The 115,343-nt window shown below is 58.0% G+C and carries 106 protein-coding genes and 2 tRNA genes (2 of these 108 only partly in view); 40 read left to right on the top strand and 68 right to left on the bottom strand.

The window, feature by feature from the left end; genetic code table 11:
- The 4 genes from cydD to AB6K10_RS11710 form a co-directional block, all read right to left on the bottom strand.
- On the bottom strand, positions 1–1,147 hold the 5' portion of the coding sequence (gene cydD / locus AB6K10_RS11725; RefSeq protein WP_339118788.1) for a thiol reductant ABC exporter subunit CydD. Its footprint begins 539 nt before the window's first position; 1,147 of the gene's 1,686 nt are visible here — the first part of the coding sequence; its start codon is at positions 1,145–1,147; its stop codon lies beyond the left edge, outside the window.
- 4 nt (positions 1,148–1,151) lie between these two features.
- On the bottom strand, positions 1,152–2,153 hold the full coding sequence (gene cydB / locus AB6K10_RS11720) for a cytochrome d ubiquinol oxidase subunit II (RefSeq protein ID WP_285264250.1): 1,002 nt from the start codon (positions 2,151–2,153) through the stop codon (positions 1,152–1,154).
- Positions 2,154–2,155: 2 nt separating this feature from the next.
- Positions 2,156–3,571, bottom strand: a complete 1,416-nt coding sequence (locus AB6K10_RS11715) for a cytochrome ubiquinol oxidase subunit I (RefSeq protein WP_253018801.1) — start codon at positions 3,569–3,571, stop codon at positions 2,156–2,158.
- A gap of 213 nt (positions 3,572–3,784) precedes the next feature.
- Positions 3,785–4,759 carry a calcium/sodium antiporter gene (locus AB6K10_RS11710; protein ID WP_339118787.1) on the bottom strand — a complete coding sequence of 325 codons (975 nt, stop codon included), beginning with the start codon at positions 4,757–4,759 and terminating at the stop codon, positions 3,785–3,787.
- Positions 4,760–4,944: 185 nt separating this feature from the next.
- Between AB6K10_RS11710 and AB6K10_RS11705 the strand changes: the two genes are divergently transcribed.
- The 8 genes from AB6K10_RS11705 to AB6K10_RS11670 all read left to right on the top strand — a co-directional run bounded on the left by AB6K10_RS11705 (position 4,945) and on the right by AB6K10_RS11670 (position 13,316).
- Positions 4,945–6,288: a paraquat-inducible protein A gene (locus AB6K10_RS11705; RefSeq protein ID WP_253018994.1), complete on the top strand. Its 1,344-nt coding sequence runs from the start codon at positions 4,945–4,947 to the stop codon at positions 6,286–6,288.
- A complete protein-coding gene (gene pqiB / locus AB6K10_RS11700) occupies positions 6,281–7,963 on the top strand; it encodes an intermembrane transport protein PqiB (RefSeq protein ID WP_159342008.1) in 1,683 nt (560 codons plus the stop codon). Before AB6K10_RS11705 ends, pqiB begins: the two co-directional genes overlap by 8 nt.
- A 15-nt stretch (positions 7,964–7,978) precedes the next feature.
- Positions 7,979–8,566 carry a membrane integrity-associated transporter subunit PqiC gene (locus AB6K10_RS11695; protein WP_159342007.1) on the top strand — a complete coding sequence of 196 codons (588 nt, stop codon included), beginning with the start codon at positions 7,979–7,981 and terminating at the stop codon, positions 8,564–8,566.
- Positions 8,567–8,836: 270 nt separating this feature from the next.
- Positions 8,837–10,090 carry a DEAD/DEAH box helicase gene (locus AB6K10_RS11690; protein WP_159342006.1) on the top strand — a complete coding sequence of 418 codons (1,254 nt, stop codon included), beginning with the start codon at positions 8,837–8,839 and terminating at the stop codon, positions 10,088–10,090.
- A gap of 76 nt (positions 10,091–10,166) precedes the next feature.
- Positions 10,167–10,667 (top strand): hypothetical protein, encoded by a 501-nt coding sequence (locus AB6K10_RS11685; RefSeq protein WP_339118786.1) that lies wholly within the window; start codon positions 10,167–10,169, stop codon positions 10,665–10,667.
- 9 nt (positions 10,668–10,676) lie between these two features.
- Positions 10,677–11,879, top strand: coding sequence for an MFS transporter (locus AB6K10_RS11680; protein WP_339118785.1), 1,203 nt, complete (start codon positions 10,677–10,679; stop codon positions 11,877–11,879).
- A gap of 27 nt (positions 11,880–11,906) precedes the next feature.
- Positions 11,907–12,977, top strand: a complete 1,071-nt coding sequence (locus AB6K10_RS11675; RefSeq protein ID WP_339118784.1) for an asparaginase — start codon at positions 11,907–11,909, stop codon at positions 12,975–12,977.
- A gap of 99 nt (positions 12,978–13,076) precedes the next feature.
- Entirely contained in the window at positions 13,077–13,316 is a 240-nt protein-coding gene (locus AB6K10_RS11670) for a DUF2789 domain-containing protein (RefSeq protein ID WP_159342002.1), read from the top strand.
- Positions 13,317–13,346: 30 nt separating this feature from the next.
- Here AB6K10_RS11670 and AB6K10_RS11665 read toward each other — a convergent pair whose 3' ends face one another.
- Positions 13,347–13,763 carry an SRPBCC family protein gene (locus AB6K10_RS11665; RefSeq protein WP_305947613.1) on the bottom strand — a complete coding sequence of 139 codons (417 nt, stop codon included), beginning with the start codon at positions 13,761–13,763 and terminating at the stop codon, positions 13,347–13,349.
- A 192-nt stretch (positions 13,764–13,955) separates the two neighbouring features.
- Here AB6K10_RS11665 and queC point away from each other — a divergent pair, with 192 nt between their 5' ends.
- The 4 genes from queC to AB6K10_RS11645 are packed head-to-tail and all read left to right on the top strand — an operon-like array spanning position 13,956 to position 16,433.
- Positions 13,956–14,666, top strand: a complete 711-nt coding sequence (gene queC, locus AB6K10_RS11660; protein ID WP_339118783.1) for a 7-cyano-7-deazaguanine synthase QueC — start codon at positions 13,956–13,958, stop codon at positions 14,664–14,666.
- Complete coding sequence (gene queE / locus AB6K10_RS11655; protein ID WP_339118782.1) at positions 14,666–15,328, top strand: 7-carboxy-7-deazaguanine synthase; 663 nt, start codon at positions 14,666–14,668, stop codon at positions 15,326–15,328. Before queC ends, queE begins: the two co-directional genes overlap by 1 nt.
- Complete coding sequence (locus AB6K10_RS11650; RefSeq protein ID WP_339118781.1) at positions 15,328–16,155, top strand: 6-carboxytetrahydropterin synthase; 828 nt, start codon at positions 15,328–15,330, stop codon at positions 16,153–16,155. The genes queE and AB6K10_RS11650 overlap by 1 nt, the downstream gene beginning before the upstream one ends.
- Positions 16,152–16,433, top strand: a complete 282-nt coding sequence (locus AB6K10_RS11645; RefSeq protein WP_159341997.1) for a YkgJ family cysteine cluster protein — start codon at positions 16,152–16,154, stop codon at positions 16,431–16,433. Before AB6K10_RS11650 ends, AB6K10_RS11645 begins: the two co-directional genes overlap by 4 nt.
- Before the next feature lie 3 nt (positions 16,434–16,436).
- On the opposite strand, the gene AB6K10_RS11640 is transcribed toward AB6K10_RS11645, so the two are convergent.
- Entirely contained in the window at positions 16,437–20,342 is a 3,906-nt protein-coding gene (locus tag AB6K10_RS11640; RefSeq protein ID WP_339118780.1) for an AAA family ATPase, read from the bottom strand.
- Positions 20,343–20,371: 29 nt separating this feature from the next.
- Positions 20,372–21,028 carry a tRNA-(ms[2]io[6]A)-hydroxylase gene (locus AB6K10_RS11635; RefSeq protein WP_159341995.1) on the bottom strand — a complete coding sequence of 219 codons (657 nt, stop codon included), beginning with the start codon at positions 21,026–21,028 and terminating at the stop codon, positions 20,372–20,374.
- A gap of 522 nt (positions 21,029–21,550) precedes the next feature.
- On the opposite strand from AB6K10_RS11635, the gene acnB reads away from it, so the two are divergent.
- The 3 genes from acnB to AB6K10_RS11620 all read left to right on the top strand — a co-directional run bounded on the left by acnB (position 21,551) and on the right by AB6K10_RS11620 (position 26,750).
- Entirely contained in the window at positions 21,551–24,154 is a 2,604-nt protein-coding gene (acnB, locus tag AB6K10_RS11630; protein WP_253018813.1) for a bifunctional aconitate hydratase 2/2-methylisocitrate dehydratase, read from the top strand.
- Positions 24,155–24,305: 151 nt separating this feature from the next.
- Positions 24,306–24,800, top strand: a complete 495-nt coding sequence (gene rraA / locus AB6K10_RS11625; protein ID WP_159341994.1) for a ribonuclease E activity regulator RraA — start codon at positions 24,306–24,308, stop codon at positions 24,798–24,800.
- Positions 24,801–24,863: 63 nt separating this feature from the next.
- On the top strand, positions 24,864–26,750 hold the full coding sequence (locus AB6K10_RS11620) for a glycerophosphodiester phosphodiesterase family protein (protein ID WP_339118779.1): 1,887 nt from the start codon (positions 24,864–24,866) through the stop codon (positions 26,748–26,750).
- A gap of 9 nt (positions 26,751–26,759) precedes the next feature.
- On the opposite strand, the gene ggt is transcribed toward AB6K10_RS11620, so the two are convergent.
- Positions 26,760–28,547 carry a gamma-glutamyltransferase gene (gene ggt / locus AB6K10_RS11615; protein ID WP_339118778.1) on the bottom strand — a complete coding sequence of 596 codons (1,788 nt, stop codon included), beginning with the start codon at positions 28,545–28,547 and terminating at the stop codon, positions 26,760–26,762.
- A 153-nt stretch (positions 28,548–28,700) separates the two neighbouring features.
- A complete protein-coding gene (ppsA, locus tag AB6K10_RS11610; protein ID WP_159341992.1) occupies positions 28,701–31,085 on the bottom strand; it encodes a phosphoenolpyruvate synthase in 2,385 nt (794 codons plus the stop codon).
- 234 nt (positions 31,086–31,319) lie between these two features.
- Between ppsA and AB6K10_RS11605 the strand changes: the two genes are divergently transcribed.
- Positions 31,320–32,153 (top strand): pyruvate, water dikinase regulatory protein, encoded by an 834-nt coding sequence (locus tag AB6K10_RS11605; protein WP_159341991.1) that lies wholly within the window; start codon positions 31,320–31,322, stop codon positions 32,151–32,153.
- A gap of 13 nt (positions 32,154–32,166) precedes the next feature.
- On the opposite strand, the gene AB6K10_RS11600 is transcribed toward AB6K10_RS11605, so the two are convergent.
- From AB6K10_RS11600 to AB6K10_RS11585, 4 genes are all read right to left on the bottom strand, one after another.
- A complete protein-coding gene (locus AB6K10_RS11600; RefSeq protein ID WP_339118777.1) occupies positions 32,167–32,745 on the bottom strand; it encodes a hypoxanthine-guanine phosphoribosyltransferase in 579 nt (192 codons plus the stop codon).
- Between the two features lie 43 nt (positions 32,746–32,788).
- The gene (nagZ, locus tag AB6K10_RS11595) at positions 32,789–33,799 is read right to left on the bottom strand and encodes a beta-N-acetylhexosaminidase (protein WP_253018818.1); all 1,011 of its coding nucleotides are present in this window, start codon (positions 33,797–33,799) and stop codon (positions 32,789–32,791) included.
- 85 nt (positions 33,800–33,884) lie between these two features.
- Entirely contained in the window at positions 33,885–34,400 is a 516-nt protein-coding gene (locus tag AB6K10_RS11590) for a L,D-transpeptidase (RefSeq protein ID WP_339118776.1), read from the bottom strand.
- Positions 34,378–35,055: a TetR/AcrR family transcriptional regulator gene (locus AB6K10_RS11585; protein ID WP_339118775.1), complete on the bottom strand. Its 678-nt coding sequence runs from the start codon at positions 35,053–35,055 to the stop codon at positions 34,378–34,380. The genes AB6K10_RS11590 and AB6K10_RS11585 overlap by 23 nt, the downstream gene beginning before the upstream one ends.
- A 226-nt stretch (positions 35,056–35,281) precedes the next feature.
- Here AB6K10_RS11585 and lexA point away from each other — a divergent pair, with 226 nt between their 5' ends.
- Positions 35,282–35,962 (top strand): transcriptional repressor LexA, encoded by a 681-nt coding sequence (gene lexA, locus AB6K10_RS11580; RefSeq protein WP_159341986.1) that lies wholly within the window; start codon positions 35,282–35,284, stop codon positions 35,960–35,962.
- 33 nt (positions 35,963–35,995) lie between these two features.
- Here lexA and AB6K10_RS11575 read toward each other — a convergent pair whose 3' ends face one another.
- Complete coding sequence (locus AB6K10_RS11575; protein ID WP_253018820.1) at positions 35,996–36,667, bottom strand: energy-coupling factor ABC transporter permease; 672 nt, start codon at positions 36,665–36,667, stop codon at positions 35,996–35,998.
- A gap of 17 nt (positions 36,668–36,684) precedes the next feature.
- Positions 36,685–37,539: a formyltetrahydrofolate deformylase gene (gene purU, locus AB6K10_RS11570; protein WP_253018821.1), complete on the bottom strand. Its 855-nt coding sequence runs from the start codon at positions 37,537–37,539 to the stop codon at positions 36,685–36,687.
- Positions 37,540–37,812: 273 nt separating this feature from the next.
- On the opposite strand from purU, the gene AB6K10_RS11565 reads away from it, so the two are divergent.
- Entirely contained in the window at positions 37,813–39,414 is a 1,602-nt protein-coding gene (locus tag AB6K10_RS11565) for a ribonuclease J (protein ID WP_339119618.1), read from the top strand.
- A 3-nt stretch (positions 39,415–39,417) separates the two neighbouring features.
- Here the strand turns inward: AB6K10_RS11565 and moaE are convergent, their stop codons facing one another.
- From moaE to AB6K10_RS11515, 10 genes are all read right to left on the bottom strand, one after another.
- On the bottom strand, positions 39,418–39,894 hold the full coding sequence (gene moaE / locus AB6K10_RS11560; RefSeq protein WP_285264266.1) for a molybdopterin synthase catalytic subunit MoaE: 477 nt from the start codon (positions 39,892–39,894) through the stop codon (positions 39,418–39,420).
- Positions 39,895–39,897: 3 nt separating this feature from the next.
- Positions 39,898–40,692, bottom strand: a complete 795-nt coding sequence (gene moaC / locus AB6K10_RS11555; protein WP_305947602.1) for a cyclic pyranopterin monophosphate synthase MoaC — start codon at positions 40,690–40,692, stop codon at positions 39,898–39,900.
- Between the two features lie 18 nt (positions 40,693–40,710).
- Entirely contained in the window at positions 40,711–41,259 is a 549-nt protein-coding gene (gene mobB / locus AB6K10_RS11550) for a molybdopterin-guanine dinucleotide biosynthesis protein B (protein ID WP_339118774.1), read from the bottom strand.
- 22 nt (positions 41,260–41,281) lie between these two features.
- Complete coding sequence (locus tag AB6K10_RS11545; protein ID WP_339118773.1) at positions 41,282–42,511, bottom strand: uracil-xanthine permease family protein; 1,230 nt, start codon at positions 42,509–42,511, stop codon at positions 41,282–41,284.
- An 87-nt stretch (positions 42,512–42,598) separates the two neighbouring features.
- Positions 42,599–43,228, bottom strand: a complete 630-nt coding sequence (upp, locus tag AB6K10_RS11540) for a uracil phosphoribosyltransferase (RefSeq protein ID WP_044628300.1) — start codon at positions 43,226–43,228, stop codon at positions 42,599–42,601.
- A 98-nt stretch (positions 43,229–43,326) separates the two neighbouring features.
- A complete protein-coding gene (ung, locus tag AB6K10_RS11535) occupies positions 43,327–44,010 on the bottom strand; it encodes a uracil-DNA glycosylase (protein WP_305947601.1) in 684 nt (227 codons plus the stop codon).
- Position 44,011: 1 nt separating this feature from the next.
- Complete coding sequence (gpt, locus tag AB6K10_RS11530) at positions 44,012–44,491, bottom strand: xanthine phosphoribosyltransferase (protein WP_139528052.1); 480 nt, start codon at positions 44,489–44,491, stop codon at positions 44,012–44,014.
- Between the two features lie 6 nt (positions 44,492–44,497).
- Complete coding sequence (locus AB6K10_RS11525) at positions 44,498–45,043, bottom strand: adenine phosphoribosyltransferase (RefSeq protein ID WP_139528053.1); 546 nt, start codon at positions 45,041–45,043, stop codon at positions 44,498–44,500.
- A 34-nt stretch (positions 45,044–45,077) separates the two neighbouring features.
- Entirely contained in the window at positions 45,078–46,376 is a 1,299-nt protein-coding gene (locus AB6K10_RS11520; RefSeq protein WP_159341978.1) for an NCS2 family permease, read from the bottom strand.
- 204 nt (positions 46,377–46,580) lie between these two features.
- The gene (locus AB6K10_RS11515; protein WP_159341977.1) at positions 46,581–47,210 is read right to left on the bottom strand and encodes a riboflavin synthase subunit alpha; all 630 of its coding nucleotides are present in this window, start codon (positions 47,208–47,210) and stop codon (positions 46,581–46,583) included.
- A 459-nt stretch (positions 47,211–47,669) separates the two neighbouring features.
- Between AB6K10_RS11515 and AB6K10_RS11510 the strand changes: the two genes are divergently transcribed.
- From AB6K10_RS11510 to AB6K10_RS11495, 4 genes are all read left to right on the top strand, one after another.
- Positions 47,670–48,713 (top strand): methionine ABC transporter ATP-binding protein, encoded by a 1,044-nt coding sequence (locus AB6K10_RS11510; RefSeq protein ID WP_159341976.1) that lies wholly within the window; start codon positions 47,670–47,672, stop codon positions 48,711–48,713.
- The gene (locus AB6K10_RS11505; protein WP_281997048.1) at positions 48,694–49,347 is read left to right on the top strand and encodes a methionine ABC transporter permease; all 654 of its coding nucleotides are present in this window, start codon (positions 48,694–48,696) and stop codon (positions 49,345–49,347) included. The genes AB6K10_RS11510 and AB6K10_RS11505 overlap by 20 nt, the downstream gene beginning before the upstream one ends.
- A 113-nt stretch (positions 49,348–49,460) precedes the next feature.
- Entirely contained in the window at positions 49,461–50,255 is a 795-nt protein-coding gene (locus AB6K10_RS11500) for a MetQ/NlpA family ABC transporter substrate-binding protein (RefSeq protein WP_054640841.1), read from the top strand.
- 72 nt (positions 50,256–50,327) lie between these two features.
- Complete coding sequence (locus tag AB6K10_RS11495; RefSeq protein WP_159341974.1) at positions 50,328–50,798, top strand: GAF domain-containing protein; 471 nt, start codon at positions 50,328–50,330, stop codon at positions 50,796–50,798.
- A 53-nt stretch (positions 50,799–50,851) separates the two neighbouring features.
- Here AB6K10_RS11495 and AB6K10_RS11490 read toward each other — a convergent pair.
- Together AB6K10_RS11490 and AB6K10_RS11485 are read right to left on the bottom strand one after the other, a co-directional pair.
- A tRNA-Val gene (locus AB6K10_RS11490) sits at positions 50,852–50,928 on the bottom strand.
- Between the two features lie 21 nt (positions 50,929–50,949).
- Positions 50,950–51,026: transfer RNA gene (locus AB6K10_RS11485), tRNA-Val, on the bottom strand.
- Between the two features lie 179 nt (positions 51,027–51,205).
- Between AB6K10_RS11485 and AB6K10_RS11480 the strand changes: the two genes are divergently transcribed.
- Positions 51,206–52,276, top strand: coding sequence for an endonuclease/exonuclease/phosphatase family protein (locus tag AB6K10_RS11480; RefSeq protein ID WP_339118772.1), 1,071 nt, complete (start codon positions 51,206–51,208; stop codon positions 52,274–52,276).
- Between the two features lie 29 nt (positions 52,277–52,305).
- Here the strand turns inward: AB6K10_RS11480 and AB6K10_RS11475 are convergent, their stop codons facing one another.
- On the bottom strand, positions 52,306–53,682 hold the full coding sequence (locus tag AB6K10_RS11475; RefSeq protein ID WP_305947598.1) for a lyase family protein: 1,377 nt from the start codon (positions 53,680–53,682) through the stop codon (positions 52,306–52,308).
- A 324-nt stretch (positions 53,683–54,006) separates the two neighbouring features.
- Here AB6K10_RS11475 and AB6K10_RS11470 point away from each other — a divergent pair, with 324 nt between their 5' ends.
- A complete protein-coding gene (locus tag AB6K10_RS11470; protein WP_339119617.1) occupies positions 54,007–54,381 on the top strand; it encodes a phasin family protein in 375 nt (124 codons plus the stop codon).
- Between the two features lie 67 nt (positions 54,382–54,448).
- Here AB6K10_RS11470 and hda read toward each other — a convergent pair whose 3' ends face one another.
- Both hda and AB6K10_RS11460 read right to left on the bottom strand, forming a co-directional pair.
- Entirely contained in the window at positions 54,449–55,153 is a 705-nt protein-coding gene (hda, locus tag AB6K10_RS11465) for a DnaA regulatory inactivator Hda (RefSeq protein ID WP_253018828.1), read from the bottom strand.
- The gene (locus tag AB6K10_RS11460) at positions 55,150–56,262 is read right to left on the bottom strand and encodes an AI-2E family transporter (RefSeq protein WP_339118771.1); all 1,113 of its coding nucleotides are present in this window, start codon (positions 56,260–56,262) and stop codon (positions 55,150–55,152) included. Before AB6K10_RS11460 ends, hda begins: the two co-directional genes overlap by 4 nt.
- Before the next feature lie 199 nt (positions 56,263–56,461).
- Between AB6K10_RS11460 and purM the strand changes: the two genes are divergently transcribed.
- Both purM and purN read left to right on the top strand, forming a co-directional pair.
- Positions 56,462–57,541: a phosphoribosylformylglycinamidine cyclo-ligase gene (gene purM / locus AB6K10_RS11455; protein WP_253018829.1), complete on the top strand. Its 1,080-nt coding sequence runs from the start codon at positions 56,462–56,464 to the stop codon at positions 57,539–57,541.
- A complete protein-coding gene (purN, locus tag AB6K10_RS11450; protein WP_339118770.1) occupies positions 57,538–58,281 on the top strand; it encodes a phosphoribosylglycinamide formyltransferase in 744 nt (247 codons plus the stop codon). Before purM ends, purN begins: the two co-directional genes overlap by 4 nt.
- A gap of 77 nt (positions 58,282–58,358) precedes the next feature.
- Here the strand turns inward: purN and dcd are convergent, their stop codons facing one another.
- From dcd to cobA, 4 genes are all read right to left on the bottom strand, one after another.
- Positions 58,359–58,925, bottom strand: a complete 567-nt coding sequence (gene dcd / locus AB6K10_RS11445; protein ID WP_153843890.1) for a dCTP deaminase — start codon at positions 58,923–58,925, stop codon at positions 58,359–58,361.
- Between the two features lie 11 nt (positions 58,926–58,936).
- Complete coding sequence (gene apbC, locus AB6K10_RS11440) at positions 58,937–59,737, bottom strand: iron-sulfur cluster carrier protein ApbC (RefSeq protein ID WP_339118769.1); 801 nt, start codon at positions 59,735–59,737, stop codon at positions 58,937–58,939.
- 144 nt (positions 59,738–59,881) lie between these two features.
- Positions 59,882–61,015, bottom strand: coding sequence for a kinesin (locus tag AB6K10_RS11435; RefSeq protein ID WP_339118768.1), 1,134 nt, complete (start codon positions 61,013–61,015; stop codon positions 59,882–59,884).
- 149 nt (positions 61,016–61,164) lie between these two features.
- Complete coding sequence (gene cobA, locus AB6K10_RS11430; RefSeq protein ID WP_339119616.1) at positions 61,165–61,983, bottom strand: uroporphyrinogen-III C-methyltransferase; 819 nt, start codon at positions 61,981–61,983, stop codon at positions 61,165–61,167.
- Positions 61,984–62,267: 284 nt separating this feature from the next.
- Between cobA and AB6K10_RS11425 the strand changes: the two genes are divergently transcribed.
- From AB6K10_RS11425 to AB6K10_RS11410, 4 genes are all read left to right on the top strand, one after another.
- Positions 62,268–63,179 (top strand): GGDEF domain-containing protein, encoded by a 912-nt coding sequence (locus AB6K10_RS11425; RefSeq protein ID WP_159341964.1) that lies wholly within the window; start codon positions 62,268–62,270, stop codon positions 63,177–63,179.
- Between the two features lie 29 nt (positions 63,180–63,208).
- Positions 63,209–63,547, top strand: a complete 339-nt coding sequence (locus tag AB6K10_RS11420) for a 4a-hydroxytetrahydrobiopterin dehydratase (protein WP_159341963.1) — start codon at positions 63,209–63,211, stop codon at positions 63,545–63,547.
- On the top strand, positions 63,548–64,738 hold the full coding sequence (locus tag AB6K10_RS11415; protein ID WP_253018833.1) for an amino acid aminotransferase: 1,191 nt from the start codon (positions 63,548–63,550) through the stop codon (positions 64,736–64,738).
- Positions 64,739–64,977: 239 nt separating this feature from the next.
- Positions 64,978–66,462 carry an NCS2 family permease gene (locus AB6K10_RS11410; RefSeq protein WP_159341961.1) on the top strand — a complete coding sequence of 495 codons (1,485 nt, stop codon included), beginning with the start codon at positions 64,978–64,980 and terminating at the stop codon, positions 66,460–66,462.
- Between the two features lies 1 nt (position 66,463).
- On the opposite strand, the gene AB6K10_RS11405 is transcribed toward AB6K10_RS11410, so the two are convergent.
- The 3 genes from AB6K10_RS11405 to AB6K10_RS11395 all read right to left on the bottom strand — a co-directional run bounded on the left by AB6K10_RS11405 (position 66,464) and on the right by AB6K10_RS11395 (position 69,128).
- Positions 66,464–67,810 carry an MATE family efflux transporter gene (locus tag AB6K10_RS11405; RefSeq protein ID WP_339118767.1) on the bottom strand — a complete coding sequence of 449 codons (1,347 nt, stop codon included), beginning with the start codon at positions 67,808–67,810 and terminating at the stop codon, positions 66,464–66,466.
- Between the two features lie 91 nt (positions 67,811–67,901).
- On the bottom strand, positions 67,902–68,486 hold the full coding sequence (locus AB6K10_RS11400; protein ID WP_159341960.1) for a YceI family protein: 585 nt from the start codon (positions 68,484–68,486) through the stop codon (positions 67,902–67,904).
- 84 nt (positions 68,487–68,570) lie between these two features.
- Positions 68,571–69,128: a cytochrome b gene (locus tag AB6K10_RS11395; protein WP_339118766.1), complete on the bottom strand. Its 558-nt coding sequence runs from the start codon at positions 69,126–69,128 to the stop codon at positions 68,571–68,573.
- Between the two features lie 334 nt (positions 69,129–69,462).
- Between AB6K10_RS11395 and AB6K10_RS11390 the strand changes: the two genes are divergently transcribed.
- Complete coding sequence (locus AB6K10_RS11390) at positions 69,463–69,741, top strand: hypothetical protein (protein ID WP_159341958.1); 279 nt, start codon at positions 69,463–69,465, stop codon at positions 69,739–69,741.
- A gap of 72 nt (positions 69,742–69,813) precedes the next feature.
- Here AB6K10_RS11390 and AB6K10_RS11385 read toward each other — a convergent pair whose 3' ends face one another.
- The 15 genes from AB6K10_RS11385 to leuC form a co-directional block, all read right to left on the bottom strand.
- Positions 69,814–71,013 carry an O-succinylhomoserine sulfhydrylase gene (locus AB6K10_RS11385; RefSeq protein ID WP_339118765.1) on the bottom strand — a complete coding sequence of 400 codons (1,200 nt, stop codon included), beginning with the start codon at positions 71,011–71,013 and terminating at the stop codon, positions 69,814–69,816.
- 105 nt (positions 71,014–71,118) lie between these two features.
- Positions 71,119–72,639 (bottom strand): amidophosphoribosyltransferase, encoded by a 1,521-nt coding sequence (gene purF, locus AB6K10_RS11380; RefSeq protein ID WP_159341956.1) that lies wholly within the window; start codon positions 72,637–72,639, stop codon positions 71,119–71,121.
- Between the two features lie 113 nt (positions 72,640–72,752).
- A complete protein-coding gene (locus AB6K10_RS11375) occupies positions 72,753–73,343 on the bottom strand; it encodes a CvpA family protein (RefSeq protein ID WP_159341955.1) in 591 nt (196 codons plus the stop codon).
- Positions 73,344–73,345: 2 nt separating this feature from the next.
- Positions 73,346–74,044: an SPOR domain-containing protein gene (locus tag AB6K10_RS11370; RefSeq protein ID WP_253018836.1), complete on the bottom strand. Its 699-nt coding sequence runs from the start codon at positions 74,042–74,044 to the stop codon at positions 73,346–73,348.
- A gap of 17 nt (positions 74,045–74,061) precedes the next feature.
- Positions 74,062–75,354 carry a bifunctional tetrahydrofolate synthase/dihydrofolate synthase gene (folC, locus tag AB6K10_RS11365; RefSeq protein ID WP_339118764.1) on the bottom strand — a complete coding sequence of 431 codons (1,293 nt, stop codon included), beginning with the start codon at positions 75,352–75,354 and terminating at the stop codon, positions 74,062–74,064.
- The gene (gene accD, locus AB6K10_RS11360; protein ID WP_339118763.1) at positions 75,347–76,357 is read right to left on the bottom strand and encodes an acetyl-CoA carboxylase, carboxyltransferase subunit beta; all 1,011 of its coding nucleotides are present in this window, start codon (positions 76,355–76,357) and stop codon (positions 75,347–75,349) included. Before accD ends, folC begins: the two co-directional genes overlap by 8 nt.
- Before the next feature lie 92 nt (positions 76,358–76,449).
- Complete coding sequence (trpA, locus tag AB6K10_RS11355; protein WP_339118762.1) at positions 76,450–77,253, bottom strand: tryptophan synthase subunit alpha; 804 nt, start codon at positions 77,251–77,253, stop codon at positions 76,450–76,452.
- Positions 77,254–77,261: 8 nt separating this feature from the next.
- Complete coding sequence (gene trpB, locus AB6K10_RS11350; protein ID WP_159341950.1) at positions 77,262–78,500, bottom strand: tryptophan synthase subunit beta; 1,239 nt, start codon at positions 78,498–78,500, stop codon at positions 77,262–77,264.
- Between the two features lie 101 nt (positions 78,501–78,601).
- Positions 78,602–79,237 (bottom strand): phosphoribosylanthranilate isomerase, encoded by a 636-nt coding sequence (locus tag AB6K10_RS11345; protein WP_339118761.1) that lies wholly within the window; start codon positions 79,235–79,237, stop codon positions 78,602–78,604.
- A complete protein-coding gene (truA, locus tag AB6K10_RS11340; RefSeq protein ID WP_305947588.1) occupies positions 79,234–80,172 on the bottom strand; it encodes a tRNA pseudouridine(38-40) synthase TruA in 939 nt (312 codons plus the stop codon). The genes AB6K10_RS11345 and truA overlap by 4 nt, the downstream gene beginning before the upstream one ends.
- A 9-nt stretch (positions 80,173–80,181) precedes the next feature.
- A complete protein-coding gene (locus AB6K10_RS11335) occupies positions 80,182–82,245 on the bottom strand; it encodes a FimV/HubP family polar landmark protein (protein ID WP_339118760.1) in 2,064 nt (687 codons plus the stop codon).
- Between the two features lie 257 nt (positions 82,246–82,502).
- The gene (gene asd / locus AB6K10_RS11330) at positions 82,503–83,615 is read right to left on the bottom strand and encodes an aspartate-semialdehyde dehydrogenase (protein WP_159341946.1); all 1,113 of its coding nucleotides are present in this window, start codon (positions 83,613–83,615) and stop codon (positions 82,503–82,505) included.
- Between the two features lie 137 nt (positions 83,616–83,752).
- Entirely contained in the window at positions 83,753–84,835 is a 1,083-nt protein-coding gene (leuB, locus tag AB6K10_RS11325; protein ID WP_253018842.1) for a 3-isopropylmalate dehydrogenase, read from the bottom strand.
- Between the two features lie 59 nt (positions 84,836–84,894).
- The gene (leuD, locus tag AB6K10_RS11320) at positions 84,895–85,542 is read right to left on the bottom strand and encodes a 3-isopropylmalate dehydratase small subunit (protein WP_159341944.1); all 648 of its coding nucleotides are present in this window, start codon (positions 85,540–85,542) and stop codon (positions 84,895–84,897) included.
- 3 nt (positions 85,543–85,545) lie between these two features.
- The gene (leuC, locus tag AB6K10_RS11315) at positions 85,546–86,997 is read right to left on the bottom strand and encodes a 3-isopropylmalate dehydratase large subunit (RefSeq protein ID WP_159341943.1); all 1,452 of its coding nucleotides are present in this window, start codon (positions 86,995–86,997) and stop codon (positions 85,546–85,548) included.
- 155 nt (positions 86,998–87,152) lie between these two features.
- On the opposite strand from leuC, the gene AB6K10_RS11310 reads away from it, so the two are divergent.
- The gene (locus tag AB6K10_RS11310; protein ID WP_339118759.1) at positions 87,153–88,055 is read left to right on the top strand and encodes a LysR family transcriptional regulator; all 903 of its coding nucleotides are present in this window, start codon (positions 87,153–87,155) and stop codon (positions 88,053–88,055) included.
- Here the strand turns inward: AB6K10_RS11310 and AB6K10_RS11305 are convergent.
- From AB6K10_RS11305 to AB6K10_RS11295, 3 genes are all read right to left on the bottom strand, one after another.
- Positions 88,052–88,741, bottom strand: a complete 690-nt coding sequence (locus AB6K10_RS11305) for an NAD(P)H-binding protein (RefSeq protein WP_339118758.1) — start codon at positions 88,739–88,741, stop codon at positions 88,052–88,054. The genes AB6K10_RS11310 and AB6K10_RS11305 overlap by 4 nt on opposite strands.
- A 194-nt stretch (positions 88,742–88,935) precedes the next feature.
- Entirely contained in the window at positions 88,936–89,346 is a 411-nt protein-coding gene (locus AB6K10_RS11300) for a thiol-disulfide oxidoreductase DCC family protein (protein WP_339118757.1), read from the bottom strand.
- A 116-nt stretch (positions 89,347–89,462) separates the two neighbouring features.
- A complete protein-coding gene (locus tag AB6K10_RS11295; protein WP_339118756.1) occupies positions 89,463–89,984 on the bottom strand; it encodes a DMT family transporter in 522 nt (173 codons plus the stop codon).
- A 93-nt stretch (positions 89,985–90,077) separates the two neighbouring features.
- Here AB6K10_RS11295 and AB6K10_RS11290 point away from each other — a divergent pair, with 93 nt between their 5' ends.
- Positions 90,078–90,989 carry a LysR family transcriptional regulator gene (locus AB6K10_RS11290; protein WP_339118755.1) on the top strand — a complete coding sequence of 304 codons (912 nt, stop codon included), beginning with the start codon at positions 90,078–90,080 and terminating at the stop codon, positions 90,987–90,989.
- A gap of 240 nt (positions 90,990–91,229) precedes the next feature.
- On the opposite strand, the gene AB6K10_RS11285 is transcribed toward AB6K10_RS11290, so the two are convergent.
- The 3 genes from AB6K10_RS11285 to AB6K10_RS11275 form a co-directional block, all read right to left on the bottom strand.
- On the bottom strand, positions 91,230–91,796 hold the full coding sequence (locus AB6K10_RS11285) for a histidine phosphatase family protein (protein ID WP_339118754.1): 567 nt from the start codon (positions 91,794–91,796) through the stop codon (positions 91,230–91,232).
- A gap of 94 nt (positions 91,797–91,890) precedes the next feature.
- The gene (locus AB6K10_RS11280; RefSeq protein ID WP_339118753.1) at positions 91,891–92,610 is read right to left on the bottom strand and encodes a hypothetical protein; all 720 of its coding nucleotides are present in this window, start codon (positions 92,608–92,610) and stop codon (positions 91,891–91,893) included.
- 115 nt (positions 92,611–92,725) lie between these two features.
- Complete coding sequence (locus tag AB6K10_RS11275; RefSeq protein ID WP_339118752.1) at positions 92,726–93,715, bottom strand: PIN domain-containing protein; 990 nt, start codon at positions 93,713–93,715, stop codon at positions 92,726–92,728.
- 596 nt (positions 93,716–94,311) lie between these two features.
- Here AB6K10_RS11275 and AB6K10_RS11270 point away from each other — a divergent pair.
- Positions 94,312–95,625 (top strand): hypothetical protein, encoded by a 1,314-nt coding sequence (locus AB6K10_RS11270; RefSeq protein WP_339118751.1) that lies wholly within the window; start codon positions 94,312–94,314, stop codon positions 95,623–95,625.
- A 3-nt stretch (positions 95,626–95,628) separates the two neighbouring features.
- On the opposite strand, the gene AB6K10_RS11265 is transcribed toward AB6K10_RS11270, so the two are convergent.
- Positions 95,629–96,147 (bottom strand): zinc ribbon-containing protein, encoded by a 519-nt coding sequence (locus AB6K10_RS11265; RefSeq protein WP_339118750.1) that lies wholly within the window; start codon positions 96,145–96,147, stop codon positions 95,629–95,631.
- 162 nt (positions 96,148–96,309) lie between these two features.
- Here AB6K10_RS11265 and leuS point away from each other — a divergent pair, with 162 nt between their 5' ends.
- The 5 genes from leuS to AB6K10_RS11240 all read left to right on the top strand — a co-directional run bounded on the left by leuS (position 96,310) and on the right by AB6K10_RS11240 (position 101,896).
- Positions 96,310–98,895, top strand: a complete 2,586-nt coding sequence (gene leuS / locus AB6K10_RS11260; RefSeq protein WP_339118749.1) for a leucine--tRNA ligase — start codon at positions 96,310–96,312, stop codon at positions 98,893–98,895.
- On the top strand, positions 98,892–99,386 hold the full coding sequence (locus AB6K10_RS11255; protein WP_339118748.1) for a hypothetical protein: 495 nt from the start codon (positions 98,892–98,894) through the stop codon (positions 99,384–99,386). The genes leuS and AB6K10_RS11255 overlap by 4 nt, the downstream gene beginning before the upstream one ends.
- On the top strand, positions 99,383–100,450 hold the full coding sequence (gene holA / locus AB6K10_RS11250; RefSeq protein WP_159341931.1) for a DNA polymerase III subunit delta: 1,068 nt from the start codon (positions 99,383–99,385) through the stop codon (positions 100,448–100,450). Before AB6K10_RS11255 ends, holA begins: the two co-directional genes overlap by 4 nt.
- A 98-nt stretch (positions 100,451–100,548) precedes the next feature.
- Positions 100,549–100,947, top strand: a complete 399-nt coding sequence (locus tag AB6K10_RS11245) for a PA2779 family protein (protein WP_159341930.1) — start codon at positions 100,549–100,551, stop codon at positions 100,945–100,947.
- 10 nt (positions 100,948–100,957) lie between these two features.
- Positions 100,958–101,896: a PA2778 family cysteine peptidase gene (locus AB6K10_RS11240; RefSeq protein ID WP_339118747.1), complete on the top strand. Its 939-nt coding sequence runs from the start codon at positions 100,958–100,960 to the stop codon at positions 101,894–101,896.
- 70 nt (positions 101,897–101,966) lie between these two features.
- On the opposite strand, the gene sthA is transcribed toward AB6K10_RS11240, so the two are convergent.
- The 9 genes from sthA to AB6K10_RS11195 all read right to left on the bottom strand — a co-directional run bounded on the left by sthA (position 101,967) and on the right by AB6K10_RS11195 (position 111,704).
- Entirely contained in the window at positions 101,967–103,358 is a 1,392-nt protein-coding gene (sthA, locus tag AB6K10_RS11235; RefSeq protein ID WP_159341928.1) for a Si-specific NAD(P)(+) transhydrogenase, read from the bottom strand.
- Between the two features lie 121 nt (positions 103,359–103,479).
- A complete protein-coding gene (nqrM, locus tag AB6K10_RS11230) occupies positions 103,480–103,734 on the bottom strand; it encodes a (Na+)-NQR maturation NqrM (protein WP_159341927.1) in 255 nt (84 codons plus the stop codon).
- 211 nt (positions 103,735–103,945) lie between these two features.
- Positions 103,946–105,178: an NADH:ubiquinone reductase (Na(+)-transporting) subunit F gene (gene nqrF / locus AB6K10_RS11225; RefSeq protein WP_159341926.1), complete on the bottom strand. Its 1,233-nt coding sequence runs from the start codon at positions 105,176–105,178 to the stop codon at positions 103,946–103,948.
- A 68-nt stretch (positions 105,179–105,246) separates the two neighbouring features.
- Positions 105,247–105,864, bottom strand: coding sequence for an NADH:ubiquinone reductase (Na(+)-transporting) subunit E (gene nqrE, locus AB6K10_RS11220; RefSeq protein ID WP_044628064.1), 618 nt, complete (start codon positions 105,862–105,864; stop codon positions 105,247–105,249).
- A 1-nt stretch (position 105,865) separates the two neighbouring features.
- Positions 105,866–106,534, bottom strand: coding sequence for an NADH:ubiquinone reductase (Na(+)-transporting) subunit D (locus AB6K10_RS11215; protein ID WP_120387062.1), 669 nt, complete (start codon positions 106,532–106,534; stop codon positions 105,866–105,868).
- A 2-nt stretch (positions 106,535–106,536) separates the two neighbouring features.
- Positions 106,537–107,358, bottom strand: a complete 822-nt coding sequence (locus tag AB6K10_RS11210; protein ID WP_159341925.1) for a Na(+)-translocating NADH-quinone reductase subunit C — start codon at positions 107,356–107,358, stop codon at positions 106,537–106,539.
- Positions 107,358–108,584: an NADH:ubiquinone reductase (Na(+)-transporting) subunit B gene (locus AB6K10_RS11205; protein WP_159341924.1), complete on the bottom strand. Its 1,227-nt coding sequence runs from the start codon at positions 108,582–108,584 to the stop codon at positions 107,358–107,360. Before AB6K10_RS11205 ends, AB6K10_RS11210 begins: the two co-directional genes overlap by 1 nt.
- Positions 108,584–109,933: a Na(+)-translocating NADH-quinone reductase subunit A gene (locus AB6K10_RS11200; RefSeq protein WP_159341923.1), complete on the bottom strand. Its 1,350-nt coding sequence runs from the start codon at positions 109,931–109,933 to the stop codon at positions 108,584–108,586. Before AB6K10_RS11200 ends, AB6K10_RS11205 begins: the two co-directional genes overlap by 1 nt.
- 316 nt (positions 109,934–110,249) lie before the next feature.
- Entirely contained in the window at positions 110,250–111,704 is a 1,455-nt protein-coding gene (locus AB6K10_RS11195) for a glyceraldehyde-3-phosphate dehydrogenase (RefSeq protein WP_339118746.1), read from the bottom strand.
- Positions 111,705–111,947: 243 nt separating this feature from the next.
- Between AB6K10_RS11195 and mfd the strand changes: the two genes are divergently transcribed.
- Positions 111,948–115,343, top strand: partial view of a transcription-repair coupling factor gene (gene mfd / locus AB6K10_RS11190; protein ID WP_339118745.1) — the 5' portion only. It continues 54 nt past the right edge of the window; only the first 3,396 of its 3,450 coding nucleotides appear in the window; it begins with the start codon at positions 111,948–111,950; the stop codon falls past the right edge of the window.

Genomic DNA, 115,343 nt, shown 5'->3' with positions numbered 1-115,343 from the left:
CCACGTCGCCAGCCCGCAGCGTCATGTTGACACGGCTTAAAACCGTCGAACGTTCTACATAACGAATATCGACACCCTCGAGCGCCACAATCACCCCCACCTCTGTAGGCGGCTTCGACGGTGATGCGACTCGACTAGGTTCGTTTAGGATGGCCACCACACTTTCGGCTGAACCGAGGGCAGCAGCACGATCGTGATAATGCTGTGAAAGCGTTCTCAAGGGCTGAAAAAACTCTGGCGCTAGAAGAAGCACCGCCAACCCGCTGAAGAGTGTCAACTGGGGCGACGGCCCGTAATCGATATACCCCAGCAGACCGAAGCCGACGTACATGGCCACGACGGCAATGGCCACGGAAGCAAAAAACTCCAGCACGGCCGATGACAAGAACGCCAAACGCAGCGTCCGCATACTGAGCCTTCGGTAGTGATCGGTGGCGTACCATACGTCTTGCTGGGCCGCCTTGGTATGCCCGAACAGCTGAAGCGTCGTCATTCCACGCACACGGTCGATGAAGTGCGCCGATAGACGAGAAACGGCCATGAATTGATCGCGATTCATACGCTCGGCCCCCATACCGACCAACGCCATGAACAGCGGGATCAGCGGTGCAGATAGCAATAAGAAAACGGCAACCAAGTAATCCAGCCCAACGACGACCCCTAGGATAATCAGTGGCAAAACCACCACGATTCTTAGCTGCGGGTAGAAACGGGCGAAGTAGCCATCCAAGGCCTCGATATGCTCAACCGACTGAGTAGCCAACGCACCGCTTTGCTGACGCGTCAGCCACACCGGACCAAGCGCCGAGATTTTATCGAGAAGGGTTTGCCTGGCGTACTGGCGAATGCGAAGGCTTGCTTTGGCGCTGCACATTTCCTGCAACGCCTGGAACAAAGAGCGAAGTAAGACAACGGCCACGAGGCCTGCCAATGGGGTGATCAGTGACCAAGGGGAGCGGCCTGCGATGACCAATTGATCGATAAGCCAAGCAAGCCCCACCACCAGCAGGACCGTTTGTACGCCTGCCAACACTCCCCACATTGCCGCCCACGTCAGTTGATTCCGCTCGCGCTTGGCAAGCTGATTGAGCCAATGGCGCGGCGTCATGACCTCCACCGTTTCTACTTCGGGAGGATGGTCTGTCATAGCGTTAGTGGTACCCCTCGCCAACACGCACCTTGCCGCGGAACACCCAATAGGTCCATGCGGTGTAGGCCAGGATGATCGGAATGACGAACAGCACGCCAATTAGCAAAAATAGCTGTGATTCTGGCGCTGACGCAGCATCCCAAAGCGTGTAATTGGGCGGCACGATGACCGGCCACTTACTGACGATCAGCCCCAAGTAGGTAAACACGTAGATACCGATCGTCGCGACGAAAGGAATGCCCTCATCACGGCGTTTGACGGACCGATACACCATAAAGGCCGAAAAGAGCGCAAGCGCCGGGAAAATCCAGATCAGTTGAAGGTTGCCAAACCAACGCTCCCACACCACCGGATTCACAAACGGCGTCCAAATGCTAATGATCGCGAACACACCCAGCACCAGCGCCAGCAGCATAGGAGTGATCTTATAGGCCCAATCCTGAATGTGCCCTTCCGACTTGAGGATCAACCAGGTCGCACCAAGCAGCGCATAGCCCGCCATCAAACCCAGTCCCGTGAGCACTGAGAACGGCGTCAACCAGTCGAAAGCACCACCCACGAAGGCAAAGTTTTCGACGCGGAAGCCTTGAATGTACGCCCCTACGACGGCCCCTTGGGCAAACGCCGCCACGCCAGACCCCCAGCTGAAGGCACGGTTCCACCAGCGGCGGTTACGACGCGACTTGAAGCGAAACTCAAATGCGACGCCGCGGAAAATCAGCCCGGCCAGCATCAAGAAAACACCGATATAGAGCGCTGGCAAAAAGACCGAATACACCAGCGGGAAGGCGCCGAGCAGGCCAGCGCCCCCCAGTACTAGCCACGTTTCGTTGCCGTCCCATACGGGGGCCACCGAGTTCATCATGACATCACGAGAATCTTCATCCGGGGCGAAGGGGAACAGTATCCCCAAGCCCAGATCGAAACCATCCATCAACACGTACATCATGATGCCGAAGCCAATGATGCCCGCCCAAATTAGCGTTAAATCAAACATTTCCATGTTTAGCTCCTTACCGGATCGACATCATCGTCAAAAGGCGTATGCGCAGCAGAGAACGGACGCATGGGACGCTTGAAGTTCTCGCTGGTAGTGTCTTGTTCCTCTTCGGGCAGCATGCCGTTGCGCACCACACGCGTGAGGTAGTAGATACCGGCGTAGAACACGACCGCGTATACCGCCACGTAACCAATCAGAGTGAACAGTGCCATCGGCCCGGTTAGCGAAGGCGTCAGGCCTTCGGCATGGGTCATCATGCCGTAAACCAACCACGGCGCACGGCCAGATTCAGTGACGATCCAACCTGCCAACACGGCGGCAAACGGCATCGGAATCATGCACACCAGCGCTTTCAAGTAACCATTATGTTCATACACCTTGCCTTTGCGCCGCATCAATAAACCGACGAAGGCCGTGGCAATCATCAATAAGCCGATCCCCACCATCACACGGAAAGCCCAGAAAACGATGATCACCGGCGGCTGCTCGTCGGGCGCTGCTTCGCTGACACCTGGAATCACACCATCGGGGGAGTGAGTCAGGATCATGCTCGCCAGATTCGGGATACCAATCTCAAAATGGTTGGTTTGTGCCTCTTGGTCGGGAATGGCAAACAGCAGCAACGGGACGTTACCAGACGTTTCCCAATGCCCTTCCATTGCTGCCACCTTAGTGGGCTGATGCTCCAGCGTGTTGAGGCCATGGAAGTCCCCCACCACGGCTTGAGCAGGCGCCAGGAACAGCAACAGCCACAAACACATGGAGAGCGCGCGACGGTTGGCTTCCGGGTCGCGTCCACGCAGCAGGAACCAAGCGCTGACCCCGGCCACCACGAAACCACCGGTCAAGAACGACGCCATGGCCATGTGAGCAAAGCGGTACGGGAAAGAAGGGTTGAAGATGGCCTCAGACCAAGAGAGCACGTGGAAGCGGTTATCGATCAGCTCAACGCCTGCCGGGGTATGCATCCAGCTGTTAGCGGACAAAATCCAGAAGGAAGAGATAAACGTGCCAACAGCCACCATGATAGCCGCAAACAAGTGCACTCCTTGCGGGACCTTACCGCGACCGAAGAGAAGCACACCAAGGAAGGCCGCTTCCAAGAAGAACGCGGTCACGACTTCATAGCTCAGCACTGGCCCCAAGAAGTTGGAGGCGGCCTGAGAGAAATTGCTCCAATTGGTGCCGAACTGGAAGGACATCACGATGCCCGAGACGACGCCCATACCGAAGACCACGGCAAACACCTTGGTCCAGAACAGCGATAGGCGGTCCCACGCAGGATTGCCGGTCTTGAAGTACAGCCCGTGGAGCAGCGCAATGTAAGACGCTAGGCCAATGGTAAAGACTGGAAAGATCGCATGAAACGATACAACGAAGGCGAACTGTATTCGCGATAGTACTAAGGGGTCGAGTTCCATCACACTCTCCTAAGACCTGAGTTGGTATCCCGTCAATGGGTGTCACAAGCTTAGTTGAGCCTTAATGGCGCTGCATTTTAGTTATAAGCACTAAGCTTATTCTTTACATGAGTTGTAGTTTACCGCTTCGACCATCGTTATACAGCGATAGTTTGCCTGAAAAGCTGTGTCGCATTGACGCACACTCTCCAGGCAACTTCCGTTATTCGACACTTAAGACATGACTACGACGCTGACCATATAGGCGGTGTAGGCAATGAACATGGAAAACAGCACACCTCCCTCAACACGATTGATGCGCCGCGGGCGACCACGCCAAGAGAACGCAAACAGCACCATGATGAGCGTCATGAACGTCATCACGCCCCAATCACGCACCAGCACTTCCCGCCCCGCTTCGATCGGTACGATGACACCTGCCAAGCCGACCACAGCCATACTGTTGAACAGGTTCGAGCCCACTACGTTACCCAACACCATATCGTGTTCGTTACGGCGCAGCGCACTGATTGACGAGGCCAGCTCCGGTAGCGATGTACCCACCGCGACGACGGTCAAACCGATGATCAAATCACTGACCCCAAACCCTACCGCAATTTCGACGGCGCCCCACACCAGCAGGCGAGAGCTGGCAATCAACAGCACCAAACCAATCACCGTCCACATGATGGATTTACCACGGGACATCGGTTTGCTATCCAGGCTTTCGGTCACTTCTGCCATCAGCGGGTCATCCTGCTGACCGCGCGAGCTGATGATGCTGGCCGTGATGAAGACGCCCAACCCCACCAGCAGCAAGGCCGCTTCGATGCGCGATATCCAGCCATCCAGCAGCATGTAACCCGTTACCAGCATGACGATGACGAGTAGCGGCATCTCTTTGCGAATAACGCTCGAATGAACGGCCAAAGGTGCCATCAGCGCGACGAAACCGAGTACCAGCCCCATATTGGCAATGTTGGAACCGTAAGCATTACCCACCGCCAAGCCCGGGTTGCCTTGCATGGCCGCCAACACCGACACCATCATTTCCGGTGCCGACGTACCAAAGCCGATCACTAGCATGCCTATCAGCAGAGGCGATAACCCCAACCAGCGAGACGTCGCCGCAGCGCCATCGATGAATTTCTCTGCACTCCATATCAGCAGGACCAAGCCCGCGACCACAGCAAGAAAGGCGAGTAACATTTCAGTTCCTTAATGTCATAATGTTAGGCACTATCGCGGCTGCATCCTTGTCTAACTAGCCTCTTCGGTCAAGCGCTGTTTGCATGCGCCCTTCCCGTTTCCTAGGTTGACATAAGCAACGCCCCATCGTATTGGTTCTAACCGCATTATGCACAGAGAGTTTGCTGTTGCCCCATTACTCCTTTATGAAACGGCCATCGCTGCCGGTTAAGACGCCCGAGGTAGATTGTTTCCCGCCTGAGACCCGCACTCAGCGACGACGTCTGCGCGCTTGTCATGAGTGTGACTGGGTGTCTGCCCTGCCGCCGCTCAATTCGGGTGAGAAAGCCACTTGCCCGCGCTGCTCGCATGTATTGGTCAAGCGTCACCGCTATCCCGCCCAGCGCAGCATGGCGCTGGCGCTGGCCTCATTGATCGCACTGATGGTGGCGATCTCGTTTCCATTCGTCAGCTTCAGTGTCAGCGGAGTAGGCAATCGAATCGAACTGTCGCAAACCGCCACGACGCTCATCGAATTTCACCAACCCATCGTCGCCATCGCGGTGATGATGACGATCATCGTCCTGCCCGCCGTCTATCTGGTGGGGGTGGTATGGTTACAGTTTGGCCTTTTGCGGGCACGCCCCATGCCGTTTAGCCGCGACATCGCCCGCTCATTGGCTCACCTGAACCCGTGGATGATGGCGGATGTTTTCATCATTGGCGCATTGGTCAGTCTGATCAAAGTAGCGGGCATGGCGCAAATCGAGCTGGGCATTTCGTTTTGGGCGTTCTGTCTGTTTGGAATTTTGCTGTTGATGACGGTGCAGTCCATCGATGGCGATTGGATGTGGTTCTCCCTCGAAGGTGAGCCACTCGCCCCCGAGGGAACGCTAACTGGTACGACCGCTGCCAGCCAAGGCGTCACTGGCTGCCCCACCTGTGGTTTGATCAATCGCACCGAACACGGCAAGAAGCGCTGTTTGCGCTGCCATGAAAAACTGCATACGCGGTTGCCTCACAGCTTGCAGCGCACGTGGGCACTGCTGTTCGCTGCCACGGTCATGTATCTGCCGGCTAACCTGTACCCCATCATGACCACCACGAGCTTGGGTAACGCCACGCCGTCCACGATCATCGGCGGGGTGGTACAACTCATCCAAATGGGGTCATGGCCGGTGGCCGCTGTCATATTCGTGGCCAGCGTCATCGTTCCAGTGGGCAAATTGGTGGCCCTGGCTTGGCTCTGCCTGATGCTGAAACGCAGCAATGACCTCAATGCCCAGAGCCGCACCCGTCTTTACCGATTGACGGAATTCATTGGACGCTGGTCTATGGTTGACGTATTTGTCGTAGCCATTTTGGTTGCTCTCATTCGTGCCGGGTCGTTGATGTCGATTACGCCAGGGCCTGCTGCCCTTGCGTTTGGTGCAGTCGTCGTGCTCACGATGCTGGCGGCCATGACGTTCGACCCCCGCTTGATATGGGATACTCATACTCCACGCCCTCTTCGCCGTAAAACGGCCACCAAGGAACCTGTTGATGGCTAACGATTCAACGCCTCAGAACACACCTGACACCGACAATGGCGAATTACACAAAGCGAAATCCTCGCCACAAACGCGCCTATCCCCCATTTGGATCGTGCCGCTGGTCGCCGTCATCATCGGCCTATGGCTGGTGTACGATAATTACTCGAGTCGCGGCACGCTGGTCACACTTACCATGGAAAGTGCCGAAGGAATCGAAGCGGGCAGCACCCTCATCCGCAGTCGAAACGTGGAAATCGGTCGCGTGCAAAGCGTCCGTCTCTCCGACGACCTTTCGCATGCGGTCATGGTGGCGCGCATTCAACCCGAAGCGGAAGCCATGTTGAGGGAAGATAGTCGCTTTTGGGTCGTCAAACCGCGTATTGGCCGTGAAGGCATCAGCGGCTTGGGCACGGTACTGTCGGGGGCGTACATTCAACTGGAACCCGGCCAATCCGACGAACCGAAACGCGAATTTGAAGTCAGCGATGTCCCTCCCGTTGCGCCCGCCGGTCAAGCAGGCCTGCAAATCAACCTGGTAAGCCAGCTGGGTAATTCGCTGCGCATTGGCGATCCGGTCTCTTATCAGGGCTACACGGTAGGTCGCGTCGAAGACACGCGCTTCGAGCCAGAAACCCGCACCATGCACCATCAAGTCTTCATCGAAGAGCCCTACGCCCAGCTCGTCACCGACAGCACCCGGTTTTGGACGGCCAGCGGCATCGACTTCCGCCTGGATGCCGATGGCGTGCGTGTGAACGTAGAGTCTCTCGAAGCGCTGCTTGGCGGCGGCGTCACCTTTGGCGTACCGGAAGACCTCCCCATGGGCAAGCCGGTTGAAGCCAATACGCGCTTTAACCTCTATGCCGACGAAGACACCGCCCGAGAAGGCACCTTCAATCGCTACCTGGAGTATGTCCTGCTGGTGGATGACACGGTGCGTGGCTTGTCTCGGGGCGCACCGGTGGAGTTTCGCGGCGTAAGAATCGGCACCGTGGCCGCCGTCCCCTGGAACTTCACGGCGCCGCAGCCGGATTCACGCGCGCGTTTCGCGATTCCAGTCCTCATTCGCATCGAGCCTCAGCGCCTGGGCATCGAAAATACCGACATCGATTTAGAGGAGTGGGATAACCGCTTCAAGCGCATGTTCGGCCTGGGCCTGCGCGCGTCGCTCAAAAACGGTAGCCTGCTGACAGGGGCACTGTTCGTCGATCTTAACTTCCAGCGCGATTTGGCCGACGAATACGTGGCAGAGAGGTTTGCCGATCGAACCGTTTTCCCAACGGTGGCCGGTGGGTTTGCACAGATACAGGCGCAGGTAACGAGCCTATTGGAAAAGCTCAACGACCTCGAAGTGGAGCCACTGCTGGCGGGATTGGATCGTAACCTGCAAGCCTCTGAAAGCGTGCTCAACGAAGTGCGCGAGGTCAGCGCATCCATCAATCAGCTGCTGAACGATCCCGACACCCAAGCGATCGGCGGCAACCTGAACGGCACATTGGAAGAGCTGCGCAGCACGCTGGAAGGCGTATCGCCCTCTTCGCCGGCGTATCAGGAACTGACCGGCGCTATCGAGCGCTTGGACAGGCTGATGCGTGACCTTCAGCCGCTCACCCGAACGCTCAACGAGAACCCTCGGGCGCTGCTGTTCGACAATTTGGATACCCAGGACCCGATTCCTCGCGCTCCTCGCTAATTAAGGATGACCGTTATGCTACGTCGATTACCCTTGTTATGGCTGGCAGCTGCCATGAGCCTGCTCTTGTCCGCCTGTGCCAGCAGCGTCTCTCCGCCCACGCGCTACATGTTGCCTGCAAGCCCGGCAGTCAGCGCATCCAGCAGCGCCGAGGCGACGCTTCAAGTCAGCGCGCCCCGCCTCGCCCACTATTTAGACGTGGATGGCATCGTGATGCAGTTAGACGACATCACCTTGAATGAAGCCCGCGAACATCAATGGGCAGAGAGCATCGGCCGCCAGCTAGAGCGTGCATTACGTGCTGAATTAGCTGACCAGCTCCCCAGCGTGCAAGTCGTGCGGGCAGAGGGCAGCCGTCCCGGTACCCTGACGCTCTCCATGGAAGTGGATCAATTCCAGGGTCGCTACGATGGCGTCGCCGTGGCCAGCGGCCAGTGGCAACTGCGCGATAGCGACGGCGAGATGCTCGCCCTCAAGAGCTTTACCGCTGAAACGACCCTCGACCAGGATGGCTACCCTGCCCTGGTGCGCTCGTTGGGAGAGAGCTGGCAGGCAGTGGCCGAGCAAATTGCCGACCAGCTGCGCCAAGGCGGCCACTTGTAATCCTCTAAGCATGATCGCTACGGGTAGCGCGTTGACGTGAGACTTTCGTGTTACACTCACGGCCACTAACGACGTCACTGTCAGCGCCACCCTGTCTCCCTCTTGTGACACCCTGAGGTATCACAAGACGTTTTAACGCCCGTCGCGGCACAGCGTGCTATCTGTCAAACTTCGCTGCCGCGACGGTGTACTATCCTCGCTTTTTGAACATGACGCCTAGCAGCGCCGCCCAGTTGGTGGCGCCGACTGCTATGCGACTGCGGAGAACGCATGAGCTTTTCTGATCTTGGTCTGCACGACGATTTACTGCGCGCGGTGAATGCGCAGGGCTACACACAGCCGACGCCTATTCAACAAAAGGCCATTCCCGTCGTTCTAGAAGGACGCGATCTTCTTGCCAGCGCGCAAACCGGTACGGGCAAAACGGCAGGCTTCACGCTGCCGATGCTACAGCGCTTGGCAAACGGCAAACGCCCGGGCAAACGTCAGGTGCGTGCACTCGTTCTTACCCCCACCCGTGAGCTGGCGGCTCAAGTGGGTGAGAGCGTTGCCGCTTACGGACAACATCTATCGCTGCGCTCTCACATTATTTTTGGCGGCGTCGGCCAACAGCCCCAAGTCGATGCCCTGCGGCATGGCCTGGATGTCCTGGTAGCGACCCCTGGGCGGCTGCTCGACCTGCACCAGCAAGGGCATGTCGACCTGGCCGCCGTTGAGATTCTGGTTCTGGATGAAGCCGACCGCATGCTCGACATGGGGTTCATTCACGATATCAAGCGACTGCTGCGTCTAGTACCCAAGCAGCGGCAGAACCTGCTGTTTTCGGCCACGTTCTCCAACGAGATCCAGACCCTGGCCAAACAACTGCTCAACGACCCTGCGCTGATTGAAGTCGCCCCGCGTAACACCACAGCAGAAAAGATCGAACAGGCTATCTACCGTGTGGACCGTGATAAGAAACGCGACTTGTTGGCGCATCTGATTCTGCGGCACAACTGGTTCCAAGTACTGGTATTCACACGCACCAAGCATGGCGCTAACCGGCTAGCCGAGCAGCTCTCGAAACAAGACATACCGGCCATGGCGATCCATGGCAACAAAAGCCAAGGCGCACGCACCCGAGCGCTGGGCGCGTTCAAGAGCGGCGACCTGCAGGTGCTTGTGGCCACCGATATTGCCGCGCGTGGCCTGGACATCAACGAACTGCCCCACGTGGTGAATTTCGACCTACCCAATGTGGCTGAAGATTACGTTCACCGCATTGGCCGTACGGGTCGCGCGGGCAGCAATGGTGAAGCCGTCTCGTTGGTATGCGTCGATGAGCATGGCTTGCTCAAAAACATCGAGCGACTGATCAATCAGACGCTGCCCAAGCACATCGAACCTGGCTTCGAACCTGACCCGAATGCCAAACCAGAGCCCATCGAAAATGGCCGCCGCGGCCAGCGTTCACCGCGCCAGCGCAAGCCGGAAGGACAAGCAGCCAACGCCGGTGGCGAGCGCCGTCGTCGTAGCCGCCGCTAGCCCGAATGCCCGGAATATGCGAAGGTAGCGCCTCGCCTATTCCGGCGTTTTTGCTGAATTAATTCATGGAGTGACTATGGCGTCTTCACAACTCATGGCCGATTACCGCCAATGGCTGACCTTTCAGGGTCAGGAGCAACTCAGCCGCGAGCATCAGGGCATTGCGCAACGCCTAGAGGACGCCCGCGCCTCGGCCAATCAAGTCGTTCAGGCATATCGCAGCATGGCCGAAAAAGCGTCCACCGAAGGGGCCTGCTACCGTACGCTCTTTCTTCGTGAGCGCGACAATGCGTCTTTGCCCTGTGAAGGCTGGCTATTCGTGCGCCGCGTCTTGAGCGAAGGCAACAGCACCCGTGTACGCGTCACTCTGCTGGAAACCTTTACCCTGGAAGAGGGCATCATTGCCCCAGGGGATAAGCCCGCTAGCAAATTGACGCTCGAGATTTACGACAAGCTCGATATCAACAAGGGCATGCGAACTCAAGTACGTGTCGACTGCCTGGACACCCCTCAAGACTTCCACTTCATTACCTTGCTCGACGCGGTCCGCGGCGACCTTCGCCCTCACCTGAAATAAGCTCGCGTCATGGTCTCACGCCACGCTTGTCGCTTCATTGTGCTGATGTTCATGGTAGGGCTCAATTTACGCCCTGCCATGTCATCGGTAGCCCCGCTACTCAATCGGCTGCAAGAGAACGCGGGGCTGTCTGCTTCTGCGGCTGGAGTATTGACCACCCTTCCCGTGCTGTTTTTGGGCTTGACGGCCCCACTAGCTCCCATGATCGGGCGCCGCATTGGAAGCGAACGTGCGCTAAGCGCTGCCCTGCTGCTGCTGGCCACCGGCTTATGGCTGCGAGTGTTACCGTTTCCAGGATTGCTCTACGTCGGTACCGCCATGGCTGGCAGTGCCATCGGGCTGGCTGGCACGCTGTTGCCCGCCCTGGTCAAGCGCGAGCTTCCCGCCAGTGCCGACCTGCTGACGGGCCTATATACCATGGCGCTCTGCTTGGGTGGTGCTCTAGGTGCTGGACTCAGCGTCCCTTTCATGCAGTGGCTGGGGGACTGGCAAGCCAGTCTCGTGAGCTGGGCACTCTTGGCGCTCACCACGCTCATCGTGTGGATGCGCTATGCGCCTGCCCCAAACAACGCAAGCGTTCTTCAACGGCCCGCTGTGCAGCCTCTTAGTGCATTACTTAAGCAGCCACTAACGTGGCAGGTGATGCTCTTCATGGGCATCCAATCTTCCATGGCCTATATCGTTTTTGGCTGGCTACCGACGCTGCTCATCGCGCGGGGTTACACCGAGGCCACCGCAGGCTGGACGATGGCCGTTTCCATCATGTGCCAACTGATCTCCGCGTTGAGCGCCCCCTGGTTCGCACGCTTATACCGAGATCAGCGACCGGCGCTCTTACTGGTCTTGCTATGCACTGCACTGGGGCTCGTCTTCCTGCTGGCGGCCCCCTTGGGCTGGCGTTGGCCTGGCGCTGTCCTGCTTGGGCTCGGGCAAGGCGGAAGCTTTAGCCTTGCGTTAAGCTTGTTGGTGCTGCGTACCGCCAACGAGCGTTTGGCAGGCCAACTCTCCGGTCTGGTGCAAGGAGGTGGTTATACGCTGGCCGCCCTGGGCCCCTTCGGCGTCGGTCTGCTGCTGCAAGCTGGCGCCAGCACGCAGCATATCGCTTGGCTGCTGCTCGGCCTGATTGGCATTTGCTGTGGCTTTGCGCTCTTGGCAGGACGCCAGCGGCAACTCGACGACCACAGTGGCCAACTGCAGGTCCACCACCGATAACCCTTTTAGCTCTCACAGGATACAGCGATGAGCCAAGCTCCTCTCCTTGCCGACACGCCCCATAGCCATGAGCGGCTGCTGATCATTTACACCGGCGGCACGATAGGAATGCAGCCCCAAGCCAACGGCTTAGCACCGGCCGGGGATTTTGCTGAACGCTTGGCCAAGGCGTTAAGCCAGCTTCCGTTGCGGGATCAGCCGCTGCTCCCAGCGTACGACATCATCAGCTATGCACCGCTGATCGACTCCAGCGCAGCAACGCCCCTAACATGGCAGCAGCTGGCCACCGACATCGCCGAGCGCTTCGATCAATATCGCGGTTTCGTCGTGATCCATGGGACCGACACGTTGAGCTGGACTGCCGCCAGCCTGGCATATCAGCTACAGGGCTTGGATCGTCCCGTCGTCTTGACGGGTGCGATGGCGCCGCTCGAAGCACCCAACAGCGACGCCTTAGACAACCTCTATGGCGCGTTGCGGTTTGCCGCCCATCCAGCGCTGCAGGAAGTGGCCATTTATTTTGCCAACCGGTTATTGCGGGGCACGCGTGCCATCAAGCAGCACAGTGAAGCCGCAGATGCCTTCACGTCACCGAACTATCCCTACTTGGGAGAGCGCATTGGAGACGATTTCATTCTGTTTCCAAGCCGTGGCTTAGCGTATCAGCAGCGCGGTGCGCCGCGTTTCGAACGAGTGGATTATCGGCCCGTGGCCCAGGGCGAGGTGGTCCGAATTACTCTTTGGCCAGGAATGGCCGCTTGGCAGTTGGACGCATGGCTTAGCCACCCAAACATCAAAGGAGCCCTGTTACAGCTCTGGGGAGCGGGCAATCTGCCTGACGACCCCGCCCTGCTTGCCGTCATTGCCAAAGCGAGCGGTGAAGGCAAGCTGATCGCTGCCATCAGCCAATGCCCACAGGGGCGGGTGCACATGGGTGCTTACGCGGCGGGAGACGGCCTAACCGACGCAGGAGTGCTCTCAGGCGATGACATGACGCCCGAGGCCGCCTACACCAAGCTGGTCCACCTCATCGCTCAACCCATTTCTCTCGAGGACCGGCGGCGGCGCTTTTTGATGCCACTTGTGGGCGAGCGATAACGGAGCACCCGCTCCTGGACTGGCGTACTGGCTGATAACCGCTATGGTTAAACAACGCATTTAACATGTATTGACCACCGACGGGATAGGACGCCATCTATGGATCAGCCGGTACATCACTTTAGTGAACTGTTCGAGCAGCTTGGCTTACGTTCGGATGCGGATTCCATCGAGCGCTTCATCCAGCGCCATTCTCCGCTCCCCAAAGAGATGCCGCTGGCAGACGCTCCCTGCTGGAACGAGGGTCAAGCGGATTTTCTCAGAGAGGCCGTACAGGAAGACGCCGATTGGGCGGAAGTGGTCGACCACCTCGATGCCTCCATGCACAAAACGACTTGACCGAAGAAGCGCCGCTCTGAAGAGCGGCGCTTAGCCATTCAGGCGCGCCTCGACCCGTTCGAGAATTTGTCGGCTTACTTTGCCCACCAAGGGTTTTGCGGCTTTATTGACGGCTTTTTCCATCAGACGATTACGAATGTCGTACTGCAACGTCAAGGCCACCTCCGTGCCTTCGGGCACCGCGCGAAGCTGGTAACGCCCTTGATTTTTGACGCCTTCCAACGACTCCCAAGCCAGCACGTGGGGCGGCTGAATCTCGGTGACCGCAACATCGAATGCCCAATCCATTCCCACCGCGCGAACGTGCCAGCGGTAGCGATTCTCCCCCAAACTATCGATGGAACGGATAAGATCCGAGTAATCGGCAAAATCTTCGACTCGGCGCAGAAGATCGAACACTCGCTCCGGGGAGGCTTTAACGATTTCACTATGTTCTATCGTGGCCATACGTGTCTTCCTAACGGCTTGGACGATTAGCTTAACATGGCAAACCGCTCCCACACACCGAATGAAACGTCAGCCGGTGCTGGTCAGATTCCTTGCTATTGCGTAAACTGCCGCCCTTCCGGACCGGACCCCGGAACACTGTCTTGCCAACCTGGCAAGGACGCATAAATTCTCCGACGATGAGCATTTCGTATGTCCCCAACCGCTTCATCTGACGCTAACGCGTCAGCCACCGTCGTGATTTACTCCGGCGGTATGGACTCCTTCACGGTCTTGCACCGCGCCATTCGTGAAGGGCTGACGGTCCACGCACTCTCCTTCGATTATGGTCAGCGCCACCGCCGAGAACTCGACACCGCTCGCCAAGTATGCGGCTCTCTATGTATCCCTCACCAAGTCGTCGATATTCGCGCAATCCATGGGTTGATCGATAATTCGGCGCTGACCAACAGTGCCATCGACATGCCCACCGGTGACTATGACGCGAACAATCTGAGCGCGACGGTGGTGCCTAATCGCAATATGATTTTGCTGTCATTGGCCATCGCCAAAGCGGTCAACATTGGCGCCGAACGCGTGGATTACGGCGCGCACGGTGGCGACCACATCCTTTACCCAGACTGTCGCCCCGAGTTCGTCGATGCCATGAACCACGTCGCAGGCATTGCCAACTTCGAGCCGGTGGCACTGCATGCCCCATACTTGCACGCTCGGAAAGAGGACATCCTGCGTGATGGTTTAGCCATGGGCTTGGACTATCGCCAGACATGGACCTGCTATGAAGGCCGCGAGCTTGCCTGCGGCCAGTGCGGCAGCTGCCGTGAGCGATTAGCCGCCTTCGCAGCCAACCAGAGTGTCGACCCTCTCGACTATGCCATCGACACGGCACAAGGTGGCCTCTGATGTACCACGTCAAAGAGGCTTTCTACACTCTGCAAGGGGAAGGCGCCCAGGCAGGACGCGCCAGCGTCTTCTGTCGCTTTGCGGGCTGCAACCTGTGGTCAGGACGAGAGGCGGATCGCGAAAAAGCCAAATGCACCTTTTGCGATACCGACTTCATCGGCACGAACGGCATCAACGGCGGTCGGTTCGATACCGCTCAAGCGCTGGCCGACCACATCACAGCGCTGTGGCCCCAAGGAGCCAGCCATGCTGTGCCGTATGTGGTATTTACCGGTGGCGAACCGCTGTTACAGCTCGATAGCGATCTGATTGCCGCGCTACACAGCAAAGGCTTTGAAGTGGCAGTCGAAACCAATGGCACGGTGCCCGCCCCTGAAGGTATCGATTGGCTCTGCGTGAGCCCTAAGGGCAACAACCCGCTTGCGATCACCCAGGGCGATGAGCTGAAACTGGTCTACCCCCAACCCGATGCACCACCGGAACGGTTCGCTCACCTCGCCTTTCGCCACTTTTTCTTACAGCCGATGGATCTCAGTGCCGTGGCGATAAAGCACATTGCCACCGATGGCGCAGAGACGGTGAACGCCACGACGGCCTATTGCATGGCCCACCCTCAGTGGCGATTGTCACTACAAACGCACAAAATCGCAGGATTCGAGTAATGGCACTATTCGTTAACCATCTGACCCACATCGACGTTTCCCTCTGGTGCCCCACGAAGGGTCTGGTTGGCTGTAGCTGGCAGGTAGATGCCCAACTCGATGGGGAATTGGGTGAAGATGGTATGCTATTTGATTTCGGTGAAGTGAAGCCGTGGATCAAACGTACTTTGGACAGCGGCCTGGATCACACGCTGCTGGTGCCCACTCAGGCGCCAGGGGTGGAGGTCAGTGAGTGCGAAGAGGGCCTCTGCCTTCGTACCACCACGCCTTATGCCATGGAGGTTCGCGGGCCAAAAGAAGCCTTTACGCTCCTCCCCTGGGAATCGATCACACTACAGCGCGTGACCCGTCATCTCAGCGATCAACTCACCGAGCAGCGGCCAGTCAATGTGGAGCGCGTCACGCTACTACTCAGCGATGAACACATTGATGGTGCGGCCTACGGCTACAGCCATGGGCTGAAGCGCCATGCTGGGAACTGCCAGCGAATTGCCCATGGGCACCGCTCCCGCTTACATATTTTCCAGGAGCAGCAGAGACAGCCGCAGCTTGAGCAGACATGGAGCGCGTGGCTGGACAATCGGTATCTGCTGGAAGAGGCGGATATTGCCGAGCTGAGTGACACGCGGCTGACCTGCCGATATGAGGCGGCCCAAGGACGCTTCTCGATCACCCTGCCAGCCGAGCGCTGCAGCGTGCTCCCCAAACCGACCACGGTCGAAAACATCGCCCAGTGGCTAGCTGACCAAATTGCCCAGCAAACGGCCACCGCAACCACCGTCCACGCGTTCGAAGGCATCGACAAAGGTGCCACGGCACACGCATGAGCGACTTGATCACCAGCGACACGTCAGGCGGCTGCCGAGCAGGCTGCGGCGCTTGCTGCATCGCGCCGTCCATCAGCTCTCCTATTCCAGGTATGCCTAACGGCAAACCTGCAGGCGTGCGCTGTGTCCAGCTCGATGCCAACAACTTGTGCAAACTGTTTGGCAGCCCGCAGCGCCCCCGGGTGTGCGGGCAGTTCGATTACGACCCGTTGGTGTGTGGCGAGCACCGCGATGAGGCGCTCGCCACGCTGACGTGGCTAGAAGAGAGCACGCGCTAACGCTCAAACCTCGCTTTCGACACTCAATGAGTGAGGTAAACGGCGGTCCAGCAGGCTCACCCAGCGGACCAAGACCGGCGCATCACTGTGGCTCACCTCGCTCAACAGCCGACGGAAGGCCTCTTTGGCCGCCTGATCGTTGGGCGCAATACGGGTTAGCCAAAGCTCCAGGGCCGCCAGCTCCTGATGGCGATTACCATGTTCCCGTGACTGGACGATCGCCATCTCGGCCAATGCCCTCACTTCACTGGCGGGGTGCCCCAGCAAATCACGCACTCTCGCCAATTGAGTCGCCAGCTCGGGTAAAAAGAGCGTGGTGCGCTCGCGGGCTATGACCAGACACTGATCCAGATACTCCTCGGCAGCCTTTAGTTCGCCCAGTTCGATACAGGCGTCCGAGTACCATAGGACAGGGCGCTGGAAGCGGTCTCGCCCGTTTAACTCGGCCATTTGATCCAGGCTGTCTCTCAACTGCACCAGCCCTGCGTGATCCCCTGCCATGGCCTTCTGCCAACCCAGCACGCCCTGGGCAGAAATTTGCCAAAGCTGTAGATCCGGGGTGCCGGTCATGGCGGCAGCACGCTCGGCGTGACGTGCCGCGAGATGCACGTGTCCCAACTGACGATACAGGGCAGCGGCAAACATCAGCGCCATGGCCAGCGTGCCCGGATGACCGATTTTCTCGGCCAGCCGAATGGCCGACGACACGTGGCGCTCGGCGCGCTGGTAGTCGCCACGCAAACAGAGCGCCCAGCCCTGGAAACAGGCCGCCGTGACCTGCGGATGATCCGAGAACGGCAGCCATTCGATCATCATTTGTGCATTGAGCGGATCGATCTCATCCAGATGATCGTGAGCCTGCTGAATGCGCCCGGCCCAGTACTCACAGTGCGCTCGCGCGTAGTCAGCCAAGCGACGATAGCGAGGATCCTCCAGGCGCTCGGCAATGTCCGCCAGCGTCGACGCGAGGGCAAAAGCATCCGCGTGGGCGTACCGCTGGCTGCGGCCGACCCATAGCCCCCACTTCACGAGGAAAATTTGCTCCAAATCTTCCGGGTCGTCCAGGGTGTCACCTCCGGACTGACGCAAAAGCTCCCGCGCGCGCACGAAGCTCTCGTGAGCGGTGGGCGAACCGTGACCTTCCAGCGCAAAAGCCGCTTGGCCTCGCACAGTCAGCAAGCTGACTTCGCGCTCTACCTCATGTTCGACATGGCGCAGGCTCGCCAAACCGAAGTCGGCCATTCGCAGCGCTGTACGGTTGGCACTCACTTTCAGAGCCTCACGGGCAGACAGCTCGAAATAGCGCGCCCCCCGGGCGTAATGACCGCTGCGGCGTAGGTGCGTCGCGAAATCGCCAGGATGGCGGCTGATCCACACCGGGAAACGCTCTTCGATCAAGGTGACGACCTGCTGGTGCAACTTCACCCGCACGTCTCGTGGACAGGAGAGGTACGCCGCTTCTTGCAGAAGCTGATGGCTGAACTGGTATTCATGCTCACCACTCTCTTTGTCCACTGGCTCGATGATCTCCAAAAGGCGCATATGCTCCACCGCCTGGGAGAGCCGCGTCTTGTCCCATCCGCTACACTCGGCCAAGAAATCCAGACGGAAGCGCTTGCCCAGCACGGCAGCGATATGGGCGATCTCGCGATCCCCTTCCAACTGATCGATACGGCTGGCCAGTAGACCCAGCAACCCTTTCGGCAACTCATCGAACTGAACGCTGCGCCCTTCGCGGCGATCCATGTCTAGACGGCGACAAATCTCCTGCATATAGAGCGGCACACCGTCGCATCGCTCGATGATTTGGTTGCGCAAACGGGGGCTCAAATGCATTCGATACCGACGGGAGAGTTGCGACAGCAGTCGCGACGACTGCAGCGCATCGAGTTTACCCAAGGTAATTTGCTGATCCCAATGCAGCTTCACCGGCAGCGATTCACGACCATGATGGCTCGCGACCAGCATGAATGCAGTATTGATGGGCAGACGCGCTTGTAACCCGGCAAGGACTTTGAAGGAGGGCTCGTCCAGCCACTGCAAATCATCGACCATCAAGACGAGGGTTTGGGTGCCTGCGCGCTGGTCGATCAGACGGTGCAGCAGTTTCACGACCAGCTCTACCGCTTCTCCGTTTTGTGTGAGCTGGGTGATTTCCTGAACGTCTCTCACGCCCAGCGCCTCTTCTAACAGCTGCTGTCGCGCATCGTCCAATGGCGTTTCGCCCAGCGATGACTGCAACTGATGCAGCGCTGCCAGCGTCGGCGTCGTATCGAGATGCCAAGCCAAGAGCGTGCGCGCAACGCCATACGGCTCTAACACCGACAGACGTGTGGTGGGCTGCCAGCAGATGGCGGCATCGCGACTCAGTTCGAGCTGACGAAACCCCACCATCAACGCCGATTTCCCCATCCCAGACGCCCCGCGTACCAAAACGCTTTGGCGTAAACCAATGCCGGCCCTTGCCAGGGCATCCCGCAGGGTACGCAGCGACGTTTCGCGGCCGACCAGACTCGGCGGCAGCGCGTCACGGCCACCCTCGTTCTGACCCAACACCAGTGCGCGCAAGCGAACGCGACCGTCGCTGGCCACTAGCCGCGAGACCAAGCGCGGCTGCAGATCCAGAGCGGGGGGCATGTGCTGGCTGGCTTCTTGCGAAATCACCAGTTCACTGCCTTCGGCAGCGCTCATTAATTCAAGCGATACCTGGGTGACTTGGCCCAGCGGGTCTGCCAACTGGCGCTCGGGCAGATAAACCACGCGGCCACTGTTGAGACCCGCCGCCAGTTCAAAGGAGGGAGCCTCGCCGTCGCCGCTCCAGTGGCGCAGGGTTTCCTGGGGGAGCGCTTGGCGACAATGTTCGTAAAGCGCGACCAGCTCGGCGAGCTGGTGTGCTGGGCCATGCGTACCAAAGCATGCCAAGCCCAAGCCGCCGGTCGCCCCTGGAAGCCAGAAACCGCCCAAATGGTGGCATTGCTGTTCCAGCCAGCGCATCAGCTCTAGTTGAAGCGCAAGACAGTTGCGGGTAGCGGCGCGATCTTGCCAATCCCCCTTCAAACGCAAACGAATCGCCATGACCGATAGCTGGCGCAGCTCGATTTCATCTTCACGCAGCGGCTTGCTATCGGCGGCCAACGCGCGAGAAAAGGCCCCTTGAGGTGACATGGCGCGCGGGTCGTGGTGGCCGTCTGACCAGTAGCTCGCCAGCTGCAAAAAGCTGGGTTCCGGCTGCTGACCCGACAGCGCCAACAGCTGTAAATAGCTGTTGTACTGTTCGTGAGCGGCGGCCATTTGGTTCTTTTCTGCCAGTTGACGCACCAGCCGCTCATGGAAAGGCCCGTACCCTGAAAAGCGACTGACCAGCCCTTCCAGCATGCCGTCCGGCGTTTCGTCATGGGTCTCCAGCACCTGCTCGGCAAAGCGGATCACCCGTTGGCGCCACTCGTTGCGCACCTGAACGAGCCAGCGTTGGAATTCACTGCAGCTGGCGAGTTGAAGCTCTTCGATGAGATCGCCTTGGTAGCAGGCCATGACGTCTTCGAGAGTGTCTAGATCCTTAGGGCCTTCCAGTAGCTGCTGCAGATCGTGTAGATCGACCTGCCAGTGGGCCGGCAAGTGAAACGCAATCGTCTGACGAGAGACATTCAGCACTTGGTCGGCGTTGTCACCCAAGGACTGGCGCAGGCAGTGCAAGGCGTGGCGCAAGTTGGTGCGCCCCGACGATAGCCCCTGATCTGGCCAAAGCAACTCCGCCAGCGCTGCCCGATTGACCGGCTGGCGATGCAACAGCAGATACACCAACAGGGCTTTCACTTTGTCGTAACTGAAATGAGTGAGTACGTCCTCCCCCTGCGTTAAGGAGAAGTGACCAAACAAGGTCAGTTGATCTGTCTGTTGAGCATCGCGCATGGAATACATCCTGCCTGGCTAGCGGCGGCTTAGGCGGGCACGCCGCTATGAAAACGAAACGCCGTATCGGGAGTCGTGATCAACTCCGCTTCACGTGCAACGAAGAAGGCAATGCGATCGTCGATCGGCTCATCGGTCTGTTGGCGGGCCAACAGCAGATAATCTTCGAAATGGCGTCCCTCTGACTTCACCAGCGTGCGGTAAAACTTTGCCAACTCTTCGTCTAGGTAAGGAATGAGCCGAGCAAAGCGCTCACAACTTCGCGCTTCGATCAAAGCACCGATGATCAGCACATCGATCAAACGCTCGGGGTCGTTGCTGCGTAAGTGTTGGCGCAGCCCTTCGGCATAGCGCGATGCCGTCAGGTGATGGTACGCCACTCCGCGCTTCTCCATGAGGCCGACGACCTGCTCAAAGTGGAGCAGCTCTTCACGAGCAAGCTGTGACATTTTACTGAGCAACAGCGGCTGATCTACGTAGCGATATAACAAGCTCATGGCCGTGGACGCCGCTTTTTTCTCGCACTGGGCATGATCGATCAGCAGTGTTTCAGGATTGGCAAGCGCCCATTGAAGCCAGGTATCCGGCGTGGGGCAGGCAAGAAATTGATGAAGACTTTCAGGCAGCAGATCGTCCGCTTGAAGGGAGTGCTCTGCCGTTTTGAGTTCGACTAATTGTATAGACATAATACCGCTACCGAGCGTTTATCACACTATTGTACAATATATAAACGCCGTTGGCGTTTGTTCCCTAATAACCGAAGGCCGCTTATTAAATGACGGCTCAATTCTCATATAGCATATCGCTAATATATAAGCCCGATTTATTTGGTGCTCCACACACCCCATAAACCGCGTAATGACGCGCGATCCATCGTTATAAATCAGTGGCTATGGTAACGCGGCATCACAATAATCACACCCGCCCTTACCGTAAAACACCCCGATTGGTAAAAAACTTTCAGATATAAAGCACATTAACGAAAAAAACGGCTTGGAAGGAGCCGAATATCAGCGCCTCAACATAAAGTACAAGCAAGCACTTAGCTTGGCTTCTTAACATTGTCGACAGTTTCCCGTAGAATCTCGCTCATCCACCAGACGCTGTTTGTCAAGCGTATGTCACGTGTCCGAACGCCTCACCCACCGTGCTAGCAGTCGTTCGGCACCACTGAGTCATCACTACCAAGAAGATGAGAGGGCCCCAACGTGCTTGAAGCTTACCGCCAACATGTCGAGGAACGCGCCGCAGAGGGCGTCCCACCCAAGCCCCTGACTGCCGAGCAAGTCGCGGCCTTGATCGAATTGCTCAAAGCGCCCCCGGCCGGTGAAGAGGAGTTCATCCTCGACTTGATCACCAACCGCGTGCCCCCCGGTGTCGACGAAGCGGCTTACGTCAAAGCCGGCTTTTTGACCGCGATTGCCAAAGGGGAAGCAACCTCTCCTCTGATCGACAAAATTCACGCCGTCAAGCTGCTCGGCACCATGCAGGGCGGTTACAACATCGTCTCTATGGTGGAGCTGTTGGATAACGAAGAACTGGCCCGCGAAGCCGGTGAACAGCTCAAGCACACTCTGCTGATGTTCGATGCTTTCCACGATGTGGAAGAGCGCGCCAAACAAGGCAATGCCGTCGCCAAAGACGTGATCCAATCCTGGGCCGATGCCGAGTGGTTCCTCTCCAAGCCGGCGCTGGAAGAGAAAATCACCCTCACCGTATTCAAGGTACCCGGTGAAACCAACACCGACGATCTCTCCCCCGCCCCGGACGCTTGGTCACGCCCCGATATCCCGCTGCATGCCAACGCCATGCTCAAAAACGAGCGCGAAGGCATCGAGCCTGAAGTACCGGGTACCACGGGCCCGCTCAAGCAGATCGAAGACGTCAAAGCCAAAGGCTTTCCAGTGGCCTATGTCGGCGACGTCGTCGGCACCGGCTCTTCGCGTAAATCCGCCACCAACTCCGTACTGTGGTTCTTCGGTGACGACATTCCTTATGTCCCGAACAAGCGTGCTGGCGGTTTCTGCTTTGGCGGCAAAATCGCACCGATCTTTTTCAACACCATGGAAGACTCCGGTGCACTGCCCGTAGAAATGGACGTTTCCAAACTGGAAATGGGCGACGTCATCGACGTTTACCCCTATGAAGGCAAAGTGTGCAAACACGGCACCGATGACGTGCTGACCACCTTCGAACTGAAAACTCAGCTCATTCTTGATGAGGTGCGTGCTGGTGGCCGCATTCCGTTGATCATTGGCCGAGGCCTGACCGGCAAAGCGCGTGAGTCGTTGGGCTTAGCGCCCTCTGATGTCTTCCGCCTGCCAGATCAGCCGGCCGATACCGGCAAAGGCTTTACGCTAGCGCAGAAGATGGTGGGTAAGGCTTGCGGCATGGACGGCGTTCGTCCCGGCATGTACTGCGAACCGAAGATGACCACCGTAGGCTCTCAGGATACCACGGGGCCGATGACCCGTGACGAGCTGAAAGACCTGGCATGTCTTGGTTTCCAAGCCGATCTGGTCATGCAGTCGTTCTGCCACACGGCGGCATATCCGAAGCCGGTGGACGTGGACACTCACCACACCCTGCCGGACTTCATCATGAACCGTGGTGGCGTCTCGCTGCGCCCCGGCGACGGCATCATCCACAGCTGGCTGAACCGCATGCTGCTGCCGGACACCGTGGGCACCGGCGGTGACTCCCACACCCGGTTCCCCCTGGGCATTTCGTTCCCCGCCGGTTCTGGCCTGGTGGCCTTCGCCGCTGCTACGGGCGTCATGCCGCTGGACATGCCAGAGTCCGTGCTGGTGCGCTTCAAAGGCAAGCGCCAGCCGGGCGTCACGCTGCGCGACTTGGTTCATGCCATTCCGCTGTACGCCATCAAGCAGGGCCTGCTGACCGTCGAGAAATCCGGCAAGAAAAACGCCTTCTCCGGTCGCGTGCTGGAGATCGAAGGCCTGGAAGATCTCACCGTCGAGCAGGCATTCGAGCTTTCCGACGCCTCCGCTGAGCGCAGCGCCGCTGGCTGTACCATCACGCTGTCCGAAGAGAGCGTGACCGAGTACCTGAAATCCAACATCACACTGCTGAAGTGGATGATTGCCAACGGTTACGGCGATGAGCGTACTATCAGCCGCCGTATCGAAGGCATGGAAGCATGGCTGGCGAACCCGAGCCTGATGCGTGCCGACAAAGACGCCGAATACGCCGAAGTCATCGAGATCGATCTCTCTGACATCAAAGAGCCGGTTCTTTGCGCCCCGAACGACCCGGACGACGCCCGCTTACTGTCTGACGTTGCCGGTGAAAAAATCGACGAGGTGTTTATCGGTTCGTGCATGACCAACATCGGTCACTTCCGCGCGGCAGGTAAATTGCTCGAGAAACAGCCTGCGGGCAGTCTGAAAACCCGTCTGTGGCTCGCGCCGCCGACCAAAATGGATCAGCACCAGCTGACCGAAGAGGGTTACTACGGCATCTACGGCCGTGCAGGCGCTCGCATGGAAATGCCGGGATGTTCACTGTGTATGGGTAACCAGGCACGCGTTGCCGCGAAGAGCACCGTGGTGTCCACGTCTACACGTAACTTCCCGAACCGCCTGGGCGATGGTGCCAATGTCTACCTCGCCTCAGCAGAGCTGGCAGCGGTTGCCGCTGTAGAAGGTCGCCTGCCCACCGTTGATGAGTATCAGCGTTACATGGGCGAGTTTGACGCCATGGCAGGCGAGATCTATCGTTACATGAACTTCCACGAAATCGAGGAGTATCAAAAAATCGCCTCGAACGTGATTCCGGTTGCTCAAGAAGCGTAAATGCTTCGTGGCACCGACCCATCGCCGATGCTCGCAACATCGCAGCCAGGGTAATGCCTCGCTGAGCCGATGACAGAACGCCCCTTCCTTTCAAGGACGGGGCGTTTTTTATGCCGCTATGAACATAGTGCCGTCAACACAGGAGTCAACGATGACAACGACAACTCAAGTGGTTACGCCCGATCTGTGCGACGCTTACCCCGATGTCGAGGTGCTCGAGCCTCTCTTTGCAAACTTCGGCGGTGTCGACAGCTTTTATGGTCCCATTCGTACGGTAAAGTGCTTCGAAGACAACTCCCTAGTGAAGCAGGCCGTGGCGGAGCCCGGTGAAGGCGCCGTGCTGGTAGTGGATGCTGGTGGGTCGCATCGCTGCGCCATGCTCGGCGACATGCTAGCGGAGCAGGCCGCACAAAACGGCTGGGCCGGGGTCGTCATGTATGGCTGTGTCCGAGATGTCGATATCCTGGCCACCCTTCCACTAGGTGTCCAGGCACTGGGCAGCCACCCACGTAAAAGTGATAAACGCGGCGAGGGCCAGCGAGACGTTGCGGTCACGTTCGCGGGTGTCACGCTGCGCGTTGGTCAATGGCTCTATGCCGACAACAACGGCATTCTCATAGCCGAGCAGCCGTTAAAGCTCTCTTGAACCCACTTGCCAGGGGTGGCAGAGAGTGCCACCCTGAGGCTTCACTCTGACACTTTTGTGACCATGCAGCCGCTCACCTCATTAGGCCATGCCCTCCTTCGCACCCTGCGAGACCATCTCCGTCCACTGATTGCTTATCACCTGCTATTTACCCTGCTGGCCTCTGCCTTATTGGTTCCAGCCGTTGCTTGGCTGTCCCAGCGCTTGCTGGCGCAGCTCAATCGCACGGTGGTTACGACGGACGCGCTCTTGGCGCTGCTTTTCAGCCCTACAGGGTTACTGGTCATGCTGGTCGGCCTTGGCCTGACGTTTTTACTGATCTACTGGCAGCAGGCGGGCATGCTGCACGTTGCGGTGAGGCCGAAAGACCACCACTACCGACTGGCATTCGAGGCGTTGTGGCTAAGCACTCGACGACTTCCAGCGCTGGCGCTGCTGGTCATCCTGCAAGTGGGCAGCCACCTGCTGCTCATGGCCCCCTTTATGTTGGCGCTGACGTGGCTGTATGAGCTGTGGCTGAGCGGCATCGATCCTTACTATCTTCAGCGCGTCCGCCCACCGGTGCTGTGGTATTTTCTGGCGTGCGCGCTTCCGCTCGTCACGCTGTGGATGCTGCTAGCCGCATGGCTGTACTTACGCTGGCTGTTGGCACTGCCGCTCGTGGCCTTGGAAACCTGCTCGCCTTTACAAGCGCTAAAACGAAGCGTTCGCTTGACCCGCGGCTGGCATCGTTCGATTGGCGGCGCGGTACTTACTCTGTTAGTGATCATCATCAGCCTACCCATCGTCATTACATGGCTGTTCGACAGCCTAGTCACGCCGCTACTGTGGTGGCTCCCCGAGCATAACGCCTTGTTGATACCGGCGATGCTGGCCTACTTGACTGGCTACGTATTAATCACCCTGACCCTAACCTTTCTGGGTATTGCCACTAACGCTCTGCTGTCGGCTTGTCTATACGTACAACTGGCCCATCAAGAACCCCGCCCAGCGCCACCGTCGGCCGATGCACACTCTGGACGCATGGCATGGGCACTGGAGCTCAGTGTCCTGCTTTTGGCAGGTCTGCAAGCATGGTGGATTCTCAACAGCTTCGAGATCCGCGACAGCGTAACCATCATTGCCCATCGCGGCAGCTCCATGGTGGCACCGGAGAATACGCTGGCGGCCGTCTCGCAGGCACTGGAGGATGGAGCCCACGCCGTTGAGCTGGATGTTCGTTTGAGCGCCGATCAACAGGTCATGCTGTATCACGACCGCACGCTTGCTCGGCTCACCGGCGATCCACGGGAATTTGGTGACCTGACGCGTCGAGAGTTGAACGACATCGATGTAGGCAGTTGGTTTGGCGACGCGTTCCAGAACGAGCGCATCGCTGGGCTGGATGACGCCTTGCGCACCGTTCGCGGTCGGGCGTCACTGATGATCGATATGAAAGCGCTACCGGGCCAAGAGCAAGCGCTCGCACACGCAGTCATCGAGACGCTGAATCAGGAGAGTGACATTCGCTATCGCTGCTGGGCGACGCAGCAGAGCGCACTGACCGGCATGGCCGCTTGCGGTTTTCCCAATGCGCTGATGGAGATGCGCATGGCGACCATGTCACCTGACTTGGTACGCTTCATCAAAGCGCAGGCGCCCGAACTACGGGTGACACTGCTGGCGCAGCTAATACTGCCGGGCACGCTGGATCGTCGACAGTTTGACGCGCTGGGGCTGCGTCATAACCGTATTAGCGGACAGGAAGTTCGTTTGGCGGCTCGTTTTGGGTACGAAATTCATGCCTGGACGGTCAATGACCGAGCACGCATGTCGGCGCTGATCGACTTAGGGGTCGATGCCATCATCACCGACTACCCAGATCGGCTGCGTGCTCTCATCGAAGACCGCCGTGCTCTCAGCGACGGCGGCCTCATGTTGGTCAAGCTACGTAACTGGCTACGCCAGTGACAGCGAGTCTTACTCGCCCATGACGACGCCTTCGCGACGAGGGTCGGCACCGCCGTACAGGGTGCCATCTTCCAAACGCTGGATGGCTTGCAAGCCGCTCGTCAACTCACGCTCACTGACGGTATGGCCACGCTCACGCAGTGATTCGATCGTCGATTCGGGAAAACGCCCCTCTTCCAGGTAAACATCCCCCCCTAGGGTAATCGCGTGGGGGAGATTCAACGCCTCTTGGGCGTTCAACCCCCAATCGCGCATGGCCGCCAGCGTGCGCGCCGTGTAGTGAATGATGGCCGCTCCCCCCGGGGAGCCTAGGCTCGCCACTAGGTCACCGCTTTCCTGGTCGAACACCAGAGTCGGGCTCATGCTAGAGCGGGGTCGCTTACCCGGCTCGACGCGGTTGGCCACTGGCTGGCCATCGATCTCTGGGGTAAACGAGAAATCCGTTAGCTCATTGTTGAGCAAGTAACCGCCGGGCAGGTCGGTCCCGCCATCCGCCAGTAGTCGCGATCCAAAGGCCTGTTCGATCGTCGTGGTCATCGCGATGGCATTGCCGTCGGCATCGACGATGCTGATGTGGCTCGTGCCATACTCGGGCTGCTCCGGCTGGCTGGCAAAGCTAACGGTGAGTTCGCCTGGGTTACCAGGCTCGGCGCTTTCTCCCATGCTCTCGTCGCCGATGAGCTGGCTACGTTTGTCCAGGTAATCGGGCGCCAGCATCAGTGACCAGTCGCCGCCGGGTGCATCGACGAAGTCAGGATCGGCGATGTAGCGACCACGGTCAGCAAAGGCCAGTCGAGAGGCTTCCAAGAACTGATGCAACCAACCGCTGCTGGTCACGCCATCCTCCAGCGGCGCTTCGAGCAGCGGCTGCTGGTCCATCATGCCTAGAATCTGCATGACGGTAAGATGACCCGACGAGGGGGGAGGAAAACCACACACCTCCCACTGCTGCCAGGGAGTACACAGCGGCTCACGCTCTAACGACTGATAACCGCTGATATCCTCCAGTGTGATGGTACCTGGCCGGACGGGGTGTGATTGCACTTGCTCGACCAAATCCTCCGCGACCGCTCCTTCATAAAATGCGGCGCTGCCTTCCTCCGCGATAAGGCGCAAAATGGCAGCCAACGCAGGATTTTTTAGGGAGGAACCCACCTCAAGCGGTTCGCCATCGGCTGTGTAGTAAAATGCCCGGGCACGCTCGTTCTGACGCAAGGCCTCGTCGTTGGCAAGGCTGGTATGCAGTCGCTGACTGACGGCAAACCCCTCCTCTGCCAACGTGATCGCAGGCTCGAAGAGCGCTTCCCAAGGGAGCTGTCCGTGCTCGGCGTGGGCTTGCTCCAACATGCGTACCGTACCGGGCACACCCACTGAGAGACCGCTGGCCACGGCATCCATAAAGGGCAGCGGCTCACCGTTTTCCATGAATAGCTCCCCAGTGGCTGCGGCAGGCGCCGTTTCGCGGCCATCGTAGGCTTGCACCTTCGCTCCGTCGAAGTGCATTAAAAAAGCGCCACCGCCGATACCGCTGGACTGCGGTTCGACCAGCGTCAATACCATTTGTACGGCTACTGCCGCATCGATGGCATTGCCACCCGCTTTGAGCACTTGGTAGCCTGCATCGGTGGCTAGCGGGTTCGCTGCCGCCACGGCAAAGGTGTCAGCCGCCCAACCGGGCTTCTCTTCGAAACCTGATCCCACTTCCGGTGTAATGGAGGGTGTCTCGTAAGTAAACCCCCAGCTCACCATTGGCACCAGCAGTAAACCAGTCAGTGAGAGTGCCCTTGTTGGCCGCATCGCTTTTCTCCTTGAAACCTTCGCGCTGACGTTAACATCCTAGGCGGAATCGCCCGGTCGTCGTTCAAACAACAGCGTAGCCTATAAAACGACTGCGCCCGACACAATGGTCGGGCGCAAAATAGCAAGCACGCTAACCGTATGAACAATGCGTTAGGCGATGGTTTCACCTGCCAGCATGAACCAAGTTTCCAGGACCGCATCAGGGTTGAGCGACACCGAATCGATACCCTGCTCCATCAACCACTTAGCAAGATCCGGGTGGTCGGACGGCCCCTGGCCGCAAATGCCCACGTACTTACCCTTCTCTTTACAGGCTTTGATCGCCATGGCGAGCAGCTTTTTCACTGCGGGATTACGTTCATCGAACAGATGCGCCACGATGCCGGAATCCCGATCTAAGCCCAGGGTTAGCTGGGTAAGATCGTTCGACCCGATCGAGAAACCGTCGAAGTACTCGAGGAACTCATCCGCCAGCAGCGCATTGGCTGGCAGCTCGCACATCATGATGACTTTCAAACCGTCTGGATGTTCGTCCCCGCCACGCGGTAAGCCGTTAGCGGCCAGCAGGTCCACTACTTCGCGTGCCTCGTCGGTGGTGCGAACGAATGGCACCATGATTTCGACGTTCGTGAAGCCCATCTCGTCACGCACGCGCTTCAACGCGCGACACTCGAGCTCGAAGCAAGGGCGAAATGCGTCCGAAATATAGCGGGAAGCACCACGGAAGCCCAGCATCGGGTTCTCTTCGCCCGGCTCATAGAGTTTGCCGCCAATCAGGTTTTCATACTCGTTGGATTTGAAATCCGACAGGCGGACGATCACTCGTTGCGGGTAGAACGCTGCTGCCAGCGTGGAGATCCCTTCGACCAGCTTATCGACGTAGAAGCTCACCGGGTCGGCATAGCCAGCGGTACGCAGGTCGATCACCTGTTGAAGATCGGCAGGCAGCGTATCGTATTCCAGCAGCGCTTTCGGGTGCACACCGATCATGCGGTTGATGATAAACTCCAGTCGCGCGAGGCCAACCCCAGCATGGGGTAAGCTTGCAAAGCCGAACGCACGATCTGGGTTACCCACGTTCATCATGATTTTAAAGGGGATTTCCGGCATCGAATCGACGCTGGACACGTTGCAGTCAAAGGCCAATAGCCCTTCATACACGTGACCAGTGTCGCCTTCTGCACAGGACACCGTTACGTCGGTACCTTCCTGAAGCTGCGTTGTGGCATCGCCACAGCCCACCACCGCCGGAATACCCAGCTCACGGGCAATGATGGCCGCGTGGCAGGTGCGGCCACCACGGTTCGTCACGATGGCCGAAGCGCGCTTCATGATCGGCTCCCAGTCGGGGTCCGTCATATCGGTGACCAGGATGTCGCCTTCCTGAATGTTGTCCATCTCATCGGGACTCAAGACGATCTTGACCGCCCCGCGTCCAATACGCTGACCGATGGCGCGACCGGTAATCAGGGTGCGGCCCTTTTCGCGTAGCTGGAAGCGTTCGAGCTTCCCGCCCTCCTGCTGAGACACCACGGTTTCCGGACGCGCCTGTACGATGTAGAGCTTGCCATCGTCGCCATCCAGCGCCCACTCGATGTCCATCGGGCGCTGGTAGTGTTGCTCGATGGTCACCGCCTGACGGGCGAGGTCCATCACCTGCTCATCGTTGATACAGAAGCGACCGCGATCTTTGAAAGGTACATCGACGGTGTCGACGGACTTACCGGCGCTAGCATCTTGCCCATAAACCATCTTGATCAGCTTGGACCCCAGCGTGCGGCGCAGCACCGCCGGGCGACCTGCGGCCAAAGTGGGCTTGTGCACATAGAACTCGTCGGGATTGACAGCCCCCTGTACCACGGTTTCACCCAACCCCCATGAGGCCGTGACGAAGACGGCATCGCGGTAGCCTGACTCCGTATCGAGGGTAAACATTACGCCGGAAGCACCGGTTTCAGAGCGCACCATCTTCTGGACGCCTGCTGATAGCGCCACGTTTTCGTGAGCGTAGCCACGGTGAACGCGGTAGGAAATGGCGCGATCGTTGAACAGCGAAGCAAACACTTCATGCACGGCGTGTTTGATATTGGCAAACCCTTCGATGTTCAAGAAGGTCTCTTGCTGCCCTGCAAAAGAGGCGTCCGGCAGATCTTCTGCAGTGGCAGAGCTGCGAACGGCGACTTTCAGACTGGGGTGCTGAGCCTGGAGCTTTTCGTAAGCATCGCGCAGCGCGGCCTCGAAAGCGGGAGGCAGTGGCGTATCGATGATCCACTGACGAATCGTCTTACCGGCTTCGGCCAGGGCTTTGACATCGTCAACGTCCAAGCGAGCGAGCGTGTCATTAATGCGGTCGTTCAGCCCCTCATGGGAGAGAAACTCGCGATACGCGTGGGCAGTGGTCGCGAAGCCGCCGGGCACTGTCACGCCAACCCCCGACAGATTGGAAATCATCTCGCCCAGCGAGGCGTTTTTACCACCCACGCGTTCGACGTCTGCCATACCTAGCTGATCGAACCACAGAATGTACTCTTCCACGCAACCCCCTCGCTTTCAGACTTTGTTGCAACCCCATAGGGCGACACTGTTAGACGCTGTCACCCTAGCACCACGCGTTCCTATTCGCCATTGGTCTAACAGCGAAGGGAGTGGAGGATTTTTACAACAACTCACTGATATAGCCGTTTTATGTAGTGACGGTGAAGCGTTGTGCTGACGGCAGACGCAGCCCACAATAGACGCATCATGCACCCTTAGCTGGCGGAACAGTCTATGAAGCGAACGGCCTTTTTCATTTCCGATGGTACCGGCATCACTGCAGAGAGTTTGGGACGCAGCCTGCTGGCCCAATTCAGCGATGTCGAGATCAACATGCTGACCAAACCCTATATCGATACGGTGGAGAAAGCCCAAGCGCTGGCCGAGATCATCGAGTCCACCGCTATCCGCGACGGTCACCGCCCCATCATCATCGATACCATAGTGGATCAAAACATCCGGAACGTCATTCGTCAGGCATCAGGATTCAAAGTGGATATTTTTTCGACGTTCCTGGAGCCGCTCGAACAGGAGCTGGAAACCCACTCCTCCTACAGCGTCGGTCGCACTCACTCCATCGGGAGTGACGATGTCTACATGGATCGCATCCATTCGGTCCACTTTGCACTGGATAACGACGATGGTGCACGCACGCACCAATACGACAAAGCCGACATCATTCTGGTAGGCGTTTCTCGCTGCGGAAAAACCCCCACGTCGTTGTATCTCGCGCTGCAATTCGGTATTCGTGCAGCCAACTACCCGCTGACCGAGGACGATCTGGACGAAGACGGCCACCTTAAGCTGCCCAAGGCATTGGCAGCCCATCGACACAAGCTGTTTGGTTTGACCATCGATGCCCGTCGGCTATCGGCCATTCGCAATGAGCGCAGACCCAACAGCCGCTATAGCTCGATGGATCAATGCTTGCAGGAGGTAGAGCAGGCGGAATCGCTGTATCGAACGATGCACATTCCTTACATCGATACGACGCGGTTTTCCGTGGAGGAGATTTCGACCCGCATGATCGCGGAGACGGGCCTAGCGAGGCGCTTCTCTCCCCGCTAGGCAACGCTTTGTATTACATGCCCTTAGGCGCAAAAATCCCTGGGGCGTTACGCCAATAGCCTTTGTAATCCATACCAAAACCGAAAACGTAACGGTCGGCCACTTCCAGACTGCAGTAGTCGGCCTTCAGACCCGGCACTGCTTTACGGTCGTGCTGCTTGTCGACCAGTAAGGCGGTCGTGACACTGGCGGCCTGCGCTTCTTTGCAGTATTCGAGGATGGCGGCCAGCGTCGCCCCTTCGTCCAGAATGTCATCGACGATGACCACATGACGTCCCGCCATGGGCACTTCAGGCGAGACGCGCCAGAAAAGCTCACCACCGCGCAGTTCGTTCCGATACCGCGTGGCGTGCAGGTAATCCACCTCTAGCGGGAACCCCAGACGTGTCAACAAGTGCCCCGTCGTGATGAGCCCACCGTTCATAACGCAATAAAACACCGGCAGCTTGTCGCCCAAGTCACGCGTGATCTCCTCTGCCATGCGATCCAGCGCCCGCTCTACCTGTTCTTGCGAAATCAGGCAGTCGGCGTTATCCATCAACTCACGCATGGAATCCAGCGATTCAAGCGCTTCTGTATCCAACTTGGACATGCTACTTCTCCACAAAGCCTTCAAAAAGATAACGGTATAAAAATCAGTGTGCCAACGCGTCGAGTTTGGCATGGGTGCGCCGCCAGCGACCAAGCGCAGCCAAAGCATCGAGCTCTGGCCTTGCGCGGCCGTAACGTAATTTGGCAGGACGTTTGTTCAACACCCCGTCACAGGCGTGAACGACTTCAAGAGCCGCCGCACGATCATTACATATCAGCAGCATGTCACAGCCAGCCGCCAGGGCTGCCTTGGCGCGCTCCGCGGGGCCACCGGCTTCGTGCGCACCGGCCATGCTCAAATCATCCGAAAAAATACACCCTTTGAACCCGAGCGATTCACGCAGCATGCCCAGCCATGTTGGCGAAAATCCGGCGGGACGTTTGTCAAAAGCCGAATAGATCACATGGGCCGGCATGACGCCATTCAAGACACTCGCCAACTCGCGAAACGGCACGAGGTCGCGGGCTTTCAATTCCGCCAGCGTTCGGTCATCGACGGGTAGCGCCACGTGGGAGTCTGCCGCCACGCCCCCATGGCCGGGAAAGTGCTTACCCACGGCGGCCATGCCGGCATCATGCAAGCCCTCGACAAATGCATGACCAAGTTTGGCCACGTGAAGCGGGTCACTGCTGAAGCTGCGCTCACCAATCACGCTTGACACGCCACTTTCCACGTCCAATACGGGAGCGAAGCTAATATCCAGACCGCAGGCGGCCATTTCCATGCCTAACAGCCAGCCGGTATCTTTGGCGAGGTTCAAACCTGCTACTGGGTCGCTGGCGAACAGCTCCCCAAGACGCGCCATGGCGGGCAACCGGGTAACGCCCTGCTTGATTCGCTGGACACGTCCCCCCTCTTGATCGATCCCCAGTAGCAAATCGCCTCTCACACGCCGAATGCTCTCGCACAGCTTGCGAACTTGATAAGCGTCTTCGACGTTACGGGCAAACAGAATCACACCGCCCACGGCGGGATCTTTTAGCAGGCGCTTTTCCGCGTTGGATAACTGTGGCCCTTCTAGGTCAAGCATGACCGGGCCGATGGGTTGCGTCATGGTGGTGAGTCCAACAAAAAAGGGCGCCATTCTAGACTAACCGCTTAGCGTGTCAAAATTCTGGCAGGACGCCGCATCAATGGGCTTAATGAAGCCAAACCGGCGTACCGGGCTGGGCATGGTCGAATAAGAAGTGTAAATCGTCATTGCGCAGGCGTATGCAACCGTGAGAAGCGGCCTCGCCCATGGGCTGGTCCTCGGGGGTACCGTGCAGATAAATATAGCGCCGCTGGGAATCCACGCTCCCTCCGCGGTTCACACCCCGCTCCAACCCGCACAGCCATAGAATGCGCGTCAAAATCCAGTCGCGCGAGGGGTGCGCGGTCGCAAGCTCTGGCGAAAAGACTTCGCCTGTCCAGCGGCGACCACGAAACACGGCGTTATCCGGACAACCGCGGCCAATCGACGCTCGCACATAGTGCCAGCCAAGCGGTGTTTGACCGCTACCCTCTTCCTGCCCCACGCCTGCCAGCCCCGTCGAAATCGCACACTCATGCTGAATGTCGTTCCCTTGCCACCAGCACAGCCTCTGGCGCTGGGTATCGATCTCTATCCAACCCCCGCGTGTTGGCGGCAGCTCAGCTAGCTTGGGCGTTACCATGGTGACCCTCTTCAACCACAGCGGGTAACGGTGCATTCATGGCTGCCACTACGACAGGACGCAGCCGTCGCACCAAATCACGCACCGTGACCTGCTCTTGATAATCCTTGGCAGCAATATCGCGCAGTGCATCCAGCCCTGACAGCGTGAATATTACCGTTCCTAACATAAAGTGTAGCCGCCAGAAGCGCTCGGCGTCCGGCAGATCCGGCGTCGCTTTGCGCACTAGCTCCGTAAAACGGGTGAACACATCACCATACTGCTGCTGGATGTAACGCCTCAAATGTCCCTGCGCTTGGCTGTAGGCCAACCCTAGCAGTCGCATGAACACTTTTAAGCTATTGCGCTCGGCTGGAACGGCGAGCACCGTAGTCGCCATGGTTTCCAGCAACACTTCTAGGGGAATCGGCTGGCCCTGGTAGTGCGCCTCTAGTTCATCCAGTGCGGTATGAAAGCGCGCCGAGAACGGATCAAGATAGCGGGCGAACACCGCTTGAATCAGCGCCTTTTTGGACCCAAAGTGGTAATTCACGGCGGCCAAATTGACCCGCGCCTTGCTAGTGATATTGCGCAGCGACGTCTCGGCAAAGCCTCGCTCTGCAAATAGCACCTCTGCCGTATCCAAAATACGCGTTACCGTATCCGACCGGGCCATAACGCCCTCCAAAAAACAGGTGTTTTAAACAACGCTGAATACTATGCCATTCGCTTTGCTGGCTCAATCTCTTATCCAATTCGTGCCTAGTCATTGACGGGTTTCATGTTTGTCTAGCTTTCGTGGTCCTCGCCATGTACTGGACAGAGCAACATACTGTATACTTAACCACATACTGATTAAGCCGACATGTAGCTACTGTCTTTTCACTGTTTTGGAGTTTGGTATGTCGCGTCCACTCACAGCACGTCAGCAGCACGTATTTGATTTCATCGTTAAGACCATGGGTGAGCTGGGTTATCCGCCAACGCGCGCCGAAATCGCCAAAGCGCTTGGCTTCCGCTCTCCCAATGCAGCGGAAGAGCACCTGCGCGCGTTAGAGCGCAAGGGGGCCATTCGCATTATTCGTAATACGTCCCGTGGGATCCGCCTGCCTAATCAAGAGCCGCTGGAACCTGCCGATACGCCAGCCCCTGCCACAGCATCGGTCGCCGCTGACCCTCTCCCCAACGGATTGCCCGTGATTGGTGAAGTGGCCGCTGGCAGCCCGATTCTGGCCGCCGAGCACATTGACCGTTACTGCCCGTTGCCTGCCGAGTACTTCACGCCCAAGGCCGATTATTTATTGCGGGTACGCGGCCTCTCCATGAAAGATGTCGGCATTTTGGAAGGCGACTTACTGGCCGTTCACCGTACCGACCGCGTGCGGGATGGTCAGATCGTGGTAGCACGACTAGAAGACGAAGTCACGGTCAAGCGTTTTAAACGCCAGGGGCATCAAGTGACGTTGATTGCCGAGAACGCCGACTTTGCCCCCATCGAGATCGATCTGCGCACGCAGCAACTGGATATCGAAGGCGTCGGCGTTGGGGTAATTCGTGGAGGCAACGGTCAGGCACTGGGCTGATCCTCACCGACGCTCTGCATACACTCGCCTGCGTTACTGGGAGTCGATATAACGGTGGTCATTGAACGTGGCCACCCAGTTCGGATGGTAGACCAGCAGGATGCTGAGCAGCATCCCCGTAATGAAGGCCTCGGAAGGCATCAGCAGCGGTAAAAAGCGGGCATACTCTTGAGCCAGATACACGGCTTCAGGGTCAGTGCCCGCCATGAGGATGAGCGCCACCGCCGACAGTCCACCCCCCAATGTCGACAGCGCCGCACCAAAAAAGCCGCAGGCAAACAGAAAGACCATCAAATTATCCGGCAGCCGGCGATCAACCAGCCGCCACACTACGCCTGTCACCATGGCAGGTACGATGCCGGTGACCAGCACGTTTGCCCCCAGCAGGGCCCAGTCGTTTCGTCCAATCGCCACCATGGCAACGTTGATCATCAGGTTGCTGATAAGCGCTAACGGCATTTTGAATACCAGCGTCATCAGCACCGTAAAGACCAAATGCAGCGTCAGCCAATCCACCGCTTGCGCGCGTAGCTGCCAAAACAGCATGACGATCAGGGTTGCGGCCAGCCAGCGGTGCTGAAGCGCCGGATCATCCAGAAGAGGTTGCCAGGGGCGCAGCCAAACGCACCAGCCCATCACACCCAGTGACAACAACCCACTCATCACGAGCGCCCACGGTGCCAATACGCTTTGTGCAAAGGACATAGCGCCCCCAGAATCGATTAACTAAAGACGACCGTCTTATTGCCGTGGATGAGTACGCGATCTTCCAAGTGCCAACGCAAGCCGCGAGCCAGCACCGCTTTCTCCACGTCGCGACCAAACCGAACGAGGTCGGTAGGCGTATGACAGTGGCTGACCCGATGAATGTCTTGCTCGATGATCGGCCCGGCGTCCAGCTCTTCGGTCACGTAGTGGCATGTCGCACCGATCAGCTTCACGCCCCGCTCATAGGCTTGATGGTAGGGCTTGGCACCGGCAAACGACGGCAGGAAGCTGTGGTGGATGTTGATGACTCGACCTGCATAGCGCTCGCACAGCGAGGGCGGCAGTATTTGCATATAGCGGGCCAGCACGACACAGTCTGCACGGGCCGCGTCGATCCGCTCTTGCACCTGATCGAACGCCAGCTGTTTGTTGGCAGGATCGACCGGCACATGATGGTAGGGAATACCGTACCACTCGGTGAGCGAACGCATATCGTCATGGTTGGAAATCACGCCGACGATATCGCAATCCAACTCCCCTGCCTGCCAGCGGTAGAGCAAGTCGACCAAACAGTGAGACTCTCGGGATACCATCAACACCACGCGGCGGCGTTTCTCGGTATCGACCAGCGACCACTGCATATCGAACTCCGCAGCGACGGGTTCGAACGCGGTACGCAGCGCCTCTGCCGACATGCCGAGTGAGTCCGCCAGAATTTCATAACGCATGAAAAAGCGGCCAGTCTCTAAATCCGAGTGCTGGCTTGCCTCGGTAATGGAACCACCCTGCTGAGCAATAAAGCTTGAGACACGCGCCACAATGCCCACTTGGTCTGGGCAGGAAACAACTAACCGGTAATAATGAGACATCACAAACACTCTTAACGTATTTAACGGCACGCTCGCCAAGCACCTGCCGGGCGGCAGGTAAACTCTGTAGCGACCTTAGTGTAACGTAAGCCGGATGATGAAGCACCGTGGTCAGGTGCCGCGATGATTGTTACCCGCCCCCCGCATCCCGTATAGTTAAGGGATTACTTTCTAGGCTTTTCATAACTGATGCATCCATCACGCGTTCAACTTCGTCCCCGTCGCCGCCCGCCTCTGCGCCTACTGCCGCTAGGTGGCTGTGGCGAAATTGGAATGAACCTTACGCTGTATGGATACGACGATCAGTGGATCGCCGTCGATTGCGGCATGATGATTCGCCAAGACCTGCCGAACTCCCCGCTTCAAGTGCCCAACACGGATACCTTGGAAGCGCTCAAGATCGTACCTAAGGCGCTGTTCATTACGCACGGCCATGAAGACCATATCGGTGCCGTAGCGTGGCTGTGGCCTAAATGGGGCTGCCCGATCTTTGCTACGCCACTGGCGGCGGGACTACTTCGCTACAAGTTTGCCGAACACCAGCTCAGTAGCGCAGCGATTCAGATCATCGAACCAGGGGACGCGGTGGAGAGCGGTCCATTCACACTTCGCTATCTCAGCGTTACCCACTCCATCCCCGAAAGCTGCGCCATCATGATGCAAGCGGGAGATTACCGCATCCTGCACACGGGAGACTGGAAACTCGATCCAACGCCGCTCATCGGTGCGCCGGTCAGTGCGGCACAGTTTCGGGCCTTGGCGCCGGTAGATCTGGTGGTGGGTGACTCTACCAATGCCCCCATGCCGGGACAGTCGGCGAGCGAAGGAGACGTCGCCAAGGCACTGGCCACCACGCTGAAAGCCTGCAAAGGCCGCGTAGTGGTGTCCTGCTTTGCCAGTAATTTGGCGCGGGTGTTGGCCATCGGCTTAGCGGCCCAGGCATGTGGCCGCCGGGTTAGCCTGATGGGCCGCTCGATGGAGCGCATGGTCAGTGTGGCCCGAGGCCTTGGCTACTTGGACGACTTTCCGCCCCTAGTGCCCGCCCACGACCTTGGTTACCTCCCCCCCGAAGAGGTCGTGATCATTGCCACCGGCAGCCAGGGCGAACCTCGCGCCGCTTTACAGCGTTTGGCCCAGCGGCGCCATCCGTTCGTCGACTTGGAGCGAGGCGATAGCGTCATTTTTTCTGCTAAAGCTATTCCGGGCAATGAGCGCCCCATTGAGCAGCTTAAAAAACGTTTGTTGCAACTCGATGTCACGCTCTTCGATGAAACGAATCATCCCGAGCTTCACGCCACCGGCCACCCCGCTCAGGAAGAGCTCAAAAAGCTCTATCAGTGGGTCAGACCCAAAATGCTACTGCCGGTGCACGGCGAGGCTCGCCACCAAGCGGCGCATCAGGCGCTGGCCGAAGAGCTAGGTATTCAAGCACCGCTGGCACCGGTAAATGGTGACATGCTCGTGCTCGACCACCAGGGATTGCGCTGCGAGACGCGCTATCCGCAGCCCCCTTGCATCGTCAACCAAAATAGCGTGGTGCCCCACCCCGGCTTGGATATTGGCCAGCCCTCTTCCCGCCGGGGCAGCCTCTTTCTGGCTCTGCCGGTCGCTGCCACAGAGACCGGCTGGTGCCGGATCGGGCGCTTGATGCTAGATGCCAGCGGCGCCAGCCCCATGGACGAAGATAGCTTTAGCGAGTGGCTGGATGACCAGCTCGACGAGATCCCGGCAGATACGTTGGCCAATTTGCGTCATGCGCTTCAGCCAAGGCTGGTGCACTGGCTAGCGAACCACTTACAGCATATGCCGGACGTGCACCTGCAGATCATGGCCGCCGAAATGCCGACCATCGAAGAGCTGAACGACGAGCCTTGAGTACTACCACCGAGCAGCATCCTGCTGGTCGGTGTCGCGCTCTTTCACCCAGTAAGCTCCCTGTTTAGAGTGCTCTTTCTTCCAAAAGGGTGCCTGCGTTTTCAAATAATCCATGATGAAATCACACGCCTCGAACGCATCACGGCGGTGCGCGCTGGCGACCAGTACCCGCACGATGGGATCCCCAGGGGACAAATCACCCACCCGGTGAATGACCCGCACCGCTTGCAGTGACCAGCGCTGCCAAGCTTGCTCGGCAATCTGTGTCAAGGTGCGCTCGGTCATGCCTGGGTAGTGTTCCAGGGTCAAGCCGGTGACGTCAGGCGTTTCGTTGAAATCTCGCACTAACCCGGTAAAGGTAACGATCGCGCCAATATCAGTACGCTGGCGCAACGCACTTTCATAGCCATAATCCATGGAAAATGGCGCGGGCTGTACCGCTACCGCAATGTCTGGCGCTGTCGGTTCGTGAACGGACACGGCTTAGCCTCCGGTGACCGGCGGAAAAAAGGCCACTTCGTCTTCATCGGTAATGCGTGCGCTGTCATTAGCCATTACCTGGTTGATGGCACATAGCGTCCGCTGATCGGCAAGTACGGCAAAACGCGTGTCTTGAGCGCTGAGCGCCGCTTTCAAGCCAGCGACATCGCGACTTGGCAGCTTGTCCAAGCCAATGGCCAGATCGCTCTCACCAATACGCTCACGCAGTTCGGCCAGAAACTTGACCCGCACACAGGGAGAGGCGCAGCGCTCGCCGAGACTCACCTCGCCCGCAGCCCCTTCACCGGTGACGATGGGCGCGTTCATTTCCCGGCGGTAATCGCCGCGCTGACCGCCCTGCTTGCTATCCAGCTGTATTGCCTCGATACGCATCTCTTTGTCGACCGCTTTACACATGTCATATAACGTCAAACATGCGACCGACACCGCGGTCAGCGCTTCCATTTCGACGCCAGTGCGGCCGCTCAAGCGGCACATGGCCGACACGTTCACACACCCTTGGTCATGGTCGATATCGAACGCTACCGCCACTTTGGATAGCGCCAGTGAGTGGCAAAGCGGAATAAGCTCATGGGTTCGCTTGGCAGCTTGGATACCGGCGATGCGCGCCGTGGCCAGCACATCACCTTTGGGCAGCGCCCCATCACTCAGCAACTTCAAGGTGGCGGGCTGCATAACGATACGCCCGGAGGCGACCGCCTCTCGACGGGTTTCTTGCTTATCGCCGACGTCAACCATATTTGCTTCGCCGTGCGCATTCAGGTGGGTTAACTGCATGGTGTCACCTTTTCATCATCAAGCCAAAGAGCGGCGTTGTTGGTCGACCCACTCGCTTACCCAGCGAGCAATCTCTTCATGTTGATTCAAATTCAAGCGCGTAACGGAGGGCGCCAGCGCCACGGGCGGCTCACCGCTCAGCGCGACGGCCTGGGCCCACGGATCGGACAAAATCGCCGGATCACCGATACCGTCGCGGTAGAGCACCAGTTTGGGAATGGGCCAAGCCTTGAACCCTTCCACTATCACCAAATCAGGCGCGTGGGGGGCCATCAACGTCAACAGGTAGGCAAGATCGGGCTCCTCTTGCCCGGGCGTTTCCTGCATGAGCGCAAAACGCTGGCGCGATGCAATCAGCATGGGCGCTGCGCCAGCACTGCGCAATTTGTAGCTATCTTTCCCGGGCTGATCCACATCGAACTGGTGATGGGCGTGTTTGATTACCGCCACCGAAAGGCCCTGTTCACGCAGCTTAGGCAAAAGCTTCTCTAGCAGCGTGGTTTTACCGGTTCCGCTCCAGGCAGCCACCCCCAATACGGGAAACGGGCAGTGTAGGGTATTACTCATAATTCACCATTAGCGCCACGGGTCACTCACCCTCTTTTTCAGCAGGCAACAGCCAGTTTAACGCAATGCCCACCATCGCCGCCAAGCTGACACCCTGGAGCGTGAACTGCCCACCGCCAAACTGCATGCCGCCAATCCCGAACACCAAGATCAGCGACACCACCACCAAGTTACGCGCCGCCGTCAACGACTGCCCCGCGCGCACCAGGGTGTTCATTCCCACCACGGCAATCGAGCCAAACAGCAGCGTCATGATGCCCCCCATGACCGGGCCAGGAATGGTTTGCAGCAGCGCCCCTAGCTTACCCACGAACGCCAGCACGATCGCGATGACCGCCGCTACCATCATGTAGGCGGGATTGAACGCTTTGGTCAGCGTCACGGCGCCGGTCACTTCCGAGTAAGTCGTGTTGGGCGGCCCGCCAAATAGCGCCGCAGCCGTGGTGGCCAAACCGTCGCCCAGTAGCGTTCGGTGCAAGCCGGGCTTTTCCAGGTAGTTGGTGCGCGTGACCGAACCAATGGCCACCATGTCCCCAATGTGCTCGACGGCGGGTGCAATCGCCACAGGAATCATGAAGAGAATGGCCGCCCAATGAAAACTAGGGGCCGTAAAATTGGGTAACGAGAGCCAGGCAGCCTCCCGCACCGGCGTAAAGTCGATCACTCCCATGATGAGTGCCAAGGCATAGCCTGTCGCGATGCCCCCCATGATAGGCACCAAGCGCAGAATGCCGCGCCCAAACACTGCTAGCACTAGAGTGACCAGCAGGCTCGCCATGGAAAGAAAAATCGCCTGACCGTAGCCAATCTGGTCACTGGTTTCCCCGGTGGCCATGCTGACGGCGACCGGCGCGAGGGCTAAGCCGATCACCATGATAACGGGGCCAACCACCACGGCAGGCAGCAAGCGATGCAGCCAAGCGGTGCCTTTCAACCGCACCGCCTGGGAAATCGCCACATACACCAGGCCTGCTGCCATCAATCCACCCAAGGTGGCTGACACGCCAAAGCTGGCAATGGAACCCTGTATCGGGGCAATGAAGGCAAACGATGAGGCCAAAAAGACCGGCACGCTCTGCTTGGTCACACCATGGAACACCAGTGTACCTAGCCCGGCGGTAAAGAGCGCCACGCTGGGATCTAGCCCGGTCAATAGAGGCACCAGCACCAGCGCACCGAAGGCGACAAATAGCATCTGCGCGCCGGTCAGCAGCATTTTTGGCCAAGACTCTTGTCTCGCACTCGTTGTCATCACACCACTCCTGGGGTCTGTTATTCATCACGGAGGCAAAAAAATGCCCCCAACGCGAAGCGTAAGGGGCCTTTAGAGGCGGAGCGCTTAACGCGTTCCGAAAATCTTATCGCCGGCATCTCCCAAGCCGGGGACGATGTAGCCGTTCTCATCGAGTCGGTCATCCACCGACGCGGTGTAGATTTCTACATCAGGATAAGCATCTTGCACCCGTTTAATCCCTTCAGGGGCAGCCACCAAAACGATGACTTTCATATGCTCACAGCCGCGCTCACGCAGCATGTCCAACGTGGCCACCATGGAACCGCCGGTCGCCAGCATCGGGTCGATCACGATCGCCATCCGCTCTTCGATGTCGTTGGCGAACTTCGCAAAATACGGCACCGGCTGCAGTGTCTCTTCATCGCGGTACAAGCCGACGACGCTCACGCGTGCGCTGGGAATCAAATCCGTCACGCCTTCGAGCATGCCCAAGCCTGCACGCAGAATCGGGACGATGGTGACCTTCTTACCTTTCAGACGACGCGTCGCAATGGGCTCGCCGTTCCAGCCTTGAATCTCATGATCCTCAAGCTCCAGACCTTTGGTGGCTTCGTAGGTCAGAAGCTTAGCCACTTCACCTGCCAGTTCACGAAAGCTCTTGGTGCTCAAATCAGCTTCGCGCATCAGTCCCAGCTTATGTTGAACAAGCGGATGGTTAATGGCGTAGACACTCATGGGACTTCCTCACTGCAGGGGATTCAGGATGGCGACATAGGCCGCCATCGACATGCTTACAAAATTGCGCGCCATTCTACCCGCAACTGACCATCAGGTTAAGGGGTTTCCGGTAATTGCCACGCAATTGGTGCACGCCCCTGTGCTTCCAAGAACTGGTTCGCCTTGGAAAAGTGACGATTGCCAAAAAAACCGCGGTGAGCCGATAGCGGCGAGGGGTGTGGCGACTCCAACACCAAATGGCGAGAAGTATCGATCAGCGACTTCTTTTGACGCGCATGGCTACCCCACAGAAGAAACACACTAGGTTCGGCGTGTCGGCTTACGGTCTCAATGGCCCGATCGGTGAAATGCTCCCACCCTTTACCACGATGCGACGCGGCATTGCCCTGCTCTACCGTCAGCGCCGTGTTCAATAGCAGCACCCCTTGCTTGGCCCACGACTCCAAAAAACCGTGACGCACCGGCGTAAAACCCACGTCGCTCGCCAACTCTTTATAAATGTTGACGAGCGACGGGGGCACTGGCACCCCCGGCTGTACCGAAAAGCAGAGCCCGTGCGCTTGGTTAGGCCCGTGATAGGGATCTTGCCCCAGAATCACGACTTTCACCGAAGCGAGAGGCGTAAGCTCGAAAGCACGAAACCAGTTCGACGAGTGCGGGTAGATAACTTTCTTGGCCGCTTTTTCATCGGCCAAAAACGCCTTCAGGGCGGACATGTACTCCGCCTGAAACTCTTGCCCTAGCCACTGGCTCCAATCATCGGGTAGCGGGTTAGCCATATTACTTCTTCATTTGATCGGCGAGTGGCTCGACGTAAGCTATGCCCATATCCCAAGGGAACTGGATCCAGCACTGCTGAGCCACTTCGGTCAGGTATTGATCCACCAAAGGACGCCCCTCTGGTTTGGCGTAGATCGTGACAAAATGTGCTTTAGGCAGCATTTCACGCACGGCACGGGCCGTTTTGCCGGTATCGACGAGATCGTCGACCAACAGCCAGCCATCACCATCGTGGTCGACGCCTTTCATGATGTCCAAGCCGCCCTGCTCCATGTGGTCATAGCTTTTGATGCACACGGTGTCGATCAGGCGAATGTTCAGCTCGCGGGCAATCAGGGCCGCCGGAATCAGGCCGCCACGGGTAATCGCCACGATGCCTTTGAAATCCCGCTCGATGAGCAGGTGGCACAGCTGGCGCACGTCGCGATGAATTTGGTCCCAAGAAACGGTGAAGTGTTGATGATAGCGTTCGCTGCTCATGGGACGTTACTCGTCTTCGTTGAAGGAACAGACCGCGAATACGCTGTAACCCGCATCGCGAATTTTCTGAGAACCACCCAGTTCAGGCAGATCGATGATCGTTGCTGTCTCGACGACGTGACCACCGCAACGCTGAATCAGGTTGGCCGCTGCCAGCATCGTGCCGCCCGTGGCGATCAGATCATCCATGAGCAAAATCCGATCGCCTTCCTGGAACGCATCGGCATGAAGCTCGACTTCCGAATGACCGTACTCCAGCGTGTAGGTTTCGCTGATGGTTTTGAACGGCAGCTTGCCCTTCTTACGCACGGGAACGAAGCTGCAGCCCAGCTCGTACGCCAACGGTGCGCCGATGATAAAGCCACGGGCATCGATGGCCGCGATGGCATCCAGATTCATTTCCTGGTAGCGGTGCACGAAACTGTCGATCAGCTTACGAAAGGCAGCGCTGTTTTGCAGCAAGGGAGTAATGTCACGGAAATTCACCCCCTGCTCTGGCCAGTCAGGAACCGTGCGAATAACGGACTTAATGTAATCGCCGTAGATGCTCATCGCGTCTCTCATTGATTAGTCGAAGATTGGGTGGTTAACCCATGAATAGAAACTTTGCTGCAAATAGCAGCGCTAACACCACTACCGCCGGGTTGAGGTCCGCAAAGCGGCCCGACAGCGTTTTGATCGCAACGTAGCTGATGAAGCCCAGGGCGATACCTTCCGCAATGGAGAAAGTCAGCGGCATGGCGATCGCCGCAATGAGGACCGGGGCAGCGTCGGTGGGATCTTCCCAATTCGCATGCGCCAAACTTCCCGCCATCAATACGGCGACATAGAGAAGTGCACCGGCGGTCGCATAGGCAGGGATAGAGCCTGCCAGCGGCGCGAAAAACAGGCTGATCAAGAACAGCACGCCAACCACGACTGCCGTCAGCCCCGTGCGCCCACCGGAAACGATGCCCGCCGTGGATTCAATATAGCTGGTGGTGGTGGAGGTACCCAGCGCGGCACCGGCCATCGACGCCGTACTATCGGCCATCATGGCGCGACCGATGCGCGGCAGCTTGCCATCTTCGTCCAGCAGCTTGCCTCGGTGGGCCACCCCTACCAGCGTGCCGGACGTATCGAACAGGTCGACGAACAGGAAGGCGAAGATGACGCTGAGCATGGCCACGTCCAGCGCGCCCATCAGATCCATGGCCATAAAAGTTGGCGCAATGGAGGGCGGCATGGACATGATGCCACCGTACTGGTTATGCCCCAGCACCATGGCCAAGACGGTCACCCCGATAATGCCGATCATGACTGCGCCAGTCACACGCAGGTAGGCCAAGGCCGTGATCACGAAGAAGCCCAGCAGTGCATAAAGAGGAGCTGGCTCGGACAAGTCTCCAAGAGAAACGAACGTTGCCGGGTTAGCGACCACGATGCCTGCGTTTTTCAAAGCAATCATCGCCAGAAACAGGCCGATCCCTGCAGCAATACCCAAACGCAGCGAAAGCGGAATGGAGTTGATGATCCATTCGCGGATTTTGAAAATACTCAGCAAGAAGAACGTCAAACCGGAGAAGAAGACGGCCCCTAGCGCCGCTTCCCAGGTATAGCCCATGCCCAGCACGACGCCATAGGTAAAGAAGGCGTTCAGCCCCATGCCGGGTGCTTGTGCAATAGGATAGTTCGCCCATAGCCCCATGACGAAACAGCCAATGGCCGCAGCCACGCAGGTGGCAACAAAGACAGCGCCGTAATCCATTCCCGCTTCCGAGAGGATGCTCGGATTGACGAAGATGATGTAGGCCATGGTTAAGAACGTCGTGACCCCAGCGATCACTTCCGTCTTGACGTTGGTCTTCTGCTCTGTGAGCTTGAAGTAGTTGTCCAGAAATTTCATGTAGTTTTTATCCTTCGCGCTTACGCCGAATGCGTCCCTTGGTGCGAGAAAAGCCGCACATACTACCGAAAGGCACCGCGTGATGCGAGTGCCTCACGTGCAGCCGTTGATCGAGGGCACGTCCCCTCACCTACTGTTTAGCAAACTTTAGGCCATCAGCTAACCGATCGGTCAACAAAAACCCAAAACGATATCGTCACATGGCTACATGGACCGGCTCGCCAACACCCGCTCTACCGTCTCCACGATGACCTGTGTTTGCGGATCGATCTCGATATTGACCCAGTCGCCCATTAAGCGACTACCCAACACCGTACGGGACAGCGTCTCGGGAATCAGGTTAACACTGAACTCGGCCCCTGCCCCATCCGCCGAAGGACGCACGTCACCCACGGTGAGACTAATCCCATCAACGCCAATGTAGCCTTTTTCAAATACGAACTTGGCGGCTTTTTCGGGTAGCGCGAACCAGAGACGGCGATTATTGGGCGCCTCCTCGATGGCGACTACCTGCGCCATACAAATGATGTGACCGGACATGGAGTGCCCACCGATCTCGTCCCCGAAGCGGGCCGCACGCTCTATGTTGACGCATTGCCCTGGCGTAATTGCACCAAGATTGGTCAACCGGAGCGTTTCTCGCATCAGGTCGAAACTAACACGCTCGCCCTCGATGGCCGTCACCGTCAAGCACACACCGTTATGCGCGACGGACGCGCCTATCTCCAGTCCGCTACGCAGACTCTCTGGCAAGGCCACCACATGCGTGCGGAACTCCTCTAGCTCGCGCACTTCGACAACCTCAGCAGTACCTTGAACGATACCCGTAAACATGATCCCTTCCTTTCAAAACAGGTGAACAGGGTGGCGTAGGCCATAAAAACTTGCGCAAGCTTACTACTAATGACCCAACCTTGTGCAGCCAGTCGGCAACCCCGCGTGATCGATCATGGTTTTTTGCTGCCAACACCCAGCCAAACCCGCCGCCAACAGCAATAACCACCAAATAAAAACACCTGAAAAGTAAATCACCCTGTTTAACAACTTAAAAACATGAAATAGAACGGTTTTCATTGACAACACCCCGGCCGCTCTTTAGACTTTCGCCGCAAATGTAATGACGCCGATTTGTACCCAGATTGCGGGCGTCCACCTGGCCTTTGGCGGGGTGAAGTGCAGCTAAAAGGGTGTGTCCAGCGTTGATGGCCACCCGCAAGGGTGGCCTTTTTTTGTTCCCCGCCCTACGCTTGCCCCCTCGCACTCCGTCTTCGGCCTACCATTAAGGCAGACGCTATGATTGAACTTAGCAACGTTAGTAAAACCTATGGCAACGGCGACAGTGCCGTTCACGCCCTTCAAAATGTCAATTTAACAATCCCCAAAGGCACCATCCACGGGGTCATCGGCCTCTCAGGCGCGGGCAAATCCACGCTCATCCGTTGCGTCAATCTGCTCGAGCGCCCTACGAGCGGCAGCGTCGTTGTGGACGGGCAGGAAATGACCGAGCTTGGCCGCAACGAGCTCAACCAAGCTCGTCACCGTATCGGCATGATTTTTCAACACTTCAACCTACTCACCACGCGGACCGTTTTTGACAATGTCGCCCTCCCTCTGGAACTCATGGGTGAAAAGCGCAGCGCAATCAAAAACCGCGTACTGCCACTGCTAGAGATGGTCGGCCTCGCCGATAAAGCGAAGCAGTATCCCGCTCAGCTCTCCGGCGGCCAGAAACAGCGTGTCGCCATTGCCCGCGCCCTTGCCAGCAAACCCAACGTGCTGCTATGCGACGAAGCGACCTCGGCACTGGACCCACAGACGACCAGCTCAATCCTTGAGCTGCTGCGGGACATCAACCACCAATTGGGCATTACCATTTTGCTCATTACCCACGAAATGGAAGTGGTGAAATCGATCTGCCATCGGGTCAGCTTGATTTCTGACGGTAAGCTGGTGGAAGACGCGGAAGTGGGCGACTTCTTTACCGCGCCCGCAACGCAGCTTGGCCGCGACTTTTTGAACGACTTCTTACAGCTCAGCCCCCCGAAAGAGCTACTGGAGCGTCTGCAAGAGAGCCCCAGTGAACATACGCACCCGGTGGTGCGACTGACGTTTTCGGGCGACGCCGTCTCCACGCCGCTCATCTCTCGTCTTGCGCGGGAGTGCAGCGTGGATGTCAGCATCTTGCAAGCCAAAGTCGAGTCCATTCAAGACCGCACGTTGGGCCTGATGATTGCCGAGCTGCTGGGCAGCCACGAGCAAACCCAGCAAGCCATGTCCTATCTAGAAGCGCATCAACTACAGGTGGAGGTACTTGGTCATGTCCAGCGCAATGTTTGATCTCATTTTACAGGCCACGCTGGATACCCTTTATATGGTGGCCGTGTCGGGCGTGATCGCCACCCTACTGGGACTCCCCCTGGGCGTGATGCTTTACGTGACCCGCCCGCGGCAAATCATGGCGATGCCCATCCTCAACCAGGCACTGGGCATCATCACCAATATCGGACGTTCGATTCCGTTCATCATTTTGATGGTCGCCATTATCCCCTTCACCCGCATGCTGGTCGGGACCTCCATCGGCATCAACGCTGCGTCGGTCCCGCTGACGATTGCTGCGATTCCATTCGTGGCACGCCTTATCGAGGGCGCGCTGAACGAGATCTCGCCAGGGCTGATCGAATCTGCACAATCCATGGGGGCGACACCCTGGCAAATCATTACCAAGGTGCTGATTCCTGAAGCGCGCGGCGGCATCATTACGGGCCTCACCATTACGCTCGTCACCCTAGTGAGCTATTCGGCCATGGCGGGCGCCGTAGGCGGTGGCGGACTGGGCGACCTGGGTATTCGCTACGGCTACAACCGTTTCAACCCCACGATCATGCTGATCACCGTGGTGATCCTGGTCGTACTGGTACAGGGGTTTCAAAGCCTGGGCGACTACTTGGTGCGCAAAAGCGACCGCAAATAGTCATAGCCAGCCTTTGTCATGGGCATAGCTAAATATAACAAAAACGCATTAGACTTGCGTTTCTTATTCCCGCATTATTGCAACACGATGCACAACGACACTGGAGTAACGCCATGCAAAAAGTCATTATCGGCAGCCTGACCGCACTGGCTCTGGCCATCAACGTGGCCAATGCGGAAACCCGTACCATCAAAATGGGCACCGTCGCCGGCCCCGAAACCGAAGTCATGGAAGTGGCCGCGCGCATTGCCAAAGAAGAGTACGACCTGAACGTCGAAATCATTGAGTTCACCGACTACGTCACACCGAACGCAGCGCTGGCCGATGGCAGCTTGGATGCCAACGCCTACCAGCACGAGCCCTATATGCAGGCGATGGTCAATGACCGTGGCTACGACTTCGCCATTGCTGGCTACACCTTCGTTTACCCCATCGGCGCGTATTCTGAGAAGTACGATAGCATCGATGAGCTGCCGGACGGCGCACAAATCGCCCTGCCCAACGACCCCTCCAACGAAGGGCGTGCGCTGATTCTGATGCACAACGAAGGCCTGATCACGCTCAACGATCCGACGTTCCTGGAAGCCACGCCGATCGATATCGCAGAAAACCCGCGCGGCTTCCGCTTCCGTGAAATCGAAGCGGCGCAGCTGCCCCGTGTACTGCCTGACGTAGACATGGCCTTCATCAACAACACTTTCGCCCAACCGGCTGGCCTGAGCCTGGACGATGCACTGATCAAGGAAGGCCCTGAGTCTCCCTACGTCAACCTGATCGCAGTTCGCGGCGGCGATGAAGATCGCGAAGAGATTCGCCAGTTGGTCGACGCTTATCAGCGTGACGAAGTGATCGAGAAAGCCGACGAGCTGTTCAAAGGCGCGGCGGTACCGGGCTGGACCGACGAGTAACTCTCATCCGCTCGTCAATCATTATCAGGCCAGCCGAAAGGCTGGCCTGATGCGTTTCACCAAGGAGATGGTATGTCGACCACCGATTACACCCTGCTCAACCGCCAGCTAGAGGCCTTGCTAGACACACGCGACTGGCTGACCAACAGCGCCCAAACCTGCGCCTTCATTCAGCAAGCGCTAGAGGCGCTGAACTGGGTTGGCTTTTATTTGCAGCGCGAACCGCAGCTACTGTGCCTCGGGCCTTTCCAGGGCAAACCCGCCTGCCACCCCATCCCTTTTAGCAAAGGCGTTTGTGGGGCTGCGGCCCGTGAACAGGCAACGCAACGGGTCGATGACGTTCACGCGGTGGCTGACCACATCGCTTGCGACGCCGATTCACGTTCCGAGCTGGTCGTCCCCATCGTACACGACGGTTTCGTATGGGGCGTTCTGGATATCGACAGCCCCCAGCACGCGCGCTTTAGCCAAGAAGACCAGGCTGGCATCGAGGCGTTGGTGGCCACTTTCGTGCGGCAAACAGACCTTCCCCGCTTCGTTTGATGGCGCATTAAACAACAAAAAGCCCCGCTCAATGAGCGGGGCTTTTTAGAATCTGGTAGGACCAGGCGGATTTGAACCGCCGACCTCCACGATGTCAACGTGGCGCTCTAACCAACTGAGCTATGGTCCTAAACATGTGCTCCAACAAACTTGGTAGGACCAGGCGGATTTGAACCGCCGACCTCCACGATGTCAACGTGGCGCTCTAACCAACTGAGCTATGGTCCTGCTGTGCAACGGATGCGTATTCTACGGCTTCATGGCTGAATTGCAAGTCATTTTTGCGTCTTCCGCTACATTAGCGCCTTCCTCTGCCCGCTACCGCAAATTACATCGACACTTATCAAAGCTAACGGCTAAGCTGCACATAGATTAATCATAATCGCTTGCGGATAAGGAGGTAAGTTTTGCTAGGGCCTTTGCTGGGATGCGTCGCCGGTTTGTTATTACTATCAACGCTCATCGCGCGGGTAAGACTCCGCTGGTGGTGGGTACGCAGTTTTGAGTTTCCCCGCCTGCAAATTGCGGTACTTGCGGGGCTCTGCGCCGCCGTTGGCATACTGCTTTTGGAACCCAGCGGATGGCAAACAGCGACGATAGGGCTTGCGCTACTCACCTGCATACTTCAGCTGCGCTACGTTCTTCCCTGGACACGGCTGTGGCCCGTACAAGTGCAATCGTCTCACGACGCGCCAGGCGACCAAAAAATCACGCTGCTGATTGCCAACGTACTTACCCCCAATCGCAAGGCAGACACGCTGCTGGCCATGATAGAGCAGCACCAGCCCGACATCGTGATCACGTTAGAGTCCGACCAGTGGTGGCAAGATCAGCTCGATCAGGCTCTTGCGGACCGCTGGCCGCACAGCGTGAAAATCCCGCTCGATAACCTCTACGGCATGCATCTGTACTCTCGACTCACGCTCAGTGAGACGGAAGTAAAATGGTTGATCCAGGATGACATTCCCTCCATCCACACCTATGTCACTCTGGCAAGCGGCGACAATATTCGCCTACACGCGCTGCACCCTCGCCCCCCGGCTCCCAGTGAAAGCGAAAAATCGCTATGGCGAGACGCCGAACTGCTCTTGGTGGGTAAAGAGATACATCAAAACCCATCGGCCACGCTCGTCGCAGGTGACCTCAACGATGTCGCCTGGTCACGCACCACGCGTCGATTTTGCCGTATCAGCGGCATGCTCGACCCTCGCCGCGGGCGCGGTATGTTTAGTACGTTTCATGCAAATTATCCGTTTCTGCGCTGGCCACTGGATCACGTATTCGTGAGCGAACACTTTACGCTGGACAGCATGCAACGCCTGGACGCCTTCGGCTCCGACCACTTCCCGATCCTCGCGACGCTCTGCTATCGCCCCTCCCGTCAAGATGAGCACGACAACCCAGAGGCGAGCCAAGAGGAGCGCCAAGAAGCCAGCGAAACCATTCAAAAAGGCAAAACGGAACGTCAAGAAACGTAGCCATTTTGCCCGTGCATCGAGGCGCCCCGTTACTCTGGGACGCCGCCCTTCGTCAATACCGTGGGATCGAGCAGCCGCTCCAAGGTCGCTCGGTCCAGCTCGGTCTCTTCTTCCGCCACATCGATGATTGGTCGGCCTGCTTGGTAGGCCTTTTTGGCAATCGCGGCGGCGGCGTTGTAGCCAATCACGCTATTGAGTGCGGTGACGAGAATAGGATTGCGCGCTAGCGGGCCTTGCAGATTGTCTTCACGGACTTTGAAGGTGGCGATGGCACGCTCGCCCAGCAACTTGGCGGTACTGCTCATCAAAGTGATTGAGGTGAGCAGGTTCGAGGCCACGAGGGGCAACATGACATTGAGCTGGAAATTGCCGCTTTGCCCGGCCACCGTGATGGCAGCATCCAAGCCAATCACTTGAGCGGCCGCTTGCGCCGCCGACTCGGGGATGACGGGATTGACCTTACCCGGCATGATCGAGCTGCCCGGCTGCAGCGCCTCCAGTTCGATTTCCCCCAACCCCGCCAGCGGGCCCGAGTTCATCCAGCGCAGGTCGTTGGCAATCTTCATGACGACACATGCCAACCCCTTCAACTGACCAGATAGTTCTACCGCGGCATCCTGCGACGCCAAGCTAGCAAAGAAGCTGTCGTTAGGCGCAAAGGAGAGGCCCGTTTGCTGGCTTAGATCGTTGGCCATCAAGTCGGCAAACTCTGGCGGCGCATTGATGCCTGTGCCCACGGCGGTACCGCCTTGGGCGAGGCGGCATAGCCGCGTCATGGCACTGTCGAATCGTTCGATGGCTTGCCCCACCTGACTGGACCACGCGCCTAGCTCTTGGTCCATACGGAGCGGCATGGCGTCCATCAAGTGGGTACGGCCGGTTTTGACGATATGGCTAAGCTCACTGGCACGGCGATCAATCGTTGCCTTGAGCTCGATTAGCGCCGGGCGTAGCGACTCATGCACGGCAATGGCGGCGGAGAGGTGGATCGCCGTGGGGATTACATCGTTACTGGATTGCCCCATATTGACGTGATCGTTGGGTGTGACGTCAACGCCCTCACGGCTGGCCAGCGTCGCCAACACCTCGTTCACGTTCATATTGGTGGACGTGCCCGACCCCGTCTGAAAAACATCGATAGGAAAGTGCTCGTCGTGCTGGCCCTCGATCACCGCTTGTGCGGCTTTTTCGATCGCCTGGGCACGCTCGGCATCCAATAACCCTAACTGATGATTACTGCGCGCCGCTGCCAGCTTGATACGAGCAACCGCATGAACGAACGCCACCGGCATAGGCGTGCCCGATACGGGAAAGTTGTTGATGGCACGCTGGGTCTGTGCGCCGTAGAGCGCCGTGGCAGGCACCTCCAACTCCCCCATGCTATCCCGCTCAATACGCGTTTCCATACTACCCTCCTGGTGAGTCATCGGCGGGAGGGCACTCCCTCTCCGCTGCTTGATAACGATTCTCTCTATAATTCAGCCTAGCGGCCCCACTCTCTTTGGTAAACCCGTGCTTTGCCAACCCCGTGCGTTGCACCATTGACACAAACGCTAGACCAGGTTTATTGGCCAGCAATGTTGCACTGCACAAAAGCGCTTGCTATGCTGCGATGCAAGATATCTCATCAGTGACGGTGCATTCCTTGACTCGCCGACGCTGATTAACGAACCGTCTTGGGCACAGCTTAGCAGCCCACGACCTTAGCAAATGGCACAGGAGTGTTGATGATGCGTACGTTTAACACCAACGAAATGACCCAGCAGTTCGATAATCTGTTCATGGCACCGGCCCGCGCCTACATGAGCTTGAGCATCGATTACTCCGAAAAACTGATGAACGCTCAGTTAGACGCTAACAAAGCCTATGTCGATACTGGCATTGCGCAAATGCGCCAGCTGATGAGCGTCAAAGATGCCGACGGCCTCCGTAGCTACATGGAAGGCCAGCAAAAAGTGGCGAAAAAGTTGGCAGAGCGTGTCAAAGGCGATGCAGACAAAGTCGTGTCGTTACAGCAGGACTTCCTGCAGAAGAGTCAAAAGCTGACCGAAGAGAACGTGAAGCAGGCACAAGCCGCTGCCACCAAGATGAGCAAGACCGCCTAACGCACCTGATAGATCGCGCAATAGAGCCGTCTTCCAACGCCCTTGCCAGTTGACTGGCAGGGGCGTTTTACCAATTGAGCGCCGACTTGACGAAGGGAATCGTTAGTTTTCGCTTTGCTGATAGCGACGCTTGATCCAACGTTTCCAAGGCGCGGCAAAGTTCACCCAGCTCCCGCGGCCCGCGGTGCATGATATAGCGCCCCACGTCATCCGGCAGCTGCATGCCACGCACATTGGCACGCAGCTTCAGTGCAGCCAATCGGTCATTATCGTCCATCGGGTGAAGATGGAACGTCACGCCCCAGGCCAACCGTGACGCCAAGTCCGGCAGTACCACCTCCAAATGGCGCGGCGGTTTGTTGGCCGCAATCAGCAGCGCTTTGCCCTCATCTCGCAAACGGTTGAAGGCATGAAATAGCGCCTCTTCCCAGCGCTTGCGTCCAATGACGTACTCCAGGTCATCGATGGCCACCAGATCGAGCCGCTCGATATCTTCCAACATGAGTGGCGGAAAGTGACCAAGGTCTGCAAGCGGCAAATAGAGGGCCCGCTTGTCTTGGTCGGAAGCCGCATGGCAGGCCGCTTGCAATAAATGGCTGCGCCCACTACCCGGGGCGCCCCATACGTAAAGAAACGGCTCTGAGCCAGGCGTAAGCTGATGACTGAGGTGATCGACCAACGACGCATTCGCACGGGACGCATAGTAGTTATCGAACGTGGCATCGTCGCGCAGCCCCACCCCAAGCGGCAGCTGTGCCGGTAATCGGCTCATGATGACTCCCTTTTGTCGTCGCGACCCCGTGCATCATCCGGAGTATGCGCTTCTGGGGTTTCTAAGTGTGCGTCGTAGAGCGCACTATTTTTATATCGGTCTTTCACTTCACGTAGCAGCACCATGATCACCGCTGCGGCCGGTAGCGCCAATAGCACGCCCGTGAGGCCAAAAAGATGCCCGCCCGCGAGCACCGCAAAGATGACCGCCACCGGATGCAAGCCAATCTTATCGCCTAATAGCTTGGGTTGCAGTACGACGCTCTCCGCCACCTGTCCCAAACCAAAAACAGCCACAACGCCTAACAGCGCCCACCACGTATCGAACTGGAACAGTGCCACCACCAACGCGATCACTAGCCCGACAATGAAGCCTAAAAACGGCACGATGCTGACCAGCCCCGAGAGCGCGCCGATCAGCAGGCCAAAATTGAGGCCTAGCAGTGTCAACCCTGCGGCATAAATGATGCCCAAGCACAGCATGACGAGCAGCTGGCCGCGTAAAAACGACGCCAACACTTCATCGCAGCGGCGCGCTAGGCGAAACGTATCGTCTGCCCACTGGCGCGGCACCAAGTTTCCCAGGTTGTCGAGCATACGATCCCAGTCCAGCAGCAAATAGAACGTCACTACGGGAATGAGCGCGACATACGTCACCCAAGAGACGAACGCCATGCCCGAGCGACCAATCTGGCCCAGAGCCTGCGCTACGTAACTACCCGCGTCCCGCCAGTTTTCGATCAAGGTTTCGCGAACGTTGCCAAGCTCTGTGGCAAGGTCATAACCGGTCCACTCCTGAACCTGGGGAGCCAGTACACTTTCTACCCAGTTGAGCACGCCCGGCAGGGCCTCTCCCAGTTGCTTGATCTGCTGTACCACGAGGGGAATGAGAATCAGCAGGCTCAGCGCCAGCACGAACATCAACACCAAGAACACGCTGCTGACCGCCCAGGTGCGCCGCATGCCCAGACGCTGAAAATAGTCGGTTAGCGGGTCCGCGAGGTAGGCCAAAATCAACCCTGCAATGAAGGGCATTAGCATGGCATCAAGAAAATACACCGTTCCCACCAGCGCAACGACCAGCGCGATTCCCCACCATGAATGTCTCATTCCCTGCTCCTTCCTGGATATACGGTCAGCGGTAGTGCTTGAATAGTAACAAAAGTTGGCCGCCACGCACCTGATAACGCGTCACATCGATGCGACTTACGTCGCTGGGTGATACAATCTCACCCCGTTATTGCTCCGGCACTGGCTACTTGCCAGCACAATCGCATTGCAGCATTGCATAGGCTTCACAGGACCTGTCATGACCGAGACTTCTCCCTCCCAGGCTACGCCCTCTCTCAGCTATAAAGACGCAGGTGTCGATATCGATGCCGGCAACGCTCTTGTTGATCGTATCAAGCACGTTGCCAAGCGCACGTCACGCCCTGAAGTGATGGGTGGCCTTGGCGGTTTCGGCGCGCTGTGCGAGCTGCCCGCAGGCTATAAACAGCCGGTTCTCGTCTCAGGTACCGACGGTGTCGGCACCAAGTTGCGTCTGGCCATGGACCTTGGCAAGCATGACACTATCGGCATCGACCTGGTAGCCATGTGCGTGAATGACCTGATCGTGGCCGGTGCCGAGCCGCTGCTCTTTCTCGATTACTACGCCACGGGCAAGCTGGATGTCGACATTGCCGCCGACGTCGTGACCGGCATCGGCACAGGCTGCGAGCTGGCGGGCTGTGCGCTGGTCGGTGGCGAAACCGCTGAAATGCCCGGCATGTACGAAGGCAGCGACTATGATTTGGCAGGCTTCTGCGTGGGCGTTGTGGAGAAGTCCGAGATTCTCGACGGTAGCAAGGTCGCCGAAGGCGACGTGCTGTTAGGCCTGGCGTCTTCTGGTCCGCACTCCAACGGCTATTCACTGATCCGCAAAATTCTGGAAGTCAGCAATGCGTCCTTGGAAGAGAGCGTCGATGGCCAGCCGCTGGGTGACGCACTGATGGCTCCCACGCGTATTTACGTGAAGTCACTGCTATCGATGATGCGCGGCACCGATATCCCGGTTCATGCGCTTTCCCACATTACTGGCGGCGGCTTGCTGGAAAACATTCCCCGCGTACTGCCAGACACGCTGGCAGCCCGTATCGACTTGACCAGTTGGCAGCGCCCGGAAGTGTTCAACTGGCTGCAGGCGAAAGGTAACGTCAACGAGACCGAGATGCATCGCGTGCTGAACTGCGGCATTGGTATGGTCGTGGTCGTGCCCGCCACTCAGGCCGCGAACGCCAAAGCACACCTAGAAGCCCAAGGCGAGACCGTTTACCAGATCGGCCAGATCGTTCAACGCCAGGAAGAGGCCGTCGTCCTCGACCACGGCGAAGCGAGCTCACAAGCATGAGCAATACCGACTACAGCAGCGATACCCTCAACGGCATGACGCCTGAACCCATGGGCGCCCGCCGCGTGGTGGTACTGATCTCTGGCAGTGGCAGCAACCTCCAAGCGCTCATCGACGCCCAGCAGCATGATCGTCTAGGCGGCGAGATTGTCGCGGTCATCTCCAACGAGCCCGACGCCTATGGTTTGAAGCGGGCTCATGAAGCCGGCATCGAAGCGGTGGTTCTCCCTCACCGCGAGTACGATAGCCGCGACGCCTACGACGGCGCGCTGATCAAAGTCATCGAGCGACACGAGCCGGATGTGATCGTACTCGCAGGCTTCATGCGAATTCTCACCCCGCGCTTCGTGCAGCGCTTCCTGGGGCGGATGCTCAACATCCACCCTTCGCTACTGCCCGCGTACCAAGGCTTGAATACTCATGCCCGTGCGCTGGCCGACGGTGCTTCGCATCACGGCTGCAGCGTGCACTTCGTCACCGAAGAGCTGGATGGTGGCCCCGTGGTGCTGCAAGCGGAGCTTCAGGTGAGTGCAGAGGACACGGTGGAGACACTAAAAGAGAAGGTTCACGCCCGTGAGCATCTGATCTTCCCGATTGCAGTACAGTGGTTTCTAGAAGGACGCCTGCAGTACGCGGCCGAGGGCGCCACGATGGACGGCCACCCGCTTCCACCATACGGCATGCGCCTTTCTCACGCGGATGCCGCCGAAGAGCTTGATGAAGAGATCGACGACGCCTAACTTGCTAATACCGGCGTTAAAAAGCCTTGCCGCAGTGATGCGGCAAGGCTTTTTTGTAGCACGAGCGAAGCAACGTCTCAGGTGCGCGGCAGCGTTACGCCACGTTGCCCCATGTACTTGCCCCCACGATCTTTATAGGAGATCTCGCACACCTCGTCGGATTCCAGGAAAAGCATCTGGGCGACGCCTTCATGGGCATAGATTTTCGCAGGCAAGTTGGTGGTGTTGGAGAACTCCAGCGTCACGTGCCCTTCCCACTCAGGCTCCAACGGCGTCACGTTGACGATGATACCGCAGCGTGCATAGGTGGATTTACCCAGACAAATGGTCAGTACGTTACGCGGGATGCGGAAATACTCCACCGTCCGCGCCAGCGCAAACGAGTTCGGCGGGATGATACAAACATCGCCTTTCACATCCACGAAACTTTTATCGTCGAACGCTTTAGGGTCCACGATGGCCGAGTGGATATTGGTAAATACCTTGAACTCGTCGGCACAGCGCACGTCGTAGCCGTAGCTGGACGTGCCGTAGGAGATGACCCGCTGATCGTTCACATAGCGCACCTGCTCTGCCTCGAAAGGCTCGATCATGGCATCGCTCTGCGCCATCCGGCGAATCCATTTGTCTGATTTAATGCTCATCGGTTACTTCATCACTCGCTAAAAGAAATCGTAGGGCCGCCACTGTGGCTAGCGCTGACGGACTGCGCGACCTGGCTGGCAATCTCGGCGAAGGTGCGGCTGACCGCGCTCTCTGGCTCGGACACGACACTGGGGCGTCCAGAATCGGCCAGCTCGCGAATCGACAGCGTCAGCGGCAGACGGCCCAGCACCTGGGTGTCATACTCTTGTGCAATACGATCACCGCCGCCCGTCCCGAAAATCGCGGCTTCATGGCCGCACTTCTCACAGTGGTAGAGGCTCATGTTCTCTACCACGCCCAGCACCGGCACGTTGACTTTGCGGAACATCTCGATGCCTTTGCGGGCATCCAGTAGCGCGATGTCCTGCGGCGTCGTGACGATCACAGCACCAGATACCGGCACCTTCTGCGCCAATGTCAGCTGGATGTCCCCCGTGCCCGGCGGCATATCGATCAGCAGAAAGTCCAGGTCATCCCACTGGGTTTGAGTCAGCATCTGCTGGAACGCTCCCACTACCATCGGTCCACGCCACACCATCGCGTCGCGGGTGTTGACCATGAACGCCATCGACATGGCTTGAATGCCGTGGGCCTCCAGCGGCAGAAACTTATTGTCTGCCGCCGCCTGAGGACGGACACCCTCTTCTACGCCCAGCATTTGTGCCTGGCTGGGGCCATAAATATCGGCATCCAACACGCCAACGCGGTAGCCCTGTGAAGATAGCGCCAGCGCTAAATTGACGGTCACGGTGGATTTACCAACGCCACCCTTGCCGGATGCCACTGCCACAATATGCTTTACACCATCCATCAATGGCACTCCCGTGGGTTATCGATTGTGAACATGGCGTGAATGATACTCCTCAGCGTTCTATTTCTAAACCAGCAAAGAAAAAGCGGATGTGGGAACACCACATCCGCTCGAGCTCAGCACGCAAAGACGGCTGGTCTCCGATTAGTTGCTGCTCTGCTGGCTCGTCTCGTCCGCTTGGGCGTCTTCACCTTCTCCGACACTGTCAGCATCCGCATTTTCTTGCTGATTCTGCTGCTCCCCCGTGAGGTCAGGCACGTCACCCGAAGCAGGATTCTCGACATGCAGGCGCTCATCGAGCGTCGACAGCTCGTCGCGCCACTCGCTTAGCTGCGTTTCCAACCGGGCGAGCTGCTCTTGCCGTGCTTCAATGTCGTTTTCGACACTCGCCACTTCATCGCGGCCAATGTCCAGCGCCACCATCAGGTCGTCCATTTCGGTGCGCACCTGCTCTAGGCTCTGCTGCTCCTCTTCACGTAGCTGCGTCAGCGAATCCACCTCGGACTGCAGCGAATCACGCTCGCTCATCACGCTGTCGCGCTCTTCCTGGAGGGATTGCAGCTCGCTCTCCTGAGCAGAGATCTCCTCCTCGAGTGAGGCCAATCGCTCGTTGGCCTCGCTGACCTGGCGCTCGATCTCACCGAGCTCGGTCTCTGCGGTACCTAGCGCTTCCACGGCTTGTTGGCGCTGCTCTTCTGCTTCCTGACGCGCGGACTCGGCCTGCTGGCGTGCCTCTTCTGCGCTTTGACGCGCTTCTTCTACTTGCTGCAGAGAAGCTTGGGCCTCGTCACGCTCACTGACGACCTGATCACGCTCTTCGCGTAGCGTCTGCAGGTCACTCTCGGCGCTTGCCAGCTGCTCTTCTAGCGCCGTGATGTCTTGCTGCAAACTGTCACGCTGGCTCGTTAGCTCTTCCAGCTGCGCTTCGACACTGCTGACATCTTCCTGCGCCGACTCGAGGCTAGCCGTGGCGTCCGCTTGCTGCTGCTCTAAAGAGGCCATTTCATCGCGCATCGCGGTCAGGTCAGCTTCCGCCTGCTCAACTTCCGAAAGCCGCTGGCTCAATTCAGCGTTCTCTTGCTCGACACTGGACAACTGGCCTTCCAAGGTCTCGACGCGTTCTTGATGCGTGCCTGAGTTGGATTGCGCCATGATGGCCCATATCACGGCAATCGCCGCGATCCCGGCGATACCCTTCACGCGGTTATCCTGAAAGAGCGTTTTCATGTCCGGCTTGTGGGCAGGCGTGTTCGAATCCGAGTGGTTAGCTTCTGACATGCTGCGTCCCTCTTTTCGCTGGGCTGCTGACATCAGCAGCGTTAGTGACAAGTAGCACGATGGTGATCAGGTCGTCGCTTTATGAATCTGTTCGTTACTAGCATACACAGCGCAGGTCATAACGCCACCCGACAAAGCGCTCCCCTCGCCTAGTCCCGCGTCAACCAAGCATGTTTTCCCGGTGAGAACCCTGCCGATGTGCCACGGTCGCACTCGAACCACGATAGCGTCTGGTGAAGAGAGACCACGCTACCGATGATCAACAGCGCAGGCGGCTTGATATCGCCGCGATGAGCGCTATCGGGCAGTGAGTGCAGGGTTCCTACGTGGGTTTGCTGCTGCTGTGTCGTGCCTTGCTCGATTAGCGCCAGCGGCGTCGAGGGCGTCATGCCATGGGCCATCAAAGCATCGCAAATGGAGGCCAAATTGCTCAACCCCATGTAAAACACCAGCGTTTGCCCCGGCTGCGCCAGCGTCGCCCAATCGAGCGAAAATTCTCCGTCTTGTAAATGCCCCGTCACGAAGCGTACCGACTGCGCATGATCTCGGTGGGTCAGCGGAATGCCCGCATAAGCAGCACAGCCAGACGCCGCCGTAATGCCGGGAATCACTTCGACAGGCACACCCGCCGCCACCAGTGTTTCGAGCTCCTCCCCCCCACGTCCGAAGATGAACGGGTCACCTCCTTTGAGGCGAATGACCTGCTTGCCCTGCTGAGCCCAAGTCACCAGCGATTGGTTGATCTCCTCCTGCGGTACGCTATGGGAAGAGCGTGCCTTGCCCACGTAATAGCGCTCAGTCTTGGCCGGTAACAGTGCCAAAATTTCATCGCTCACCAGGCGGTCGTACAGCACCACTTCGGCGTTGATGAGTCGCTTGTAAGCCTTCAGCGTCAACAGATCGGGGTCGCCAGGGCCTGCGCCAATCAAGCTGACACGCCCAAGCGGCTCTTGAGGCTCCTCTGGCACGCCCGCGTCGGCATGAACCGTGTGTGATCGTTGCGTATCCAAAGCCACCACCCATGGGAAATTCAAGTCTAATGATAGTTCAGAAAAGAATGAAAACGGCCACTCTTTACACAATCGACCATTTTCGCGGTACATCTGAGAAAATGGAATATACAACAGATTTTTAATGACCAAAAAGTATTAAAAACCGCAAAATTGTCAGCAAAAGCTTACATATTGTTTACGCTTTTACCGCTAATCTTCACGGCTAACTTACAACAGGCATAAAAACCGGAGATTCACGCATGCCCGTGAATGACCTACCCGCACCTTCTATCGGCATACCCGCCAGTGCCGATAGTCTCGTACCCCGTATTCCTGGGGTCATTTTTCAGTTCTACCGCTCCCATAGCGGCCATATGAACTTTCCCTATCTTGAGGGTGGCGGCATGGCGTTAGCGTACGTCGATAGGCAGCAGCTCGCCGAAGATGCCAGCCTACTGCTGGAACAACTCACCGGTCACGACCACCCTAAGGTGATGTCGGCCATCGAGCGCTCCGCGCGCTGGATGCTGCCGCTCAACACGCGCTTTCGGCTGCCCTTTCCTAAAGAGAAGCCACACTGGATTGCGGTGAGCGCCAACCCGGAACCCATCGAATCCGGGGTACGTTGGAATGGGCTGATGATGGACATTACCGATCAGGTCATCGAGGAACAGCGGCTTCGCAAACTGTGCGACACCGACCCGCTCACCAACCTACCGAACCGGCGCAAGCTGATGGGTCAGCTCAACCATCTGAGTTCGATGAGCACTCGCCACGGCACACCCCTGTCGATCATGATGATCGATATCGACCATTTCAAACAGCTCAACGACCGCTGGGGACATTTACAAGGGGATAGCGTGCTCAAGCAGCTGGCCACCCTGGCGCAGTCGCTGCTGCGCTGCGAAGACATGATTGCCCGGCTAGGAGGCGAAGAGTTTATGGTAGTGCTGCCGCTCACTTCGCTACAGCAATGCCATAAGCTTGCCGACCGCTTACGTCAGACCATCGCCGAGCACGATTTCGGTATCGGCCAGGGCAGGGTCACGCTGAGTATCGGAGTGGCGGAGTACCGCTTGGGGGAACCGCTGGTGAGTCTCATCGAGCGGGCCGATCGCGCGCTCTACAGCGCCAAAGAGGTTGGTCGCGACTGCGTATGCCTTCTACCCTGAAAAGAGGACTTCAACGCGGAGGTACTCCCATGACATCGCTAGCGCAATCACAGTGTGAACCTTGCAGCGGCAACGCCATGCCGCTCACTCATGACGCATGCCAAGCGCACCTCAAGGCACTTCCAGAGTGGCAGATTATCGAACACGATGGCATCATGAAGCTGTCGAGACAATTCACGTTTCGTAACTTCGCCGACGCGCTAGCGTTTAGCCAGCGGGTGGGCGATGTCGCAGAGCAGGCGGGTCATCATCCTGTATTGGTCACCGAATGGGGCAAAACCACCGTCACTTGGTGGTCCCATGAAATCAACGGCCTGCATCTTAACGACTTCATTCTTGCCGCCAGAACCGACGAGGTAGCCGAATAAATGTTTGAGCAAATTGAGCGAGTCCCTGGAGACGCCATTCTCGGGCTGATCGAAGCTTTCAAAAAAGATACCAACCCGCAGAAAGTCGACCTGGGTGTCGGTGTTTATCGAGACGCTGCTGGCAACACGCCGGTCATGCGTGCGGTCAAGGAAGCAGAAGCTCGCCTGCTCAAGAATGAAACCACCAAGACTTACATCGGCTCCCACGGCGCTCCCGCCTATGGCGACGCCGTGCTGCCCATGGTACTGGGGGCAAACTCTCCGGTGCTCGACGCCAAGCGAGCCAGCGCCACTCAATCGCCGGGCGGCACCGGCGCCCTGCGCCTGGCGGCTGACTTCGTGGCCAGCCAGCTGCCGGGCAAAGGCATCTGGGTGAGCGACCCCACTTGGCCGAACCACCACGGCATTTTCACGTCAGCGGGTATCGAGCTGCATAAGTATCCCTACGTCGATGCGGACAACCGTCTGGACTTCGAAGGCATGCTGGCCGCGCTGAAAAAGATCCCTGAAGGCGATGTCGTGGTGCTGCACGCCTGCTGCCACAACCCCACCGGCTTCGATCTTTCTCAGTCGCAGTGGCAAGAGGTCATGGCCGTGCTGAAAGAGCGTCAGCTGCTGCCGTTGATCGACTTTGCTTACCAAGGTTTCGGAGAAGGTCTGGACGAAGACGCATACGGCGTTCGCCTACTGGCCGAGAATCTGGATGAGGTGATCATCACCAGTTCTTGCTCCAAAAACTTCGGTATTTACTGCGAGCGCACAGGCTGCTTGATCCTGGTCGCCAAAAACACCGAGCAGATGGAAAACGTGCGCTCTCAGGTGGCTATCGTAGCGCGTGAAAACTACTCCAACCCGCCCGCTCACGGCGGTGCGATCGTCAGCGAGATTCTGCACGATGCCGAGCTTTCCGCCCTGTGGCGTGAAGAGCTGACCGAAATGCGCGACCGCATCAACACGCTGCGCCGCGACTTCGTCGAAGCCTTGAAGCCCTACGGCTTGGATGAAAAGTACGCTTGCGTGGCCGAACAGCGCGGCATGTTCTCCTACACCGGCTTGACGCCGGAACAGGTCGACCGTCTGCGTGACGAGTTCGGCATCTACATGGTTCGCTCTGGTCGTGCCAACGTGGCAGGCTTCTCCCACGAGAACCTTCCCTACCTCGCCAAAGCGATTGCGGCAGTTAACGACTAATACATCGCATGCCGTCACAGCGCCCAGGCCATCGCCTGGGCGTTTTTTTTGGTCACCCACAAGAAAAGCCATAAGGTTATCAACCCTTTGACCAAGGTTGTGTACAATTGCGCCTTCGCCGCCAGAGCCTGGGGCGCCCGTGCGGCGTCCGATACAACGCAGCGCTTGACCGATCAGTCAAACTTTCGGCACACTCAGCGTAGCCTTGTATACAACACACCATAACCAAGAGGCATATCATGGCGGCTGCCGGCACTCACTACCCGTGGTACAAAAAGGAAGATACCGACGCATTCTTTGCGCTCTTTCAAAACAATATCGCTAACTTCGTCATCATCGCGATTACGATGTTAGGGATGGGTTTTCCCACGTCGATCGTCTATGGCCAGGTGCTGCCCGGCGCCGCCGTCGCGGTCATGGTCGGTAACTTCTACTACGCCTGGAGCGCCGCCAGGCTCGCACGCAAAGAGAACCGCAGCGACGTCACCGCCCTCTCCTACGGCATTTCGACCCCCGTCATGTTTGTGTTTCTGTTTGGCGTTCTCCTGCCTGCCAAACAGCTCACCGGCGATGCGGAACTCGCATGGAAAGTCGCCGTAGCGGCCTGCTTCATCAGCGGCGCCATCGAAGCGGTGATTAGCGTCATCGGCCGCTGGGTACAGTATCACCTACCCCGTGCCGCCATGCTGGGCGCCGTCGCAGGCGTAGCCTTGACCTTCATTGCCGGTGAAATGCTGTTCAAAACGTTGGAAATGCCGGTCATTGGCCTGCTGGTGCTAGGGATCATCATCGTTGGCTTGGTGGCCCGCGTCAGCATGCCCTTCAAACTACCGACATCGCTGTTCGCCATCGTGGTGGGAACGGCCATGGCCTATCTGATCGGCGACGCTGGCAGTGAACGCTTCAGCGATGCGTTCACGCATCTCGGCTTTTATCCGCTACTCCCCAACCTTGCTTGGTTCGAAGGGCTAGGCCTGCTGTTCACCGGCATGCTGGCCGTGTTGACCGTGGTACTGCCCATCACGCTCTATAACGCCATCGAGACGATGAACAACGTCGAGGCCATGGAGGCCGCGGGCGACAAGTACGACGTGCGCGAGTGCCAGGCAGTGGATGGTGCAGGCACCATGATCGGCGCGTTGTTTGGCGGCGTGTTTCCGACGACGGTATATATCGCCACGGTGGGCGCGAAATGGATGGGCGCAGGGCGCGGCTACAGCCTGCTCAACGGGGCGGTTTACGCACTAGCGACCATGTTCGGGCTCATTGCTGCGCTGGCCGCCATCATCCCCGTCTCCGTCGTCGCTCCGATTTTGGTATTCGTCGGCATGTCGATGATTGCAACGGCGTTCCAAGCCAACGACACACGCTACTACCCAGCCATTGCGCTGGCCATGCTGCCCTACTTCGCCAACTACGTCATGACCCGTTTCAACCGAGGAGCGGGCGAAGTGGTGAGCGACATTTCCAGTGCCATCGTCGTAATGGGCCAAGGCGCCATGTTCATGGCCATCTTCCTGGGTGCCATGACCGTTTCGGTGATCGACCATCAATTTCGCCGAGCAGCGGCCTTCGCCGTAATTGCCGCAGGCTTCTCGTTCGTCGGTTTGATGCATGCCCCCAAACTGGCTTTCAACGCCGCGCCGGAGTTCGTCATGGGCTATTTGGCGATGGCGTTACTGTTCGTCTACTTCTCGTTTCAAGAAGCCCCTCATAAGCGCTGATTCAATGCGAAACTCCCGCCTGCCGATGCGGGCGGGAGAGAATGCGCTTCAACACGAACCACGCCGTCAGCCCAGCCAGCAAATTACCTATGGCAGCGCCTGCGGCTAGGCCTGTCCAGCCAAATAGCTGCGCGCCCAACCATAGGCAGGGCAAGTAGCAGATGAACAGCCGTGCGCTCGACAGCAGCATGGCCCGCAGCGGCCAACCCAGCGCATTACCTGCCGACACCACCAGCATGCACACTCCCAGTGCTGCGTAGCTGGGCAGCAGGAAACGGATCAGCAGCGCTAGCTCACTCTGCACCTCGGGATTACCCGCCAGCGCCATCGCCACCCAAGGCGATGCCAATGCAAGCAGGGCTCCCAGGCTCAACTGCCAAATCACGGCCACTTTCAGCGCCAAACGAAGCAGCCGTTGAATTTGCCCCCAGTCGCCCGCGCCGTAGCAGCGCCCCAACCAGGGTGGCAGCGACATGGTCATGGCAAGAATCACCATCAGTGACAGCGTCTCAAGACGACTCGCCAACCCCCATGCCGCTACTTGGGTATCCCCTAAGCCCGCTACGGCGGCAATCGCCAGCATGGCGGCCAAAGGTGGCATCAATTGGCTGACCATGGCCGGCGCCGCAATACCCATGAACGGTCGCCACGAGCGTTTCGCTTCCAGGCCAATGCCGTCGGTGGTGGCCCACTGACGTCGATGCAGCTTTCGCCCCGTCAGCAGCAACCCCACAGAAAATGCCACTGCAGTCGCCCAAGCCGCGCCTGGCAGGCCCCAGCCGTCCCAACTACCTACACCAAAAATGAACAGCGGATCCAGTGCCAGGTTGACGAGGCTACTGACGACCATCATCTTCCCCGGCATACGGGTATCCCCATGAGCACGGAAGACGCTGTACATGAAATAGAGCACGGCACCTAGCCACGCAGCCAAAAGCTGTGGCCCCCAGTAAGCGCGAATGTAGGCCAACGCCGTGTCGTCCGCGCCTAGCAATTGAAACAGCGGCACCTGTAACCACCATAACACGAGACCCAAACACGCAATGACCGCCCCACCGGCCATGAGCACGAGGCAGGAGAGCCGTTTGGCTCTGGCGTGCTCCTCTGCGCCCAGCGCTCTAGAGATCAGCGCGGCAATGGCGATTCCCATTCCCACCTGGATGCCGATAATCAAAAACGATAGCGGAAACGTAAACGACTGAGCCGCCAGCGGCGCAGTGCCCAAACGTGCGATAAACGCACTGTCCACAAGCTGAAAACCCAATAGCGCCAGCACACCAATGGCCATTGGCCACGTTTGCCGCCATAGGGTTATCGCCAACTCGCGTTGTTGCATGACAGCTGCCAAAAACGGACTCCTTAGCGTCACAAAACTAGAAAGACTAAACGCAAAAAACGCCACCACCCGTGAAGGTGGCGGCGTTCTGGACCGGTATCGCTTACTGGCGAATACCTTCGAACGTCACGTAAAGCTCGACTTCATGCATGGCTTCCGGAAAATCGCTCATGTCGATACCGAAATCGCCCAAGGTCAGCATCGTGCTGCCCTCGAAGCCTGCGCGGTAATTGCCCCAGGGGTCTTCACCTTCGCCCATTAGCGTGACCGGCATCTCGATCTCTTGCGTTTGGCCATGCAGCGTCAACTCACCCGTGACGACGCCTTCGTTGTCGCCCGTTGGTTCGAAACCGGTCGACGTGAAGGTCGCCGTGGGATATTCGCTGGCGTTCAGGAAATCACCGCTCAGGATGTGACGATCACGCTCTGCATGGTTGCTGTTCAGGCTATCTACCTGTACTTCCATCTCAACGGAAGATGCGGCTAGGTCGTCAGCGTCGTAGGAGAACTGGCCGTCGAACTCTTCGAAGCTACCTAGAATGTAGGAAAAGCCTAGGTGGTTAATTTTGAATTGAACGAAGGCGTGCTGGCCTTCCGTATCAATTTGATAATCAGCGGCCTGTGCTTGGCTCAGGGGAACCAGCGCAGCTGCCGCGACCGCTGCTGCCATTACGCTTTTCTTCATCATAACGTCCATCTCCTTTCTTTCCTTATGGGCACTGCCAGCAAAGTCACTTCATGCCGTAGCAGCGTTCAAAAAGTGTCGAATATCTCAATGACCTGTCTTGCTATAACGCGGATTCATCATCCTGCGTAACGTGGCATGGCGATAACGGTAGTGATGCACCAATGCGATCACCGCATGACCACCCGCCAGCACCATGAGCGCAAGCGCGCTGTACCAATGAACCTCACCGGCCAAACTGGCTTGGTTGGGCAAGTCGTATAGGAATGCAGGTACTTCAAACCAGTCGAATACGCTGATGCCGCGCCCGTTCGCGGTGGAAATCAAATAGCCGCTGGTCAAAACCAGCAGTAATAAAACGTAGAGCGCTATATGCCCCAGATGGGCGGCCAGCCGTTCAAAACGACGACCCTCTGCCGCAGGCGTGGGTTGCGAGAAACGCCACGCCAATCGGCCTATGGTCGCCAGTAGTAACAAAATACCGATCGAGCGGTGAACCCATGGCCCTTGGTTGTACCACGGGTCGTAGTAACCCAACCCGGTCATCCACCAGCCCAGTATGAACAATCCAATGATCGTCAAGGCGCTGAGCCAGTGAAAAAGAATACTAATGACACCCCAACCGCTGCGCGTGTTCCGCAACATCCTTGATTCCCCGTGTAAAACTGCTCGCAAGTGGCTGCCCGCTCGTTTCGTTAAGAGCATACCGTCTCACCGGCCAAAACTCTGCTGAAAAAAGCAGAATACATCGTTCGTAAAAACCATTGGTTACGTCGCTAACGGCTTGCCCCCTTCCTCACGAAAGCGCATCGATACGCCAACATTTTGCACCTTAGACGAAAGTTTAAAAAATCGAACAAAAGCAGCAATTTTAATCAATTTTACAATTTGTTTAGCGCGCTTATTATTAGCGCACGTTCTGACACGACACGTCACCACGTCAAAGAACACCTTCCATTATCTATAGAGAGTATGACACATGAAAAAATTGACCCTTATTTCTGCCATTGCCATGACGTTGACCTCCACTGCCGCGCTCGCTGAGCAAGGCTCTGCGGAACTCAATGAGATCGTTCATGCTAGCTCCTCGGTCCATCACAGCGCTGACAGCCTGAAGATGACGCCTGCAGACCTGACACTGGTAAACGGCGACGCTGCCAAAAACCGTGTCTCCGAGCCTCACTCCGAAGCGACGTCTGCCAATCGTGGCGACAGTCAGATCGCACAGTCTGACCTGCCGCATCGCAATGCTTCCTAAGCATCGCTTAGGTAATTAGGTAAAAAAACCCACCGGCAGGTGGGTTTTTTTATTGAGACGCGCCTTGCAAGCTCAGCGCGCCGCTAGCGCATCCAAGCCACGAGCCAAGTCCTGCTGGATATCCTCTTGGCTCTCTAGTCCTACCGCTACGCGAATGAGACCCGGCGCAATGCCTGCTGCCTCTTTCTGTGCGTCTGAAAGACGGCCATGGGTGGTCGTCGCCGGATGGGTGATGGTGGTTTTGACATCACCCAGGTTACCCGTGATGGAAAGCATACGGGTGGCATCAATGACCTGCCACGCACCCTCTTGCCCTCCTGTGACTTCGAACCCCAACACCGCGCCAAAGCCCTGCTGCTGCTGTTTCGCCAGCGCATGCTGAGGATGGGCTTCCAACCCACTGTAATAGACGCGGTTCACCGCCGGATGTTGATCGAGCCAGCGCGCAAGCGTCAGTGCATTGTCACAGTGCGCTTTCATACGCAGCGACAACGTTTCCAACCCTTTGGTGAAAATCCACGCGTTGAACGGACTCATGCAGGGCCCGCAGGTACGCACCACCCCGAAGACTTCCTCTAACACATCGTGCTTACCGACGACCGCGCCACCCACGGCGCGCCCCTGTCCGTCCAGGTACTTAGTCGCAGAGTGAATGACCAAATCGGCACCCAGCGCGATTGGCTGCTGCAGAGCGGGGGTCAAAAAGCAGTTATCAATGGCAAGCAGCGCACCACTGCGTTTGGCAAGCGCTGCTAGGGCCGGGATATCTGCCACTTCAGAAAGCGGGTTAGAGGGGGTTTCGGCAAACATCAGCTTGGTCTTGGGGCTGATTGCCTCCTCCCAAGCAGCCAGATTGGACAGTTCCACATAGCGTGTGGTGATTCCGAACTTACCCAAATACTTATCGAACAGGCTGACCGTAGAGCCAAAGAGAGAGCGGGAAGCTACGATTTCATCTCCCGCCGATAGCAACGCCAGCGCCGTCGAAAGAATCGCCGACATACCGGAGCTGGTGGCCACACAGCGCTCGCCGCCTTCCAGTGCTGCTAAACGACGCTCAAAGGTGTGGACGGTCGGGTTGGTGAAGCGTGAATACACGTTGCCTGGCTCTTTTCCGCCAAACTTGCGCGCCGCCTCGGCAGCACTTTCGTACACAAAGCTCGACGTGGGGAAAATCGGCTCCGCGTGTTCTTGCTCGAACGTGCGGTGATGCCCCGCCCGAATGGCGAGCGTTTCCAGCGACCACTCATCCTGATGGCTATCGTCGTGCATGGCAGAGCCCCTTATTCCAACCGCGATATCAAAAAGCTGCACATTCAATGTGCAAAAAACTTAGGCATAACGCCTGCGGGCGAACCGCACCGCAGGCGTCGACGCTCAATCGTCCAGATCATCGTCTTGATTATGCATATCGACCAAGGCGTGGTCACCCGCGCTCTGATCTTTTGCCGCATCGTTACGGCTCGCCTCTAGAACGGCGAGATACGCGTCGTCGATGTCGCCCGTCACGTAGTTACCATCGAACACCGAGCAGTCGAAGGCCTCCATGTCTGGGTTGACTTCCCGACAGGCGTCTTTCAAGTCTTCTAGATCTTGATAGAAAATGCGGTCTGCACCAATCAACTGCCCCACTTCGTCCTCGGTACGACCATGGGCAATCAGCTCGGAAGCTGCTGGCATGTCGATCCCATACACGTTGGGATAGCGCACGGGCGGCGCAGCGGAGGCAAAGTAGACTTTACGCGCACCGGCATCCCGCGCCATCTGAATGATCTGCTTGCAGGTGGTGCCGCGCACGATGGAGTCGTCCACTAGCAGAACGTTCTTCCCCTTGAACTCTACATCGATGGCGTTCAGCTTTTGGCGCACCGATTTTTTACGCTGGGTCTGGCCCGGCATGATGAAGGTACGGCCAATGTAGCGGTTCTTCATAAAGCCTTCGCGGTAGGTCACGCCGAGATGTTGCGCCATCTCCAGTGCCGAGGTTCGCGAGGTATCGGGGATGGGAATGACCACATCGATATCGTGGTCCGGCCACTCGTTCAAAATACGGTCACCCAGCTTGCGCCCCATCTGCATGCGGGTGCCGTACACGTAGGCACCGTCCAGAATGGAGTCGGGACGGGCGAGATACACGTGCTCGAAAATGCACGAGCGCAGCTGCGGGCGATCCGCACACACCTGGGTGTGCACTTGCCCCTGCATATCGACGAAAATCGCCTCGCCGGGAGCCAGATCGCGTTCGAGTTCGAAGCCACCGACATCCAACGCCACGGATTCAGAAGCAATCATGACCTCTTGGCCATCGGCGTCTTGACGGGTACCGAAGACCACCGGACGGATACCGTGGGGATCACGGAACGCTACCATGCCAAAGCCATTGATGATCGCGACCGCCGCGTAGCCGCCTTTGCAGCGCCGGTGCACTCTACGAACCGCATCGAAGATATCTTCTGCTTCCAGGTGCAGCCCCTGCTTGCCCAGTTCGTGGGCGAACACGTTCAGCAGCACCTCGGAATCAGAGCTGGTATTGATATGGCGAAGGTCGGTGGAGAACAGCTCCTGCTTCAACTGCTCGGAGTTGGTCAGATTGCCGTTGTGAGCCAGCGCGATGCCGTAAGGCGAGTTGACGTAGAAAGGCTGCGACTCCGCCTCACTGGAGGAACCAGCCGTGGGATAACGAACGTGCCCAATCCCTAAATTGCCCTTGAGGCGTGCCATGTGGCGAGTGTGGAAGACGTCACGGACCAAGCCGTTACTCTTGCGCAGTAGGAAGCGTCCCTCGCTCCAAGTCATCATGCCGGCAGCGTCCTGGCCCCGATGCTGAAGTACGGTCAGGGCATCGTAGATTCCCTGATTTACCGCCTGCTTGGCCAGAAGGCCTACTATACCGCACATTCCAGTTACCTCGCTTTGATACCATGGCTTACGGACGCAAGCCCGTACGTTCATCTAACTGACAAACACTGGCGCCGTGACCCGGCGCCAGCGAAGAATTTTCGAGCAACGCCCTACTGCGCGTCCGTCTCCACCTCCGGAGCGCCACTGGTGGGTAGCGTTGGCTGCGCACGGCGCAGCTCGGGCAGCGAAATATCGCGCAGTGACTCTGGGGGCGTTGGTAATTCACGCTCCCACTGGTCGAGCTGACTAACCGCCCAGTCGCGTAGCTCGACGAAGGTAGGCCTCAGCGAGGCCTGTTGCCACGCCTGGAGTTCCGCCAGGGGCGTCAAGGTAATCAGGACCGTCGCTACCAGAAGAATGACCGCCCCTCGTGCGATACCAAACGCAGCGCCCGCAAACCGGTTCAACAACCCCATGCCGACCCACTCGACGGCCGCATGCACCACGCGAATGACGATGCCACATAACAAGATGACGGCAAAAATCACCAGGACGAACGCCAACACCAAGCGGGCATCGAAGCTATCGATAAAGCCACTCATTAGCTCGGCGACGGGCTCAGCCAGCACGCGAGCTACCATGAGCGCCACCACCCAAGCGGCCAGCCCCAACGATTCGCGTACGAAACCACGCACGAACCCGGCCAGCATGGACAGCCCCAGAACCGCTAGAAACAGTGCATCAATCCAGGTCAAGGCCATGGTCAATCTCTAACTCGCACAAGCAGGCCCTGGACATTGATCCGCTGCTTGATCAGGGCCATGGCTGCCTCGCCATCTTCGGAGGTGGCATAAGGGCCAACGAGTACGGTAGTCAGGTTGTTGTCTCTGGCCCGCTGAAAGACACTGAATCCTTCGCCACTGAGCTGGTCGCTGATGCGTTGGGCATTGGCGGTATCGCCAAAGCTGCCTACCTGAACGGCCCACTCCCCTTGCTGCTGAGCGGCCGGACCGGAAGAAGCACTACTGCTGCTATTGCCGCTGCTGCTATTACGACTCTCATTGGCGGCCACCAGCGCAGCGATGGGGTCGTCTTGCGGTGGAGAGGCAGGTTCAGGCGCTGGTGACGAGGACATCGATTCGGAAGGAGCCTCTTGAGTCGACGACGCTTCGGCGCGCACGACCTGATCGGTTTGCGGTGCACGAGGCATCTCGTCAATCGGCTCTTCGAGCGCTTCGTCTGTCTCGACGGGGTCGGAGGGAGCGGGCGTCGAGATGGATTCGGGCATTTCCGGTGCGGGCACGTCCTGACGGACGACATCCACGGGCTGCTCGATGACAAAGGTCGGCTGAGGGCGCTCTTCACGCGGCGCAGGATCACTCATTAGCCATGGAACAACAATGGCCAGCAGCGCCAGCAGTATCACGATGCCACTAATGCGTTCCGTTTTACCGTATTTCATATCCCTCTCCATCAAGCTTAGCGCGCTCGCAACGTGGCTTGCGGCAGCGGCATCGCCAGCAACTCAGCGACCGTAAAGAACGAGCCAGTGGCCAGCACGCGGTCCTCGGGGGTGAGCTGCTTGGCCAGCTTGGCAGCTCCCGCCGCGGGGGAGTCGGCGCAATCATACACGTGTCCGCCGAGCGACGTAATACGTTCGGCTAACTCCGCTGCGGTGCGGCCACGCTCCCCGTCAAGGCTCACGCACACCCAGTCGGTCACTCTGGGCAATAGGGCTTGAATGACACCGTCGGCATCCTTGTCATTCAACATGCCGATGAGCGCCCACTGCCGACCGCCCTTGGGCGGTGCCGGTAAGCGCCTAGCGACGTACTGCGCGGCATGAGGGTTATGGCCCACGTCCAGACACCACTGGCCCACCCACTGCATGCGCCCGGATAGCGTGACCGTCCGAAGCGACTTGCGCACGGTATCGACCTTGAGAACGATACCGGCCAGCGACAGCGCTTGCAGCGCCGTGGCAGCATTATCGATCGGCAAACCTGGGTCTGGCAGGCCATCCAACGAGAGCGTAGCGCCATCTGCCGCCAAGCCATGCCAACACCAGGTCGCGCCTGCCACGTCGCCAGCGCTGTGGCTAAACGCGGCTCCCAGTGCATAGGTTTTAGCTGCGATACCAATCGCGGAATCCAACACGCTGGCAGGTAGTGCCTGACTTCCGAGCACTGCCGGTTTGAGCGGGCGAAAAATCCCCGCTTTCTCACGGCCAATCTGCTCGATATCAGTACCGAGAAAGTTGGCATGATCCAAGGCAATGGTCGTGACGATCGCCACGTCTGCATCGATGATATTCACCGCGTCCAGACGACCGCCCAACCCCACTTCCAGCACGGCCAGGTCCAACTCGGCCTGAGCCAAGCACCACAACGCACAGAGCGTGCCGGCTTCGAAGTAAGTCAAGCTGACGACAGGCGCTTGCAGGCGGGCGTTTTCTACCTGCTGAAAGCCCTCTACCAAGCGTTTATCGCTGGCTTCACGACCTTCGAGCGTGACGCGCTCGTTGTAGCGCAACAGATGAGGAGAGGTGTAGGTGCCCGTACGCCAGCCGTGTGCACGCGCCAGCGAATCGATCATGGCAAGGGTCGAACCCTTGCCATTGGTACCCGCCACCGTGATGACCCGTTTGGCAATGGGGCGATCCAGCAGCCCCATGTGTTTGGCCACTAAAGAGACGCGCTCCAACCCCATATCGATCCCTACGGGATGCAGGGTTTCCAGGTGATGAAGCCATTCCGCTAACGTGTTAGGCATTGCGAGACGCGTCATCGCTCGGTGCAGCGCGTACGTCCGCTTTGGCCCCACCACTAACCGGTGACTCGAACGCGTCTGCCAACGGTTCTTCGTTGACGACCGGCTCGATAACCTCGGCGTCCGGCTGCTCGCCTTTCGAGGGGTTAGCGCTGTGGTGCGTCAATTTACGCAGCACACCGCCTACTCGCTCACGCATGTCATGACGATGAACGATCATGTCGACCGTGCCATGCTCCAGCAAGAACTCGCTGCGCTGGAAACCTTCTGGCAGGGTTTCACGGACGGTCTGCTCGATGACTCGGGGGCCCGCGAAACCAATCAGCGCATTGGGCTCGGCAATGTTCAAGTCGCCCAGCATCGCCAAAGAGGCCGATACGCCGCCAAATACAGGATCGGTCAAGACTGAAATATAAGGAACGCCTGCCTGCTTGAGCTTCTCGAGCGCCGCCGACGTTTTTGCCATCTGCATCAGCGAGAACAGCGCTTCTTGCATGCGCGCGCCCCCTGACGCTGCAAAGCAGACCAGCGGAATGCCCTCTTCCAGTGCGATGGTCGCCGCGCGAACGAATTTCTCGCCCACGACGGCGCCCATGGAGCCGCCCATGAAGGTGAACTCGAACGCCACGGCAACGACCGGCAACCCATCCAGCTCGCCACGCATCGCTACCAGCGCGTCTTTTTCGCCGGTCTCTTTTTGCGCCGCCGTCAGACGATCCTTGTACTTCTTGGAGTCGCGGAACTTGAGGCGATCGTTCGGCTCGATTTCTGCCGCGATCTCTTCGCGCCCCTGTTTATCCAGGAACCAGTCCAAACGTTTGCGCGCCGTCAAGCGTAAGTGGTGCTCACATTTGGGGCATACGCTGTGATGCTTCTCTAATTCAGGCAGGTAGAGAACGGCTTCACACTTGGGACATTTACGCCAGAGACCGTCAGGCACGCTGGCACGACGGTCTTTACGCTGGATACGCCCCATGGAGGGCACGATCTTGTCTAACCAGCTCATATCAAAAAGGCTTCCGTGTACGTCAAGGCTTGGCCACGCCAAGCCTAATGAGTGTCGTCAATCAAATCAGTGTAGACGATGAGAAAACGCGCTTAGGCGTCCATCGCGGTGCGCATTTCTGCCAGCACGCTTTTTAACTGCCCGGCAATCGTTTCAGGGGCGTCGACGCTATTGGCAATACGGTTCACCAATGCGCTGCCTACGATCACGCCGTCGGCGACTTTCGCCACTTCAGCAGCCGTCACACCGTCGCGAATACCAAACCCAACGCAAAGCGGTAAATCGGTCATATCCCGCAGCGGCGCAAGGTGCTCGGCCACGTCTTCAGCGTTCAACGTGGCCGCACCGGTGACACCTTTCAGCGAAACATAGTAAAGGTAGCCCTCACCGTGGGCGCATATTGTAGCGGCACGGGCGTGGGAAGTGGTAGGCGCAACCAGGAAAATCGCAGCCAAGTCCCGGGCTTTCAACAGCGGACCGAACTCTTCGGCCTCTTCAGGCGGCATATCCACCACCAGCACGCCATCCACCCCAACGCTTGCGGCCTTGTCGGCAAACACTTTGTAACCGATGCGCTCGATGGGGTTGAGATAGCCCATCAAGACGATGGGCGTCGTGGTGTCGGTCTGGCGGAATTCGGCCACCATGTCCAGCAGATCGACTAATCGGATGCCCTGTTTCAGCGCCCGCTCGCAGGCTTTCTGAATCACCGGGCCATCGGCCATGGGGTCGGAGAACGGCACGCCTAGCTCGATCACGTCGGCACCCGCCTCGACCAGGGCATGCATGAAGCCCACTGTGTACTGCGGTGCTGGATCGCCTGCGGTGATGTAAGGAATCAGGGCTTTGCGGCCCTGCTGCTTCAATTCTGAAAAACGCTGGTCAATACGATTCATGCTCGCCCTTAAAACTCGATGCCGTCGATTTTCGCAACGGTCATGATGTCTTTATCACCACGACCCGAGAGGTTCACCACGATATGCTGATCCGGACGCATGGTGGGGGCCAGCACCTTGGCATGGGCCAACGCATGGGCCGACTCCAGCGCGGGCATGATGCCCTCCATGTGGGTCAATTCCCGGAACGCTTCCAGCACTTCTTTATCGTTGGCGGCAACGTAGTGCACCCGGCCCACGTCTTTCCACAGCGAGTGCTCGGGGCCAACGCCGGGATAATCCAGGCCCGCCGAAATGGAGTGAGTGTCCGAGACCTGCCCGGCTTCGTCGGACATCAAATACGTCCGATTGCCGTGCAGCACGCCGCGCGGCGCGTTCGATGACAGCGGCGCGGCATGACGGCCCGTCTCGACCCCATCGCCACCGGCTTCCACGCCGTACATCGCCACGGCGTCATCCTCGACAAACGGATAGAACAGCCCCAGTGCATTGGAACCACCGCCAACACAGGCGATCAGCGCATCGGGTAAGCGGCCGATTTGTTCCAGCGACTGACGGCGCGCTTCGCGGCCCACCACGGCGTTGAAATCGCGCACCAGCTGCGGATACGGGTGCGGCCCCGCCACGGTACCAATGATATAAAAGGTGTTGTCGACGTTCGTCACCCAGTCACGCAGGGCTTCGTTCATCGCATCTTTGAGCGTCCGCGTCCCCGACTCCACCGGAATGACCCGTGCACCTAGCAGGCGCATACGGTAAACGTTGAGCTTCTGACGCTGCACGTCTTCCGCCCCCATGTACACGTCACACTCCAGGCCGAGGCGCGCGGCGACGGTGGCGGTAGCCACGCCGTGCTGACCTGCACCAGTCTCTGCGATGACGCGAGGTTTACCGGTTTTTTTTGCCAACAGCGCCTGACCAATGGTGTTGTTTACCTTGTGAGCGCCGGTGTGGTTGAGGTCTTCGCGCTTCAGCCAAATTTGCGCGCCACCCAGCGACGCTGACCAGCGTTTGGCGTGATACAGCGGCGACGGTCGACCCACGTAGTAAGCCAGGTCACGGTCGAACTCGGCTTGGAAATCCGGATCGTCGCGCAAGCTGAGGTAAATCTGCTCCAGCTCTTCCAGGGCAAAGCTAAGGGTTTCTGACACGAACCGGCCGCCGTAGGGCCCAAAATGACCACGGGCATCCGGCATTCGGGTCAGGTCGCTGAACTTGGTTTCAGTTGCTGAGACGGTCACAGGCATACCTCACAAGATCGCCAGAAAAGGCAAATGAATGAATAAGTGTCGGGCCCGCCCACGCCAAGGTGGGCGGCGCATCGAACAGGGCGTGCACGCAGGCGCGTCTAACGGATGGAGGCCTGCGTCACGTTGCGAACAAAAGCGGCCATCGACTCGGTCGCTTTCACACCGGGGGATGCCTCGATACCACCTGACACATCAACCGCATACGGTGCAACTTGGGTCACTGCAGCCGCGATGTTGTCGGCGGTCAGCCCACCCGCGAGAATAACAGGTTTTGCCAGGGTTGCGGGGATTCTAGACCAATCAAAGGTCTCGCCAGTTCCGCCCGGCACGCCAGGTCGATAGGCATCCAATAGCAGCGCTTGCGCACCGTCATAGATCGTGGCGGCGTCGTGTAAATCAAGCCCGTCGCGCATTCGCAGCGCTTTGATCCAGGGCCGTCCAAACTGCTCGCAGAATGCCGGCGACTCATCGCCATGAAACTGGATCAGATCCAAGTGCGGCAGGCACTGCTCGATGAACTCGACGGGTTGGTCGACGAAGAGCCCGACTCGCGTCACGAAGGCAGGCACCTGGGCGGCCAGCGCTGCCAGGATGTCCGGCGTGACGCTGCGGCGGCTGTTGGGCCACATGACGAAGCCCAGCGCATCGACCCCCAGCGCGACGGCTTGAGCTACATCCGCTTGTCGCGTTAGCCCGCAAAACTTGATGCGTGTGCGCGTCACGTTAGGCGTCATGAAGACGTCTCCTGCTGCTGGGGATTGGCTTGTTTAGAGAAGGTGAGCTGCCGACGTGCGGTCACTCGCGGGCTGTCGGGCAGCACGCGCTCGCCGGTCCACTCGCCGGTAAAGGCCAGCAAGTTCGGGCCTAGCGGCTCTTTGGGCAGCTCGAAACGCTCGTCGTAAAGAGAGTCGACGAAATGCAGACCGCAAGCGGGCGCGGTGACATCCCCTTTACGGCGGTTTTTCAGCGCCAGCAGGCGCGCGATGTGGCCTTCATCCTGTGCACCACGGCCCACACTTGCCAGAGCACCAGCGATGTTGCGAATCATATGGTGCAAAAAGGCGTTGCCTTGAATATCGATGACCACCAGCGGGCCGTAACGTTTCACTTCCACGAAGTGCATCTGCCGCCATGGGGTCTTCGATTGACACCCGGCCGCCCGAAAGCTGCTGAAGTCATGCTCGCCCACCAACGCTTGCGCTGCGCGGTGCATGGCGTCGGCGTCCAGCGGGTCACGGCACCAAGTCACATTGGCGCGTTCCAAGACCGGACGACTGATTTGGTTCAAGAAAATATAGCGATAGCGACGCGCCAGCGCGCCCAGGCGCGAGTGAAAGTCGTCGGATACCGGCTTTACCCAGCGTACCGCCACGTCTCTGGGCAGATTGGTGTTGGCACCAAAAATCCACGCTTTCTCAGTGCGCTGCACCGGCGGGTCGAAGTGAATCACCTGGCGGGTGGCGTGGACACCGGAGTCGGTGCGTCCGCTGGCGTGAATACGCACCGGTGCGCCGGCCACTTTGGCCAGGGCATCCTCGATGGCCTGCTGAACCGAGGCCGCATGCTTTAATCGCTGGAAGCCGCAGAAGCGAGAGCCATCGTACTCCACGCCCATCGCCAAACGGCCCGCCAGCGGTTGTGTCTCATCAAAGTGGTAGAACAGCGTCATCGAGCCACGTCATTTGGAGAGTTTTGAAGGTTCGCTATTATCCCGACGTCGCGGCTCGAATGCCACCTCTTCAATCTCCCACTCCTCTTCGGGTACGCGACCTGAGCGCGCCATACTGCCCTCCTGTGTCCGGCTCGCTCCCGCGTGGCTCTCCGCTACCTCCTCGTCGGCTGACGCCTCACTAGTCAGCGACGGCGGATGATAGTCGATGTAGTGCGCACGATCGTCATCCTGTGGCGGCACCTGGGGAGACGCGGGTAACGGTGCCTCATCGCGCTCCTGCATCGGCGTGCTAGGCGACGCTTCCTCTACCGGCTCGGGCGTTTCTAGAAACGCGGCTTCCAGTGCGGCTTCGTTCTCTTCCGAGACGGCGGAGTCGTCACCCTCGTCATGCTTGACGGCATAGTAGAAGTCGTCATTCTCATCGGCGTACCCTAGTTCCCGGTCGCCCGTCTCGTGATCACCCGCCTCATACTCATCGCTGGCGTCTTCACGCTGCGCTTCTCGTTGCGAGTCATCACGCACGGCGCTGGCGAGTTTCTCACTGTCGACGTCGTCACTCGTGTCGTCGGCTGCGGGGGGCTCGCGGCGCTCAGGCGCGCTTGTGTCTTCAGAGGGAGACGTTTCCTCGTGACTCGGCGGCACAGCACTCTCGGTGAGCGGCGGCGTATACAGCGACGCCTCGGGCGCCACCGGCTGCGCCGGGGAGGCGGCAGACGAAGACGCGCTCGGCTCGGTGCGCTTGGGGGGCGTCATCTCGGCGGCGCCCATGCCTGCGGGCGTGGGCGCATCCTCCCACTGGCGCTCACGGCGCTTACGCGACCACACCAAGGCACCAAGCAGCAGGGCCAGGGCCACGCTGGCAAGCGGCCACTGATACTGCTCCAAACGTTCGATCACGCTAGTGCTGGCGGCGTTAGAGGGCGTCTCCAAGGTGGCAGGCGCCGAGGCCGTTTGGGTGTCGATGTCGGTCGAGCTGGGGTCTATCGCACGGGCTTCTGCCGCCGCCAGCGCTCGTCGGGTCTCCTGCTGAGACGCATTGAGCGCCTCGGTCAACGAGGCGACTTCCTGGCGTAGCGCTGCCATCTCGGCACGCATCGCCTCGCGCTCGTCGAGCACGGTTTGCAGCATGGCCTGGCTTTCCAACAGCTGCTCGGCTAGATCGTTGAGGGTCAACCCAGCAAGCTCGCCCTCTTGCACGGTCGCCACAGGCCTGCCGTCAGCAGAGGCAGCGTCGGGCGGCGTAGATGTAGAAGCCGACACGTCGCTGGCCGTCTCTGTTGCCGGCTCAGGTGCCGAGGCATTGGTCGAGGGCTCTGCTGCAGAGGGCGCGCTAGATGACGAGCGCATCGACTGAATCGCTTGGGCGGCTTGGGCTGGCGAGCGCGCCATCAACTGCTCTCGGCTGGGCACGGCGAGTGTCTGGCCTGCACGCATGTCGTCGACGTTGCCGGTGGGGAACGCCGACGGATTCGCCTCGACCAGCGCCACCATCATCTGCTGAACGCTGACGTCCGCAGGTTTGATACGGGCTGCCACGCCCCAAAGCGTGTCACCGCTGGCCACATAGGCGATGTCACGGGCGGCGCTGGCGGGCCGGGCCGCCGCCGCTGACGGCGTAGACGAAGAGGCCGAGGAAACCGACGATGAGGACACCGCCGCAGGCGACGGGCTGGCGGCATAGTTGGGAGGGTCGAATAGAAGCGTCAGCGCTTCCGTGCGCCGCCCGTCTGGCGTCGTGATGGTGATCAGCAGGTCCAACCACGGCTCGTTGACGGCTTGATCGGAACGGAGTACCAATCGCGCGCCTGAGGGCAGGCGTTGAAGCTCGGTGCGCACGCTCGCGGCGAGAGGGGTCCACTCCAATCCCAACGCGCTGAAGGCGGAGGGGTCAGCAATGGTTACACGTACGTCGTCCAGCGACACATCGGCAGCCTCTACGAGCGGCACACTGGCATCTAACGGCGCTTGCAGCGGTGAGTTCACGGTGGCCTGCCCCAGCCCTACGGCCAGCGCCAACGGACTCACGGCGCTCAGCGGCAGCCACAACAACCATGCCAGCTTTTTATTCATGTCGGCCCCTACTGCCTGCGATTCCCTTGCCCCATGGCAAGATCACTCTTTTCTGCCATGAGATATGTTAGTTCGTTCTTATCATAACGTATTTACCATGACGCCATCTTCAACGCATCCCTTTGAATGAGTACGCGGCTTAGCCACTTGCATCAGCGCAAAAAAAGGGGAAGCTTCGAACAGCTTCCCCTTCTTGTCTAGCGCTGTGTCTAGCGCTCGGTCATCCGCGTCATGAGCGGCACCGATGGCGCGACGACTTACTGCTCGCGCAGAATTTTCAGCATGCGCTTGAGCGGCTCAGCGGCACCCCACAGCAGCTGGTCACCCACGCTGAACGCTGAAAGGTATTCACCGCCCATTTTCAGCTTGCGGAGGCGGCCTACCGGCACTTGCAGCGTGCCCGTGGCGGCTGCAGGCGTTAGACCCGCAATGGTGGCGTCTTTCTCGTTGGGGATGAGTTTGACCCACTCGTTATGCTTGGCGATGCGCTCTTCGATCTCATCCAGCGGCACGTCTTGCTTCAGCTTGATGGTGAACGCCTGGCTGTGCGAGCGCATGGCACCGATACGCACGCAAAGGCCATCGATGGGGATCGGGTTGTTTTCGAGACCCAGAATCTTGTTGGTTTCGACGCTACCTTTCCACTCTTCGCGGCTTTGGCCGTTATCCAGTTTGGTGTCGATCCACGGAAGCAGGCTGCCAGCCAGTGGCGCGGCGAAGTTATCGGTGGGGAAGTCGCCACCGCGCATGGCCGCCGTCACTTTGCGGTCGATGTCCAGAATCGCGCTCGCCGGGTCGGCCAGTTCGCTGGACACGCTGTCACGCAGTTGGCCCATCTGGTTGAGCAGCTCGCGCATGTGCTTGGCACCGGAGCCCGACGCTGCCTGATACGTCATGGAGGTCATCCACTCGACCATATCGGCTTCGAACAGGCCGCCCAACCCCATCAACATCAGGCTAACGGTGCAGTTGCCGCCCACAAATGTTTTCGCGCCTTTGGCAAGCTGCGCGTCGATCACCTTACGGTTCACCGGATCGAGGACGATGGTGGCCTCATCTTCCATGCGCAGGGTGCTGGCGGCATCGATCCAGTAGCCTTTCCAGCCGTCGTTACGCAGGTCGCCGTAGACTTTCTTGGTGTAGTCGCCGCCTTGGCAGGTCACGATGACGTCCAGGGCTTTCAAGTCGTCTAGCGCAAACGCATCTTTCAGCGGAGGCACGTCCACGCCGATGTCGGGGCCCGGCTGGCCGACTTGAGAAGTGGTGAAAAAGATCGGCTCGATGCCGTTGAAATCACCCTCTTCCTGCATGCGCTGCATCAGCACCGAGCCAACCATGCCACGCCATCCCACGAAACCGACTTTCAACATGTGAAGTCCTCCAACTAAGAATGAGACCTATATTATACACACATATCAGACACGACGTCGGCCACCCCTGAGGGCAGCCGACATGTGCTGTTCAAACAAGCATTGAGGCGAATCAATTAGTTAGCAAGCTTTCTTTGTTACTCACCGCGTACAAAGGCGGCGAGTACCGCATCGCCCATCTCCACCGTGGACACACGGCGCGTGCCTTCAGAGGCGATATCGGCGGTGCGCAGGCCGTCGTCCAGCACACTGCCTACGGCGGCTTCGATACGCTCGGCCATCGCCGTTTCGTTGAGGGAGTAGCGCAGCATCATCGCCACGGAGAGCATCATCGCCAGCGGGTTCGCGATGTTCTGGCCCGCAATATCCGGCGCGCTGCCGTGGCAGGGTTCGTACATGCCCTGCCCGCTCTCGTTGAGCGAGGCAGACGGCAGCATCCCGATGGAGCCGGTGAGCATGGCGGCAGCGTCAGAGAGAATGTCGCCAAACATATTGCCGGTCACCACCACATCGAACTGCTTCGGTGCGCGCACCAGCTGCATGGCGGCGTTGTCCACGTACATGTGGGAAAGCTCGACGTCCGGGTACTCCGGCGCTAAGCGCTCCATCACTTCACGCCACAGAATGGTGACTTCCAGTACGTTGGCTTTATCCACCGAGCAGAGCTTTTTGCCACGCTTCTGAGCCATCTCGAACGCGACTCGGCCAATGCGCTCGATTTCGCTTTCGGAGTAGACATAGGTGTTGAAGCCAACACGCTCCCCGTTACGCTCTTCGATACCGCGCGGCTGACCGAAATAGATACCGCCGGTCAGTTCCCGTACGATCATGATATCCAGGCCCGCCACCAGTTCCGGCTTTAGGCTGGAAGCGCTGGCTAGCTGCGGGTAGAGCATGGCCGGGCGAAGGTTGCCGAACAGGCCAAGGTTCTTACGCAGCCCCAGCAGGCCTTTTTCCGGGCGCTTGGAAAGATCTTCGAGTTTATCCCACTTGGGGCCACCCACTGCGCCGAGCAGAATGGCACTGGCGGCTTTGGCTTTTTCCAGGGTTTCAGCGGGCAGCGGCTCCCCGTGAACATCGTAGGCGGAGCCGCCCACCAAGCCCTCTTCGACTTCAATATCCAAGCCCGCTTCTTGGCAGGCTTTCAACAAACGCGCTGCCTGGGCCGCGATTTCGGGGCCGATACCATCACCGGGCAGCAGTAACACTTTATGAGTCATGCTTAATCCTTAGCACTTATAATTTAGGCACTTATGGCCCACTACTCAGTGAGCCAACGCTACGCAGGCTGGCGGAACAGCCACGGGCGCTGCTGGCGATGCTGCTCTTCGAAGCTGCGAATGGCGTCTTCGTCTTGCAGAGTGATGCCAATATCGTCCAAGCCGTTGAGCAGACAGTGCTTGCGGAATGCGTCCACGTCGAACTCAAGAATCTCGCCACTGGGCGTAATCACCCGCTGGTGCTCAAGATCCACGTCGAGCTGGTAGCCTTCGTTAGCTTCTACTTCAGCAAACAGGCGATCTACTTCTTCTTCCGCCAGAGTGATCAGCAAAATGCCGTTCTTGAACGCGTTGTTGTAGAAGATATCGGCAAAGCTGGGGGCAATCACTACTTTGAAGCCGAAATCTTCCAACGCCCAAGGGGCGTGCTCGCGGGAACTACCACAACCGAAGTTACGGCGCGCCAGCAGTACCTCAGCGCCCTGGTAGCGCGGCTGGTTCAAGACGAAATCCGGATTCAGCGGGCGCTTCGAGCAGTCTTGCCCCGGCTGGCCTTCATCCAGGTAGCGCAGCTCGTCAAACAGGTTGACGCCAAAGCCCGTGCGCTTGATGGACTTCAAAAACTGCTTGGGAATGATCAAGTCGGTATCGACATTAGCGCGATCCAGCGGCGCGACCACGCCTTCAAAACGTTCGAACTTTTTCATGGCTTAGGCCTCCTGCGCGTGGGTGGCGTCGTTAGCGGGTAAGGTGCGTACGTCGACGAAGTGACCGGCAATGGCGGCGGCCGCTGCCATGGCAGGACTCACCAAGTGAGTGCGACCGCCATAGCCCTGGCGCCCTTCGAAGTTACGGTTGGAGGTGGACGCACAGTGCTCGCCCGCGCCCAACTTATCGGCGTTCATGGCCAAGCACATGGAGCAGCCCGGCTCGCGCCACTCAAAGCCCGCTTCAATGAAGATTTTGTCCAGGCCTTCCGCTTCCGCTTGGCGCTTCACCAAGCCAGAGCCCGGTACGACCATGGCCAGCTTGATGGAGTCGGCCACTTTGTTGCCCTTCGCCACTTTGGCAGCTTCGCGCAGGTCTTCGATGCGCGAGTTGGTGCAGGAGCCGATAAAGACTTTATCCAGTTTGATATCGGTGATCTTCTGGTTCGCCTGCAGGCCCATGTACTCCAACGCGCGGGCATGGCTGCGCTGCACGGTTTCATCCAGGGCGGCTTTGGGGTCGGGCACTTGGCCTGAAATACCGGTGACCATTTCCGGGCTGGTGCCCCAGCTCACCTGCGGTTCGATCTCTTCGGCTTTCAGCGTCACCACTTTATCGAAGTGGGCGTCCGCATCCGATACCAGGTTGCGCCAATCGGCCACGGCGGCTTCCCACTGCTCTGCGGTGGGCGCGAAGGGGCGTTTGGCGAGGTAGTCGATAGTGGTGTCATCCACGGCAATCAGGCCCACGCGAGCACCCGCTTCAATCGCCATGTTGCACACGGTCATACGGCCTTCCATGGAGAGCGACTCGATGGCGCTGCCCGCAAACTCGATAGCGTAGCCTGTGCCACCAGCGGTGCCGATCTTACCGATGATCGCCAACACGACGTCTTTTGCGGTGACGCCCAGGCCCAGCTCGCCTTCGACGCGCACCTGCATGTTCTTCATTTTCTGCGCCAGCAGGCACTGAGTTGCCAAGACGTGCTCGACTTCCGACGTGCCGATACCGTGGGCCAGCGCGCCAAAGGCGCCGTGGGTAGCGGTGTGGGAGTCACCGCATACCACGGTCATGCCCGGCAGTGTGGCGCCCTGCTCAGGACCCACCACGTGCACGATGCCCTGGCGCGGGTCGTTGATCTTGAACTCTTCGATGCCGTACTCGACGCAGTTATCGTCCAGGGTTTGCACCTGAATGAGCGAGACCGGATCTTTGATACCGCTGTTGCCTTCAGCGCGCTCTTTCACCGTGGTGGGCACGTTGTGGTCCGGCGTGGCCAGGTTGGCATCCAAGCGCCAGGGCTTTCGGTTGGCCAAACGTAGGCCTTCGAACGCTTGCGGCGAAGTGACTTCGTGGAGCAGTTGGCGGTCGATGTAGATCAGCGCGGTACCGTCGTCGCGCTGCTTCACCAAATGCTGGTTCCAGAGTTTGTCGTAAAGCGTTTGGCCTGACATGTGGCTCTCCTGGGCGGTGCCCTGCTAGTTCGTATTGGCAGCCTCTGCGTGCTGCTTCTATGGCATGTCAGGAGTGTTACGCGACTCGCGCATAAAAGCAATTCATGTTATTCATAGTTTAGATTCCAAACAGGAATAGATGACCAGGAGCCGCCGTGGATACCCAAAGCCTGCAAGCCTTTCTCGCCGTGGCGGAGACCCAGAGCTTCTCCCGCGCCGCCGAACAGCTCCACCTCACTCAGCCTGCGGTCAGCAAGCGCATTGCCACGCTGGAAGACCTGCTCGGCACTCGGCTTTTCGACCGCATTGGACGGCGCATCGCGCTCACCGAAGCGGGCAACGTGCTGCTGCCCAAGGCCCAGCGCATCCTGTTTACCGTAGAAGATAGCCGCCGGGCGCTGGCGAATCTCTCTGGCCAAGTGGGCGGCAAACTGACGCTCGCCACCAGCCACCACATTGGCCTGCACCGCCTGCCGCCGCTACTGAAGCAGTACACCCAGCGCCATCCCGAAGTGGCGCTGGATCTGCATTTCCTGGATTCCGAACTGGCTTACCAGGGCGTGATGGATGGCACGCTGGAAATGGCCATCGTCACCCTGGCTCCCCACCCCGTTGAACAGCTTCAGGTCGTGGAGCTATGGCGTGACCGACTATGCTTCGTCTGCGCCAGCGACCATCCACTCGCCGACCGCAGTCGCAACAACGGCAGGCCTCTCAGCTTGGCAGAACTGTGTGAGGTAAACTGCATATTGCCGGGGGCCAAAACCTTCACTCGCACGCTGATTGGCCAACGCTTTGAGGAAGCAGGCCTCACCTTGCCCGTGAGCATGTCGACCAACTACTTAGAAACACTCAAGATGATGTGCGGCGTAGGGCTCGGCTGGAGCCTGCTGCCGGAAAGGATGATCGACAGCGAGCTGGTAGAGCTACCCGTGGATACCGCGCCCATTCATCGCCCGCTCGGCTATCTGGTGCACACCAACCGAACGCTCTCCAACGCCGCGCGCAAGATGATCGAAGAGCTGGAGCACAGCCGCCAACCCGCCCACACGCATTAACGCTGGGGGCTTTCACTCTGGTGCATGGCCGCATTCGAGAGCACGAACGACGCGCGGCCATCGGCTGGGCCCAACGCCGCGTCGACCATTTCCGCCGCCACGACGCGCACCTCGATCGGCCGTACCGAGCGCGGCAACCAACGTGACGCCGGGGCCAGCAATACACTCGCCCACTTCTCCGCCAACCGCCCATCCTCTGGCCGCCCCAATAACAGCGAAGGCCGAGCAAAAAACACGCAGGGCAACCCCAGCGACTGAACATTCCGCTCCACCTCGCCTTTCACACGGTTATAAAACACCGAAGAGCGCGCATTCGCCCCGTGCGCCGTCACCACACCTAACCTGCTAACGCCCGCCGTTTTACACGCCCGCGCAAACGCCAGCACTAAGCCATGATCCACACGGCGAAACGCCGCTTTACTCCCCGCCTGCTTTTTCGTGGTGCCCAGCGCCACGAAGGCTACGGCACCTGCGGGCATACACTCGGCGGCTTGGGCTTCTAACTGGTCGAAATCAAGCAGCGCTGGCTGTATTTTGGAAACGATAGCGTTGGGAAATTCACGGGTAAGATCCAGCTCACGGCGAGTAATCACGATAACGCTTTCCATCTCACCCCTCTGGGTAAGCTGAGTAACGAGCTGCTGGCCGATAGCGCCAGTGGCACCAAGAACAATGGCGGTGAGCATGGATTAACGTTTCCTTATGGTGTTAGTGCCATAGACAAAGAACCCTACTGACGCGAGTAGGCAAAGAATGAAATTGTAGCGCGTGGTAACGAGCGATCAGCGAGGCACCCGCGAGGCCGCGCCACCTCAATAAATAACATGCACGCGCTTACCCCCCCACCAACCTCTGGTTGAAACAAATACCCGCATAAAGGCTAAGTGTCGATACCCACAAACCGCGACTTCACCTCTACTGTCGGCACCATACAAGCCTCTTTCTTACCAAAAAGCCTATAGCGATTCCGAGCGAATAATTTATAAGCCGCGTCTCTAATCGGCCTGGGCACAACCTTGAATGCATAACAGAGCCGCCACGGCCCTTTTAGCTCTTTGGCGATCTCAAGGGCCGCCTCTGAAAGCACGTAACACTTACCAGCCTTGATAAGCACCAAGGTGTCCATGCCCACATCGGGCATGTTGAAGCGCTGCGTGAGTTCCTGCGCCAACTCGCTCTGCATCGGGGTGAATGCAAAGATTCCCTCTGGGTCTCTATTGATGATGAAATTCACTGCTCCATTACAGAAGTTGCAGACACCATCGAATATGACGATATATCGATTATCCATAGGCTCCTGAAAGAAAGATGATGGTTCGCTTGAAGAGCATAACCAAACTTACACTACGTCCACTTACCGTTCGAGCGACGTTGAACCGTGCAGATTCATCGAAAAACCTTGTGCCTTCATGAATGGGCGGTGCGTGATACGACCTGATCAGCATCGTGTTGAGCTGGCTTGGTCGTGGATGAGAACCACAGCACCGTCACCATGCCCACTATTACCATCACCACGCCCAACACACGCCCCACGCTGACCTCTCTAACAGGTAAGTTCATCCAACCGTGGTAATCCAACAGCAGCGATGCGATCAACTGCCCTGCAATCACACACACCATAAAGCTCGTGGCCCCCACCCGCGGCACCAATATTAGCGCCGACGATACGTAGATAGCGCCTGCGACGCCGCCCAGCCATGCCCAGGCGGGCAAGTGCCTAGCAGCGCCGAAAACGGGAGGCGCTGCCTGCATCGCCAGTGCGATGGGGATGACGACAAGAATACTGACCACCAGAGAGACCAGCGTTGCCCAAAGAGGATGGCCTAGCGCTCGGCCTAATTCCGCGTTACTACCGGCTTGAAATGGCACCAAAGCGCCTACGACGACTGCCACTGCCGCCAACCCTACCACGGTGAGAGATGAATTCATGACAAGCTCCTGATGCGTCTGAAAGGGTCTTTTATCTTGTACAATTCATTTCATTAATTGAAATTCCATTTTTTATTTTTCATTATTCAAATTATGAATAATTTAAGACGCATCGATCTCAATCTGCTGGTCACTCTGCACGCACTACTGACCGAAAAGCACGTCTCGCGAGCGGCACGGCGCTTACATAAAAGCCAGCCCGCCGTCAGCCATGCACTCGCTCATTTGCGCACTATTTTTGACGACCCGTTGCTGGTGCGACGAGCAGGCAAACTGGAACTCACTTCCCGCGCCAGCGAGCTACTACCGGCATTGACGGAAGCACTGCATCAGGTAGGCACGCTGCTTGACCAGCCCGCCTTCGATCCCGCTCGGACGAAGCGGCTATTTAGGCTCGCCATGTCGGACTATGGCTCTCGGGTCATCCTGCCGGGGCTGGTAAAGCGCCTGCGTACCTGCGCTCCGGGGATCGATCTTCAAGTCACGCAAGGCAGCCGCGCCTCGATGCTGGCAGGCGTGCAGGATGGGGAGATCGACCTAGCCTTTGGGGTGTTCCCATCGCCGATTACCGGTGAATTACGCACCCATACGCTTTTCATCGAGCACTTCGTGAGTGCGGCGGATAAACACACCCTGCCCAATACTGGCAGCCTGGATAAAGACGCTTGGCTCTCGCGGCCACATGTCCTGGTCGCCCTGCACAGCAACGAAGCCGGTGAGATAGAACACGCCCTGCAGCGCGAAGGCGTTAGCCGCCGGATAGCGATGACCCTGCCCCACTGGGGCATCGCTAGCAGTCTAGTGGCCAACACTGATTTGATAGTGACGGCAGCACGGCGCAGCTTCGATATATTGCCGAAGGACTCACCGCTGCAGCTTTTCGCCCCGCCCTTTGCCATTGACCCGTTTGCCTACGAGATGGTTTGGCACTCACGGCGGGAAAGCGATGCCGGGCACAACTGGCTGAGACAAACGATCGTTGAGATGTTGGGAGAAAGCGCGTGATTGGGCGGCATCAGATCGCGACGGTGATACCCACCACCCAGGTCAATACCCTTGTAGCGCGTGGTAACGAGCGATTAGCGAGGCACCCGCGAGGCCGCGCCACCAAGACATTATCCATGGTAAAGATGGTTCAGTACGACGTGGTCAAGAGCACTAGTAACTACTGTTGAACGCTTAGCAACCCCGCGGACCACAAAGCTAGTGGGCGCTCAGCGCTGGAAAGGCGGACGCCAAAAGTCGTTAGCTAGAAGAAATTGGTCGATTGATATAGCTGACCATATTTACGTCGCCTACCGATACATGACTCAGCCCACAATTATCGTGCGGAAACCGTGTTTTATGGGGCAAAGCCAGCATGCAGTTTAATAATTCGCGAAGCATGTGCCCGTGCGTTACCACCAATATCCTGGAATGAGGCTGGGTGTAGATTAGCTTTTTTGCCTGTACCACACGCTCCATGAATGCCCCTGGTGACTCATTTTCATGGGGGTAGTCATGACCCGATACGTGACGGAAATACTTAGGCTCCTCTCGGGCGGGAGTCTCAGTCAACACTAACTGCCCCTCAGCTAAACAAGAGTGAATCTCAATCTCTATTTTGGCAACCTCAGCAAAAGGTTGAATGGTTTGCAGGGCTCTCGGATACGGAGAGCACAGAATGTACTCGATCTCCAATTCCAAGAGACATCCTATGATGCTTTGTGCCTGATAGTGGCCATGCTGTGTGAGCGCGTCACCGCTTCCTGTTGCCAACGCACCATCGCGGTTCGTTTCTGTTTCTGCGTGTCTCAAGAGGAATATATCCATTCTTGATTCCTTTTAACTTTGCCAACACGCGTAGCTTTGTAGTGAAGGCGAAGCCGCAACGAAAAAGTTGTCGCTGTGCTTGGCCTGGTTATATTCATTTGGCTGATTTATGAGCAACTGAAACCATTACTGAGTACTCAGATGAATTGCGTATATCTCTACCAACTACAAAAAGAGGTCCATCGGCATGCATTTCAAAGTTTCTTAATATTTCTGGCGATTTCTGCTTATCAACTTTTATATAGACCACATATCCGTATAGGTAAAGGCGATAGTAATTGACACCATGCCATCTTTCTCTGTGTGGGTCGAGGATTGTTCTTCCAATCGTAGTATCCGTGAACTTCGAAACAACGAAAGAATACTGATTTTTGCCCCCACATTCATCACGCCAAATAAGTTCTTTGAGGTCACTTTCATATGGCCCCAGACTTACCTTAGAATAAAACTCTTGGCTGGAAACTGATGCCCGCCAAAGAACACTAAGGAAGAATCGCTTAAGAAGTCGATAGTCAACATCATCAACGCGATACCCAACAACCCTCCCATACCATTTTAGCTCAACATGACCGCATTCTTTTCTAAGGAAAATGCTTTGTGCATAATCATCGACCACCTGAAACTTATCCTCACACTCTCTGCAAAGAATTGTCTTATCATAAACGCCAATAGGTGCTTTCTTGGGAAATTTTCCCGCTGCATCAGTTAGTAAGCGCGGAGGATCTTTACCATCACGCAATCCCCTGAAAAATGCTTCTGGTATCGCATGAGCTTTAATTAAACTCTTGTTTTCACCACATCCTTTGCAGATCATCCCATCCTCTTTGAATATAACGCTTGCAGCATGCGCGCCCGTGGAATGGAGCCAAAGGCGCAATGTAATGGGCGTCGCCGTGCCTGCACTGGTTATGTGCTTTCGTTGATCTCAGCTAGAACTCAATACTAGCGATCTCATTCAACTCACTGAAATCACTGTTGGTTAGGACTTCCACATATACTGTAATTCTTCCGTCAAAATTGCGAGGAATGACGTCCCAATCGTAATCATCGTATCCAACACGCACCATATCTGTGACTTCAGCGTTTACGCGATAATCCAGGCCAACATCGAAGACTGCCCGGTCGAGCCCAATTTCCACTAAGTTCATCTCATACACATCTACAAATATGCCTTGAACACTTATTCGGTCATCCCGGTACTCTAATGCATACAAGCTAGGGTTCGTATGAAGTTCATCGACGATAACTTCGGTAATCCAGTCAACATTCTCCTCCATAAGCGCGTGCGCAGCGGGAGAGAGTGCTTCAGTGTGTCTATTGTACTCATCAAGTACTTCAGAAAGTTCCTTATGACATCTGAATCGAGAGTCGTTGCGGAATGCTTCCAACATCCCTTCGTCTCTGGAAACCACGTAGATAGGGCGGCCGGGGTTGTCATTCGCAAAACTAACCATGGACGAGACAGCAAATGCATCAGGGAATTCATTTCGCTTTCGCCCTTTCCCAAACGGCGGTTTAGCATCGAAGTACGATGCCACCACCCCAGGGAGGTCTATGCTGGCAAGAGGGACAGACTCAGAATTGCATCGCACGCGGAATTTCTCCCAGGTTTCCACGATGCTTTCAACCAACTTTTCTTGATCTATCTGAAAGTCAATCCCAGCCAACTTCTTAGCTTTATCGCCAATCAAGCCTATGATGTTGCTGTCCAATGCAGACTCGATCTTTGCTGCGTGCTCTTCCGCAGTCTCTCGAAGCTTATATGTAACTTCGTGCTGTATGATTTCAGGAACTATTAGCCTTAACTCGTCGTCACTGCTCATGCCGACCAGCTTCCCTAGCGATGTGCCGCTGAAGCGATATGATTCTTGCACGTAAACACTTGTGTCTAGAAAGATAAAACTACGTTCAAACGGCATTGCTCACATCCTTTTGCAACGGGCGCAGAGGGAAAAAATCATTACTTTTACTGAATAGTCTGGGAGGCAACGCCCACACCACATAACAGTGGTTATATAGCTCGCTACATAACCCCAATAACTGAGCGATCACAGTCATTGATGTTATACAGCCCCAAGAACCACCTAACCCATTGATTTTAAATAAAACTCCCTTGGCTCAGGCTACATATCCTCTATTATCGTGCCCGCTCGTTTTAACTGTTGAATCATACTCTATTCATAAAATCTGCTTAGGTCACCTATCTGGCGAAAATTTTTGCGTGCCTTGGGTGGCACAATCGGCACCGCGTTGCGGTGCTTCGCGGGTGCCTCACTTCGTTCGTTACGCCGCGCTACGGGGTAGGTGGCTTTTTCGATGTTTGGGAGGCTTTATCATCGCGCGTTGAAGCGCTCTACCACTCCTGTCATCTTCCACACCTTCAATCCTTCACATCTGTCATCTCTCACATCTGTTGTCGCTCATGCTTGTCATCTAACTTCTCTCTTCACTTCTTACTACTAGCCTTCTCTCGCAAACCCGATTAGCCTGCTAACTCAGCCATTAAGGGATTGAGATGCAAGAGACAACGACGCGGCAGCGCTTGGCGGGGGTATTGGTGCTGCTGGGGCTTTTGGCGCAGATAGTGGGCTTTACCGGGGCGGTGCCGACCGCGCAGGCGGTGAGCTATTTGCTGTGGGCGGCGGTGGCGCTTCTGTGGCGGGATATTCCCAAGCGTTCGCGCATTCAGGCAGGAGTGTTGATTGCCCTGGGCGTGGTGATGCTGGTGGTGGCGCAAACGGTGTATGGCGCGGCGGTGAACTGGCCTGCCATGCTGCAAGGCAACGTGTTTGTGGCCACCATGCTGGTGGGCGTGAGCTTTATTTCGCTGATTGGCACCCAGGGCAATAAGCGCCCGCCGGGTAAACGGGTAACGGGGGCAGATGGCGTGCTGCGTACCTGGCTGGGGGTGCATTTCCTCGGCACGATTTTGAATCTTTCCACGGTGTTTATGGTGGGCGACCGGTTGGCTCGCCGTGCGCCGTTAACCACACCGCAGCTATTGGCGCTGAACCGTGGGCTGAGCAGCGCCGCCCTCTGGTCGCCCTTCTTTGCTTCTATGGCGGTGGTAATTGCCCTGGTGCCTTCGGTGCAGTACGCCCAGATTGCCGTGGTGGGTTTTCCTATCGCCATGCTCTCGGGGCTATTAACCACGCTAGAGCTGCGGCGGCGGTTTGATTTAACCGAGGTGGATGGCTTTTCGCTTTCGCCCCGTAGCCTGCTGATGCCTGCGGGCATGGCGGCGTTGGTGATGCTGTTTCACTTCTGGATCACGCCGTCGCTCACTATCGTCAGTATCATTACCTTTTTACTGCCGGGGGTGGCGCTGTTAAGCAACCTGCGGGAAGGCCCGCGTTTTACTCAGCGGCGCATTCGCCAGCACACCGTTACCCGCCTACCCGCCATGCGCGGGGAAATCTCGCTGTTTTTAGCGGCGGGGTTATTAACATTAGGGCTTTCGACGCTGGTGGCTGCCGCTGCGGGCGATGAGTGGACGCTATTTGCCCGCTTTGGCACGTGGCAGGCCATGGCCAGCTTTGCTGCCATTACGCTGAGCGCGCTGGTGGGGCTGCACCCAATTATTGGTGTTTCCGTGCTGGCGTCTGTTTTGGATTTAAGCGGTGGCGAGCAAACGCTGTTTGCCTTTGTGGCGCTAAGCGCCTGGGCGGTGGGCACCAGCGTGGGGCCGCTTTCCGGTATTAACCTTTCCTTACAGGGGCGTTATGGGGTGAGCGGTTATCGCATGATGAAAGATAACCTTCCCTATGCGGCGATGATGAGCCTGCTCTCGCTGGGGGCGATTGCAGGCTTGAGCGCTTGGCTAGGTTAACAATCAGGTTTCGATGATTTTATTCGGGAAGCGGTAGAAGTAGCGGTGGCCGCACTGGTGGCAAGGTTCCAGCCGAGCGACTTCGTTGAGCATCACTTGGGCATCGCAGTGGGTGCAGGCCATTAACCCGGGGGCGGCGATTTCGCCTTCGCAGTAGTCGGCGCGGGCGGCTTCTAGGTCATCTTCGAAGCGTTCGCGGTCTACTACGCTGCGGTCGGCAATGGAAAGCAGCGATTCCGCCACGCGGCGGGAGAGCTGATCAATATCGATGCCTAGCCAACTGGCGACCTGCTTGCCGGTATCCGCCATGTAGTAACGCATATCTTTTAGGTCGCGCTCTACCCAGGCGCGCAGTAGTGCCAGCTCGTCTTTGGTGTACTCTTCAAGCTCGGCCTCGAAGGCAACGGCGTCGTCCAAATCCTTTTGCAGGTTATCCCAGGTGAGCTCGTTGGCGCCGTCTTGCATGCGTTCCAACAGGCGCTCGTAGCCTTCGCGAAGGCGGTGATCGTTATGTTTTTCCATGGGTCCTCTCCTTTTGTCGCCACAGGTGCTGCCTATCATCGGCTAGCCGTTCAAGGATACACCTGCATAGGATACAATCGACGCTACTTATCTGACAGTCGTCATCTACTATTCACTTTGCGCCCTTTTTGGGCGAATGACCCCAAGGCATTGAAAACACCGATGGACGCACATTACAGCCCCCGTGATATCGAACGTGATGCTCAGCAGTACTGGGACAAACACCAGTGCTTTAAAGCCGTAGAAGACGCCAACCGCGAAAAATTCTACTGCCTATCCATGTTCCCCTACCCCAGCGGCAAGCTGCACATGGGCCACGTGCGTAATTACACTATCGGCGACGTTGTCTCACGTTTCCAGCGCATGCAGGGTAAAAATGTCATGCAGCCAATGGGCTGGGATGCGTTCGGGATGCCGGCGGAGAATGCCGCGATTCAAAACCAGGTGCCACCCGCCAAGTGGACCTATCAAAACATTGATTACATGCGTAACCAGTTGAAGGCACTAGGCTTTGCCTACGACTGGAGCCGCGAATTCGCCACCTGCGATACCAGCTACTACCGCTGGGAGCAGTGGTTCTTCACCAAGCTGGTTGAAAAGGGCTTGGTGTATAAGAAGATGTCCACGGTGAACTGGGACCCGGTCGACCAAACCGTCCTCGCCAACGAACAGGTCATCGACGGCTGCGGCTGGCGTTCCGGCGCGCCGGTGGAACGTAAAGAGATCCCGCTATGGTTCTTGAAGATTACCGACTACGCCGATGAGCTGCTGGCGGACTTAGATAACGTCGAGTGGCCCGAGCAGGTCAAGACAATGCAGCGCAACTGGATTGGTAAATCCCGTGGCGTCGAGCTGAGCTTTGACATTAAAGCCGCCGATGGCAGCGCCTGCGAGCCGCTGGCGGTGTACACCACCCGCCCGGATACGCTGATGGGCGTGACCTACGTGGCCGTGGCTGCCGGCCACCCGCTAGCGAAACAGGCCGCCGAGCAGAGCAGCGAGATGGCGGCGTTCTGTGAAGAGTGCGCCAAAGGCGGCACCTCTGAAGCGGAAATGGCCACCAAAGAGAAGCTGGGCATGGCCACGGGCCATAAGGCCATTCACCCGTTAAGCGGTGAAGAAGTGCCGGTATTCGTGGCTAACTTCGTGCTGATGGAGTTCGGCACCGGCGCGGTCATGGCCGTACCCGCCCACGACCAGCGTGACTGGGAATTTGCCACCAAGTACGGCGTTGAGCTGAAGCCGGTAGTGGCCGATGAGCACGGCAACACGCCGGATATCTCGGAAGGCGCTTACACCGAGCACGGTACGCTGATTAATTCCGGCGAGTTCGATGGCCTGGAATTCCAAGCCGCGTTTGATGCCATTGCCGCCAAACTGGCCGAGCTTGGCCGTGGCGAAGTGAAAACCAACTATCGCCTGCGCGACTGGGGTATTGCCCGCCAGCGTTACTGGGGCGCGCCGATTCCGGTGAAGTACGGCCCGGAAGGCCAAACCGTACCGCTCTCCGATGACGAGCTGCCCGTCGCGCTGCCCATGGAAGTCACCGTGGATGCTTCCGGCTCGCCGCTGAAGAAGATGCCGGAGTTCTCCGAGCTGGGCGATGGCTGGGTGCGTGAAACCGACACCTTCGATACCTTTATGGAGTCCTCCTGGTACTTCGCCCGCTTCTGCTGTGCGGATAACCACGAAGCCATGCTGGACGAGCGCGCCAACTACTGGCTGCCGGTGGATCTCTACATTGGCGGTATCGAGCACGCAATTCTGCACCTGCTCTACGCCCGCTTCTTCCACAAGCTGCTGCGCGATTTCGGCATGGTCGATTCCGACGAGCCGTTCCAGCAGCTGCTCACCCAAGGCATGGTGATCGCGGAAACCTTCTACCGCATTAAAGATAACGGCGGTAAAGAGTGGTTCAACCCCGCCGATGTGGAAGTGAAGCGCGATGAGAAAGGCCGCCCGCTGAGCGCCATTTTGATGAGCGACGGCCAGCCCGTTGAAATGGGCGGCATCGAGAAGATGTCCAAGTCGAAGAACAACGGCGTGGACCCGCAGTCGATGATCGACAAGTTCGGTGCCGACACCGTGCGCCTGTTCATGATGTTTGCCGCCCCGCCTGAGCAGTCGCTGGAGTGGTCGGATTCCGGCGTCGAAGGCGCACACCGCTTCCTGAAGCGCATCTGGCGTCAGGTGAGCGAGCACCTGGAAGCGGGCACGCCGGGCACGCTGAACGTCGATGCACTCAACGACGATCAAAAAGCGTTGCGTCGCAAAACTCACGAAACCATCAAGAAAGCCAGCGACGACATTGGTCGCCGCACCACCTTCAACACCGCCATTGCGGCTGTGATGGAGCTTTCTAACGCGGTCGCTAAGTTCGACGATACCTCTGAACTGGGCCTCGCGGTTAGCCGTGAAGCGCTGGAAGCCTGTGTGCTGCTGCTGGCTCCGATTACCCCGCACCTGTGCCACACCCTGTGGCAGCAGTTGGGCCATGAGCAGCCCGCCATTGAGGCCCAGTGGCCGAAAGTAGACGAAGCCGCCCTGACCCGCGACAGCATCGAGTTGGTGGTACAGGTGAACGGTAAACTGCGCGCCCGCCTGGAAGCCCCGGCCAGCGCCGACAAAGCCGCCATCGAGCAACTGGCGATGGAAAACGAAAACGTCCAGCGCCATTTGGAAGGCAAAACGGTTCGTAAGGTGATCGTGGTGCCCGGCAAGCTGGTTAACATCGTGGTGAGTGGATGAATCGCCGTCGCTTTTTGACCCTCAGCATCGCCGCGTCAGCGGCAGTGCTGCTCAGTGGCTGTGGGTTCCGCCTGCGCGGCTCGGAATCCATGCCACGCCTGCCCGCGCTCTCGCTAGAGGGCGATGACAACAGCGCTCTCGCTCAGCAGCTTCGCACGCGCTTACAGCAGTTAGGCACGGACGTTGAGAGCAGCGCGCCGTGGCGCGTAACGCTGGGCACACCGTCACTGCAGGAGCGGCGCATTGGCACCGATGGCCGCGCAAGCCGTGAGCATGAACTAACGCTAAGCACGTCGCTGTCGGTGCAGCAGCGGGACACCAGCGCTTACGCATTGAACAATGCCACGGTGGCGACCAGCACGCGCATTCGCGTCAGCGATGACGATCTGCTGAATCGGGAAACCCTTTTCCAGGAAGCGGAGCAGACACTGACCCGCCAGCTCGCCCAGCGCGTCGTAGAGCGGTTGGCCAATCTCGAGGCGTTGCGGTGAAGGTATTTGCCGATCAACTGCCTGCCGCCCTGGCCAAGAAGCTGCCGAAAGCGGTGATCGTGGCGGGTGACGAGCCGCTACAGCATCGCGATGCCTGCGATGCAGTACGCGCCGCCGCCCGACAAGCGGGTATCGAAGAGCGGGAAGTACTGGATGTAGAGCCCAACTTTGCCTGGGGGCGGCTCTTGGAAACCGCCAGCAACCTCTCGCTGTTTGCCTCCAACAAGCTGTTAGAACTGCGTTTGGGTAACCAGAAGCTGGGGCAGGAAGGCACTAAAGCGCTCGCGCAGTACGCAGACATGATGGACGGTAGCGATGACCTGCTGCTGGTCAGCATGGGTAAGGTGGATGCCAAACAGCAGAAGAGCGCCTGGTTCAAAGCCCTGGATAAACACGGCCTGTTCGTACCCGTGTGGCCGGTCGATGCCTCACGCCTTGGTTACTGGCTGCGGGATAGAGCCTCGCATCACGGCCTGCAGATCGATCTCGAAGCGGCCCGGCTGCTGGGTGAGCGTACCGAAGGCAACCTGTTGGCGGCGGATCAAGAGCTACAGAAGCTAGCGCTGATCTACCCGGCCAACACTCGACTCAACGTCGAACACATTGCCCAAGGCGTGGAGGACAGCACCCGCTTTGACGTCTTCAATCTGGCGGATGCGTGCTTGAAGGGCGAGCCCAGCCGTGCCTCTAGGATCGTCAACGGCCTGAAAAGCGAAGGCGTGGAAGCGCCGATCGTCCTATGGGCGCTGACGCGTGAGCTGCGCACCCTGCTATCGCTACATCAGCATCTGGATCAGGGTCAAAGCTTTGAACACGCCTGTAAAACCCAAAAGCCGATGATTTTCGATAAGCGCCGTCCGGCATATCAAAAAGCCATTGGCCGCCTTTCCATGAAGCGGCTGCACAAACTATTGCTGATGGCCCAGCGCTTGGATTTAGCGGTAAAAGGCGCCTCTGCCGTGCCGCTGTGGCCGGGGCTTCACGATCTGGCCATGACTATGGCGGGTGCAAAAGGCATTCTGGCCGAAACCCCTTGGACCTATCGCATTAGTGCAAATAATTAGCACTTTGCATTTTTGCCTTAAAACCGCATCTGTTTGTTTCTATACTACTTGCTAGGTCATTCATGGCCTGCTCCCTGATAAGTCTAAGGATGAAGACGATGAAAACAGTGCGTGCTTACCTCTCGACCCTTTTGATGATTGCGTTAGTGTTCGCCAGTCTGCCCGTCGTGGCAGCCCCGACCGCCCCGCAAGGCATGGACTTGGTATCGACGCAGTCTGTTTTAGCAGGCGACCGTGCCGGCGCTGATCGCGAGCGTATCAATGAAATCCTCGCCCGTGCCGATGTGCAGGATCAGCTGCTAAAGCAGGGTGTCAATCCTGCCGACGTCGAAGCCCGTGTGGCGGCCCTTAGCGATGCCGAAGCTCAGCAAATGGCACAACAGCTCGAACAACTGCCTGCCGGTGCCGGTGTGGTAGGAGCGCTGTTCGCGGTGTTCGTGATTCTGCTGGTAACGGATATTCTTGGTCTAACCGATGTTTACCCGTTCACTCGCTAAGTCGTCTGCAATGATGAATCGCTCCGTCAACGCCCGCTCTGCGGGCGTTTTACTGTTAAGCCTGCTGATCGTACTACTCACCGGCTGCGCCCGCAGCCCGGTACTGTTAGAGAGCACTAGATCGAGCCTGGCCCCGCAAACCGAGCTTACCGAGGTGCCGTTTTTCGCCCAAACGGAGTACCAGTGCGGCCCGGCGACCCTGGCCATGGTACTCAATCACGAAGGCGTAGAGGCTAGCTTAGACGAGCTAATTCCTCAGGTATTCTTGCCTGGGCGTGATGGCAGCGTGCAGCCGGAAATGTTGGCCACGGTGCGCCGCTACGAACGGCTGGCAATTCCCATCCGAGGTACCATGGATGCTCTGCTCACGCATCTGGAAGCAGGCAACCCGGTGGTCGTGATGCAGAACCTCGCCCTGCCCGCCTTTCCCATGTGGCACTACGCGGTGGCCATTGGCTTTGATTTGCCCAACGAGACGCTGATACTGCGCAGCGGTGAGATCGAGCGGCATACTCTGTCGTTTAGCCGTTTTGATGCTACCTGGGCGCGCACTGAGCGCTGGGGCTTTGTGGTCAGCGAGCCGGGCAGCCTGCCGGAGGGCGTGACCGCGCGCAATGCCTTGGAAGCGATTAGCGCCTTTGAAGAGCAGCACGGCCCCGACATAACGCTGAGTAGCTGGCAGGCATTCGCCGAGCGCTTCCCGCAGAACCCGATGGGCCAGTTCGCTCTGGGCAACGCGCTTTACGCAACGCAGGAACCCGAGGCAGCGTTAGCTGCGTTTGAAAACGCCACACAGATTGACCCGAACATGGGTGCCGCGTGGTTGAACCTCGCCATCTTGCAGCTTCAGCAAGAGGACACCCCCGCCGCCAGGGAATCACTCAGCCAGGCCGCTTCATTAGAAGGCGAATGGCAGCCTCGCGCCCAGCAGCTGCTGGAATCGCTATAGAGGCTATGGTTTCGGAAGGCGATGCTTGAAAAAACACGAAGGGGGCATAGCGCCCCCTTCGTGTGGCCGATCAAAAGACGCGGTTTAAGCCATTTTGCGCCGCCACCCGGTAGGCTTCGGCCATGGTTGGGTAGTTGAAGGTAGTATTCACGAAATACTTGAGCGTATTCGCTTCGCCCTCTTGCTGCATGATCGCTTGGCCGATATGCAGAATCTCTGAGGCTTGGTCACCAAAGCAGTGGATACCCAAAATCTCTAGCGTGTCTTGGTGGAACAAGATCTTGAGCATGCCCACGGTATCGCCGGTAATCTGCGCGCGGGCGGTATCTTTGAAGAACGCCTTGCCCACTTCGTAGGGCACTTTGGCTTCGGTCAACTCGCGCTCGTTGGGGCCAAAGGAGCTAATCTCGGGAATGGTATAGATACCGGTCGGCACATCACTGACGAAGCGGTACTCTTTTTCCAGCAGCTCGTTACACGAGTTCAAACCCTGGTCGTAGGCGGCGCTGGCAAGGCTTGGCCAACCAATCACATCCCCTGCCGCATAAATATGCGGAATCGACGTCCGGTAGTGTTCATCGACGCTGAGCTGGCCTCGGCCGTTGGCTTCTAGTCCGATGTTCTCAAGCCCTAAACTGTCAGTGTTACCAGTCCGGCCATTGGCCCAGAGGAACGCATCGGCGCGGATTTTCTTGCCGGATTTGAGGCGTACCACGACCCCGGCCTCGTCGCCCTCGACGCTCTCGTACTCTTCGTTGTGACGAATCAATACACCGTGCTTGCGTAGATGGTACGAGAGCGCATCGCTGATCTCGTCGTCCAAGAACGACAGCAGGCTATCGCGGTTGTTGATCAGATCGACTTTGACCCCCAGGCCCGAGAAAATGGAGGCGTACTCACAGCCGATGACACCAGCGCCAAAGATCACCAGCGTACGCGGTGTATGGGAAAGGCTTAGGATGGTATCGGAGCAATAGATACGCGGGTGACGGAAGTTGATATCCGCCGGGCGATAAGGGCGTGAGCCGGTGGCAATGACGATTTTTTTGGCCACCAGCTCTTCCATGCCCTCTTGGCGGTCGCGAACCACGACGGTGTGCTCGTCTTTGAAGCGCGCCACACCGTGAAAGAGATCGATGCGGTTGCGCGCATAAAAGGTGGTACGCATTTCGACCTGTTTGTCGATCGTGCCACGCGAGCGCTCCATGACTTTAGGGAAAGAGAACCAGCGCGGCTCACCGATATCGCGGAACATGCGGTTGGTGTTGAACGCCATGATCTGTTTGACCTGATGGCGCAGCGCTTTGGATGGGATAGTGCCCCAGTGAGTGCAGTTACCGCCTACTTGGGCCTGTTTCTCAATGATCGCCACCCGCATACCGTGTTTGGCAGCATTGATGGCAGCGCTTTCTCCGGCGGGGCCGGTACCGATAACCACGACATCGTAATTGTGAACCGCCATACGGTTTGGATCTCCTTGTTCCCTTACATTTTCGTCAGCACATACGTAAACGCCCGCGGTTAAGCGAGCGTTCGACGTATGTGTTCGCGTACATCATGAGTGAATAACGGCACGATGGGGCTTAACGTCGCGTGACATCGTAGCCCAGATCTGCCCCGCGACTTTCGTCGCTACGACGGCGCAGACTACCGCGTTTGCGGTTCTCTTCTTCGCAAACATCGTCTTTGCCTCCGCAGATATCGCAACCATCCTTCATACCAATTTGGTTCAACCCACCGCAGGAACCTGCGATGGGTTTACGCCCCATCAGCACACCGACGGCCATGGCCCCCATGATCAGCGCCATAAAACCAAATACCAGTAGCCAAATTGCCATGTGGTCCTCCCAGCATTGCGTTAAGTGCCTTACCTGCCGACAGTCATTGCGCCGATAAGTGCCTTAAAAGTTACCGCCTATTGTACCCTAGCCGATGAAAAATGATCAGGCATTCGAGGCAATTTCCACACGATGTGCGTTCCCATCACCTCAAAAACAAACGGGGCTAGCCCTAAGGCTAGCCCCGTTTCTAACGTACGCTGACGCGACATTAGCCGCCGAAGTCATCCAACAGGATGTTTTCCGGCTCGACCCCCATATCCAGCAGCAGCTTGATAACGGAAGCGTTCATCATGGGCGGCCCACACATGTAGTACTCACAATCTTCAGGCGCCGGGTGGTCCTTCAGATAGTTTTCGTACAGAACGTTGTGGATGAAGCCCGTCGGGCCTTCCCAGTTGTCTTCCGGCTGCGGATCGGACAGCGCCAGATGCCACTCGAAGTTCGGGAACTCTTCTGCCAGCTGATCGTACTCTTCGTTGTAGAAGGTTTCACGCCAGGAGCGCGCACCGTACCAGAACGAGATCTTACGATCCGACTTCAAACGCTTGAGCTGGTCGAAGATGTGGCTACGCATCGGCGCCATGCCCGCACCACCCCCGATGAAGACCATCTCGGCATCGGTGTCTTTGGCAAAGAACTCACCAAACGGCCCCATGACGGTCACTTTGTCACCCGGCTTCAGGCTGAAGACGTAGGTCGACATCAGGCCCGGCGGATGGCTGGTGCCAGGAGGCGGCGTCGCGATACGAATGTTGAACTTGAGGAGACCTTTCTCTTCCGGGTAGTTCGCCATGGAGTAGGCGCGGATGATTTCCTCGTTGTTCTTATGGGAAATGTCGAACAGGCCAAACTTTTCCCAGTCGCCACGGTACTCTTCTTCGATATCGAAGTCAGAGAACTTGATGTCGTAGGGCGGTGCAACGAGCTGAACGTAACCACCGGCGCGGAAAGCTACTTCTTCGCCTTCAGGCAGCTTTAGGTTGAGCTCCTTGATGAAGGTTGCGACGTTCGGGTTGGCCGTTACTTCGGTTTCCCACTTCTTCACGCCGAAGACTTCTTCCGGCACTTCTACTTTCATGTCCTGCTTTACAGGAACCTGACAAGAGAGGCGCCAGCCTTCTTTCTTCTCACGCATGGTGAAGTGCGACTCTTCGGTCGGCAGGATAGAACCGCCGCCCTCTTCGACTCGGCACTTACACTGGGCGCAGGAACCGCCGCCGCCACAGGCAGAAGAGAGGAAGATACCGTTGGCCGCCAGGGTGTTCAGTAGCTTGCCGCCGGCTTGGGTCTTCAGGGTGTGCTCGGGGTCGCCGTTGACTTCGATCGTCACGTCCCCGCTACTCACTAGCTTGCTGCGCGCTGCCAGAATGATCGCCGTCAAACTGATGACGATGACCGTGAACATGACAACACCGAGCAAGATGACAGATGTATCAACCATGTCGGTTTCCTATTGCTGAAGGTTTTCTGTACCTCGGCAGCCTGGGCTGCCGAGAAAACCGGCTCCGATTAAAGCTGAATGCCAGAGAAGGACATGAAGCCCAGTGACATCAAGCCAACGGTGATAAACGTAATGCCAAGGCCCTGCAGACCGCCCGGCACGTCGCTGTACTTCAGCTTTTCACGAATACCCGCCAGGGCCGCAATCGCTAGCGCCCAACCGGTACCCGCACCGAAGCCATAAACCACGGCTTCGCCAAAGTTGTAGCTACGCTCCACCATGAACAGTACGCCACCGAGGATGGCGCAGTTAACGGTAATCAGCGGCAGGAAGACACCCAGTGCGTTGTAGAGCGACGGCACGTACTTATCAAGGAACATTTCCATGATCTGTACCAGCGCCGCGATGACACCGATGTACGAGAGCAGACCCAGGAATGACAGGTCGATGTTTTCAGCACCGCTAATGCCGGTCCAGGTCAGCGCGCCTTCTTGCAACAGGTACGTGAATACCAGGTTATTGACCGGTACCGTGATCGTCAGTACGACGATAACGGCGATGCCGAGGCCAATGGCAGAAGACACCTTCTTGGATACCGCTAGGAACGTACACATGCCCAGGAAGAAGGCAAGTGCCATGTTCTCGACGAATACCGAAGCAACGAAAAGGCTAAGATAGTGTTCCATGTTACACGGCCTCCTTCGGCTTGGTGTTGTGCTTCATCTTGAACTCGTTCTCTTCTACCTGCTCGGGGTTGACGGAGCGCAGTACCCAGATCAACAGACCGATGATGAAGAAGGCAGAAGGCGGCAGCAGCAGCAGACCGTTCGGCACGTACCAGCCACCGTTCTGGATGGTCGGCAGGACCGTGAAGCCGAAGATGCTACCCGCACCCAGCAGCTCACGAACGAAACCAACGACCATCAGAACGAAACCGTAACCCAAACCGTTACCGATACCGTCCAGGAACGACATGCCCGGCGTATTGGACATCGCGAAACCTTCCGCGCGGCCCATTACGATGCAGTTTGTGATGATCAGACCGACGAACACCGACAGCTGCTTAGACATTTCGTAAGCATAGGCTTTGAGGATCTGGTCGACCACGATAACGAGCGAGGCAATGATAGTCATCTGAACAATGATACGGATCGAGGACGGAATGTGGTTCCGAATCAGCGATACGAACAAGTTCGAGAAAGATGTTACGAAGATAACCGCCAGTGCCATGACCAGCGACACGCTCATGCTGGTGGTGACCGCCAGAGCAGAACAGATCCCCAGAATCTGAAGCGCAATGGGGTTGTTCTTGAAAATCGGCGCCGTCAAAACGCCTTTTGCATTTACATCCGCCATGATCAGGCCCCCTCAACGTCGTCGAAGTCAGTCTCGGTGTCTTCGGCGTCTGATGGCTCGGTTCCGCTGCGGAATTTAGCCAGGTAAGGCGCAAAGCCCTCTTCACTCAGCCAGAACTGCAGCATGTTGGTCACGCCGTTACTGGTCAGCGTGGCCCCGGAGAGCGCATCGACTTCGTGCTCGTTACTCGCACCGCCTTTGGTCAGGTGGATTTCAGGAGAGAGGTCGCCCTCTTCGCTGTAAATCTCTTTACCTTCCCATTGGGCTTGCCAGCGCGGGTTGTTCACTTCGGCACCCAGACCCGGCGTTTCCGCGTGGTCGTAGTACGTGATACTGACGATGGTGTTACCGTCACCTTCAACGGAGAGGAAGCCCATCATACGACCCCAGAGGCCCTGACCACGAATGGGCAGAACGATCTGATCGGGGTTTTCAGCATCGCCGACCAGATACACGGTCGCGAAGTTTTCCACCTGCGTCAGGCCCGCGATGTCACGGTCGCCAGACAGCGTGCGGCCAGTAGCCGGGTCACGCGCAGCTTCGAAACCATCGAAGGTCTCGGGATCGAACTGATCGGTGTAGTCACCGGTCTCGAGTTCGACGACGCGCGCAGTGATCTGGTTGCTGAACGCTTCTTCAACATCCATACCCGGCTCGTAAAGACGCGCCACGTTGAGGATGTTGGTTTTACGGTCCAGCTCCTGATTGAGCTGCTGCGCTGGGCGCAGTGCTACGGCCGCCGTCGAAACGATGACCGAGCACACGATGCACAGCGAGAACGCTACGATCAGGACTTTCTTGATGGAGTTGTTACCTTGTGCCATTAGGCAGTCTCCTCGGCCGGTACGCCAGTACGCTTGAGACGGCGCTTCACATTGGCCTGGACGAAGAAGTGGTCAATCAGCGGCGCAAACAGGTTGGCGAACAGGATGGCCAGCATGATGCCTTCCGGGAACGCCGGGTTCACCACGCGGATCAGCACGGTCATGACACCGATCAGTGCACCGAACACCAGGCGACCTTGGTTGGTCATCGCAGCCGACACGGGGTCGGTCGCCATGAACACCATACCGAAGGCAAAGCCACCGATGACGAGGTGCCAGTACCAGGGCATCGCGAACATCGGGTTGGTATCAGAACCGATCAGGTTGAACAGCGTGCTGGTGATCACCATGCCTAGGAAAACGCCCAGCATGATGCGCCAGTTGGCAATCTTGGTCCACAGCAGGACTGCAGCACCGATCAGGATCGCCAGCGTCGAGACTTCACCCACGGAACCGGGAATGAAGCCCAGGAAGGCATCCCACCAGCTGTAGGTATCGGTCAGTGCGGACATGCCATCTTGGAACGCCATGGAGAGCGCTGTCGCACCCGTGTAACCGTCGGCTGCTACCCATACCGCGTCACCGGAGATTTGCGCCGGATACGCGAAGTAGAGGAAGGCACGGCCGGTCAGCGCAGGGTTCAAGAAGTTCTTACCCGTGCCGCCGAAGATCTCTTTACCGATCACGACACCAAAGGTAATGCCCAAGGCAACCTGCCAAAGCGGAATCGTGGCCGGCAGAATCAGCGCAAACAGTACGGAGGTCACGAAGAAGCCTTCGTTGACTTCGTGGCCGCGCTTGATGGCGAACATCACTTCCCAGAAACCACCCACGGCGAAGGTCACCAAGTAGATGGGCAGGAAGTAAGTCGCGCCGAGAACGAAGTTCGCCCACAGGCTGCTCGGATCATGACCGCCCGCGAGGGTCATCATGATGGCTTCGCGCCAGCCGTTCATGGAGGCATAGCCCGCTTCGATAGCGGTGTTCGCCTGCCAGCCTGCGTTCCACATACCGAAGAACATGGCCGGGAAGGTACACATCCACACGGTGATCATGATGCGTTTCAAGTCGACGCCATCACGCACGTGCGCGGTCGTTTTAGCAACGCTGGGCGGCGAGTAGAAAATGGTGTCTACCGCTTCGTACAGCGGATAGAACTTTTCGTACTTACCACCTTTATGGAAGTGCGGCTCGAGATTATCGAGTGTTTGTCGAATACCCATCATCAGGCCTCTTTCTCGATCATGGTGAGATTGTCACGCAGGATTGGGCCGTACTCGTATTTGCCGGGGCAAACATAGGTACACAGCGCCAGATCCTCTTCGTCCAGCTCAAGACACCCAAGCTGCATGGCAACCTCAATGTCGCCCACAATCAGCGAACGCAGCAGTTGCGTTGGCATGACATCCAACGGCATGACGCGTTCGTAGTTACCCACCGGCACCATGGCACGCTCGGAACCATTTGTAGAGGTGGTGGGCGCGTAGTTGCTCAGGCCTTTAATTTTGGAGAGATAGATGCCCATCACCGAATGGCGGTTGGCACCGGGAGAGAGCCATCCCATAAAGGTGCGCTTGTTACCCTCTTCCAGCAAGCTGACTTGGTTGTGGAAACGCCCCAAATAAGTCACCTTGCCTTCTGCGGCAGCGCCAGAGAAGACCGAGCCAGAAATCACGCGAGTGTCTTCCGGTTGGATGATTTCACCTGCCAAGAGTTCCTCGGTGCTCGCCCCGATACGGGTACGCAGCAGGCGAGGTTTCTGGGCACGCGGGCCACCCACCGCAATGATGCGGCTCATGTCCAGCTTACCTTCGGCAAACAGCTTACCGAATGCAATGACGTCCTGATAACCGATGTGCCACACTTTTTTATGTAGCGCGACGGGCGAGAGGTAGTGAATGTGCGTGCCTACCAAGCCTGCCGGGTGCGGCCCAGCGAAACTTTCCGTCTTGACGCCGCTGATATCACTGCCCGGTACGGAAGCGTTAGCCCCCGTGCACAGAAAAACGTTGCCCTCGGTCAGGCGGGTTAGCACCTTGAGGCCGTCTTCGAATGCTTGAGCATTTTCATTGATGATAAAGGCAGGGTCAGCGCTCAGCGGATGGGTATCCACGGCGGTGACGAAAATATCGGCAGGAACGCTATCGATGGCTGGCGTACGTGAGAAAGGACGGGTGCGCAGCGCAGTCCACAATCCTGACTCAACGAGCTGGTCGACAACGGTTTGACGATCAAGCTGTGCTAAAGCGCCACGATCATGAGAAGCAAATGTCATCGCTTCTTCATTTTCATCGACTTTAATGACCACAGACAATAAACGTCGTTTTTCGCCACGGTTAATAGCGACTACTTCACCACCGGCAGGCGCCGTAAAACGTACGCCGTCGATTTTCTTGTCGGTGAAGAGAAGCTGGCCTAATTTGACCTTATCCCCTTCCTGAACTTCCATGGTTGGCTTCATGCCAACATAGTCAGTGCCCAGGATTGCCACGTGACGCACAGGCTGCGCATCTTCAATACGCTGCTCGGGCGCTCCCGTGATGGGGAGATCCAGGCCTTTTTTGACTTCGATCATAGTCTCGCCCAGTTGATGGATCGGATATACGAAGGTAAGGGGTTCGAATGCTTATTTTCTGTTCAGTGAATTCTTGTTTTGCTGTTCAGATCGTTACCAGTCAGGCTCAAGCACGCTTGAACCACCCCGAAAAATCTATCGCATTATAAAGATAAGCGCGGCCAATGACCACATCCCTGATGGCCTCCAAAAGTGCTATATGCCGTTCTAGGTCATTTGTTTCTGATACAAAAAACGCCACCCGAAGGTGGCGTTTGTCAAGCCAATGACGCAACTGCCCTACATGAGTGCGTCCAGGGCATATGCCCGCAAAGACTTAGTGCGGCAGTTTCAAGAATTGCACGTTGGACATGTGCTGCAGGATACGAATGACCTGGCAGCTATAGCCAAACTCGTTGTCGTACCAGACATACACCACGGCGTGATTGCCGTTGGCGATGGTCGCTTTAGCATCGACGATGCCCGCATGACGGTTCCCGACGAAATCAGACGAGACCACTTCGGCCGAGTCGACGAAATCGATCTGCTTTTGGTAAGCGGAGTCGATGGACATACGACGCAGGTAGTCGTTGAGGGCTTCGGCGTCGGTGCCTTTGTCCAACGTCAAATTCAAAATCGCCATGGAGACGTTCGGCGTTGGCACGCGAATCGCGTTACCGGTCAGCTTGCCCTCGAGCTCCGGCAGCGCCTTGGCAACGGCTTTGGCGGCACCGGTTTCGGTCAGTACCATGTTCAGTGCCGCACTGCGGCCACGGCGGTCGCCTTTGTGGTAGTTGTCGATGAGGTTTTGGTCGTTGGTATAAGCATGGACGGTCTCCACATGGCCCGTCACCACGCCATACTCATCGTTCAACACCTTGAGCACCGGCACGATGGCGTTGGTGGTGCACGAGGCCGCCGAGACGATTCGGTCACTGTCACCAATCGTCTCGTGGTTGATTCCGAACACGATGTTCTTGATGTCGCCCTTGCCCGGCGCGGTCAGTAGCGCTTTCGCAGCGCCTTTGCCCTCCAAGTGCTGTCCCAAGCCCGCTTCATCGCGCCAGATACCGGTATTGTCCACGATGACCGCATTGTGGATATCGTAGGCGGTGTAATCAATCTCACTGGGGGAGTCCGCGTAGATCACCTGCACCACGTTGCCGTTGATGGTCAACGTCCGTGCATCGGCATCGACGGAAATAGTGCCGTCGAACGGGCCGTGTACGGAATCGCGGCGTAGCAGGCTCGCCCGTTTTTCCAGATCTTTCGACACGTCGCCGCGGCCACGCACTACGATGGCACGCAAGCGCAGCAGGTTACCACCTCCGGCCTTCTCAACCATGACCCGCGCCAGCAGGCGGCCAATGCGGCCAAAACCGTACAGCACGACGTCTTGCGGCTCGCCTTTACTGCCTTCCGGCTGATAGCCGTCGATGATTTCGCTCAGCTCTTTACGCAAAAAGGCGTTCAGATCGCCGCCGCCCTGACGCTTGAAGCTGACCGCCAGCTTGCCTACGTCCACGTGCGCCGGGCCTAAGTTCATCTCACTCATCGCTTTGACGATGGGGAAGGTATCTTCCACCGACAGCTCGGTGCCCTCGATTTTGCGCACAAAACGATGATCTTTGAGAATACGAATGACCGACCGCTTGATCAGAGAGCGTCCGAACATCGTGGCCACAACATTGTTCTGGCGATAAAGCTGACCCACCAGCGGGATCATCTGCTCGGCCAGAGCTTCATTGTTTTGCCATTCCTGAAAAACGTTTTCGAGCGCTTGCTGACTCACGTGCGGCCTCATTGAGTTATGAACGGGGATGTCCGGGGCATTATCCGGGGCTTATTAGAGGGCCGCAATGAATGGATAGTCGCACAACATGTAGGGGTATTACAGAAAATGGGCATTGACTACAAACGGTAATAATGCAGTGCCTCATGGCGCTTAACCTCCGCCTTCCCCGAAGGTCTCTGCCTGACAGGGCTGATCGTGTATGATTCAGGTTCCGTTTCTGCGCAAAACGATACCTTGACTATGCCTTCTTTCTCTCTGCTCGAACCGCCCCAGCCGCAAGGGATTCGCGACACGCTCTATATGCAAGCGCCGCCGGGCAGTGCGACGGCCCTAGCGCTGGCTCAGGTAGCGTCCAGCGCCCCGCTGCTCGTGATCACCCCCAATACTGCGAGCGCACAGCGCTTGGAGCAGGATCTGGCGTTTTATAGCAGCGTGCCCGTTCTCCCCTTCCCCGATTGGGAAACACTGCCCTACGACAGTTTCTCGCCGCACCAGGACATCATTTCCGCCCGGCTGAGAACGCTGCGCTTACTGCAGGATGGCGTCCGAGGGATCGTGCTCGTACCGATCAACACGCTAATGCAGCGCCTGCCCCCGGTTTCTTACATCGCGGGCCGCGTGATGACACTAAAAGCAGGGGCCACACCCAACCGCGAAACGTTCCGCGAATCGCTCTCCCGAGCAGGCTATCGTGCGGTCGAGACCGTTTACGAGCCGGGTGAGTACGCCATGCGCGGGGCCATCATCGATCTGTTTGCCATGGGCATGGACGAACCCATCCGCATCGACCTCTTCGATGACGAGATCGATACGTTGCGCCACTTCGATCCGGGCAGCCAGCGCTCCACGGACAAAGTGGATACCATCGAGCTGCTGCCCGCCCACGAATATTCGCTGAGTCGCGGTGCCATTGCCTGCTTCCGCGAGCAGTTCGAAACGCTCTTCGACGTCGACCCGCGCCAGTGTCCGCTCTATAACGATGCGCTGAAAGCGATCCCCTCGCCCGGGCTAGAGCAGTACCTACCGCTGTTCTTCGATGAGACGGCCTCTCTGTTCGAACACGTGACCGATGACACCCGCATTGCCCTGCTACCCGGGGTATTTCACGCGGCCGAACAGCATTGGCAGGCCATCGAGTCGCGCTACGTCAACCTCGGTGTTGATCCAACACGCCCCCTTCTGCCGCCCCATCGTGCCTTTTTCCCGGTCAACGAGGTGTTCTCGGCCATCAAAGCGCGACCGCGCCTGGAGCTCACCGAGGACGAGGCCCAGCGCCACGCGCTGACCCCACTGGCGCAAGCGCTGCCTACTCTCTCGATCAATGCACGGGCCAAGCAGCCGTTGAGCGAGCTGGCGAACTTCCTGGAGCAACATCCCCGCACTCGGGTACTGTTCGTGGCGGAGTCTCGCGGGCGTCGAGAAGCACTGGAAGACGTGCTCTCCCCGCTAAGACTCTCGCTGCCCCACAGCGAAAGTTTCCAGGCATTTCTGGCGGGCACCGAGCGCATGGCAATCACCGAAAGTCTGGTTGGCAGCGGCCTGTGGCTCACCGATCCTGATGTCGCGGTGATCAGTGAAACCGAACTGTTTGGCGACGTGGTGCGACAAAGCCGCCGGCGCGAAAAAGCAACCGACGACAACGAACTGGCGGTTCGTCACTTATCCGAGCTGCGCGAAGGCGCCCCGGTGGTTCACCAAGCCCACGGCGTGGGCCGCTATCTGGGGCTGGAAACCCTGGAGGCAGGCGGCCAAGCGAATGAGTTTCTCGCGCTCTCCTACGCCGATGGCGCCAAGCTGTACGTCCCGGTGGACAGCCTGCACCTCATCTCACGCTACAGCGGCGCCGACGACGAACTCGCTCCGCTGCACAAACTGGGCTCCGATCAGTGGGAGAAAGCCCGTCGCAAGGCCGCCGAAAAGATTCGCGATACCGCCGCCGAGCTGCTCGACATCTATGCGCGCCGCGAAGCCCAACAGGGCGTGGTCTACGAAACGCCCGGGGAAGAGTACGTGCGCTTTGCCGCCAGCTTCCCTTTCGAGGAAACCCCCGACCAGCAAGCCGCCATCGAAGCGGTGATCGGCGACATGGTGTCGCCACAGCCGATGGATCGCGTCGTGTGCGGCGACGTGGGATTTGGCAAAACCGAAGTGGCCATGCGCGCGGCCTTCCTCGCCGTTCAATCGGGTCGGCAGGTCGTGGTGCTCGTACCGACGACCCTGTTGGCGCGGCAACACTTCGAGAATTTCCGTGACCGCTTCGCCGATACCGCCGTCAATATTAGCCTGATCTCGCGCTTCACCGGCGGCAAGGAGATGACGCAGACTCTAGACGGCATCAAAAGCGGCCAGACCGACATCGTCATCGGCACCCACAAGCTGCTGTCGAAGAGCGTCGAGCTGCCCAAAATGGGCCTGCTGATTATCGACGAAGAGCACCGTTTCGGCGTTGCCCAGAAAGAGAAGCTCAAAACCCTGCGCGCGGAAATCGACATTCTCACGCTGACGGCCACGCCGATTCCGCGCACGCTCAACATGGCCATGAGCGGCATCCGCGATCTTTCAATCATCGCCACCCCACCGGCTCGGCGCCTATCGGTCAAAACCTTCGTACAGCAGCGGGACAACAGCGTCATCAAAGAGGCGCTGCTGCGGGAAATTCTGCGTGGCGGCCAGGTGTACTTCTTGCACAACGAAGTCAAAACCATCGAAAACGCCGCCGAACAGATTCGCGAGCTGGTGCCGGAAGCCCGTGTCGCCGTCGCCCACGGCCAGCTACCGGAGCGGAGCCTGGAGCGCGTGATGTCCGATTTTTACCACCGCCGCTTCAACGTGCTGGTGTGCTCGACCATCATCGAAACGGGCATCGACGTTCCCAGCGCCAATACCATTTTGATTGAACGGGCCGACAAATTTGGTTTGGCGCAGCTACACCAGCTGCGCGGCCGTGTGGGGCGCAGCCACCATCAGGCTTACGCTTACTTGCTGACTCCGCCGCCTAAAGCCATGACCCGGGACGCGGTCAAACGCCTGGAAGCCATCAGCGCCTCCGACGATCTCGGCGCAGGCTTCACCCTGGCGAGCCACGACATGGAGATTCGAGGCGCAGGGGAGCTGTTGGGCGATGAGCAGAGTGGCCAGATGGAAACCATCGGCTACACCCTTTATATGGAGATGCTGGACCGCGCGGTGAAAGCGATACGCGCAGGCAAAACGCCCAACATCGACGCTCCCTTCAATACCGGCGTCGAAATTAGCCTGAATTTGCCCGCCCTAATCCCCGATGATTACTTGCACGACGTGCAGCAGCGCCTGGTCATGTACAAGCGCATTGCCAACACCCAGTCCGATGCCGAATTGAAAGAGCTTCAGGTGGAGCTGATCGACCGCTTCGGCTTGCTGCCTCAGCCGTTGAAGAACTTGATACGTCAAACCAAGCTACGCCACCGGGCCGAACAGCTCGGCGTCGCCCGTATCGAGGCGGGCGAGCAGCGTGGCCGAGTGATCTTCAATAGCAGTACCCAAGTAGACCCGCTGACGCTGGTTACTCTGATCCAGAAATCCCCCCAGCACTACCGCTTGGATGGTTCCGACACCTTACGATTTGAATTTCCAATGGAATCGGTCGAACAGCGTTTC

It is taken from the genome of Halomonas sp. BMC6, from assembly GCF_964204995.1.
GTDB lineage: Bacteria > Pseudomonadota > Gammaproteobacteria > Pseudomonadales > Halomonadaceae > Vreelandella.
Note: the sequence above shows the minus strand (reverse complement) of the source record. Positions and strands in the feature narration are given on the sequence as shown.

Coding starts and splice junctions, on each gene's coding strand:
- AB6K10_RS11240 (WP_339118747.1), top strand. CDS start 100,958: ATGATGAATCGCTCCGTCAACGCCCGCTCTGCGGGCGTTTTACTGTTA.
- AB6K10_RS11280 (WP_339118753.1), bottom strand. CDS start 92,610: ATGATCTGCAAAGGATGTGGTGAAAACAAGAGTTTAATTAAAGCTCAT.
- AB6K10_RS11255 (WP_339118748.1), top strand. CDS start 98,892: ATGAATCGCCGTCGCTTTTTGACCCTCAGCATCGCCGCGTCAGCGGCA.
- AB6K10_RS11245 (WP_159341930.1), top strand. CDS start 100,549: ATGAAAACAGTGCGTGCTTACCTCTCGACCCTTTTGATGATTGCGTTA.
- AB6K10_RS11215 (WP_120387062.1), bottom strand. CDS start 106,534: ATGGCGGATGTAAATGCAAAAGGCGTTTTGACGGCGCCGATTTTCAAG.
- nqrE (WP_044628064.1), bottom strand. CDS start 105,864: ATGGAACACTATCTTAGCCTTTTCGTTGCTTCGGTATTCGTCGAGAAC.
- AB6K10_RS11395 (WP_339118766.1), bottom strand. CDS start 69,128: ATGTTGCGGAACACGCGCAGCGGTTGGGGTGTCATTAGTATTCTTTTT.
- AB6K10_RS11705 (WP_253018994.1), top strand. CDS start 4,945: ATGAAACGGCCATCGCTGCCGGTTAAGACGCCCGAGGTAGATTGTTTC.
- leuC (WP_159341943.1), bottom strand. CDS start 86,997: ATGTCAGGCCAAACGCTTTACGACAAACTCTGGAACCAGCATTTGGTG.
- AB6K10_RS11665 (WP_305947613.1), bottom strand. CDS start 13,763: ATGGCCACGATAGAACATAGTGAAATCGTTAAAGCCTCCCCGGAGCGA.
- ggt (WP_339118778.1), bottom strand. CDS start 28,547: ATGCGGCCAACAAGGGCACTCTCACTGACTGGTTTACTGCTGGTGCCA.
- AB6K10_RS11460 (WP_339118771.1), bottom strand. CDS start 56,262: ATGAGACATTCATGGTGGGGAATCGCGCTGGTCGTTGCGCTGGTGGGA.
- purN (WP_339118770.1), top strand. CDS start 57,538: ATGAGCAATACCGACTACAGCAGCGATACCCTCAACGGCATGACGCCT.
- purM (WP_253018829.1), top strand. CDS start 56,462: ATGACCGAGACTTCTCCCTCCCAGGCTACGCCCTCTCTCAGCTATAAA.
- AB6K10_RS11605 (WP_159341991.1), top strand. CDS start 31,320: ATGAAGCGAACGGCCTTTTTCATTTCCGATGGTACCGGCATCACTGCA.
- AB6K10_RS11500 (WP_054640841.1), top strand. CDS start 49,461: ATGCAAAAAGTCATTATCGGCAGCCTGACCGCACTGGCTCTGGCCATC.
- leuD (WP_159341944.1), bottom strand. CDS start 85,542: ATGAAAAAGTTCGAACGTTTTGAAGGCGTGGTCGCGCCGCTGGATCGC.
- nqrM (WP_159341927.1), bottom strand. CDS start 103,734: ATGGCAATTTGGCTACTGGTATTTGGTTTTATGGCGCTGATCATGGGG.
- AB6K10_RS11425 (WP_159341964.1), top strand. CDS start 62,268: ATGCCCGTGAATGACCTACCCGCACCTTCTATCGGCATACCCGCCAGT.
- rraA (WP_159341994.1), top strand. CDS start 24,306: ATGACAACGACAACTCAAGTGGTTACGCCCGATCTGTGCGACGCTTAC.
- AB6K10_RS11295 (WP_339118756.1), bottom strand. CDS start 89,984: ATGAATTCATCTCTCACCGTGGTAGGGTTGGCGGCAGTGGCAGTCGTC.
- AB6K10_RS11275 (WP_339118752.1), bottom strand. CDS start 93,715: ATGCCGTTTGAACGTAGTTTTATCTTTCTAGACACAAGTGTTTACGTG.
- leuS (WP_339118749.1), top strand. CDS start 96,310: ATGGACGCACATTACAGCCCCCGTGATATCGAACGTGATGCTCAGCAG.
- AB6K10_RS11585 (WP_339118775.1), bottom strand. CDS start 35,055: ATGGCCCGGTCGGATACGGTAACGCGTATTTTGGATACGGCAGAGGTG.
- AB6K10_RS11650 (WP_339118781.1), top strand. CDS start 15,328: ATGGCACTATTCGTTAACCATCTGACCCACATCGACGTTTCCCTCTGG.
- AB6K10_RS11525 (WP_139528053.1), bottom strand. CDS start 45,043: ATGAGCATCTACGGCGATTACATTAAGTCCGTTATTCGCACGGTTCCT.
- purF (WP_159341956.1), bottom strand. CDS start 72,639: ATGTGCGGTATAGTAGGCCTTCTGGCCAAGCAGGCGGTAAATCAGGGA.
- AB6K10_RS11400 (WP_159341960.1), bottom strand. CDS start 68,486: ATGATGAAGAAAAGCGTAATGGCAGCAGCGGTCGCGGCAGCTGCGCTG.
- AB6K10_RS11390 (WP_159341958.1), top strand. CDS start 69,463: ATGAAAAAATTGACCCTTATTTCTGCCATTGCCATGACGTTGACCTCC.
- AB6K10_RS11335 (WP_339118760.1), bottom strand. CDS start 82,245: ATGAATAAAAAGCTGGCATGGTTGTTGTGGCTGCCGCTGAGCGCCGTG.
- ung (WP_305947601.1), bottom strand. CDS start 44,010: ATGGCTAACCCGCTACCCGATGATTGGAGCCAGTGGCTAGGGCAAGAG.
- AB6K10_RS11510 (WP_159341976.1), top strand. CDS start 47,670: ATGATTGAACTTAGCAACGTTAGTAAAACCTATGGCAACGGCGACAGT.
- AB6K10_RS11575 (WP_253018820.1), bottom strand. CDS start 36,667: ATGTCCTTTGCACAAAGCGTATTGGCACCGTGGGCGCTCGTGATGAGT.
- AB6K10_RS11515 (WP_159341977.1), bottom strand. CDS start 47,210: ATGTTTACGGGTATCGTTCAAGGTACTGCTGAGGTTGTCGAAGTGCGC.
- AB6K10_RS11520 (WP_159341978.1), bottom strand. CDS start 46,376: ATGAAATTTCTGGACAACTACTTCAAGCTCACAGAGCAGAAGACCAAC.
- AB6K10_RS11385 (WP_339118765.1), bottom strand. CDS start 71,013: ATGCACGACGATAGCCATCAGGATGAGTGGTCGCTGGAAACGCTCGCC.
- AB6K10_RS11670 (WP_159342002.1), top strand. CDS start 13,077: ATGGATCAGCCGGTACATCACTTTAGTGAACTGTTCGAGCAGCTTGGC.
- mobB (WP_339118774.1), bottom strand. CDS start 41,259: ATGAGTAATACCCTACACTGCCCGTTTCCCGTATTGGGGGTGGCTGCC.
- hda (WP_253018828.1), bottom strand. CDS start 55,153: ATGAGCCGATTACCGGCACAGCTGCCGCTTGGGGTGGGGCTGCGCGAC.
- AB6K10_RS11470 (WP_339119617.1), top strand. CDS start 54,007: ATGCGTACGTTTAACACCAACGAAATGACCCAGCAGTTCGATAATCTG.
- pqiB (WP_159342008.1), top strand. CDS start 6,281: ATGGCTAACGATTCAACGCCTCAGAACACACCTGACACCGACAATGGC.
- AB6K10_RS11370 (WP_253018836.1), bottom strand. CDS start 74,044: ATGAAATACGGTAAAACGGAACGCATTAGTGGCATCGTGATACTGCTG.
- asd (WP_159341946.1), bottom strand. CDS start 83,615: ATGTTGAAAGTCGGTTTCGTGGGATGGCGTGGCATGGTTGGCTCGGTG.
- AB6K10_RS11600 (WP_339118777.1), bottom strand. CDS start 32,745: ATGTCCAAGTTGGATACAGAAGCGCTTGAATCGCTGGATTCCATGCGT.
- moaC (WP_305947602.1), bottom strand. CDS start 40,692: ATGCAGTTAACCCACCTGAATGCGCACGGCGAAGCAAATATGGTTGAC.
- cydB (WP_285264250.1), bottom strand. CDS start 2,153: ATGGAAATGTTTGATTTAACGCTAATTTGGGCGGGCATCATTGGCTTC.
- AB6K10_RS11715 (WP_253018801.1), bottom strand. CDS start 3,571: ATGGAACTCGACCCCTTAGTACTATCGCGAATACAGTTCGCCTTCGTT.
- apbC (WP_339118769.1), bottom strand. CDS start 59,737: ATGGATGGTGTAAAGCATATTGTGGCAGTGGCATCCGGCAAGGGTGGC.
- AB6K10_RS11620 (WP_339118779.1), top strand. CDS start 24,864: ATGCAGCCGCTCACCTCATTAGGCCATGCCCTCCTTCGCACCCTGCGA.
- AB6K10_RS11200 (WP_159341923.1), bottom strand. CDS start 109,933: ATGATCGAAGTCAAAAAAGGCCTGGATCTCCCCATCACGGGAGCGCCC.
- AB6K10_RS11265 (WP_339118750.1), bottom strand. CDS start 96,147: ATGGAAAAACATAACGATCACCGCCTTCGCGAAGGCTACGAGCGCCTG.
- lexA (WP_159341986.1), top strand. CDS start 35,282: ATGTCGCGTCCACTCACAGCACGTCAGCAGCACGTATTTGATTTCATC.
- AB6K10_RS11640 (WP_339118780.1), bottom strand. CDS start 20,342: ATGCGCGATGCTCAACAGACAGATCAACTGACCTTGTTTGGTCACTTC.
- AB6K10_RS11695 (WP_159342007.1), top strand. CDS start 7,979: ATGCTACGTCGATTACCCTTGTTATGGCTGGCAGCTGCCATGAGCCTG.
- sthA (WP_159341928.1), bottom strand. CDS start 103,358: ATGGCGGTTCACAATTACGATGTCGTGGTTATCGGTACCGGCCCCGCC.
- AB6K10_RS11475 (WP_305947598.1), bottom strand. CDS start 53,682: ATGGAAACGCGTATTGAGCGGGATAGCATGGGGGAGTTGGAGGTGCCT.
- AB6K10_RS11505 (WP_281997048.1), top strand. CDS start 48,694: ATGTCCAGCGCAATGTTTGATCTCATTTTACAGGCCACGCTGGATACC.
- AB6K10_RS11415 (WP_253018833.1), top strand. CDS start 63,548: ATGTTTGAGCAAATTGAGCGAGTCCCTGGAGACGCCATTCTCGGGCTG.
- AB6K10_RS11645 (WP_159341997.1), top strand. CDS start 16,152: ATGAGCGACTTGATCACCAGCGACACGTCAGGCGGCTGCCGAGCAGGC.
- trpA (WP_339118762.1), bottom strand. CDS start 77,253: ATGAATCGTATTGACCAGCGTTTTTCAGAATTGAAGCAGCAGGGCCGC.
- truA (WP_305947588.1), bottom strand. CDS start 80,172: ATGACGCTGTTCTACCACTTTGATGAGACACAACCGCTGGCGGGCCGT.
- AB6K10_RS11345 (WP_339118761.1), bottom strand. CDS start 79,237: ATGACGCCTAACGTGACGCGCACACGCATCAAGTTTTGCGGGCTAACG.
- folC (WP_339118764.1), bottom strand. CDS start 75,354: ATGCCTAACACGTTAGCGGAATGGCTTCATCACCTGGAAACCCTGCAT.
- AB6K10_RS11420 (WP_159341963.1), top strand. CDS start 63,209: ATGACATCGCTAGCGCAATCACAGTGTGAACCTTGCAGCGGCAACGCC.
- AB6K10_RS11635 (WP_159341995.1), bottom strand. CDS start 21,028: ATGTCTATACAATTAGTCGAACTCAAAACGGCAGAGCACTCCCTTCAA.
- nqrF (WP_159341926.1), bottom strand. CDS start 105,178: ATGGTTGATACATCTGTCATCTTGCTCGGTGTTGTCATGTTCACGGTC.
- AB6K10_RS11410 (WP_159341961.1), top strand. CDS start 64,978: ATGGCGGCTGCCGGCACTCACTACCCGTGGTACAAAAAGGAAGATACC.
- AB6K10_RS11290 (WP_339118755.1), top strand. CDS start 90,078: ATGAATAATTTAAGACGCATCGATCTCAATCTGCTGGTCACTCTGCAC.
- AB6K10_RS11545 (WP_339118773.1), bottom strand. CDS start 42,511: ATGACAACGAGTGCGAGACAAGAGTCTTGGCCAAAAATGCTGCTGACC.
- AB6K10_RS11495 (WP_159341974.1), top strand. CDS start 50,328: ATGTCGACCACCGATTACACCCTGCTCAACCGCCAGCTAGAGGCCTTG.
- AB6K10_RS11305 (WP_339118758.1), bottom strand. CDS start 88,741: ATGCTCACCGCCATTGTTCTTGGTGCCACTGGCGCTATCGGCCAGCAG.
- AB6K10_RS11675 (WP_339118784.1), top strand. CDS start 11,907: ATGAGCCAAGCTCCTCTCCTTGCCGACACGCCCCATAGCCATGAGCGG.
- queC (WP_339118783.1), top strand. CDS start 13,956: ATGTCCCCAACCGCTTCATCTGACGCTAACGCGTCAGCCACCGTCGTG.
- AB6K10_RS11270 (WP_339118751.1), top strand. CDS start 94,312: ATGCAAGAGACAACGACGCGGCAGCGCTTGGCGGGGGTATTGGTGCTG.
- accD (WP_339118763.1), bottom strand. CDS start 76,357: ATGAGCTGGTTAGACAAGATCGTGCCCTCCATGGGGCGTATCCAGCGT.
- AB6K10_RS11590 (WP_339118776.1), bottom strand. CDS start 34,400: ATGGTAACGCCCAAGCTAGCTGAGCTGCCGCCAACACGCGGGGGTTGG.
- trpB (WP_159341950.1), bottom strand. CDS start 78,500: ATGCCTGTGACCGTCTCAGCAACTGAAACCAAGTTCAGCGACCTGACC.
- queE (WP_339118782.1), top strand. CDS start 14,666: ATGTACCACGTCAAAGAGGCTTTCTACACTCTGCAAGGGGAAGGCGCC.
- upp (WP_044628300.1), bottom strand. CDS start 43,228: ATGAGTGTCTACGCCATTAACCATCCGCTTGTTCAACATAAGCTGGGA.
- AB6K10_RS11285 (WP_339118754.1), bottom strand. CDS start 91,796: ATGGATATATTCCTCTTGAGACACGCAGAAACAGAAACGAACCGCGAT.
- AB6K10_RS11205 (WP_159341924.1), bottom strand. CDS start 108,584: ATGATGGGTATTCGACAAACACTCGATAATCTCGAGCCGCACTTCCAT.
- AB6K10_RS11300 (WP_339118757.1), bottom strand. CDS start 89,346: ATGGATAATCGATATATCGTCATATTCGATGGTGTCTGCAACTTCTGT.
- AB6K10_RS11435 (WP_339118768.1), bottom strand. CDS start 61,015: ATGTCAGAAGCTAACCACTCGGATTCGAACACGCCTGCCCACAAGCCG.
- AB6K10_RS11210 (WP_159341925.1), bottom strand. CDS start 107,358: ATGGCACAAGGTAACAACTCCATCAAGAAAGTCCTGATCGTAGCGTTC.
- gpt (WP_139528052.1), bottom strand. CDS start 44,491: ATGAGCAGCGAACGCTATCATCAACACTTCACCGTTTCTTGGGACCAA.
- purU (WP_253018821.1), bottom strand. CDS start 37,539: ATGTCTCATTATTACCGGTTAGTTGTTTCCTGCCCAGACCAAGTGGGC.
- dcd (WP_153843890.1), bottom strand. CDS start 58,925: ATGAGCATTAAATCAGACAAATGGATTCGCCGGATGGCGCAGAGCGAT.
- leuB (WP_253018842.1), bottom strand. CDS start 84,835: ATGACTCATAAAGTGTTACTGCTGCCCGGTGATGGTATCGGCCCCGAA.
- AB6K10_RS11710 (WP_339118787.1), bottom strand. CDS start 4,759: ATGTTACTCGCCTTTCTTGCTGTGGTCGCGGGCTTGGTCCTGCTGATA.
- AB6K10_RS11685 (WP_339118786.1), top strand. CDS start 10,167: ATGGCGTCTTCACAACTCATGGCCGATTACCGCCAATGGCTGACCTTT.
- AB6K10_RS11690 (WP_159342006.1), top strand. CDS start 8,837: ATGAGCTTTTCTGATCTTGGTCTGCACGACGATTTACTGCGCGCGGTG.
- nagZ (WP_253018818.1), bottom strand. CDS start 33,799: ATGACGCAACCCATCGGCCCGGTCATGCTTGACCTAGAAGGGCCACAG.
- AB6K10_RS11375 (WP_159341955.1), bottom strand. CDS start 73,343: ATGGCCTTGACCTGGATTGATGCACTGTTTCTAGCGGTTCTGGGGCTG.
- AB6K10_RS11680 (WP_339118785.1), top strand. CDS start 10,677: ATGGTCTCACGCCACGCTTGTCGCTTCATTGTGCTGATGTTCATGGTA.
- AB6K10_RS11565 (WP_339119618.1), top strand. CDS start 37,813: ATGAACCTTACGCTGTATGGATACGACGATCAGTGGATCGCCGTCGAT.